This is a genomic window from [Flexibacter] sp. ATCC 35208 (assembly GCF_001975825.1).
Lineage (GTDB): Bacteria > Bacteroidota > Bacteroidia > Chitinophagales > Chitinophagaceae > Chitinophaga.
Window position 1 is genome coordinate 20753 of sequence record NZ_MTKN01000026.1, and the last position, 87120, is coordinate 107872.

At 43.8% G+C, this 87120-nt stretch carries 54 protein-coding genes, 1 tRNA gene and 1 pseudogene; 26 read left to right on the top strand and 30 right to left on the bottom strand.

Annotated features, from left to right (window positions below; translation table 11 throughout):
• Both BW716_RS17395 and BW716_RS17400 read right to left on the bottom strand, forming a co-directional pair.
• Window positions 1-2089 (bottom strand): hypothetical protein (locus BW716_RS17395; protein ID WP_083724258.1); only part of this gene is annotated, 2089 nt, incomplete at its 3' end.
• A gap of 6 nt (window positions 2090-2095) precedes the next feature.
• A complete protein-coding gene (locus BW716_RS17400) occupies window positions 2096-6178 on the bottom strand; it encodes a hypothetical protein (RefSeq protein WP_083724260.1) in 4083 nt (1360 codons plus the stop codon).
• Between the two features lie 208 nt (window positions 6179-6386).
• Here BW716_RS17400 and BW716_RS17405 point away from each other — a divergent pair, with 208 nt between their 5' ends.
• From BW716_RS17405 to BW716_RS17450, 10 genes are all read left to right on the top strand, one after another.
• On the top strand, window positions 6387-6818 hold the full coding sequence (locus BW716_RS17405; RefSeq protein WP_220388784.1) for an NAD(P)H-binding protein: 432 nt from the start codon (window positions 6387-6389) through the stop codon (window positions 6816-6818).
• 169 nt (window positions 6819-6987) lie between these two features.
• Window positions 6988-8682 carry an RICIN domain-containing protein gene (locus BW716_RS17410; protein ID WP_083724262.1) on the top strand — a complete coding sequence of 565 codons (1695 nt, stop codon included), beginning with the start codon at window positions 6988-6990 and terminating at the stop codon, window positions 8680-8682.
• A 94-nt stretch (window positions 8683-8776) separates the two neighbouring features.
• Window positions 8777-10267 carry an RICIN domain-containing protein gene (locus tag BW716_RS17415; protein ID WP_083724264.1) on the top strand — a complete coding sequence of 497 codons (1491 nt, stop codon included), beginning with the start codon at window positions 8777-8779 and terminating at the stop codon, window positions 10265-10267.
• Window positions 10268-10401: 134 nt separating this feature from the next.
• Window positions 10402-11400, top strand: coding sequence for an SDR family NAD(P)-dependent oxidoreductase (locus BW716_RS17420; RefSeq protein WP_083724266.1), 999 nt, complete (start codon window positions 10402-10404; stop codon window positions 11398-11400).
• Between the two features lie 10 nt (window positions 11401-11410).
• The gene (locus tag BW716_RS17425) at window positions 11411-12193 is read left to right on the top strand and encodes an AraC family transcriptional regulator (protein ID WP_083724268.1); all 783 of its coding nucleotides are present in this window, start codon (window positions 11411-11413) and stop codon (window positions 12191-12193) included.
• A 285-nt stretch (window positions 12194-12478) separates the two neighbouring features.
• Window positions 12479-15493 carry a TonB-dependent receptor gene (locus BW716_RS17430; protein WP_083724270.1) on the top strand — a complete coding sequence of 1005 codons (3015 nt, stop codon included), beginning with the start codon at window positions 12479-12481 and terminating at the stop codon, window positions 15491-15493.
• A gap of 5 nt (window positions 15494-15498) precedes the next feature.
• Window positions 15499-17262, top strand: coding sequence for a RagB/SusD family nutrient uptake outer membrane protein (locus BW716_RS17435; protein WP_083724272.1), 1764 nt, complete (start codon window positions 15499-15501; stop codon window positions 17260-17262).
• A 122-nt stretch (window positions 17263-17384) separates the two neighbouring features.
• Window positions 17385-17705, top strand: coding sequence for a helix-turn-helix transcriptional regulator (locus BW716_RS17440; RefSeq protein WP_083724361.1), 321 nt, complete (start codon window positions 17385-17387; stop codon window positions 17703-17705).
• A complete protein-coding gene (locus tag BW716_RS17445) occupies window positions 17702-18658 on the top strand; it encodes an SRPBCC domain-containing protein (protein WP_083724274.1) in 957 nt (318 codons plus the stop codon). Before BW716_RS17440 ends, BW716_RS17445 begins: the two co-directional genes overlap by 4 nt.
• On the top strand, window positions 18655-19032 hold the full coding sequence (locus BW716_RS17450; protein ID WP_083724276.1) for a DoxX family protein: 378 nt from the start codon (window positions 18655-18657) through the stop codon (window positions 19030-19032). The genes BW716_RS17445 and BW716_RS17450 overlap by 4 nt, the downstream gene beginning before the upstream one ends.
• A 106-nt stretch (window positions 19033-19138) precedes the next feature.
• Here the strand turns inward: BW716_RS17450 and BW716_RS17455 are convergent, their stop codons facing one another.
• The gene (locus BW716_RS17455) at window positions 19139-21589 is read right to left on the bottom strand and encodes a hypothetical protein (protein ID WP_083724278.1); all 2451 of its coding nucleotides are present in this window, start codon (window positions 21587-21589) and stop codon (window positions 19139-19141) included.
• Between the two features lie 60 nt (window positions 21590-21649).
• Between BW716_RS17455 and BW716_RS17460 the strand changes: the two genes are divergently transcribed.
• Window positions 21650-22927 (top strand): hypothetical protein, encoded by a 1278-nt coding sequence (locus BW716_RS17460; protein WP_143708890.1) that lies wholly within the window; start codon window positions 21650-21652, stop codon window positions 22925-22927.
• Window positions 22928-23139: 212 nt separating this feature from the next.
• Window positions 23140-24150: an RNA ligase (ATP) gene (locus BW716_RS17465; protein ID WP_083724282.1), complete on the top strand. Its 1011-nt coding sequence runs from the start codon at window positions 23140-23142 to the stop codon at window positions 24148-24150.
• 15 nt (window positions 24151-24165) lie between these two features.
• Here the strand turns inward: BW716_RS17465 and BW716_RS17470 are convergent, their stop codons facing one another.
• A complete protein-coding gene (locus BW716_RS17470) occupies window positions 24166-25098 on the bottom strand; it encodes an exopolyphosphatase (protein ID WP_083724284.1) in 933 nt (310 codons plus the stop codon).
• Between the two features lie 70 nt (window positions 25099-25168).
• Here BW716_RS17470 and BW716_RS17475 point away from each other — a divergent pair, with 70 nt between their 5' ends.
• Window positions 25169-26626: an alpha/beta hydrolase-fold protein gene (locus tag BW716_RS17475; RefSeq protein WP_083724286.1), complete on the top strand. Its 1458-nt coding sequence runs from the start codon at window positions 25169-25171 to the stop codon at window positions 26624-26626.
• Between the two features lie 97 nt (window positions 26627-26723).
• On the opposite strand, the gene BW716_RS17480 is transcribed toward BW716_RS17475, so the two are convergent.
• Entirely contained in the window at window positions 26724-27284 is a 561-nt protein-coding gene (locus BW716_RS17480; RefSeq protein WP_083724288.1) for a zinc-binding dehydrogenase, read from the bottom strand.
• A 116-nt stretch (window positions 27285-27400) separates the two neighbouring features.
• Here BW716_RS17480 and BW716_RS17485 point away from each other — a divergent pair, with 116 nt between their 5' ends.
• The 6 genes from BW716_RS17485 (at window position 27401) to katG (ending at window position 34300) form a co-directional block, all read left to right on the top strand.
• Window positions 27401-27814: a DUF1761 domain-containing protein gene (locus tag BW716_RS17485; protein WP_083724290.1), complete on the top strand. Its 414-nt coding sequence runs from the start codon at window positions 27401-27403 to the stop codon at window positions 27812-27814.
• Window positions 27814-28353, top strand: coding sequence for a YdeI family protein (locus BW716_RS17490; protein WP_083724292.1), 540 nt, complete (start codon window positions 27814-27816; stop codon window positions 28351-28353). Before BW716_RS17485 ends, BW716_RS17490 begins: the two co-directional genes overlap by 1 nt.
• 94 nt (window positions 28354-28447) lie before the next feature.
• The gene (locus BW716_RS17495; protein ID WP_083724294.1) at window positions 28448-29344 is read left to right on the top strand and encodes a lysophospholipid acyltransferase family protein; all 897 of its coding nucleotides are present in this window, start codon (window positions 28448-28450) and stop codon (window positions 29342-29344) included.
• A gap of 37 nt (window positions 29345-29381) precedes the next feature.
• Window positions 29382-30413: a fatty acid desaturase gene (locus BW716_RS17500; RefSeq protein WP_083724296.1), complete on the top strand. Its 1032-nt coding sequence runs from the start codon at window positions 29382-29384 to the stop codon at window positions 30411-30413.
• A 57-nt stretch (window positions 30414-30470) separates the two neighbouring features.
• Window positions 30471-31667 (top strand): vWA domain-containing protein, encoded by a 1197-nt coding sequence (locus BW716_RS17505; protein WP_143708891.1) that lies wholly within the window; start codon window positions 30471-30473, stop codon window positions 31665-31667.
• Between the two features lie 374 nt (window positions 31668-32041).
• Entirely contained in the window at window positions 32042-34300 is a 2259-nt protein-coding gene (gene katG, locus BW716_RS17510) for a catalase/peroxidase HPI (RefSeq protein WP_083724300.1), read from the top strand.
• Window positions 34301-34665: 365 nt separating this feature from the next.
• Here katG and BW716_RS17515 read toward each other — a convergent pair whose 3' ends face one another.
• Window positions 34666-37170 (bottom strand): family 43 glycosylhydrolase, encoded by a 2505-nt coding sequence (locus BW716_RS17515; RefSeq protein ID WP_083724302.1) that lies wholly within the window; start codon window positions 37168-37170, stop codon window positions 34666-34668.
• Between the two features lie 243 nt (window positions 37171-37413).
• On the opposite strand from BW716_RS17515, the gene BW716_RS17520 reads away from it, so the two are divergent.
• On the top strand, window positions 37414-38010 hold the full coding sequence (locus BW716_RS17520; protein WP_083724304.1) for a hypothetical protein: 597 nt from the start codon (window positions 37414-37416) through the stop codon (window positions 38008-38010).
• Between the two features lie 61 nt (window positions 38011-38071).
• On the opposite strand, the gene BW716_RS17525 is transcribed toward BW716_RS17520, so the two are convergent.
• A complete protein-coding gene (locus BW716_RS17525; RefSeq protein WP_235643796.1) occupies window positions 38072-38482 on the bottom strand; it encodes a cupin domain-containing protein in 411 nt (136 codons plus the stop codon).
• A 105-nt stretch (window positions 38483-38587) separates the two neighbouring features.
• Here BW716_RS17525 and BW716_RS17530 point away from each other — a divergent pair, with 105 nt between their 5' ends.
• Both BW716_RS17530 and BW716_RS17535 read left to right on the top strand, forming a co-directional pair.
• Entirely contained in the window at window positions 38588-39055 is a 468-nt protein-coding gene (locus tag BW716_RS17530) for an AraC family ligand binding domain-containing protein (protein ID WP_083724306.1), read from the top strand.
• Window positions 39056-39085: 30 nt separating this feature from the next.
• Window positions 39086-39844 (top strand): annotated as a pseudogene (locus BW716_RS17535) (FAD-dependent oxidoreductase); the annotation flags it as partial.
• A 13-nt stretch (window positions 39845-39857) separates the two neighbouring features.
• Here the strand turns inward: BW716_RS17535 and BW716_RS17540 are convergent.
• Window positions 39858-40331, bottom strand: a complete 474-nt coding sequence (locus BW716_RS17540; protein ID WP_083724310.1) for a TlpA disulfide reductase family protein — start codon at window positions 40329-40331, stop codon at window positions 39858-39860.
• Window positions 40332-40869: 538 nt separating this feature from the next.
• Window positions 40870-41220 carry an EthD domain-containing protein gene (locus tag BW716_RS17545; protein ID WP_083724312.1) on the bottom strand — a complete coding sequence of 117 codons (351 nt, stop codon included), beginning with the start codon at window positions 41218-41220 and terminating at the stop codon, window positions 40870-40872.
• 79 nt (window positions 41221-41299) lie between these two features.
• Between BW716_RS17545 and BW716_RS17550 the strand changes: the two genes are divergently transcribed.
• A complete protein-coding gene (locus tag BW716_RS17550) occupies window positions 41300-41680 on the top strand; it encodes a helix-turn-helix domain-containing protein (RefSeq protein WP_083724314.1) in 381 nt (126 codons plus the stop codon).
• Between the two features lie 267 nt (window positions 41681-41947).
• On the opposite strand, the gene BW716_RS17555 is transcribed toward BW716_RS17550, so the two are convergent.
• Window positions 41948-42655 (bottom strand): Crp/Fnr family transcriptional regulator, encoded by a 708-nt coding sequence (locus BW716_RS17555; RefSeq protein WP_083724316.1) that lies wholly within the window; start codon window positions 42653-42655, stop codon window positions 41948-41950.
• Between the two features lie 115 nt (window positions 42656-42770).
• Here BW716_RS17555 and BW716_RS17560 point away from each other — a divergent pair, with 115 nt between their 5' ends.
• Together BW716_RS17560 and BW716_RS17565 are read left to right on the top strand one after the other, a co-directional pair.
• Window positions 42771-43373: a class I SAM-dependent methyltransferase gene (locus tag BW716_RS17560; protein WP_083724318.1), complete on the top strand. Its 603-nt coding sequence runs from the start codon at window positions 42771-42773 to the stop codon at window positions 43371-43373.
• A gap of 1 nt (window position 43374) precedes the next feature.
• Window positions 43375-44103, top strand: coding sequence for a YoaK family protein (locus BW716_RS17565; protein WP_083724320.1), 729 nt, complete (start codon window positions 43375-43377; stop codon window positions 44101-44103).
• 77 nt (window positions 44104-44180) lie between these two features.
• On the opposite strand, the gene BW716_RS17570 is transcribed toward BW716_RS17565, so the two are convergent.
• From BW716_RS17570 to BW716_RS17590, 5 genes are all read right to left on the bottom strand, one after another.
• On the bottom strand, window positions 44181-46637 hold the full coding sequence (locus tag BW716_RS17570) for a TonB-dependent receptor (protein ID WP_083724322.1): 2457 nt from the start codon (window positions 46635-46637) through the stop codon (window positions 44181-44183).
• Window positions 46638-46754: 117 nt separating this feature from the next.
• Entirely contained in the window at window positions 46755-48017 is a 1263-nt protein-coding gene (locus tag BW716_RS17575) for a M56 family metallopeptidase (RefSeq protein WP_083724324.1), read from the bottom strand.
• A 21-nt stretch (window positions 48018-48038) separates the two neighbouring features.
• Window positions 48039-48416: a BlaI/MecI/CopY family transcriptional regulator gene (locus BW716_RS17580; protein ID WP_083724326.1), complete on the bottom strand. Its 378-nt coding sequence runs from the start codon at window positions 48414-48416 to the stop codon at window positions 48039-48041.
• Window positions 48417-48781: 365 nt separating this feature from the next.
• On the bottom strand, window positions 48782-51154 hold the full coding sequence (locus tag BW716_RS17585; RefSeq protein WP_083724328.1) for a TonB-dependent receptor family protein: 2373 nt from the start codon (window positions 51152-51154) through the stop codon (window positions 48782-48784).
• Between the two features lie 529 nt (window positions 51155-51683).
• Window positions 51684-51756 (bottom strand) — tRNA-Lys (locus BW716_RS17590).
• Window positions 51757-51855: 99 nt separating this feature from the next.
• Between BW716_RS17590 and BW716_RS39015 the strand changes: the two genes are divergently transcribed.
• The gene (locus BW716_RS39015; protein WP_368677481.1) at window positions 51856-51984 is read left to right on the top strand and encodes an alpha/beta fold hydrolase; all 129 of its coding nucleotides are present in this window, start codon (window positions 51856-51858) and stop codon (window positions 51982-51984) included.
• A 110-nt stretch (window positions 51985-52094) separates the two neighbouring features.
• Here BW716_RS39015 and BW716_RS17600 read toward each other — a convergent pair whose 3' ends face one another.
• The 15 genes from BW716_RS17600 to BW716_RS17670 form a co-directional block, all read right to left on the bottom strand.
• On the bottom strand, window positions 52095-53183 hold the full coding sequence (locus BW716_RS17600) for a D-TA family PLP-dependent enzyme (RefSeq protein WP_083724332.1): 1089 nt from the start codon (window positions 53181-53183) through the stop codon (window positions 52095-52097).
• 79 nt (window positions 53184-53262) lie between these two features.
• Window positions 53263-55671: an outer membrane beta-barrel family protein gene (locus tag BW716_RS17605; RefSeq protein ID WP_083724334.1), complete on the bottom strand. Its 2409-nt coding sequence runs from the start codon at window positions 55669-55671 to the stop codon at window positions 53263-53265.
• Between the two features lie 96 nt (window positions 55672-55767).
• A complete protein-coding gene (locus BW716_RS17610; protein ID WP_083724336.1) occupies window positions 55768-58044 on the bottom strand; it encodes a M28 family peptidase in 2277 nt (758 codons plus the stop codon).
• A 3-nt stretch (window positions 58045-58047) separates the two neighbouring features.
• Window positions 58048-59922 carry an aminoglycoside 6-adenylyltransferase gene (locus tag BW716_RS17615; RefSeq protein WP_083724338.1) on the bottom strand — a complete coding sequence of 625 codons (1875 nt, stop codon included), beginning with the start codon at window positions 59920-59922 and terminating at the stop codon, window positions 58048-58050.
• A 13-nt stretch (window positions 59923-59935) separates the two neighbouring features.
• A complete protein-coding gene (locus tag BW716_RS17620; protein ID WP_083724340.1) occupies window positions 59936-64288 on the bottom strand; it encodes a non-ribosomal peptide synthetase in 4353 nt (1450 codons plus the stop codon).
• A 21-nt stretch (window positions 64289-64309) separates the two neighbouring features.
• A complete protein-coding gene (locus tag BW716_RS17625) occupies window positions 64310-65935 on the bottom strand; it encodes a cyclic peptide export ABC transporter (protein WP_083724342.1) in 1626 nt (541 codons plus the stop codon).
• Window positions 65935-66642 (bottom strand): thioesterase II family protein, encoded by a 708-nt coding sequence (locus BW716_RS17630; protein WP_083724344.1) that lies wholly within the window; start codon window positions 66640-66642, stop codon window positions 65935-65937. Before BW716_RS17630 ends, BW716_RS17625 begins: the two co-directional genes overlap by 1 nt.
• Window positions 66639-70664: an AMP-binding protein gene (locus BW716_RS17635; protein ID WP_083724346.1), complete on the bottom strand. Its 4026-nt coding sequence runs from the start codon at window positions 70662-70664 to the stop codon at window positions 66639-66641. Before BW716_RS17635 ends, BW716_RS17630 begins: the two co-directional genes overlap by 4 nt.
• Window positions 70665-70688: 24 nt before the next feature.
• Window positions 70689-75155, bottom strand: a complete 4467-nt coding sequence (locus tag BW716_RS17640) for a type I polyketide synthase (RefSeq protein WP_083724348.1) — start codon at window positions 75153-75155, stop codon at window positions 70689-70691.
• Window positions 75145-77688 carry an amino acid adenylation domain-containing protein gene (locus tag BW716_RS17645; protein WP_083724350.1) on the bottom strand — a complete coding sequence of 848 codons (2544 nt, stop codon included), beginning with the start codon at window positions 77686-77688 and terminating at the stop codon, window positions 75145-75147. Before BW716_RS17645 ends, BW716_RS17640 begins: the two co-directional genes overlap by 11 nt.
• A 12-nt stretch (window positions 77689-77700) precedes the next feature.
• The gene (locus BW716_RS17650; RefSeq protein WP_083724352.1) at window positions 77701-78102 is read right to left on the bottom strand and encodes a RidA family protein; all 402 of its coding nucleotides are present in this window, start codon (window positions 78100-78102) and stop codon (window positions 77701-77703) included.
• Window positions 78099-79061, bottom strand: a complete 963-nt coding sequence (locus BW716_RS17655) for a D-isomer specific 2-hydroxyacid dehydrogenase family protein (protein WP_083724354.1) — start codon at window positions 79059-79061, stop codon at window positions 78099-78101. The genes BW716_RS17650 and BW716_RS17655 overlap by 4 nt, the downstream gene beginning before the upstream one ends.
• 16 nt (window positions 79062-79077) lie before the next feature.
• Complete coding sequence (locus tag BW716_RS17660; RefSeq protein ID WP_083724355.1) at window positions 79078-80355, bottom strand: DegT/DnrJ/EryC1/StrS family aminotransferase; 1278 nt, start codon at window positions 80353-80355, stop codon at window positions 79078-79080.
• A 15-nt stretch (window positions 80356-80370) separates the two neighbouring features.
• Window positions 80371-81336 (bottom strand): guanitoxin biosynthesis L-enduracididine beta-hydroxylase GntD, encoded by a 966-nt coding sequence (gene gntD, locus BW716_RS17665; protein ID WP_083724357.1) that lies wholly within the window; start codon window positions 81334-81336, stop codon window positions 80371-80373.
• 42 nt (window positions 81337-81378) lie between these two features.
• Window positions 81379-87120: non-ribosomal peptide synthetase (locus tag BW716_RS17670; RefSeq protein ID WP_143708892.1), on the bottom strand; the 5742-nt coding region annotated here is incomplete at its 5' end.

An 87120-nucleotide genomic window follows, 5' to 3' on the forward strand; every position in this document is an offset into this window, starting at 1 on the left:
AATAAACCACTTCGATCACTTTACTCATAGCGGATTTTATATCGCCACGAAGCACAGCAGTAATTTTATATTTGAATACATTTCCAAGAAAGATAGCATTGTCTGTAAATTCAGTTTTAGTGCCATCTTGTGTAGTATACAGGGTAAACAAATCATTATTCTTAGCGCGGTAAATGCGGTATTGCTTTACATTTTCAGCATTGTATTGCCAGTGTAAGACAATTGTCTTGTTTTGTTTACTGGCACTCCATGTTGTGATCGCTGGACGAATACCAGTTTCAACCCAGATATCACCGCTGGTTTCGATAGTTTTATTTCCTGAATCATCATAGACTGATATTTGGTAGAAGTAGGTATTGCCTTGTTGTAAGCCAGTATCTTTTAAAGATGTTTTTAGTTGTACAGTATCCCAGATAGCGAGTGGCTGACGAATGCTATCTTTTGTATCGATCCTGTAAAGGGTATATCGCACTGCATCTTCGCTGGTACTGTTATTCCATTCTAATATAATAGCGGTATCGGTATTGAAGACTTTTGTAAATAAAGGAGGCGATGGGGCGATTGTATCTGGTCGTTTTAATTGTATTGGGATGGAATAAGGAGAAGTATTATAATTTTTATCTACAGCAATGACTTTATAGTAGATACTCTTGCTGAGGGTATATAGGGTAATGGTATCAGTGAATGAGGGAGATAAAGATATCATTTCAGATGGAATTGAAGATGGACCAGGAGATGGAACTAGAGATAGATTTGAGGATAACTTAGGAGATGGATTTGTAATCACCTTACTCGTAACTTCCACAAATTCTTCTTTAGCGCTATTCGCACGAAATACCCTGTAACCCAGTAAATCAGGTTCTGTATTCCCATTCCATTGGAGACACACAATACCTAAGGAATCTACAACTCCTTTTACCCCTGTAGGTGTGGCTGGTGGAATAGTGTCTATTAACTGTGCGAAGTAAGGGAAAGAATAAATAGCCTTTCCTTGTTTGGTAATCCCTTTAATTCGGTAATAGTTTGTTGCAGCAGGTTTTAAATCCGTATAAGAATAGGCTATACCTTTCAGGGTAGCAATAGAATTAAACGGTCCTTTACTATTGTTAGCTCTTGTAATAATGATCTTTGATAACTGATCTGGTAGATGACCAGGCAGGAGCCAGCGTATTTGAATTCGCTGATTATTCTGAATGATGATCGTATCGAGTTGAGGTCTGTCATCTACTGTGGGCATGCCCATGCCAACTACAGTTTCTGAGTAAGGGCCGTACTCACCGAATGGCGTGATACCTTTTACCCTATAGGAATATTTATGCTCATTTTCGGGCAGGGTATCTTTGAAATGAGGTGAGACCACTGGGAGGGCTGAAATCTCATGGAAGTTTTTCCCATCGGCGGCACGCTCTACGATGTAGGCAGAATAGGCGTCTTTCCGCCATGCTAAGGCGGCAATTGTATCAGTACAAATGATAGTCAGTTCACGGGGTCGGGCTAGTAAGGTAGGCACAGCCACTACCACAGCAGTGTCAATGAGAATGTTTTTGGGTTGCTGTGCTAATGATATACGGTATATATAGCGGTTGCCTGCTTTGATGTCAGTATCTTCAAAATACAATCCGGCACTTTGAGCTGCCAGTGGAGATAAGTCACAGGATAATAAAGCCATGGACATGCGCCATTCATTTCTATTATGGGCTTCATAAAATGCGCCAAAGCCGCCTTGTTCAGGGATTGGCTGATCTCCGTAAATGACTTCGGCTACAATGGCGACACGCTCATCAATGGTATCCATTTTGGAAAGTGGATAGGGTTTGATGGGTTGTGGTGTCAATAGCGTGAGTTGGAGTGCACCATTTTTGCCGACTTTGCTTTCACCGGGACTGCTTTCCCCCCGTCCGTTTTCACCAATAGCAAAGCGCTCTATATTATACCCATATTTGATCCCCATTTCCCAACCAATAATACTGCATGGTGCCCACCGCAATCTGATCAGACCGGGTTTTACATCTGCCATGGCGGCGATATGGTGGTCCTGCCCTATTGCCCACTGGCTATAGAACAGCAAAAAAAACAAGATACGGTACATGGAATATTATAGTTTGTAATAAATAGATTTGGTGATAAATGAGGTGATATGGTTTGTGCCTGGTAGCCGGTAGGCGATATCTACAGGATAATAAATATTCTGCTGTAAATCAGGATACAAGCTGGTAAGCAATGGAGATGATGGATTTATTCTTGCGGTTTTATTTAGTAGTTCATGGTAGTCAAGATTTGCTTCGCAGGATACATAATAGATCATACGGGCACGTCCGGCAGTGTAAGTATCATTGGCAAGATAGACGGCATCCAATGGCGGTGTCGAATGAGGTATCATCTGGGATGTTCCTTGAGCTACACCCTGAGACGTTCCTTGAGCTACCCCCTGATCTGTCGCATTGTTATAAATCAATGGTATAATCTGATTTTGCAACCAGCTATTATTTGCATTCGCTTCCAGAAAGACAAGCCCATTTAACTCATACTGATCGAAAGTCTCCTCCATATCCCAACGCTGGCCAATTACACTGATATAACCTGTCCCTACATCAAAGAAATCCCGTGAATTTGTAGCCCCACTCATTTTTTCAATGAATGTGTTGTACATACTGGTACGGAACCCATAACCAATCAGTTCCTTACTGGTAGCAGCGGTAGCATTCCCCTTTAAACTATTTTGTGTAATGGTAGTCGTATCTCCATCCGAAGAAGTAATTGAATGATTGCCACTAACCACATTATCTGTGCTGGCTTTACTCTCCCGTACTACACTCAAAGAATACGAAGTTTCTTTGATCATACCCGATGGTATTGCAAAGTCCAATTGGGCCATACCTGAATCATAAGCAAAAGCCGTTTTTATTGACTGCCCACTTTCTGACACCATATTAACTGCCACATCACCTGAAAACAAATACGGCTGCCCGCGCTTTAATTTGATATAACCAGCAGGCGATTCTTTTGGCAGAAAATGATACTGATCTTTTATCGGGTATTCATAAGCTACATTCTCCCATGGAATATAATCAGGTGCTACCCCCGTTGTAAAGCTTGTAGATTTCGTTTCGTTATCATCCAGCGCCATCCAGCCAGCACCATTTTGTCTTTCTATATGCACTTTTGCTGTTGCATTCAGGCTACTCGTCGGCGGTAATATGTCTGTTAGATGTAACAATGCTGTCGTACCGTCTGATGAAATTTCAGTTGTACCTGTAATAGCAGTTTTATCATTCAATAATGTAATCCCATCCAGCTGCACCCGATACGTTTCTACTTCATCATAATTATTCAGCATCGAAAATGGCTTTGTAATAGGAATATTGAATGCCACCTGTGGCGTAGCAAATACACTGACTTCTGTAGATTGGTGATCTGGTTTGATATCATTGATAATAGGAAGATCAAGCTCCTTTCCTCCTGCTATCTCACATTGCGATCCCAGTTCGACCCTCACACTGGCAGTACCATGTACCATCCCTCCCAATACGGAATATTTCACACCCACCATTCCTTTCATCCAACTCGGATTCGGCATTTTTGCCTGTAACAATACCGCTGCTGCCAGTTTTGCGATAGGAAAACCTCTTTTCTTACCAAATACTTTTACCCGCATCCCCACTTCCCCATTCAGGTAAGCATATGCCTGTCCTGAGGCATACCAGCCATTGATACCAATCACCTCATTACTCCCTTTACACCGCGCCTCTCCATAATCACGCAGGCAGATATCCGCACCTGCACCAATCGCAAAGTCTCCATACACACCATAATCAAAACTAAACTTCGTAGAAAAATGCGCGCCAAAAGCTAGTCCGCCGCCGGATTTCAACGGATATTCCATTGTATTGGAATATGCTCCCAATACATCACTGACTTCTTTGGGCAAAGGTGGCATATCTTCCAGCTGTGACCCGGTCATGAAATAAGTTTTTACTGTAGCCAGTCCTGCAACATCCAGGTTAAACATCTGTGAAGGCCGGCCTATATAAAAGTACCAGTCATCCGGACCTATATGCAATGCACTTTCGCCATTCCCTTTGATAAAACAATTGATATAAGTCTTTGCAATGGCATCGAATGTACTGTTTACATTATCATAGCGCATCTTTAAGGTGATACGAAGAGGCGCACTTTCATCGCCATTGGCATCCTTACTATTCAGCGCCTTTACTGGTAAATGCAACACATACCCCGCACCATCAAACTGTGCATAACGGAAACCGCCATCTGTACCAAACTGCACTTCCAGCGAAGCATTGACATTTACGATCATTTCTTTGACAAGTGCCAGCGATACCCCTCCCATAAATCCCAATCCAGCCTCCTTAGAGGGAATATATTGAAAGATCTCATCCACCTCTTTCAATCCACCTTTCTGGTCTACCACATTCCGCGAGGCATAAGGATCAAAATCTCCCGGTCTTTCCATATGATAGGATAAGCCACCTATTAACCCTGTGAGATTAAGCATCGGTGGTATCGGCATATTCGTTCCTACATACGCATCAACATGATAATACCGGTAATCATCTTTTGAACCAAAATAAGCAGTAGCCTTTGCTTCCGGAATAGGTCCTGGCAATCCGAATTTCAGATACCCCCTGAAACCATTGCCATATACTGGATGCTTGTCAAAAAGCGTCAATATCCCCTCCATTTTAAAAGCCATGACCGCTACCATGAGATGAATATCGCTGATACTCACTTTCCCATCTGTCACTACGAAGGAAGTAGATCCGCTAAACCCTTTATCAGAAGCATTCATGAAGTTCAATTTCACCCCTGCACCAATGGCGATCCTGCCTTCATCAATCCCCAATCTGATACTATCAAATGAAACAGGAAAGGCAGCCATCTTACTACTATTACTATTCAAGGAAAATGTACCACTGTGTACATAAGGTTGTTGCGTAGACAATACCAGATCCTCAAATACGACGCCCTGTATATTCAATACCCCTTTATTAATATTGACCTTTCCATGCAGGGTGGCCACCGGTACAAAATCCCTGACCTCAATCCGGGAGTTCTTATTTAATATGATTTCACCTGCAAAACATTCGTATTTCCGATCCTCCGCTATTGACAAAGCAAATGAATAATACGGATCACCCCCCCGCATATTCACCGAAGCTTCATAATCAATGGGCGTTTTACCCAGGAAACCTATTTGCAACTGGCCGCCCAGCGTACCTCCATTCAGTTTATTTTTACTAAAACTGATTCCCAGCTTATCTATCGAAATAGGCCATCCGCTCAAATTAGCATCTCCTGATTTTACTATATCTGTAGCTGTTAAAGCACCACTCACTCCCTGATCATCAATAATAAAATCATTCACCTTTATTGATGGCCGGCCTAATTGGGAAGGCAACCCGATCTCCAGTTCCTGTAAGTAAAATCCTCTCCATAATGCATCCGTTTCTTTGAAACCATCAGGGTTCACCAGGTCACTGAGATCCACCACCGCATTCCGCACTTTGAAAGAGAAATCTTTCAATCCTGCTATATGAAAAGAGGGCAAATCTATCCCGGCGATAATATCATTCAAATCGGCTACATGTACCTGTAAAACCGCTTTTAATTTTTCTTCCAATGGATCCTCCGGCGTCAGCCACCCTTTATCAAATTCAAATACAGCGCTTAAATTAGCCCCATTAAAGCCATTGCAATCCCATTCGATATAATTACGCCCATCACCAGGAAAGACGAGATCTACATGCTCATTGACAGCAACCTGCTGATCCTTCAGTAATACCAGTCTGGTAGCACCAGATACGCCTATCCCTCCGGGTGTAAAAGCTATATCTCTCCCGCCGAAAATCAGCTCATGTTCTGTACCGGGAAAAGGAAATCTGAAATAGGCATTCAGGTAAGCACCTGTAGGCGTGAACCGTGCACTGTCAATCGCAATGACATAGATCCTGCCATTGATTTCGCGGACAAGACCCACCGGCAAGCGACCCATTTCCTGCGTGCCAAGTGCGCTGACATAGCGCCCGCTATCCTGTATTTCTTTGAATATACCTGCTACGTAGTTTGTATCCGACGCCAGGGATATGGCGGGGGAAAACAGACATAGGATCACCAACCACAATTGCTGTAGTACAGGTATAGGGTTACCATTAAATCTCATTATTATCAGGTTTCAAACAACATTCTGAATATATGATTATTTCAGCATAACAAAATATTTAATTATTTCTAAAAAAGTCTTATAATCAAGTTTGCGTAGCCGCTGCTGATATTTAATATGAAGCACAACGTTGAATTGATTAACTAACAAAAGTCAAGTAGATTCCCTCCCCCAGTGCTGACATTTGTGCTATCAAAACAAAACAACAATGGCACAAAAGAATTTAGCACTCGTATCCGGCGCAAACGGTCACTTAGGCAACAACCTCGTAAGACTCCTTATTAAAAAAGGCATCCCTGTCAGGGCAACCGTCAGAAATATCAATAACAAACTCCCTTTCCACGGCCTCGACTGTGAAGTCGTTCAAGCCGACATTACCAACAAAGCCTCTTTTGTTAAAGCCTTACAAGGCGTTGAAACCTTCTACGCCGTAAGCGCCTCCTTTAAACTCTGGGCAAAAGATCCCAAAAAAGAAATCTACGATGTAAATATGAATGGCACCCGCAACACGATCGAAGCCGCTGCAGCCGCAGGTGTAAAGCGAATCATATACGTCAGCTCCATCGCCGCGCTCAATTATAGCATCCTTTCTTGGTATGAAGGCCGAAAGCCTGAGCCGCATCAGGAGAAAACTGAGTAAATCATAACGGCCCATCACAATTTATGATATTTCATAAATGCGTATATCAAATTCACGAAATACCGTAACGTTTATCCCTACCCATTTTCCACAACTTACTCATTGGCAAACCATTGTTAATATGGCATAGTATTCGCCAACCCCGTTGCCAGAAATAACCAATATTCTTATGATGAAAACCTTTCTCACCACTGGGCTACTGCTTGCCCTTTTATCTGGCTGTACAAAAAAAGAATTGAGTGAAAAAGCCCCCACTGTTGCAGCAGCTGACGCTGCCAGCTCTCCTGTCGGAGATGTGGTCGGCAAAGTGACCGTTGGCTACCAGGGATGGTTCAATGCTCCCGGCGATGGCTCTGCCGTAAACAGATGGACCCACCAAAACCTGGATATGTGGCCGGATATGCGTGAATATGAAATCACCTATGCCAGCACTTTTCCCAACCTTGCAAATGGAGATACTGCAAAGATGTTCTCTTCTTATGACCAGGCAACTGTAAACACACACTTCAGATGGATGCAGGAAAACGGTATTGATGCCGCGGCACTCCAGCGTTTCTCCGGCGAACTGGCTGATCCGGCTTTTAAATCCATGCGTGATAACATGGCGCAAAAAGTAAGAACGGCAGCAGAACTCACCGGCCGTAAGTTTTATATCATGTACGATGTTTCGGGCGACGCCAACATGCAGGAACGTTTAAAATCTGACTTTACCAATACCATTCTCGGTACATTAAATTTGCTCTCCTCTCCTGCTTATGCCAAACAAAATGGTAAACCTGTGATCTGCATTTTTGGGATGGGCTACCAGGGTGCACCTGCCCCAGGTCCCGGCGATTCTGCACAATGCCTGGATATGATCAGCTGGTTCAAAGATCAGGGCTGCTATGTAATTGGTAGTGTGCCGATGGACTGGCGTACACCAAATGTGTTTTCACGGAGCAACTTTACCAGCGTATACAATTCATTCAATATGCTGGCGCCATGGGCTGTCGCTGCACAAGTGGGATCTACTTATCAACCCTGGATCCAGGGAGATTTTGATTACTGCGAAGCACATGGCATGGATTATCAACCTATCGCCTATCCAGGATTTTCTTTCCATAATTCGAATGCTGGCAATCCATTAAATGAAGTGCCAAGAAATCATGGTGACTTCATGTGGGCACAGGTTGCCGTGATGAAACAGGTTGGCGTACATAGCCTGTACATTGCCATGTTCGATGAGGTGAATGAAGGTACTGCCATTTTCAAAGTAGCAGAAAATGCCTCTCAGACACCTGTAAATACCAGCTTTGTGAACCTGGATCAGGATGGTGTAGCGGTGTCTGCTGACTTCTATCTTAGATTGGTGAATGATGCAGGTAAAATGATCAAAGGTGAAACTCCTTACCAGGCCACGCATCCTACACAACATATCATTGGTGGCAGTGGTCCGCTGGCTGATGGTACCTATAAGATCATTAACCGTAACAGTAACCTTTCGCTGGATGCAACAGGTCAGGGTACGGCCAATGAAACGGCGATACAGCAGTATACTTATAGCGGTGGTACCAATCAGCAATGGACGATCACAAGTGTAGGTGGTGATCATTATAAAATAATTGGTGTGCAGAGTGGCAGAGCACTGGATATTAAAGGGCAATCTTTATTGGATGGTGCCGGTCTGCAATTGTATGATTACAATGGTGGCGCGAACCAGCAGTTTATTCTTTCTCCTGCTACAGGTGGGTATTTTACCATTCAGGGTGTGCAGAGTGGGAAGTTACTGGAAGTACCGGCGTTCTCTACTACAGCAGGTACAAAAATAGAGCAGTACCAGGCGAATAATGGCGCGAACCAACAGTTGATCATTACTAAATTATAAAGAGTATACCTCTTCTTTTTCTACAACACCCTGTAAGGACGATTACAATTTATAAAGACCAATTTTAAAAGGTCATTTCAAATTAACCTAACTCATGCTACGGAATTATATCCTAATATTGCTCACCCTTCTCCTCGGTGCCTGCACCCCGAAGGGCGCAAATGACAACAATATGCTCAGAGCAGATCAATTAGCTTACGCGGCTCCCGCTACAGGTTATGGTAGTCTGAAAGATTCCAATATCCTTTACTTTGGCAGATGGGATTTCAGTGATAGCACGAAATTCAATGCCTACTGGGGAGGTGCTTATATCAAGGTGAACTTTACAGGAACTACGGTAAAACTACAGACCGCCAATACCAGCAATTTCTATGCGAGTATAGATGGTGGTCCGTGGGTATCCTACAAAAACGTAGGTGGTATCATAGACCTTACTGCGACACCTTTGTCTGCAGGCAACCACAGCCTGAGCATTGCACAGGGTAGAGATTATGACTACCTGTTTAGTTTTCAGGGCATGGTATTGGATGCGGGTGCAACCACCAGCAAGCCATCGGCGTCTGATTACCTGATTGAATACATCGGCGATTCTATTACTGCTGGTTACCTCGATGATCAGGCAAATGTATCGGACTATGCATGGATCTGTTCCGAAGCACTAGGTACCGAACATACACAAATCGCCTATCCCGGTATTGCACTGGTAAGCAGTTCAAGACATGGCGTGGCAATGGATAGCCAGTATTTCAAATTACAGCCGCCAAATTATTCACCACGTGTAGCATGGGATTTTACGAAGTATACCCCAAAGGCGGTTGTATTAAACCTGGGTACGAATGATGGTGATTATGAGGATTCGGACAGTACCTTTCAGGCGGTATATGAATACCTGTTAACCGGTATCAGAACTAAATTTCCGCAGGCAGAGATCTTTGTATTGAGAACATTCCTGGGAATCCGGTCACAGCCTACTGCTGCTGCTGTAGCGGCACGTATTGCAGCGGGTGATAAGAAGGTACATTATGTAAATACAGACGGCTGGATCACCCAATCTACTGCTGATTACCTGGCAGATAACCTGCACCCCAGTGAGTCAGGACATATAAAAATAGCAGGGTTATTGCAGGCCGTACTGGCTCCTTATGTAAAAGGCACTTCCGTTATTCCTGACGGCACCTACGCCATCGTCAATAAAAACAGTGGTCTGGTAATGGATGCTGCCGGTCAGGGTACTGCTGCTGGCACGGCTATACAGCAATGGACGGATAATGCTGGTGCGAATCAACGCTGGCAGGTAATTTCTTTAGGAAATAACCGGTATAAGATCATCGGTGTACAGAGTGGAAAGTCACTGGATATAAAAGGACAATCCCTGTCCAATGGCGCTGCATTGCAATTGTATGATTACAGCGGTGGTGACAACCAGCAATGGATGATCACGAAAAACGCGGATGGCTATTATACCATTACAGGCGTACAAAGCGGTAAGGTATTAGAGATCCCGGCGCTCTCTGTCACACCCGGTACTGCGGTGGAACAATATGAGAACAATGGCGGAAGTAATCAGTTATGGTCGTTTCAATAAGTTTAACAGGCTGCATCTGTAACAGATGCAGCCTTCCATTTCATCAGCTACGGCTGACATGGAAAACAAAGTAAATTTGACACGCTCAACAAAGCCCTCTTTCTGTTCCATCCCTAATTTTGTTAAAAAAAAAGATGGAACAACAACACCCGCTCAACAGTAAATATTACGCCACCACCAGTACCACTGAAGTAATCAAAGGCATCAACTTAACAGGCAAAACCGCCATCGTAACCGGGGGCTATGCAGGCATTGGCCTCGAAACCGTCAAAACACTAGTTAATGCCGGCGCAAAGGTATACGTCCCCGCCAGAGATATAGAAAAAGCCACCCGCAATTTAAAGGGCATAGCAGGCGTCATAATCGAGAAAATGGACTTAATGGACATCACTTCCATCGATGCGTTTGCTGCCCGGTTTCTGTCCCTGGAAACCGCTTTACACCTCCTTATTAATAACGCTGGCATCATGTGGGTACCTTTACGCCGTGACAACCGGGGGAATGAATCCCAGCTAAGTACCAATCACCTGGGGCATTTCCGCCTGACCGCCCGTCTCTGGCCGGCACTCAAAAATGCCGGCGGGGCCAGGGTCATCAGCGTATCCTCTTTCGGTCACCAGATGGCGCCTTTCAATTTTGAAGATCCTAATTTCTTACACAGGGATTATGAAACCTTGCAGGGATATGGCCAGTCTAAAACTGCCAATAACCTCTTTGCTGTAGCTTTAGATGCCCGCGCCAAAGCCTTTGGCGTACGTGCCTACGCTTTGCACCCAGGATCTGTCAATGACACTGATCTAGGTAGGGAAGCACCTATCTCCATGTTCCAGGAAATGGGTACTTTTGGTGAGGATGGTAAGATCAAACCCGAAGTAGCCGCCAGTCTTAAAACCATTCCTCAAGGCGCCGCCACCACCATATGGTGCGCTACCAGCCCTTTATTAAATAATATAGGTGGCGTATATTGCGAAGACTGCGATGTGGCAGAAACAGACAATGGCCAGATTATCCATGACTATGCGGACCCTGCTTCGCTGACTGGTGTTCAACCATATTCTATCGATGCAGACAATGCCGAAAAATTATGGCTACTCACCGAATCCCTCGCAGATATCCGTTTTAATTTAGCATAAATCAAGCGATATGAAATATATCACCCCCGACATTAAGCTCTCCTCCCAAACAGAAAAGCATTTCTCGACCGAAGTCTCCTTCGATCATCACATGCTTGTCTGGCTGATCTCCGGCGATACGAAAGTGACGCAGGCGGATGCGACTTACCTGTTCAAAGCGGGTGATATATTTCTTATTCCAAGAAATTTACTCATCACCGTCTCCAACCACTCGTATCAATCAGTGGTCATGCACCTGACGGTAGACCGACTCAAAAAATATTACGAAAACCAACCTATAACCATATCCCCCGACTACCCCTCCATCCGTCAATTCACCTCCCACCCCCTGTTGCAAAGTTGCCTTTCTTCGTTACTACCCTACTTTGATATGACGGATCCTTTTCCATTAAACATCGCCGATTTAAAACTCACTGAAGCCATCTCCATACTCAGAACCGTCGACCCCTCCATCGATCATACCCTCGCTAATTTCGAAGACCCTTATAAACTGGACCTCATCGATTTCATGGAAAAACATTACATGTTTAACATGCCACTTGAGAAATTCGGACACCTCACAGGCAGAAGCCTCTCTACCTTTCACCGGGATTTTAAAAAGAAATTTAATACCTCCCCTCAGAAATGGCTTACCAGAAAACGACTGGAATTAGCGCACTACCAGCTCAGTGAAAAGAATATGAAACCCGCTGAAGTGTACCTTGAATCAGGGTTTGAAGACCTCTCCCACTTCTCATTTGCCTTCAAAAAGCGGTATGGGTACTCACCAAATAAAGTTGGCCATCTATCCTGAATAATTTAAATTAAAGTAAGCTTAACTTTGAATTAACAACAAATTCCCGAAAGCGCACTATCATTACACCCTGTTTTATAAAGGTAGTCGCCTATATGATCAATTGAATTTTGCGCCCGCGCACCATGCGTTCTGATTGTGGTATTTCAAATCGGTTTTATTTAGCGTGTATCGTCAAGTAGCATACCCACTTTACGCATCATTTCAACCTGATAAAAATTAATCACTGCCCACCGGGCCAGGACTTACTATGTCTTTTAACATCAAGCATAATAGCAGATTGCAATGAACAATCAATTACTTTTAATGCTAGCCGTATGGCTCTCGGCCGCAAGCCCTGCCATGGCAGCTACGGGTACCCACAGTATCTATGAACAGGCCATTCGCCAAACGCCTGTAAAGGGGATCGTAGTCGGAGCTGACGGCACACCACTTCCCGGTGTATCTATCAAATCCGTTACTTCCAACAAAGGAACTACAACCAATGATCGCGGAGAATTCTCTATCGACGCCGCTCCTGGTGACCAACTCGTGTTCACCTTTATCGGCTACACACAACAAATTATTGCCGCTACCAGCACACCCATGAAAATAACCCTCTCCTCCAGCAACAGTCAGCTGGGTGAGGTAGTTGTGGTAGGTTATGGTAGCCAGACCAAAGCTGACGTAACTGGTGCCCTGACCCAGTTGAAAGCTGATAATATTAAACAGGGTGCGCCTATCTCTGTAGACAACATGCTGCAGGGTAAAGTATCCGGTGTGCGTATCGCACAATCCAGCGGTGAACCCGGTGCAGGTGTGGATGTTTTCATCCGCGGTGTGGGTTCTATCCGCAGCGGTAGTACACCGCTCTTCGTTGTTGACGGCGTTCCGCTGAGTAATGATAACGTGAGTGCAGGCGGGCCTGACTTCGGTCTTGGTTCTTCTGAACCCAAGAACCCGCTGAACTTCCTCAACACCAGCGATATCGAAACCATGACGATCCTGAAAGACGCTTCTGCCGCAGCTATCTACGGTGCAAGAGGGTCTAACGGTGTTGTACTGATCACGACCAAACACGGTAGTAAAGGCGCACCTACCCTCACCTACGACATGTATGTAGGTAACTCTAAAGTGATCAAAAAACTGGACGTTCTCAATGCCGCGGAGTACCGCAAAGCACTGGTAGATCCTGCTTACGATCACGGTGGTAACACTGACTGGCAGGATGTAATTTACCGTAATGGTTCCCTTCAGAACCACAACGTATCTTTTGGTAAGACTACCAACACCGGTAGCTACCTCGCTTCCCTGTCACGCATGTCACAGGATGGTATCGTTGAAAAAAGCAGCTTCAAAAGAACCACTGCAAGACTGAATGCAGAAGAATCTTTCCTCGATGACAAACGTCTGACTGTAAAGATGAACCTGACAGCAAGTGATATCAATGAAACCGGTATTCCAAACGGTAACACCGCAGGTTCCGATGGTCAGCTCATCATTCACGCACTGATGGCAAACCCAACCTGCTCCCTGCGCGACTCCACCGGGGCTTACACCAACTTCAACATGAACGCGCATTACAACCCCGCGTACCTGCTGAGCATCTGGGATGATCATACCAATACCTTCCGTGTACTGGGTAACATCGAAGCTGCTTTCAGGATACTGCCCGGTTTGAACTACCGCTTCAACTATGGTGTAGACAAGTCTACTTCTGAGCGTAATACGACTATTTACCCTAACTATACCGATAGACAACCAAGTGGTGCTTACCAGCAGAATAACCTGAAGTCCCTGACTACACTGGTTGAGCACTACCTGACTTACAACAAGTCATTCAACAAACACAACCTGGAATTACTGGGTGGTTTCTCTTACCAGAAATTCTCTTTCTCCGGTACAACTTATGGTCTGCAGGGCATCGCAGCACAGGGTGTAGGTGTGGCACCTGAATACAATCCTGGTTATTCCGGTACCACTACCAGCCCTAGCGGTTATGCGCAGGAGAATGAACTGCAATCAGGGTTTGGTCGTATCAATTACAACTACGACAGCCGTTATATGTTCACCGCCTCTTTACGTGCGGATGGTTCTACCCGTTTTGGTAACAACAACAAATACGGTTACTTCCCGTCCTTCGCATTGGGCTGGACCATTTCGCAGGAAGATTTCATGAAAGACCTGAAAATGGTACAGGATCTGAAACTCCGCGCCAGCTGGGGTCAGACAGGTAACCAGGAAGTAACGAACAAGATCACCCAGGCGAGTTACTCCCTGTCAAGTGCATCTGGTTACTACCTGTACAACGACCAGACTTTGATAAATGGTGTTACTGTAAACCGCACTGCAAACCCTGACCTGAAATGGGAAATGGTAGAACAGCTGAACATCGGTCTGGACTTCACCCTCCTCAAAGGTAAACTGTATGGTTCATTAGAATATTACAACAAGACGACGAAAGATCCTATCCTGAACATCCCTTCAGGGCCACTCAGTCCAACCACAACTGTATGGAAAAACGTAGATGCAAGTATCGTGAACAAAGGTTTTGAATTCACACTGGGTACCCAGCTGGTTCGTACTAAAGACTTCAGCTGGACACTGGATGTAAACGGTTCTACCCTGAGCAACACGATCAAAGACCTGCCTGTATCTGAGCTCTACTCCGGTAGCATCTCCGGTCCTGGTCTGTCTGGTGTAAATGCCAACATCTACAAGAACGGTTATGAGGCAGGTTCATTCTATATGCTGAAACACCTGGGCTATGACAAGGATGGTAAAGACATCTTTGAAGATAAAAATAAAGATGGTGTGATCAACTCTGACGATAGAGAGATCTTCCAGGGTGCGCTGCCTAACTTCAACTTCGGTATCAACAGTAACCTGCGTTACAAAGCATTTGACCTGGGATTCAACTTCATTGGTCAGACCGGTGGTTTGCTGGTAAACAATACCGCACTGGATCTGAACATCAACAGCCTTGCATCTGACCGCAACGTACTGAGAAAATTCTACGAAGCAGGTGCCAGCACGACCAACGCGGTGCAGCTGTCTTCTCTGTACCTGGAAAAATCAGACTTTATCCGTCTGGCGAACCTCCGCCTGGGTTACACGCTGACCATCCCTCACCAGGACTGGCTGAAATCAATCAACCTGTATGTGAGTGCACAAAACCTGTGGACCATCAGTGGTTACTCCGGTTACGATCCGTTAGTAAATACAACCAAAACAGTAGGTGGTAACCAGTCACTGGGTATCGATTACACGACTTACCCTGCTGCTAAGACATTCCTGTTAGGTGCAACTGTTAAATTCTAAGAAACATGAGAAAGAAATCGTTATATACATATATCGGTATTGCGCTTACTGTAGCAATGGTAAGCTGTACTGACCTGAAAGAGAAAGTGATTGATGAGGTGCTGGGGTCTAACAACTCTAATCCTGAGAATGCCATTGCTGCAGCTTATGGCCAGCTGGGTAGCGCTACCTTTGTAGACCATGCAAACGTATTTGGTTTGCAGGAGTATTCCACTGACGAAGCCATGCTGCCTACCCGTGGTAGTGACTGGGGTGATGGTGGTGTATACCGCGCTATCCATGAGTTCACATGGGGTGCTGATAACTCACTCGTAGCAAATGGCTGGAATAACCTGAACAGTGGTATTACCAAATCACTGACTGCTGTGACCAGTGCTTATCAGGCAAACGGTAATGCCAATCAGGCATTGTTCCTTGCGGAAGCAAGAGGATTACTCGCTTTCTACACCTTCCATACCCTGGACCTGTATGGTCAGGCGCCTTACAGAAATCCATATGTGACGAATGCACCATTGGAGATCAGGAGAGCAGATACTGCGATCGATGGCCTGATCAGGGAAGTAGAAGCGATCATTCCTACCCTCGCTAACCTGAAAGAACAAAGTACACACAATGGTCGTTTTACCAAACAGGCTGCTTATGGCTTGCTGGCGGATATGTACATGAACCGTGCTGTATTCAAAAACCGCTATGGTGCCAGCTTTGACTTTACCGAAGCAGCCGTAGATGGTAACGGTACAGATATGGACAAAGTGATCCTGTATACGACGAAGTTGATAGACGACCCTCAGTTCTATCTCGAAACAAACTATTTCAGAAACTTTGATATCGACAACGCCGGCAGACCGGAGCTGATCTTCGTGGTTTCGCAGGACATCAATTCCCTGCGCAGCAGTGATAACGACTTCGCTTATATGCCGATGGAAAGAAACCAGAAGCCTTCTTCGGCAAACAGAGGTACCAATGCGGTATGTACTACGCCTCAGTTCTATGCTACCTGGGATGGTAATCATGATGACCCGCGTTTCTCCCGCAAGTACCAGTATGCTGATGGTACCTGGTTTAAGAACGATGGTACTGATGTGAGCGTACCTGCTACCAGCCTCGTGCCAAACAGTGCTTCTCTGCCATGGTTCCACTTTAACCGTGGTTTCCTGGAGGGTCAGCAATATGGTCCGATCCTGTTGTCCACCGGTAGTCTGAAGATGACCAGCGACGGCAGAATCGCAGTTGAAAAACTGTATTGCGAAAAGAACACGGCTCTGGCAATGGACTTTACACCTGCACTGAATTTCGATAATGCAGCACAGTCTGTATTTACACAGGCACAGATCAACCGTGGTGTACGTATCTTCAAGTTTGAGTTCGATCCTGAGAAAGATAACAGCTCAAGCAATGTAGATATCCCATTATATCGTCTGGGTGGTATGTATTGTATGCGTGCAGAAGCTTATTTCCGTAGCAATCAAACTGCCCTTGCAATGGCTGATATCAATAAGCTGCGTACCACCAGAACTCGTGAAGCATATTATAACAATGCACCGGGTGTAGCAATCACTTCTCTGGATGCAAATATCCTGTACAACGAGATTGCATATGAAATGTACTGGGAGCAGTGGAGAAGAAAAGAAATGATCCGCTTTGGTAAGTTTGAAGCTGCAGATGCAGGTTCTGCAAAACCAGCGTCTGAGACTTACAGAAGAATTTATCCTATTCCACAGTCTGCAATGGATGCAAGCGATGCATTTACACAGAATCAGGGATACTAATATTTACTTTTTTTAAGAAAGCCCTCCATTGCTGGAGGGCTTTTTTTGTAAAATATATTTTGCGAAACCGAATGGTTTCATATATATTTGCAACCATATGGTTTCATAAACAACCTACACCCATGAGAAGAGACATATTCCAGGCCATTGCGGACCCGACCAGAAGAGCTATTATAGGATTATTGGCCATGCAGGCAATGACACCGAACGGCATCGCGGAGCACTTTCAGACCACGCGTCAGGCTGTGTCAAAGCACCTGCGGGTATTGACGGAATGCGAGGTTGTGAAACAGGAGTATCAGGGCAGGGAAATTTTTTATCACCTTGAAATCCAGCGTATGAAAGAAATTGACAAATGGCTCGAACAATTCCGCCAATTGTGGGAGACGCGTTTCGACCAGTTAGATAACGTATTAGCAACCCTCAAAAAAAATAAGCGATGAACAAAGCAATCCTCTTTAACTTTGATGTAGACAAGGCAAACAAAAAGATTAAGGTAGAGCGGTCTTTCAATGCGCCCCTGGACCTCGTATGGGCAGCATGGACAGAGGCTGACATTCTTGACCAGTGGTGGGCCCCAAAGCCTTATAGAGTAGAAACAATGTCTATGGATTTCAGGGAAGGCGGCAGATGGTTTTATGCCATGGTGAGTCCTGAAAATGAAAAGCATTGGTGTATCTTCGACTATGAGACCATTCAACCAGAGAAAATGTATGCAGGCAAGGATGCTTTTTGTGATGAAAACGGGGTGATAAATACTTCCTTCCCCAGTACTAACTGGACTAACAATTTCGCTGAGATAGACGCTGACTCCACTACCGTAACTTGTGAGCTTCAGTTTAAAGCATTGGAAGATCTGGAAACACTGGTGAAGATGGGCTTCAAGGAAGGATTTACAGCGGGACTGGAAAACCTGGATCAGTACATCAGCACACAGTTTTACCTGCGTAAACAAAAGAAACCAGACAATCGGAACCGGGTATCTTATTATGTGAACTTCCCGGGAAATACTGAAGAAGCATTTAACTTTTACAGATCCGTTTTTAAGACTGAATTCGTAAATGGTATACAACGGTTTAGTGAGGCACCTGGCCATGAGCAAATGGATGAAGCACTGAAAAATATGATCATCCATGTAGAATTGCCACTCATAGGCGGACATATTCTGATGGGTACAGATGCACCAAAAGAAATGGGATTCACCGTGACATCCGGCAATAATATGCATATCAATGTAGAGCCAGCTACGAGGGAAGAAGCGACGAGATTATTCAATGAATTGTCTGTAGGTGGGAATGTGACCATGCCCTTGCAGGATATGTTCTGGGGTGCATACTTTGGAAGCTTTACAGATCAATTCGGAATCAACTGGATGATAAATCACCAAAATATATGAAGAAAATAATCTTTAACATTCTGTCTGTATTGTTCGGGCTATTGCTCCTTAATGGCGGTTTTGCCAAATTCTTTCACTACATGCCTGAACAAAAAGATTTGCCGCCGGCCATGATGGCAGACAATGCTGCCTTCATGGAGATCTCCTGGCTGATGCCGCTTGTGGCAGTAGCGGAAATACTCGGAGGTATATTAATTATTATTCCTAAAACAAGGGCGTTTGGTGCTGTGGTTATTTTCCCTGTAATGGTGGGAGTTGCGTTGACACATATTACGGTGGCACCAGGTGGATTGCCGATGGTTGCTGTGATATGGGCGATATTGTTGTGGATTATTTTTGAGAATTGGAAGAAGTATCTGCCAATGATCAGGTAAGTTTAAAAAGGATGTATCATATTTTTGGAGTGCCTCAAAAGTCTAATTTTTGGGGCACTCCGTTTTTTGATTCATGCGCTTTGGCGCCAGATTGGCTCCTATTTTATTATTCTAAAATGATATTACATTCTTCGCTGATCGCTCCATACTTTTCACACCATGTAAGCCAATGATCCAACTCCGGCTCCATTGGCGGCGCATCTTCCTCCCCTCTGAAAAGCACGGCAGTTCCCGCTTTCAATTCTATCTGGTATTTCAAATTATCTATCCACTCCTGCCAGTATTTCACATCGCCCCGCTCATTGTATACATAATCCCATAACTTAGGCTGGTGCACCCGGGCTTCATTTAACAGGGCAACATCACCCGTCTTTATTTCTTCCGCGATCTTTTTCAATGCCGCTTCTTCTTCCTCATCTGCATATGTAAAGTATTTAGGAAATACACCAAACGGATGCATCAGCTCATTCAGTATATCCAGATCTTTCACATGCATGCCCGCTATAATAAACGAACCTACACCAACATCCAGTCTTAACAAGGCACCTTGCTCCTCAGTTAGCATGCCATTCAATCCACACATAAAACTCTTGTCTATCGGATCTTTTACAAACCGCTCGTGCAACTGAATATTCACGCCCCAATAATAATCTAAAATACTATTCAGTTCATCTACCCGCTCAGACAGTGGCACCGACCTTGTAATTTCACCTGCCAGTCCCGCTGCTATCAATCCATCTAACAATGCAGCGCCTACCAGCCAGTAAGGACTGTCAGCTAACCCACGATGCTGGCTATCCTCCTGATACTTAGTAAAGATATATGCATAAGGAAACTGCGCCGCATACAATACCCTGTTGAATACAGACCCCGCCAATCCCTGAAAGATCGTTTCATCAGGTGTATTTCTAAACATCCAGATCAGTTTCCAAAGCTGCTCTTTATCGACGTTTTTGATCAGCTTATTATTCCAATTGACCTTTCGGTTCACATACGTTTCGGCAATGTTGAATATCTTCAGCACTTCTGCCTGCATTTCTACCGGCGCCGATACCCATCTTTCATCTTCATTCTCTATTAATGTACCAATGGTATCCTCATCTGTAATGTACCAGAAAAAATTCTTCTCATCATCCGTATGAATAGCTGTAATTGAACTGGGTACAGTGTCTCCTTCTTCATCTATCTCCCCACCTTTATTCAATGCAATATGCCAGCCATCTTCATTAATCGCTACCCGCGTATGATCCGGCCCAAACAAAGGGACATTCAGCAGGTTGAGAAAATCTCCCTTTGAAATAACATTGCGCTGGATCAAAGGTTTTAACAAAGGAATACCCTCCTTCACCGTGGTATAATATAAGAACCAGTCTTCCTGGTCAAACAATTCATCAATCAACTTCTCTTTAATAATATCCTTATCATCGTCATCATTAAAATCCAATACTTTCACACGGGCGAAATCTGAGAAATGGAAACGGTAATCATCTGCAACCACTATCGGTGCCCATACATATGATTGACTATTAAATTCCCCATGGTTATAAATCCCCATCAGCAATTCTTTTACCGCTACATATCCGGTTACGTAAATAAGCTGACCTCCAACGATGACGTTCTTTGCTTTTAGATTTCCTAATACTATCAGTGAGCAGGCACCATCAGTTTCTTCGTTCAAGATATTGCCATTCACAATCAGATCACCGATAACAATAATGCCAAAATAATCCGGTACATCGAGATCCAGTGATTCCAGTACCGTGGTTCCATTGTAGAGCAAAAATTTCAGCTCATTGCGTTCCGGCATTTTTTCCACCATCGCCAATGGATAGCCTTCGTACTTAGCCGGTAAATGCTGTACCAATGGTTTAATAACATCAAAGCCTACAATTTGTGGAACGGGATTATTATCGGCAGAAATATGCTTCAATGAAGATTTGAACACAGGCACACCTTCCTTTAATAATTGAAGGAAACCTGCATCACCTGCAAAAAGATAATTGTCATCATCCAGCAATTGAGCAGCGATTTCCGGTAAGAGGATCTTTTTCCAGTCGGTATAATCTGCAGCCGGAATCTGCCATCCACGACAATAAGTGGCCGCATGGATGGTACCTTTTATCTTCCCACTATGATCATCAATGATCAATAACTCTCCATTCAGGTCGCCGGATATTTCCACATTGCCATGGTTGTAATAGGCGACCATGACATCGGCGACCGTTACATCTCCATTCACAATGATTTCTACACAGCCTGCTACGAGGCGGGTACAGGTCAGGGAACCGTTTACCAACAGAAAGCAACTGTAGGTATCCAGTTCAAAATCCATAATAGGGGCATTGACGGTGAGGTTCCCGTTTACAATAATGCCAGCAACATTCTGTTCATAATACAGGTCATATAGGTCTAAAAATTCGTTTAGTACAGTATCCCCTTCGTATATCCTGATTTGTAGGGTATCCGGGTTTTCTTCGAACAGATCATAGTCAGTCGTAAGGGAGTCTAACAAATCGTTTTCCAGGGCTGCTCTTAGTGGCAAGGTTTTGAAGCTCAAAATAATGGTTTTTATAGACTGTGAAGATAATGACTTTAATAAATGATTTACATTTATGCCATGAGATGTTTTTTGCTCCTTTTTATATTACAGGCTACAGCCTGTAGTCATACAGAAAGCTTCCCTACCGGGAAAGTCATTGATACCGTGGTCTCTAAGGCCAATCCATCGCAGACCTATGCCCTGTATATCCCGCCGGATCACAAAGGAGCTGTTATGTATTGCTTTGATGCCCATGGTGCGGGAGTATTGCCTTTGAATAATTATAAAGCACTGGCAGACAAGTATGGGTATATCCTGGTGGGGAGTAATAATTCTAAAAACGGGAACGACTGGAGCACGACGGAAAACATCTGGCAGGCACTGGAAAAGGATACAAGAGCACGGTTAGAGATTGATACCAACCATGTATACACCCTTGGATTTTCAGGTGGAGCAAAAGTTGCGGGATATGTAGCATTGAATCATCCGGGTATTAAATCGGTGATTGTCAATGGTGCAGGATTACCGGATGGTACGCCGCCAGGAGATTTTCCTTTTACCTATACCACAGTAGCGGGCGAAGGAGACCTGAACCTGACAGACCTGCTGGGGTATCATATGGCTTTGAACAAAACCAACACGAAGCATCACCTGATCACTTACAATGGCAAACATGAATGGGCACCGGCTACGTCCATGGATGTAGCATTTGCAGGTATCAAAGCGGATGAAGGCGCTGCGCCACCAGATTTTATGGCGAAGACCCGCACAAGGATGGAAATGGCTGTACAGTCGAATCAGTTCCTGAAAGCGGAAACAGAGTGCAGGTTATTGCTCAGTTATATGCCAAATGATAATTTCTTTAAAAATCAATTAGATATCATCCTGAGTAATCCTGCATATAAAACACAGTCGCAAGAGCAGATGGCGGTATTGATAAAAGAGCAAAATACCAAGGAGTCTTATAATGCGAACCTCGGTACCCAGGATACCGCTTACTGGCCCAAAACCATTAGCAGCCTGAATGCGGGGGCACAACTCCCCTCTTTTGAAGGCGCGATGAACCAACGGCTATTGGCTTATCTGTCTCTGATGTTCTATTCTGTAAGCAACCATTATATGGCGAGTCATACCGATGGGGTGGCGAGACATTTTGTAGACCTTTATGAACTGGCGGATCCTACCAACAGCGAAGCGTATTATTTCTCTGCGATATTGTATGCTCGTGCAGGAGATGCGGATCATGCAGCGACAGCATTGAAAAATGCAGTGAAGAATGGTTTTAAAGATAAAGGACGGTTTGAACAACAACCAGAATTTGCCACAATGAAAAATTTATCTGGAATAGTGAAATGAAATTAAAAAATTCCTATACCTTTGCTCCCGCAAAACTTTAAAATGAAACAAGTACAACAAATAGCACCAATGATCAGCGGAGACGAATATCTCCGTTATCCGCTGTGTGGGGCTTATTGTACTGATAAATAAAGGATTACCTTATTCCGTATAATACAAGCCCCGCAAGCAATTGCGGGGCTTTTTCTTTTTAATCCCAACCTACATTTAACATGAGAAAACTAGCAAGTATCCAAAGGATCAAAAAACTGGAACCTATCGAAGGTGCTGATGCCATAGAGAAAGCCTATGTGCTTGGCTGGCAGTTAGTCGTAAAGAAAGATGAATTTAACCCCGGTGATCTCTGCATCTATTGCGAGATCGATAGTTTGATGCACCCTAAACCCGAATTTGAATTCTTACGAGCCAGAGGCATGCGCATCAAGACTGCAAGACTGAGAGGCCAGATCTCCCAGGGCATTGCTTTCCCTCTCTCCTACCTGCCTGCAGGTTTTGAAGTGGAGGAAGGCGCTGATTGCACCGATGCACTGGGCATTACCAAATACGACCCTCCTATGCCTGCGTGTCTGAATGGCGTGGCGAAAGGCCCCTTCCCCGGTTTTATACCCAAAACGGATGAGACCCGGGTACAGGTATTGCAGGATATACTCGACAAATACGTTGGCGAGACCTGCTACATCACTGAAAAGCTGGATGGTAGCTCTACCACTTACTTCATCAACAATGGTGAATTCGGCGTATGTAGCCGTAACCTGGAATTACTGGAAGATAGTGAGAACAGTCTATGGAAAGTAGCCAGAGAGCAGGATATTGAAAACAAACTTCGATCACTGAATGGCAACTATGCCTTCCAGGGAGAAATGATTGGCGAAGGTATACAGGGTAATAAACTGAAGTTACGCGGGCAGCACATCCGGTTCTTCAATGTATTTGACATAGACAATGCTGCATACCTGGATTTTGATAGATTCACTTCGCTGATGTCTTCACTGGAACTGAGCACTGTACCAGTATTGAGTACGGATTACGTATTAGAAAATGACATTGAGGAGCTGGTAAAGAAAGCCACTATCAGGAGTAGCATCTGTACAGAGGCATGGGCGGAGGGCATCGTTATCCGTCCTGTAAAAGAACGGATAGAGTTGTACAACAATCATTTTGTACATAGCAGGGTGACCTTCAAAGCTATCAATCCTGAATTCCTTTTAAAATATGGTGAATAGTTTTTTTAGGGGGTATCAAAGTATGATACTCCCTTCTTTTGGTTCCCTGATGTAATCATCCAGGAGACCGGCTAAAACGCCCATCTTAAGGTCATAAGTAGAAAGGCTTAATTGCTGTAAGTTCAACTGCTCCAATACATAATCCGTAATGATAGCAGCAATGACGATCATATCTACACGCAGGGAAATTAAGCCTTTCATATTTGCACGTTCACTGTGTGTAGCATGAATTAACCTTTTAGAAATTGCTTTGTATCTATCTATATCCAAACCCGCTGAAGCCACCTCCCCTATTTCATTTCCATCATTCAATAACGCAGCAAATGATTCAAAAGCACCCGCAGAACCTACTAGCAAAGAAGGCTTGTATTGTGCACACGCCTCTTTTAAATCAGGTAATGTATTGTGTAAATGATCTATAATAGACTGATGCTCCGTATCACTCAACGGATCTGAATGAAAATAAGCCTGCATCAACCTGGCTGCGCCTATGTTATAGCTTTTCTTCCAGAGCGCCTTTTCCGGATTACAGATAATAAACTCCGTACTTCCCCCACCAATATCCATCACAAGGGTCGTTTGTTTTATCAGGCCAGTTGCCATCACCCCGCTGAATATATATCCTGCTTCTGCTTCGCCGGTAATCACTTCTATATGAATCCCAATCTCTGCTGCTTTAGCTACAAATTCCTGCCCGTTTTCTGCACTACGTACGGCAGATGTAGCCACTGCTTTGATCGTATCTACTTTATAATTGTCAATGGTAGCTTTGAATTGCCTGAGCGTACGAATGCCCCTTTCCATTGCCTCCGGTATGATCATATTTTGATTGATCCTTCCCTCCCCTAACAATACCGGTGCAGTCGTTTTATATAAAATCTGATCTACACCTTCTGCTATCAGCAAATGAAATGTATTTGTACCCAGGTCTATTACTGCATATCTCATATCCTACCCTTTAAATATTGCAAAAGATATAAAAATTCTCTTTAATTTAGGTTGTAGACACATATTCTATATGAAATCAACTTCCGTTTTTGTTTGCTCACTGCTCTTTTGTATTCATTCTTTCGCCCAGCAGTTCAGCGTCAGTTTTCCCGACAGCCTGCTTTCCACACCATTCACCGGCAGCATTCTCGTTTATCTTTCCAAAACTTCGAAGGAACCCCGCCAGGCCTCCTCACTTCTGGATAACGCCCCCTGTGTAAGGATAAATGTAGAAAATATCAATCCCGGAGAATCGGTCCTGATCCAGGCAAGTGCACTCACCTTTCCTGTTCCATTGCCTGACCTCGAACGGGGAGAATACTATGTGCAGGTAGTATGGGATCGCAACCTGGGCGGACAATTCATTGGGCAGTCCCCCGGTAATTTATATAGCACTTCGCGAAAAATACGGTTGCGCTATCAAAGTCAGGAGACCTTCAGCATCCAGGCGGATCACATCATCCCTGCATATACCTTTACGGAGACTGATTACATCAAAGAACTAAAGGTACCTTCTAAATTGCTGAGTGATTTCCATCAAACACCTTATTCTTTGAATGCAGCGATCCGGTTACCAAAGGAATATTATACTTCGCCTAAGCGAAAGTTTCCCGTCAAGTTTGTGATATTTGGATTTACTGGTAACTATCATTATTTCTCCGGGTATCCGAATCCGATGGAACCCATAGATACCATACCGTGTATAGGCGTATACCTGGATGGAAATTGTCCATTAGGGCATAGTGTATATGCGAACAGTGATAACAATGGACCATGGGCGGATGCATTGATTAAAGAATTCATTCCTCAGCTGGAAAAAACGTATCGTTGTAATGGAGCGCGCTTCCTGCATGGCCATAGTAGCGGTGGTTGGAGTGTATTATGGTTACAGACACAGTATCCCGATCAGTTTACAGCCTGCTGGTCCAGCTCTCCTGATCCGGTAGATTTTCATAGTTTTCAGAAGATAGATTTATATGCGCATGAGAACATGTATTATGACAAGGATAGTACGTTACGTCCTTTAGGTACTATTGCAGGACAGGTACCATGGATCTATATGCGGAATGCATACCAGATGGAAACGGTGATCTATAGAGGAGAACAGATGCATTCATTTGATGCGGTATTTGGGCCCAAAGGACCGGATGGAAGTCCGCTGCGATTGGTAGAGCCATATAAAGGGGAGATAGATTCAGCCGTGTTCAATCATTGGAAGAAATATGATATATCTGCTTATCTGGTGAAAAACTGGGAGCAGGTAAAAAATAAATTGGATGGTAAGATAAGAATTACGGTAGGGAACCAGGATAATTTTCTACTGAACTACCCGATTAGAATGATGGAAAAGAAAATGAAGGAACTGAAGGCGGGTATTGATTTTGTATATTATCCGGGAGATCATTTCACCGTGCAGACGCCACAATGGGTCAAGGAGGGGAATTTATTTTTTGAGGGGAAATACCAGGAATGGTTGAAGAAGAAATAATACAAAGTTGAAAAAGAAATAACCCGGGGTTGAAGAAGAAATAATTCGAAGAAAAGAAGCTACTTTTTAAAACTTTTAAAAGGTAGCCTCCTCTTTTTTACAAACTACTCATATCAATCACAAACCTGTACAACACATCCCCTTTCTCCAACCGTTCAAAAGCGGTCTGTATATCCTGTATCTTAATCACCTCTACATCAGAGACAATTTTATGCTCCGCACAGAAGTTCAGCATCTCCTGCGTTTGTGCCAGTCCGCCAGCACCTGATCCAGCTACAACTTTATTGCCGGCAGCCAGACTGAAGGAAGGAATAGACCAGGGTTTTGCAGGCATCCCCACATTGATATAAACCCCATTTGTTTTTAATGCAGCGATGTAAGGATTGATATCATGATCAGCAGCGACCGTGTCGATGATAAAATGAAATGAGCGCTGTACTGATTTGAATTGTTCTTCATCGGTAGTGACTACAAAATGATGTGCACCTAGTTTTAAAGCGGCTTCTTTTTTACGGACAGAAGAACTAAGTACAGTTACTTCTGCACCAAAAGCTACGGCAAATTTCACTGCCATATGTCCCAGGCCACCTAAGCCAACTATAGCTACCTTATGCCCCTTACCTACCTGCCAGTTGCGCAGCGGAGAATAAGTGGTAATACCCGCACATAATAAAGGGACAACCTCTTAGAAACTTTCTAAAAATAATTTTACCCCCTCCTGACATAGGGCTGTCATACCCGGTTTATAGCTTTGTTGTATAAATGTTAAAATCAATGATCAGTCAATTCGCACAATTAAACTGGATAAGCGTTGCCATCGCTTTTGTAGCCTACTCAATCCATGGCGCTCTATGGTTCACCGTATGGTTCCCAAAGCCTTACCGGCGCTCACTGGGCAAGGAAAATGAAACCCTGCCCAACAAGCCTATCTTCATCGTCGGACCCGCCATTTGCTCACTGGTCATTACCATTACCACTGCCTTGTTGCTGTACGCGCTACAGATTTCCTCCATAAAAGCAGGCATCGAATTTGGCTTGCTGATCGGCATAGGTTTTCTGGTAGCGAATACCGTGAACATCGCCATCAATCCCAATATTCCCAGACCCATTCTGTACGGCATCATTAGCGGCAGCTATCATTTAGTGGGTATTTTGATTGTAAATGCGATCTTAATTGCGATGAAATAATGGAAACATTTTGCCCGGCCAACAGGCAGGAATGGCGCCAATGGCTACAGGAGAACCATAGTAGTGCGCCATTCATCTGGCTCGTATATTACAAAAAGCAGGCAAACCGGTCTACCCTCACCTGGAGCGAAGCCGTAGACGAAGCCCTCTGTTTTGGATGGATCGACAGTACGGCAAGAACTATCGATGAAGAAAAATTCATGCAGTTCTTCACAAAAAGAAAGCCCACCAGTGTCTGGTCCAAAATCAACAAAGAAAAAGTAAAACGACTCATAGCCACCGGACTCATGATGCCTGCCGGCCATCAATGTATCCACCTGGCCAGGCAAAATGGGTCATGGTCTATACTCGACGAAGTAGAAGAGCTAAAGATACCCAAAGACCTGGAGAAAGCTTTTAAATCCAGAAGGGGTTCAAAGGCTCATTTCACGGGTTTAAGCAGGTCAGTGCAAAAAAATTATCTGCAAAAACTGGTACTGGCAAAACGACCGGAAACCCGGTTAAAAAGGATTCAGGAAATAGTCAACTTAGGTGGGTGAACAAAATCGTTCGCTCACCTTTTTATATTTATTCTCAGAAATTATTAAATACTATTAAATTGCCATACATTTACTCCATAAACTTTAGAAGAAATTGTCCTTTACCTATTACCTTTTACAATTTGCTACTTACGGTCTGGCGCTATTACCGTTTAGAGTATTGTACCTGCTTTCAGACGTCGTGTACGTTCTGTTATATCATGTTCTTTCTTACAGGAAAAAAGTTGTCATGAATAATCTTCGTGCGTCGTTCCCTGATAAGTCGGAAAAAGAGCTGACAGCAATCTGCAAGGAATTTTATCATTATCTCTGCGACATGTTCCTCGAAACGTTCAAGACGCTTGTCATCAGCAAAGAGACCATGTTAAAACGCTGTGTTTTTACACCGGACACCATCGCCCTCTTTAACAAGCTGGCCGAAGAGGAGAAAAGTGTAATACTGGTAATGGGGCACAAAGGTAACTGGGAATGGGCAGGCAATTCATTCAGCATTCTGCTCAAACAGCAATTGTATGTGATTTATCATCCGCTGTCCAACAAAAATCTGGATGCCCTGATGTATAAAATGCGTACCCGTTTTGGCACAAAGCTGATCGCCATGCAGGATACATTCCGCGAAATGGTAAAGAACAGGAAGGAAATAAACGCCACCGCATTCATCGCCGATCAGTCACCACAACCCGCTACGGCTCACTGGATGGCCTTCTTAAACCAGGATACCCCCGTATTTAAGGGAACAGAAAAGATCGCGCAGAAAATGAACTACCCGGTAGTGTATGTAACAGTGAACAAAGTGAAAAGGGGCTACTACTCCGTAGAAGCTTCCATGCTGGTAGAAGCACCAACGAACGAGCCAGAAGGCGCTATCACAGAGATCCATACCCATAAACTGGAACAGGATATCATTGCCCAGCCAGCCACCTGGCTCTGGTCTCACAGAAGATGGAAACACAAACGCCAACCACAACCTATAGCGGTACCGACCATATAATTTCTAATTATACCACAACGTTAAAATTATTCATTCTATGCGCGAAGGGAAAGACCTTATCCTGGCAACAAAACCATATGCCAATGAAATCAGGTCCAGGAGCTGGTTCCACCTCACTACAACTTTGGGGTTGCTGATACTGGCATTGACGGGCACGCTGGTATTGCCATATTTTATTTTAAGGCTGGCGGCCAGCATTTTTGCGGGTTTACTGATTGTGCGGACATTCGTCATTTACCACGATCATCAGCACCATACAATATTACATAATTCAAAACCGGCAGAAGCCATCATGGTTCTTTTCGGGATCTATGTACTGGCACCTACCAGCATCTGGAAAAGATCTCACGATTATCATCATAAACATAATTCAAAACTGTTCAGTGCCAGCATTGGCTCTTATCCCATTGCTACCAGACAAAAGTTTGAGCAAATGAGTCGTGGAGAAAGAAGGGGATACCTCTTCACCAGGCATCCGCTCACGATCCTGTGTGGCTACATCTTTATGTTCATGATTGGTATGTGCCTGCAGTCATTTGCAAGTAGTCCCAAAAAGCACCTGGATAGTCTGTTAGCGCTGGTATTGCATTTCTGCGGTAGCGCGGCGGTGATCTATTTCCTGGGTTGGGAGGCATGGGCGCTGTTCATCCTGATACCTTTTTCCATCGCCTGCTGTATGGGAGCATACCTGTTTTATGCCCAGCATAATTTTCCGGGTGTTACATTCAATGATAGTGAGGACTGGTGTTATCATGAGGCCGCGTTATTATCTTCCAGCTTTATGGTGATGTCACCGTTTATGAACTGGGTAACTGCGAATATCGGGTACCATCATATTCACCATCTGAATGCACGTATTCCATTTTACCGTTTGCCACAGGCCATGGCGGAGATTCCGGAGTTGCAACAGGCAAAGACCACCAGTCTGCGGATCAGGGAGGTGATTGCATGTTTAAAGCTCAAAGTATGGGATCCGGAACTGAAGCGGATGATCACCCTGCGGGAAGCTGCGGCGCTGAAAACACCGGCTTATAAAGTGAATACTCCCCAACCTTTAGGTTTTTCTTAACATTTATATTTATGGAAAATGGATTTTCCGGGAATCATGAAAGAAAATCCATTTTCCATGAGTCCAAAGTACATTATCCCCATTGGCACCTTTTTCTGTGCGTTATTCCTGATGGGCGCTGTGCGTAAGCACCCTGTTATGGAATCCTCTCCTTCCCCCGTTATAATTGATTCTCCCCACGCTCAATCTAAAATTCAGGTAGTATTTGCATTGGATGCAACAGGTAGTATGACCGGTTTGATCGGCGCTGCCAAAGAAAAAATATGGTCTATTGCGGGAAGTCTCGCACAGGCGGAGCCTGCGCCTGTCATTGAGATAGGTTTAATATTTTACAGGGACAGGGGAGACCAGTTTATTACGAGAAGAGTGGCTTTGTCGGGTGATATGGATGATGTGTATGAGCAGTTGATGCAGATGAGTGCAGATGGTGGAGGAGATAGTCCGGAGAGTGTGAACCAGGCCTTGAATGAGGCGGTAACGAAGTTTAAATGGGATACGGCGCAAAGCACCTACAAGACGGTGTTTTTGGTGGGAGATTGCCCCCCGCATATGGATTACAGGGATGATGTGAAGTACCCGGTAAGTTGTAAGCTGGCTACGCAGAAAGATATTGTATTAAACACGATCCTGATGGGGGATAATTATAAAGCGATGCAGGTGTGGAAAGATATAGCACAGTGTAATCAGGGAAGCTTTACGCAGGTAAATATGGATGCGAATGATATACAGGTGAATACCCCTTATGATAATCAGATTGCACGGTTATCAGATCAGTTGGATGATAGCAGGCTGTATTATGGTAGTGAAGATGAGAAAGTGGCCTATTCTGCAAAAGTATCAAAGAGCAAATATATCAGTACGAATGTGGCGGCAAATGTGAAAGCGCAGCGGGCGGAGTATAATGCTACAAAAGCGGGGAAGAGTGGGTATTATGGAAAGAAGGAATTGCTGGAGAACTATAAAGATAAATCCGTGAGTGTTGAATCTATAAAAACGGAAGAATTACCGGAGGAAATGAAGAAGATGACAGTAGTGCAGCGGGAGGAATATTTAAAGAAAAAAGTGGCGGTAAGGGATAGTTTGAACAAGGAGTTAGATAAGTATGTGAAGATGCGGCAGGCGTATATAGAAAAGGACCTGAAGAGCAGGAAGGCGGAAGATGTAGATAGTTCATTTACGAATAAGATATATAAGAGTATACAGCAACAGACGGAGAAGAAGAAAATATATCTGAAGAAGGATGCAAAGTATTAGAGTAGTGTATCATTTTGAATTTAGTCAAGCCGGCAGCAGGCAACTGCACGGGAGATTCGGGTGATTTTTTTAAAGAAAACTGCAACTGACACACTATCAATATTAGTAAGATTTATATTTTAATTTTAGGTTTTGAAGCGCCCTGAAGTTTATACTTCGGGGCTATTTTTTTGATAAGCTCTTTATATGAATTTTATATTAAATCCGAACAAACCCCTCCCCTCATTAGTTATTTATAAATGGCATTATATAGATTTAAACTATTAAAATATAGAATATATTAATCTTGTTTATATCCTTAAAGTCCTACTTTTACCATCCTGCTTGTAAAAACAACACCGTAAGCTTTCATTTAATACCATAAAATAAAAACAATGGGAAAAGAATCAAACGACATCAGTAAATGCCCATTCCACAATGGCAGTATGAAAAACCCAGTCGCTGGTGGTGGCACCAGGAATCGTGACTGGTGGCCTGACCAACTTAAACTCAACATCCTTCGTCAACAATCACCTTTATCCAACCCTCTCGGCGACGAATTCAACTATGCCGAAGCCTTCAAAAGCCTGGATCTCGAAGCCGTTAAGCAAGACCTCCATGCACTCATGACCGACTCTCAGGACTGGTGGCCTGCTGACTTCGGCCATTACGGTCCCCTCTTTATCCGCATGGCATGGCACAGCGCAGGTACCTACCGCGTTACCGATGGTCGTGGCGGCGCCGGTTCCGGCCAACAACGTTTCGCGCCACTCAACAGCTGGCCTGACAACGTTAGCCTGGACAAAGCCCGCAGACTACTCTGGCCTATCAAACAAAAATATGGCAACAAGATCTCCTGGGCTGATCTCATGATCTTAACCGGCAATATTGCCCTCGAATCTATGGGCTTCAAAACCTTTGGCTTCGCAGGTGGACGTGTCGATAAATGGGAACCGGACGAAGATGTATATTGGGGTTCTGAAACCACCTGGCTGGGTGGCGATGTGCGTTACGCACACGGCTCTGAAGGTGTAGTTGAAAACCGCGGCGTACTGGTATCAGATGATAATGCAGATGGCGATATTCACTCCCGTTACCTCGACAAACCACTCGCTGCTGTACAGATGGGTTTGATCTATGTAAACCCTGAAGGTCCTGATGGTAATCCTGACCCCATTGCAGCTGCCAAAGATATCCGTGATACCTTTGGTCGTATGGCTATGAATGATGAAGAAACTGTTGCCCTCATCGCAGGCGGTCACAGCTTCGGTAAAACCCACGGCGCAGCTACTGCTGATCATGTAGGCAAAGAACCGGAAGCCGCAGGCATAGAAGCACAGGGTCTGGGATGGAGTAATAGCTATGGCTCCGGCAAAGGCGCCGATACTATTACCAGTGGCCTGGAAGTAATATGGACAAAAACACCTACCCAGTGGAGCAACAACTTCTTTGAGAACCTCTTCGGTTTTGAATGGGAACTCACCAAGAGCCCTGCCGGCGCTCACCAATGGGTAGCAAAAGATGCTGATAATATTATACCGGATGCATATGACAGTGGCAAAAAACACCGTCCTACTATGCTGACTACGGACCTCGCTTTACGGTTCGATCCGGCATATGAAAAGATATCAAGGAACTTCTTTGAAAACCCGGATGCATTTGCAGACGCGTTTGCAAGAGCATGGTTCAAACTCACACACCGTGATATGGGGCCAAAGGTATTATACCTTGGCGCCGACGCTCCACAGGAAGAACTGCTCTGGCAGGATCCGATTCCAGCTATTGATCATGAACTGGTGAATGATGGCGATATAGCTGCACTGAAAGAGAAAATACTGGCTTCCGGCCTGAGCATCTCTGAACTGGCGTCTACCGCATGGGCTTCTGCTTCTACCTTCCGTGGCTCTGATAAACGCGGTGGTGCAAATGGTGCACGTATCCGCCTGGCGCCACAGAAATACTGGAAAGTGAATAACCCCGCACAGTTACAAAAGGTGTTGGATAAACTAACAGCAATACAGAACGAGTTTGCTAAAAAAGTATCCATCGCTGACCTGATTGTACTGGCAGGTGGTGTAGCAATTGAAAAAGCCGCGAAAGATGCAGGACAGGATATTACTGTTCCATTTACACCCGGCCGTATGGATGCTACACAGGAACAAACGGATGTGGAATCTGTAGGTTTCCTGGAACCACAGGCTGATGGTTTCCGTAACTATCGTAAATTCAAATCATCTGTATCTACTGAGTCATTGTTGATTGATAAAGCTCACCTGCTTACACTCACAGCGCCTGAACTGACAGCATTGATCGGTGGTCTGCGTGTATTGAATATAAACTACGACGGATCAGCTGATGGCGTGTTGACAACTACGCCGGGCAAACTGACAAATGACTTCTTTGTGAATTTGCTGGATATGAATACCGCCTGGAAAGCAGTGACTACTGAGCAGGAATTGTTTGAAGGAACAGATCGCGCCACTGGCAATGTTAAATGGACGGCAACACGTGCGGACCTGGTATTTGGATCTAATGCAGAATTGAGAGCGATTGCGGAAGTGTATGGTAGTTCAGATGGAAAGGAACGATTCATTCACGACTTTGTGAAAGCGTGGACGAAGGTGATGAACCTCGATAGGTTTGATGTGAAATAGGTTTGATGTGAAATAGGTTTAATCTAAATAGGTTTAATCTAAATAGGTTTAATCTAAATAGGTTTGATGTAAATAAGTTTGATGTAAATAAGTTTGATCCAAATAAGTTTGATCCAAATAAGTTTGATCTAAATACATTAGATTTAAAATAGGTTCGATTTAAAATAAAATTAAAAGCCTCCGGGGGAATAAAATCCCGGAGGCTTTTTTTATGAAAATTGATCTCATCTCTGTTGGTGCATTCCTATACCTATCACCTGACGGAGTATAGTCAGACATTGTATGATGTAGTAATGGCACTGGGCAAGAGGGGGAAACTACATGCCCAGACCATCAGAACAAAATAATAATTTAACAAATAACATTTACTCCTCCATCCTACAATTCAACAACCCCGTTCCAGTATCAGTAGAAATCAGGAAATTATCAAACGTCATATTCGCCGCATGTACCCGCATCCCTGCCTTGCCACTGATGAACGGGTTCGTATCCGTATATTCTATCACCGGCGTCAACATATCATTCAGGTAGATCTTTATCACATCCCCACTTATCACTGCCCTCAGCTTATAAGACTGCCCCGCCGTCAAAGCCTGACTCTTGTAAGCCAACGTCGTCCAGTTATAGTTTTCCTTCCCAAACACGATCCCCCCGGCCTCTATACCTGCATAATACCCCTGCTGGTAATCAGAACTGATATCCGTAGAATTCCCAAACTGCTCTGCCGCCGGATTACGGGAACGGAATATCAAACCACCATTACCACCTGAAGGACAGGTGACATCCGCCTCCACCGTATAATCCGTCCAACCTACATTGCCCATCGTCCTTTTCCCATAGCCATTAATACCCGCCTTCCCGGCAGATACTGCCCATGGACCATTGTCATAGTTCCATGATGCATTAAAACTACCCGCATCAAAATTGTCAGCGCCACTGGGGGTAATGGTACTACCTGATTCAAATTTTAAAAACGCAAAATCAAACTCCCCTTCTACCGTTTCCAAACGAATCGTATGATTACCGGCAGTTAGATTCAGGTTCCGGAGCACAGCCGTACGCCAGGTTGTCCAGGCACCCGTAGCCGGAATGGCAATGATCCCGGATACATCCGCACCATCACAATACACCCGTAGTTTGCAGGCGGTGTAAGTCGTTGCATATCGCAACCCCAAATGATATGGCCCCGTTTCCTGCACATTCACATTGTACTGATACCATTCACCTGTCTGGTTCCAGCCAATATTCTCACCACCTTCCTCACTATCACGAATATCTACATTGTCTGTCCGGTATTTACCTCCTGTATTACCACCAGACAAATCATGATAACCAACTCCTTCCCCACCCTCATTGTAATGCACGGCAGGAATAGTACCCGGTACAGGTTTATAAAAACTAAATACGCCACTGCCATTTACCTTGTTGCTAAAAGCTGTGTACCCAAAATCAGCGTGATCGCTATAGGTCGTTACCCCTATCTTACCACCAGCCGTGATATTGGCTGTACGGGTAGATTTCAGCATGCCATCTACATATATCCGGAAGGTAGTCCCCTCTTTTTCTACCCTGATCACATGCCATTTCTGGTAGTCATAACCGGGAGGCAGGGCAATGGCATTGACACCAATTGAAGTACCGTTTACCTTGATATCGGTTTCTAATGTGTTATCATAACTACTTAACAACGCCGTACCATACGTATTTTCATCAATGTAAGAAAACACAGCGCCAAAGCGGGCAGCATTCGTACCCCTCTCCATTTCTTTCATATTGAATTCGGCTGTGTAATTTGCGGCACTGGTAGCTGTGGTAATTTGTTTGTACCAGGTAGTGGTCGTTTTTGTATCCTGCCACATCAGTTCCTGGTTGTAAATACCCCAGGTCCCGCCATTCACATTCGTCCAGGTACTACCAATAGCTGTCCGGTCAAAACGATCGTAGAAAACAGGCAAAGCAGGAGAAGGTTGTGTCCAGTTAGTCGGACCATATACCTGTATCCGGTCACCATTAAAACCCATCGGGTCAATGTTCAGTTTTCGGTTAGGCCCTACGATACTACTTTGACCAAGCAGGTTATGATAAGTGATGAACCAGGTATCGAGGTCAGGACCAATAAAAGAACTACTATGCCCCAGGCCAAAGAAAGTCCCTTCCGTATTGAGCAGAATAGGATTGTTGGCACCAGCGGTGTAACTACCCAATGGCGCCGTGGAGGTAGCATAGTTCACCCGGTAACCTTTACTGAATACGTGATTACCTGTATAGGTCAGGTAATATACCCCATTACGTTTAAAGAGCGTGGAGCCTTCTGTCCAGCCATTGAGGTTAGCACCACTCAAAGTAGTGGCAGATCCGATCACTAAGGGACTACTCATTGCTGATCCCTGTATACCACTGCCACTGGCATTCGTGAAGTACATAGACGCATTGTCATCGATGAAAACGGAGCCATCGATAGAATGCCCCAGGTTGCCCGTCTGCAAAGAGAAAGGCCCTGTTGGACTATCGGCGGACAATACATAATGTCCGTTACCTGCCGGTGAGGTGTACATGTAAAAAGTGCCGTTCCAGTAAATGACTTCGGGGGCATAAGCGCCTTTGGAAGTCGTTACGGATGCAGGCACAGCCAGACCTTCGTAGGTCCAGGTCACCAGGTCCCAGCTGCTCCAGCACTTTACACCATTCTGATCATCGCGGGTACTACAGTACAGGTAAAACTTACCTCTGAATTTAAAAATGTAAGGATCTCCGATACCATATTCTCCCCATTCGTCAGAAAGGGTGCGTGGATTAGTAATCTGGCAAAATGTTTGAAGGGAACAGCACAGAAAAAAAATCAATAACGGGATTTTGAGGGAATTCATCATAAAATATAGGATTTGTACTATAAGATATGGAATTTCAACAATTCTACGTCTTATTACTTAAACATATACTCATGAGAAAAACCTTGCTTATCAGTATTTTCTTTGAAGGCAGTAATGAAAAAGGACAACTGGATTTTATCAGAACGGATGAGGGCTATCAGCTGATCGGCGTGGGGTTTGCGAGATAATTATTTTGATTATTTTTCAGTTACCTTTACCCCTGCAAATTATTGAAATAGAAGAATGAAAACAGAATTTTCGGAAGTCTTGCAGGAGAACCTGCTATTCTGGAACATGTGGAATATCGCGTATGCATATGACCTGCTGGCCAAAAACCACGAAGGGTACGAAGCCCATTTTGAGCAGCTCCGTGAAATGTGGGATTTCTGCTGGAAGGCAATAGCAGCAAAGCACATCAACCCCGATGAGTTTGAGCAGGTCTTCGGAAAGACCTACCCGGCTGAGTTTGATGATGAGGGCGCATTTCTCAATCCAGGAGATATTCTTCATCAAACTTATGATGATCTAAGAGATACCATATTGAGTGAGTTTTGTATCACGCTGCTGGTTGGCGCATTTAGTACTATCTATGATGGCATCACTTCAGGCAGAAGATATGGTACACGAGCAGGGGAATTGCCGATTGAAGTACTCTATGGAATAGCAGCCTCCAATGGATTAGAAAATGAATTCCGATCTCTCCCAATTGTACAGGATGAATTAGCAGCACAGGCAAAACTACTGCAGGATCTAAGTCTGCCGAATCAGTATACCATACAGGACAGACATCTATACAGGAATCTGGAACTCATGCAATCTATGCAGTTTATCGAACAATAAGAACTTCAAACCTTCCCCGCTCTCCACAGCTTATAAAGGTTCCACCTCATCCGGCAAAGTTTTATTTCTTAACCGCCAGCGGTTGTCCATCCCCGCCCAGGTACACAACAAACAGCACTACATCAGTCATCCCTTTGTTTGTTCCTTTGTGGTAGGTATCGTAAGATTCTACAAAGCTGGTACCTTCCTTAAATTCAGCAGGCTGATGCCCTTCTATTTCGACAGTCAAAGTACCTTGCAGCACATAAGAGAATACAGGGATCAGGTGCTTATGCCAACCAGTGGTTTCACCCGGCGGAAAGGTAATTTTGGCCATTGTCACCTTTGCATCTTTAAATTGTGGGTACACGATCTTCTGGCCGATAGAGTTGACGGTGGTGTCTACTAACTTTTCAATTTTCAGTTTTCCGGCGTACTGTTGTGCATGTACGGTAGTACTAATGAAAATTAATAATGTCAGAATGGTTCTCATTGTTTTTTGAAATTTGATGCAATGTAATAAATTTACAAAGGAGGTAGGAGAATAATGAGTACTACCTCTCAACGATTCAAATTATAGCGCTAAAATAAAAAGTTCATGCCGAAGCATAATAAACCAATTCCTGTCATTGGCTTACCTCCCGATATAGGCATCATGCTTTTTAAGACCACGGCCTCATCCCTACGCGGTCTCGAAGATGTACAACAATCTCACCGGGACAGCTGGCATTTATTAACGCTGCAACTGAAGGGGGCCACTACCATGGAAGTGGATTTTCAAAAGGTCGTTATAAAGCCATCCTCCGTATTCTACATGCATCCAAACCAGGTGCATCGTGTTATCTCCTTTAAAGACGCTGTTTTTTATAGCCTGATCATCGACAATAAAAGCCTAAAACCTGAATACTTAAAATTACTGGAAGATCTCACACCGGTGCAACCACTTCCGTTAAACAAAGAGACCTTTACGATCCTTTCTGAAATAGCCGCTGTCTGCATCAAATTGTATGAAAGAAAAGATGTAAAATTATACGCATCATTATTAAAAGACAGTTGCCATACGTAAGATGCCCTACACCCCAATACAGTTGTATGGGATAGCCAGTTTGTGTCCATGACGCAGGACGGTGAAGGTTGGATACTGACTTTCAATAATGGTACAACAGCCAAAGCAGATATTGTAATTGGCTCAGATGGCGCCCGCTCAAAGATCCGTCCTTATGTTTCAGATACCCAAACCCTGTATTGTGGTGTTACCTTTATACAAGGAGAAATTGACAATCCAGCGGCAACCTGTCCGGAAATATATGAACTGGTGGCCAATGGAAACCTGGTTGTATTGGGTGATGAAAAATCTATTACCGTACAACCGCGTGGAGATGGGGGATTGACCTTCTACGCTGCTGCAAAGTATCCGGAAGACTGGACAATAGATGCTTCCGACAAGGACGAAATATATTCCTTCCTGCTCGAATTCTATGAAGGATGGAATGAGCTCTTTTTTACCTTATTTAAAGCTTGTGATAAATTTACCGTCCGGCAGTTAAACTATTTTCCACTGGATCAAACCTGGGAACCGCATTCCAATATCACTATCATTGGTGATGCAGCACACCTGATGCCACCATCTGGAGAGGGCGTGAATACAGCTATGCTGGATGCGTTGGATTTAAGCGAGCATCTTACAAACGGAAATTACAACGACATACAAACTGCTATTGAGGCATTTGAAAATAAAATGCGTGCACGTAGTACAGTGCTGGCGCAAGAGGCATTGGAAAGCAATGAGGTGATGTATGGTGAAAATGCATTAGCAGCATTGGTAGGCATGCTAAATAAAAGGGAGTCTCTTTAAAAAGTGAACCTTCTTATTTACCTGCAATCAGGTCAGCTAATATCTTCCTTATTTCCGGTGCAGAATAATCGAAACCACCGTCAGTGCGCCAGACAATCTCTCCATTTTTATTAAGGATGTCAGTAGCGGGAATTGTATGGTAGTAATACTCCCGTGGTACAGCAGTGGGCGCCGAATAAACAGGTAATGTGTAATTCTTCTTTTCCATGTAGGCATTTGACTTTGGGAAATCGCCGTCAATATCTACTGTTAGAAATACCACGTCTTTAAAGGATTCTTTTAATGCCTGGATGGTAGGCATTTCCTTTACACAGGGCTGGCACCAGGTAGCCCAGAAGTTGATAAATACCACCTTTCCTTTCAGAGAACTGATCGTAATGGATTTGCCATTGGCGTCTACGAGCGCCAATTCAGGTGCACTGCTTTGCGCATAGGTTGTAAAAGCAAAGCAAGTGATTATAATAAAGGTTTGAATAATTTTCTGCATAGAGTCACGAAGTTATGTATTATTTGATTTAGTTAGATTTTGTGACATGAATCGGCCATTTCCCATTGAAAGCATTGAAAATCAGTTCCTGTATCGTTTTCCGCAGGATTTTGCCAATCAACTGAGTATACCTGTGAACCGCTTAGTCACCCCTTCCAAAAGATCTCCGGTACCTCTACCACCGCTTACCGTTGAAATCGCCATTCGGCCGGTTCTTTTGCGCGGGTGGTAGCCTTTGCTATTAACCAGCCGGAAGATGTGGAATATCAACGAGGTATTGTTTTGTCCCACCAAACAACCAAACAATTGTGAATCAATCACTTAAGTTTCAGGGTATGTCTAAGCCAGGTATATGAATGTTCGCTTCGCCTCTACCATAGCTCATTCCCGAGGATAACCCGCCTATAAGCCGCCTATAACCCGCCCATAAGCCGTACATATCCCGCATCTATATAGAGGCGGGATATGTACGGCTTATGGACGGGATACTTACGGGTCAGGTATATGTTTGTGTCCTTTTAAACTTCCATCCTTATCGTCAGGACCCAATATTATCGACCACTACTTTCTCATCCGTCACCAGCATCATTATCTCAACCGATTTGAAAAACTTCGGCTCGTCTGGTTGAATGTTCTGTTTGTAATACTCATTGGCAAAAAATGTATTAAAGTCTTCCAGCGAAGAAAAATATATATCTGTAATTCCATCGTACTCCGGCGCTGGAAAACCTGCTATCCCGACAGGATGAGAAACAACGTATTTTTTGACGTATTTACCCGCCTCAGGATGAGACATAAACAAAGGCGCATGGTGGTTTCTATGATAACTAACGAACTCTTCGTTCGTCATCCCCTCTACCTTCCTGATTAAAAATGTAAATTTCAACATAGAGATTATTTTGACTGCAAAGCTATTTTCAGGGAGAAATAATTACAATAGCGGACAATTTTATGCGGATATTTGAAATATGTATCAAAAGAAAACGACCACTCAGACATATTGTGGATTACATTTATTTAAAGAGCTGCTGAATGGTAAATGGAAGCTGATGCTGATCTCTTATGTCTATAAAGGATATAAACGGCCGGTCCAGTTACAGAAGGTGATACCTAATGGCGATCGCCGGGTATTGGATAAGCAACTCAACGAATTGGTGTTACATGGTTTTATGAAAAAACACGTATTTGATACAAAAGTGCCTAAGGTAGAATATGAATTGACTGAATTGGGTGAGAGTTTAATACCTGTGATATTTACGATTGAAGGTTGGGGAGAAGATCACAGAACAGACCTGGAAAATGTTTTAAAAGCGGATCCAAAATTCAGGGATACCCTGGACCATGCTTAATTATCTAAGGAAAAATTAAATACGACTTTACTCTTATTGGCTAAAGAATACCTCAATGCTGATAATGAATACAAAAAAATGTGAGAGGAGGAACAAATCTTTTTTAAGGCTGGTCGCTTCTTTTCGGGTGAGTAAACCTAGGTTGGAACCATTATTCTTCACCTTCTTGGGGGATTGCGTTTACGACATTTCTAATCCCATTACGACACTTTTTGATGCTTTTTTGTCGTAATAGCCTTATTTACGCCAGAAAATATAATAAATAGCTTACTGATAATTCGTCATCTGCACCAACGCCTTCACATTATAAATAATAATCGTCCTTCCCAGCGACCCTACTATCCCCTCTTTTTTCAACTCTTTTAACAACCGCACCACATTCTCCTCCGTAGTCGCCGTCATACTCGCCAGATCCTTCCTGGAAATGTTAATCGCCACCCCGCTCGTATCATTTTCCGACAACTTGTACTTCTCTCTCAACACAATCAGCGAAATCGCCAACCGCTCCCGCACAGAATGCTTTGCCACAATCGACAAGCTATTTGCCAACACACTATATTCATGACTGAGCGCACTCAGTAAATGCTTAGACAAATTAGGCGCCCATTCTATCGCCGACAGGAAAGCATCCCTGGGTATAAAAGCAATCCTGCTATCTTCCAGCGCAGCAGCAGAGTCCGGGTAATTATTCCCGGATAATAAAGGATGATACCCGATCAACTCCCCCTCATTAGCCACATATACAATATGCTCATTCTCATTTCTATCCTGCTTATATTTCTTCACCTTCCCCTGCTGGATATAATAAATTCCAAAAGCAGGGTTATTTTCCCTGAAAATAATCTGCCCCTTTTTGTAAGTTTGCTCCACCATATCTGCAAACAACCTTTCCATCTCTTCCGCAGAAAGGCTCTCCATAATTGACCTGGACCGGAAAATCCACTTATCTATCGGGAATATGCCTTTTAAACTCATAATATTAAAAGTTGATTTTTATCAACTCATCAATTGACAACTTGCAAAGTTCTACCCACCTTAAGTTGATAATTTTGTTAGATTAATAAAGGTACAACTTATTATAGGACAGCGAATGACAAGTAATACGACAAAAGAAGACTTCTTTTCGACCAATAAGAATTTTGATCAGTTATATCCTCTCCCCATAAGCCGATTATCCAATTTGCACTGGACACCTATAGAAATTGCCCGAAAAGCGGCTGATTTTCTATCAGCTACCCCCGGCGCGAATATTCTGGATATCGGTGCAGGTGTAGGGAAATTCTGCCTGAATGCAGGGTATTATGCGGGTGATTGTAATTTCTTTGGTGTGGAACAGCGAAGTAATCTTGTGGCAATAGCGAACCAGGTACAACGTCAACTCGGCATCAGGAACGCCTCTTTCATACATGGAAATTTCACTCAGCTGGACTTCTCAGCTTTTGATCATTTCTATTTTTATAATCCTTTTTATGAAAACCTGGTGGATGAGAGTTTGCATATAGATGATAGTATTGCCCACTCAGAAAGTCTATATGAGTATTATGCAGGTTATCTGTATACATTGCTTGACACCCGACCACCAGGCACGCGGCTGGCTACTTACCAGAGTTCGCATACGCGCATTCCTGCATCCTATCAACTGGTTTCAAGTGACATTGACACGCTATTTAGTTGCTGGATAAAAAATACATGAGATGTTCAGACATCTGGGACAGAAAAGGAGCTTCAGGCATAATATCAGGCTGGCTATCTTACTCTGCTTAACGGCAGGTTTTGTCAACGCTTCAGGTTTTTTAGGATTCTTTATATTGACGACCAACATTACAGGACATGCGGCATTGCTGGCTGTAAAACTGACGGAAGGGGATCTGCGGGCTGTACGAATGGTTACGCTATGGCTCATTTTATTCCTGGCAGGGGCATTTTGTTCCAGCCTCTATATATCAAAGGCAGGTAGAGATAAACCCCATTCGTATACGGTGCCGATGATGTTGGAGATAATTATACTTTGCGGGGTGGGGTACTTTGGACATACCTACGACAAGAGTGTGGTGAAGACAGAATATTTTGCAGGGAGTCTGCTGTTTGCCATGGGTATGCAGAATGCATTGGTATCGGTAGTATCAGGTTCGGTGGTAAGGACTACGCACCTGACCGGGATGTTTACTGACCTGGGTATAGATCTGGCAGCGGCGCTTTTGAAACATCCTGCAGCGTTGCAGAAAAGGATTGTGCTGAGGTGTACAATTATTATATCTTTTTTACTGGGAGGTGTGATTGGTGGATTTGCGTATGTGAAATTCCGGTATCATAGTTTTTATATCGCGGCAATTGTTTTGATAATCGCGATGTTTTATGATTTTTTCAGAGTGAATGTCAGGTTGTTTGTTTCGAGGGTACGCAAAAGCAGAAAAGCCGCTTAGTCTTTCGATTTAAGCGGCTTTTTTATTGTGATCCCAGCGGGACTTGCACCCAGGCACCATACATTAAAAAAGAAAGACTAATTGTTTGTTTTTACTCTTTGTTGTTCTGATTCAGCACTACTATTATGGTTTCGTTTGGATCCACTAATTTCCTTGCCAAATCTATAATTGAAAGTCAGGCCAATGACACGGCTGTCAGAAAGATTGCGATCAGTCGCCGTGGCCTGTTGGAGATTCGTAATTTTCCCTTTAATGATCATGGAGTAGAAAATATCCTGCACACTCAGTTTAAGTGACCCCTTGTCCTTCAGGATGTTTTTCATTACACCGGCATCCACCCGGTTCACCGGGTCCCTGATAAACTGGCCTACCCTGGTGGAAGACCGGTACATCGCATACACTTCTGCCGCCCATCCCTTATTGAACCGAAACTGGTTCATTAACCCAATACCCCACGAAAACCTGTTCTCATCTATATATTCGGAATTAATAGGTCCTTTATATCCAAAATTCAGGAATTCAAGATGCGCATTACACATGTACCATTTGGTAGGATTCAGGGAAGAGTTGAGCAGCAAACCATATACCGTATTCTCCCCAATATTTGCATTACGGGCAATAAACACGTTACCTGACTGTTCTATGGTCTGTGTAATCATATCCTTTGACTTATCATACACAAGCATCGCATTTATATACTGCCGGAAATGATAGGAGAATTCATAATGATTGAGGTATTGAGGCTTTAGATAAGGATTACCGGCTGAATAAGAATACTGGTCCATAAAATAGAGAAAAGGATTCAGATCCTGATAGGCCGGTCTGTTAATCCTGCGGCCATAACTTAATCCCAGCGTGTGGTTACCCGCGCTATCCAGCTTGTATGACAGGTAAGCAGTTGGGAACAGGCTGGTATAATCCCTTCTGAACGAAGAATCACTCTTTTCAACATTTCCAAGCTGATGCCCATTGGCAATAGTATTCTCCAGCCGAAGTCCGGCCTGAAAAGACCACCTTTTAAATTCTTTATTAAAGTTGAGATATCCTGCATTAATATTTTCATCGTACAAAAAACGGTTGGTATAATCATAATCTGGTGTAGTCACATTATTGACCCGGTTATAATATTCAGCTGCGTTATCAGTTTTCACATAACTGGACTTTACACCAGCATCAAACCGCCCTCCTGTTCCCACAGGACCCGAATAGTCTACCTTCCCGGAGTATACAGTAATATCAACCGGGAGCACGCCGATACGATCATAATTTCTTGCCAGCGTCTGGTCAGCTGCATACACATAATTATTGGTCACCAGATTACCATCAGAATTATACCGGATATAGTCCAGGTCCACAGTGATCTCTTTTCCGGTGCTGTCAATCCTGTGCTGCAGGTTGAGGTTTACCCCACCATTCTTCCATTTATATTTTCCATTCAATGTACCCTGTGCAATAGAATCTAATGTATGATTGCCATCGTACACCCTGCTCGTTGTGTTTACTTCTTCTGATTTAGGCCGGTACAATCCTGTAAATATAACTCCCATAGTAGTTTTGGGAGAAAGGAAATAGTCCATACCCAATTTAAGATTGACCGCATCAGCAACGTTTTTATTACGCACTGCCATCTGTATCTCTGAACTGGGGGTGCCATCCGAATTCACATAGTAGCGGGCAACATCTGTATTTACAAAATTCCTGTCACCAGCATATCCAATGTTTGCAAACAGATTCACCTTATTATTGCGATAATTCAAATCCAGCGCATCATTGCTTCGCCAATAGTTTGCCTGGCTATAATTAGCTGAAATACTTCCAAAAAAACCTTTTATCCTGTTCTTTTTAGTTCTGATATTGATCACACCCGTACCAGCAGCATCGTATTTGGCTGGCGGATTTGTCATGAGTTCAATTTTATCCAGAGATGCACTGGGCATCGCTTTCAGGTAATTCGCCAGGTCCTGGCTGGATAAATAAGTAGGTCTGCCATCCAGTAATACCAGTATACCTGATTTACCGTTCAATGAAATACTCCCATCACTACTTACACTCACGCCGGGCGATTTTGATAACACATCCAGCGCAGTAGTACCGGCATTAGTTATCAACGCATCTACATTGAGAACCAGCCGGTCTATCTGCTGCTCCATATATGGTTTTCTGGCGGTCACAGATACGCCTTTTAATACTTTCGCATCACTTTGCAGCAGCTGAATGGTCTGCAAAGAAATACTGCTGTGCAGGGAATCAATAGAGATAGGATCACTTGTAAATTTGTTGTAACCTACGGCTGTTATAATTAAAAGATATTGTCCGGCTTTCAGATTTTTCAACTCAAACTGACCATCCGCATCACTAATACCAGTTTTCTGTAAGGCTGAATCTTTTGCACCTATCACCATCAGCGACGCCCCGGGTATGGGACTGTTTTTATCATCATGGACAATGCCACTGATCTTGTTGTCAATGGGATCCTGTGCCAGAACTTTGTTACAAAACAAGCTTATCGTTATGAGCAGATACAGTGCTTTCATGTATATCCATTTATAGTTTGACAGACACAAAACAATCCCTCATTTGAGCTAAGCTCAAAAGTCAGTTTGCGGAGTCTGTTTTTAAAATGATGGTTTGTTGGAAGGTAGCCTGGGTTACTATTTTGCGTTCTCTCCTGACGTATGATGTGGTTCCTGCATACGTCGCTGCAAATCAGCCGCTCTCATTTTCTGGTCCTGCAGAATTCTGTTCCGATCCTCTTCCGATATCGGTTGGCTCAACAGTTTTTCATCTCTGTCTGCTAAATCATTATCGCGAATTTTGAGGGCTTCATCTCTTAACAACAGCTCATGGTTCCGTTTTTCAGGATTTAATTGATCATCATCCATGGTTTGGGAAAGATTTGTATTTGTTGTCGATTGCGCGTGAATTTTCCGGATTGGGGCAAAACCCATTAATACCAGTATAAAAAGGGATAATACCAGCACAATTCTATCCATTGGCCGCATGCCCGTATTCTCTTTATGTACTATTCGTTTGACCCTGTTTAGTAAATGATTCTTTTCACCGGTGAATGCCACTACAGGACTCCCTTTGGTAATGTCAAGGTTGTATTCCTGAAAAGCCACCAATGCCTGCACATATTTCTTTTTGCTTTTTATGCCCGCTACTGCCAGGTCATCACAACAGTGTTCTCTTTCCTCTTTTATCAGCGATGATAACCATAACACAGCCGGATTAAAAAAGAACAGGATCTCTACGAAACTTTGCAACAGGTTTACCAGGTAATCTTTCCGCCTGATATGGGCCAGTTCGTGCAATAAAATAGCAGCTGCCTGATCGGCGGGTAAATTAGCCAGCAGCCCCACCGGCATAATAATTACCGGCTTTAAAGCACCTATTACCATGGGCACTTTCACCAATGCTGACTCCAATAGTAATATCGCTTTATGAATATGTAATTTCCTTGCCAGCCCTGCTACCTGCTCCTGCCACTCTTTTGCCGGAGATAGGGTATTATAATTTCTGATACGCTGAATACGCACTAAACCACCCAATATATTTACACATTTGGCACTAAAAATGATAAACCATATGCCTACAATTACAGGTGCGTGCAGATTGCAATACGTCACAAACTGCCTGATAAAAGTTTGCTCTGATATAGGCGCCTGTAAAGTAGCTACAATCGTATTATTTAATTGTTCACCGAAGGTAAAAAGGGTCACCAACAGGAATAAAAACAAGATACCCACCATTAAATTATAGCGCAGCCTGGCATCCGCCTTTCCTGTAATAGCCAGCAATACACCAGCGATGATGGCAAAAATCCCCCCCTGCCACAAAGAATGGATGAACGTCCAGCAAAGCGCTTGTATTACATCATCTGCAAATAAACGTTGTATAAAGAGGTAGTGCATACAATAATAGTTATGAGGTAATTATTCTTCTTCCTCCAGCTTGTCAATCAGATTCCGGATTTCTTCCAGTTCCTTTCTGGATGTTTTTTTGTTGGCCAGCAATTGCATCATTAATTTGCTGGCAGAGCCATTGAAAACATTCTCCACAAACCTGCCTAACAGATCCTTTTTGGTGGTATCTTCTGCTATCGCAGCTGAGTAAATATGCTTCATATTGGTCTCGTCTCTGTCTACCATCTTTTTCTCTGCCATAATCTGCATCAGCTTTAAGGTAGCAGAATATTGCACAGTTCTCTTTTCCTCATTCAGCTTATCGTTTACAAAGCGAACAGTGGATGGACCGTACTTCCACAAAACCTGCAATATTTCCATTTCAGCATTCGTAGGATGAATATTCATAGTTTTTATTTTCTCCAACTAAAGGTAGGAAAAGTTTCGTACGAACAATACTCTAGATATTGTTTTTTTGAAAAAAAACAATATCCAGCTCATTTTTAATAACTTACTTTATTTCAGTCCAAATTTAGGGGATGATTATATATCTAATACCTCCATTTCTTTTTTGCCTGATTTGCGCTACGTAATCTTCTGCAGCCATGGCCCTGTTCGGCAGAAATTCTTCCTGGAACCGTTTGGCCCCTGCCAGGTAGTTACAATGCATGTGATACTGCATTCCTGATACTCTTCCCGAAAAAATCATACGAATGCGCGTGTCCTCCTGCATAATGCAGTAAAAATATCTGTGGTTGCTTCATGCCCATTTGCTATTTTGTTCTGTCTTTTTCTTCCTCGTTACCAAATGCTCTTTTGTTAACCCTGATTTTGTCATTACCAAAGTTATAAGACAGGGAAATCCTGAAGAACCGGCTGCTGACATTCTCATTATACACTTGTTTTACACCATTTACTATGGATGTATAATCCCTGAGAAATGCTGAGTTAAAGATATCATTCATCAACAGCGTCAGATTCAGTTTTTTATCCATGAATGACTGTCCGATAGATAAATCCAGTTTTGAACGGTAGCCGATCTCATAAAGTCCCTTCTTAAAGGGCGAACTATAGGAATAATCCAGTTGCAGTTTCGTATTATCTCCTATTGAAAAGGTATTGTTGGTGGCAGTGTATATCTGCCATCCGTTTTGAGGTGTCGCGTCGATCCTGCCATCAAACCGGCTATTGGACCCCAGGGCAAACACGGTATTCCTGCTTTGCCACCACGACGTGATATCTTCTGTATAGATCTCTCCTATCCCGTAAAAATGTTCTTTGTAATAATTTTCCCGGGTGATGATCTGGGCATGGGTCGCTTCGTCGCTTTTAAACACCACACCAAAACCGTTCGTGATGATATTCAGGAAAATATTCGTCCTGAACTTGTCTTTCAAACTGTAGGTAAAATCCAGTTTATCTGTGAAAGATGGCTGCAGGAATGGATTACCCTCTGAATAGCTGGTATTGGTAATATAGATCCTGAAAGGGTTCAGGCTGTAGAAATCAGGACGGGTGATCCTTCTGCCATAATTAAAAATGAAATTATTGTCTTTATTGGCTTTATAACCAAGATAAAATGTCGGGAACAACTTGGTATAGTTGTTTTTATTGGTCTGGTCTAAATTATGAGAATAACCTTCTGTACGGGTATTTTCCACCCTTAGTCCCAGTCTGAGACTCCATTTTTCCCCGAAGTTTTTCGACCCGCTCACGTAATATGCCTGGTTCCGCTCCTTGTAATCGTAAAGGTTGGATTGATTTGGATCCAGTACCGGCTGTCCGGATGCCATATCATAATATTCCACGCCACTGTTAGTGTTAATCACACTGTATTTTGCACCATAAGAGAAATTAGCAAAGTGAGTAGGATGTTCCATATCCAATTTTACGCTGATATTGTCCAGCACCTGGTTGGAGGTATTCCGGGCATCCACATTCAGGCTCTTGTATACGAACGCCGAAGTATAGTTTTCACCGCGGAAATAATTGTTTACATCATCATCATACCGAAAATAATCAACATCAAAAGACAGTTTCCTACCCAGCGTATCCAGACTTGCAATAAAGTGCCCGTTTGCGCTGTGAGACACTTTCCTTTCTTTGATATCGCCATGGGTCAGGATGAAGGAATCCACGTCATTGTTAGTATAGAGGGTGACCAGGTTTTTGTACGAGCGGTCCGGCTGACCCACGCTCCCCTGATATTGTATACCAGCGCTTACTTTATCAGAGAAATCATAGTCTACGGTAGCTCTCCCGGATATTTCATCCATTTTGCCTTTTTCATCGCCTTCCAGCTTTTGTACTCCTTTATCGAAATACATATCAAGGCTGGATTTATGTTGCCGGCTCCCCGATACGCCGCTGGCGCTAGCCGTAAGCCTAAGTTTATTTTTACTGTAAAAGAAATTGTCCCTGACTGTGAGGTACCCATATTTATTCCTGTCGTAACTTACAGTAGTAGCATTTTGCCAGGCATTGATCTTTGCTTTTTTCAACACGATATTGATCAACCCTTCCCCTGCCGCATCATATTTTGCAGGAGGGTTTGTGATAACTTCAATACTTTTGATATCACTCGCTGAAATGGAGTTCAGGTAAACAGTCAGTGCGCTGCCGGTCAGTTCCAGCATTCGTCCGTCTATCATCACTCTCGCAGTACCTTTCCCCAAAATATTGATCGCATTATTTTGCAATACAACCCCCGGAGTGACATTGATGGTATTCAGTGCATTGCCGCCTTTCACAGCCAGATTATCTTCCACATTAAATACAAAGCGATCCGCCTGGTACTCCACCAGTGGCTTCTTCGATTTCACTACTACTTCGGTAAGTTCTTTCACATTTTTCTCCAGCAGAATAGTGCCTAACGCGATATTGCCTTGAAAGTCCATTACTTTTACCCAATCCTTATAGCCCACATAACGAATATTTAGCTGGTACCGCCCATCAGGAATATTCATGGAAAACTTTCCGGTCTCGTCTGTCGTTACGCCGGTGATCAGCTTATTTAAGGTATCAGTTAAAATAACATTGGCAAAAGGAACTACGCCTTCGTTATTGCTGACAGTACCAATGAGGGTTGACTGGGAATGTACAAAACAGGGGAAAATAATGGCTAACAGGAGGATAGTACGATTCATTCTTATCTATTTCCGTTTAAAATAATGGAATATTATCAAAAAAACTACTCAACTTTCTTAACAGTTATATTCTTGTTAGCTCGTGAATTATATCATTCAGTGCGGAAATATGGATACCTCATCTAATATGATTTTTGCGCATTTAAAGAGGATTATAATAATTGTTAATTTCAAAATGGATTGTAGTTACGTTTCATAATTCCTGTTAAATACATGCAAAGAAACAGGTCTTTCATTTTTGGTTTCAACCTACTCCCAGGGTTTCAATTTTCAACCTGCCTCCTCCGTTTTTCATTTGATCCTTTTTGGGTACTCAATTACTCTAAGATTTCAATTTGATTTATTTTCCCATTCAGGCTAACTAAATATGCTTAAAACAAGATCTCCCTGGTTTTCGACTTGATCGATTGTTTCAATGTAACCATGTATTTTACCATTCAGATTAGAATGGATTGGAGCAACATCGTTTGGTATAAACAGAAAAGCCGCTTAAATCAAAAGATTTTAAGCGGCTTTAACTTTCTTGCTGTGATCCCGTTGGGACTCGAACCCAAGACCCATACATTAAAAGTGTATTGCTCTACCAACTGAGCTACGGAATCTGATCCCATTTTCTCTCAAACGGAGCGCGAAGATAGGGAAATATTTATTTATGCCAAATATTTTTTATTCTTTTATTAACTTTTTAAGTTAGGGAATGAATAACTGGAAAGCCGCAACCTTTTTTGATCGGGCATTCGATGGGTGGCATGACGGCAGCGGTGGTGGCCAGCCGTAAACCGGATTTAATAAAAAGGGTGGTGCTGGCAGATCCTCCTTTATCAGTTTAAAAGTACAGCAGGATGTGAGGGATAGTGATGTAGCCGATCAGCATAGAAAAGTGTAACAGCTCCCATTGGAAGCCGGCACCAGGCTGGCGAAAAGCATTGAATACAATACGTTAAATACTGATTGAGCGATTTCGCGCCACTATATCCCATTTGCCAATGACCTGCTGATCTTCCACAACATATGCCTGCTGATATAATGCTACTGTAGGGCAGATATGTTCTGGCACCCCATACCAAACATCCCCAACCTGGTGCCCTGCCGTATTTTGTATTCTTACTACCAGATGTTCTTCACTCTGAGATATAGCTTCTGCTTCTGGCATATTCAAAAAATGTACCCGTGGAAATGGATTTTCAGCTGCAATCGCCTTATGTCCAAGATCCAGGCAAATCAGCTGATCATTTATTACAGAGATAATGCGGGTGATTACCAAGGCTGCATAATCGAATGGTTCATCGGGTAAGATATGCCTGTACTTCCAATCCCAGAAAATAAAGGTACCCGGGCTACATTCTACCCCTTTCCGCGTAGCATGTACAGGAAAAGATGGAGACCCTCCTGCTACTATTTTCACAGGCTCCTCTAAATTTGCTAACAGGCAGGTTGTTTTCTCAAATGCAGCATCCACAAACTCCCTCCGTTTAGCAAGGTCTGTTTCCCTGATATGACCATCATATACATGTATACCCTGCACCCTTATCCCAGGTAATGACAAAAGTACTTTGAATAATTCATATGCCTGCTCAGGCTGTATACCGGTTCTATTCATCCCTACATTCAAATCAATCAGCACATCTAATGTTCGCCGTCCTCTCATCGCCAAGGCAGATAGCTGTTCTGCAGTCAGTATGTTATCGACAATACAGGAAAAGAGTGTTGCAGGATATGCATCACACAGCGCCAGCAAACGTTCCTGTTTAGGTCCCACCGGCTGGTGTGCCAACAATACATCCGGCGCGCCAACCATAGCCAGCATCTCTGCCTCTGCAATGGTCGCACACTTGAATTTCCTGATACCAGCATCCAGTAACATTCGGCTAACCTCCTTCATTTTATTCGTCTTGACATGTGGACGCAATTTTGATAGGTCATCGACCATACCAGTCAGCGCTTTTATATTGGCTGCCACCCTCTCCCTGTATATCACTAAACCGGGTGAATCCACACTTCCAATATTGTCAATTGCATACCAGCACATAGTTTACCATTATATTTTTAAATAAAGGGCCCGTTGTATAGATTTGAAATACAACGGGCCTGTTTTCATCAACATTATTTTAATTCGCCCTGTTCAGGATATCTTCATTCTCCAGTTTTTTGCCTGCGGCTTCTTTCACGGTTCGTTTACCGAAATTATATACTAACCCCAACGCTACTCTGCGGCTATCGTAGTAGCTGTAGAAGCGCGACTGCAGATTACTCGTTTTCAGATTAAATCCGTTAATGTCTTCTTTGAAGATATCAGCAACAGATACAACATATTGTAACTTTTTATTAAACAGATTTCCCTTCAAAGCTATTCTTGAGAAATTGCGGCGGCGGGAGGTGGCCAGACCATAAGCTCTTGGAGAGCGATAGTTAAACGTCATGTCCAGCTTCAGATCTCCCGGTAATGACCAGGTATTGTTAATACCAAACACCCAGGCAAAACCGTCTATTTCAATATTTTCAATACCCAGCAGGCCATTTGCAGTGTAGAAGTTACCGCGCACAAAAGCAGTCCCCTGCCACCACGACGCAATGTCATAATTATAGCTCACGTTTCCGGAATAGTTGGCTGAATTGAGATTGATGGTTTGCCAGATGGTAGTACCTTCACTTTGTCTGGGCAATTGCGCAAATGCGTTTTTATTATGCGTATATTCCAACTCCAGGAAAAGCTTATTGCGAATATTGCTATTCAGATTGACCAGGTCTGTATATAATGGTTTTAACGCAGGGTTTCCTGCCAATATAGTATAATCATCAAGATAATACTGATAAGGCGTCAGCTCCATAAAAGAAGCACGATTGATTGTCCTTCGGTAAGAGCCTGTTAGCTGGTAATCCCTGCTAAAAGTTTGCTGAATAATCAGCGAGGGGAACAAATCTGTAAAGTTCCTGTCATATACCCCTTTTACGTTCATCTCTGTCTTCTCTCCTCTTACACCCGCACTGATAGAAGTTTTGGCAATTGCTTTCTGTACGTTTACATAACCAGCGGCAATATGCTCATTATATTTATTGTGGAAAGTAAAATCAGGCGCAATCACCCACTCATCATTTTGATGCAATTCCTGGGAAGGATCGGAGGTTAATTCTGAGAAACTATACTTCAAGCCGAGATTTAATTTCCAATTTTTCATAAAAGGAAGCTGCCAGTCGAGCTGCCCGACCAGGATAGATGAGTGACTGGGATTAGTATTGCGCACGACCGGCCGCCGCGTCAGAATATCACCTTCGGGGCTCAGCACATTCTGGAACCTCATTTCGTTTACAACTAACTTATCGACAGGCGTATATATGACTACAGCATCCATTCTTTTCCCCATACTATCCAGTTTCCACCTGTAGTTTAAGCTGTAATTAACAATATTGGTCTTACCATGCACGTCCTGTAAGCTGCGAAGTACGGAATCTGTCGTACCATTTATACTCCTGGAAAAGGCGACCTTGTTATCCCACAAGGTACCGGGGCGTACTTTTTTCAGGTTAAAGTCAACCAGCATACTTAAAGTATGCCGGGGGTGTACCTGGTATTCTACAACAACCTGGCCTGATATCGTACGATTTTTAAAAAGTTCTACAGGTGTCTCGTTCAGCACCACGGATTTACTATCCAGCTGTAACACCCGGTATCCATTATTCTGTACCTGTTTATCGCCAATGGCATAGTTTAGGTTACCATTTACAACCAGCCTCTGTTTACGGTATGTCAGGTTGACCCCGCCATTGCCGTTTGCATAGATCCCCTGCGAGATATTGCCGTTCAATGTACCGGTCAGTCCCTGTAATTGTCCTTTCCTGGTTATTATATTAATCACCGCTTCTGCAGAAGCATCATACTGTGAAGACGGACTGGTAATAAATTCTATTTTCTCAATGTCCTGACCTGACATGGTCTCCAGTATAGAGCTAACCGTTTCCTTAGGTTTAGGTATATTATCCACCATTACGAGAATATTATACTTCCCGTTAATTGAAATATCTTCACCTTCTACATCCATAAAAGGCAGTGCACGAAAAATGTCCATCAAGTTTGCTGTCTGGAAGGTACTGGCAGCCACGTTAAAAATAAAACGATCGGCCCGCCGCTCTACTGCCTTCTGTCTTGAAGCCACGACTAACTCATTCAATGTGGTACTCTTTTTAGACAACATTATTCTACCGGCATCATATTCGGGATGAGCTGCATTTACTTCGAAAGGACCACTGTAACGTGGCACAAACCCCACGTAACTCACCAATAAAAGATACTGTCCATAAGGAAGATCCTTCACTACAAATTTCCCTTTCTCATCTGTAAACGCCCTACCGACATTAAGGCTATCTGGCTGCTTTACCAGGCTGACAGAGGCAAAAGGCACACCAGTACCAGCATCTTCAGTGATCTCGCCCTTCACTAATCCTTGTGCATGGGTATAAGACAACAAAAAAAGAAAGCATAACAAAAAGCAGATGGGCTTTGCAAAAAAAACAGGGTTCATTCTCTTCTCTGGTTATTAAGTTTTGGTCAAATTTTGTTTGGATTGTAACCGGCTAAACTTTGGGCTTAAAAGTAAAGTACAGTATTTACTACGACATTACAAGACTATGGTTTGCTTAATTTGAGTAGTATTACTCATATAACCAGGCGCATAGATCATATTAGACGGCAATTTTTTACGCAGCAATGTTTCCGGTAGCCCTATCTTACGGTCTATTAGTGTCAACCTGGCTTCCTGTCCTGCATCGCAACTAAAAGTGACCAGCACGCCCTCTGCAGGGGGTGCGTAAAATGAGATCATTTCATTGCCCATTTTACGGACAATAGCCCTTTCGGCCAACAAGTCCAACATAGCATGAGCCGGCAGGAAAAGATCAAAGGAATTCGTTGCTACCCCCGGTGTAACCAACACACGAATATACCTTTTGTCTTGTTTTATTTCATCATGTAAAACGGAGAGCTGGCAGGTAGCCATCTGCAACATTGGAGCCGCCGATTTCCATACATAAAAACCGGACCTGGGATAAAACTCTGTAAAAGATGCTTTCTTTCCTGCAGATAGATAGGTACCATTCCAGGCATCTTTGTGCTTTTGTGTTGCAACCCATAAGGCTTTACCACCATCCTTGTCTATTGCATACATCAATTGTGTCTGTAAGGGATAACGCTTATTGTATAACGAGGTGAATTGCCCGGCCAGTAATCCTGCAATGACCAGCATAATGGCCGCTATAAACAAAAGCCTCCTGCTGTGAGCACCAATCCGGCCAATCCACGGCACCAGCAGTGGGATAAAAAAACTGGCAAACAACGCCGAAGGGTAAGTCATACCAAGCCCAAATATTACAAACAGTATATACACAAAAGGAACCCACAAAGCTACAGGCAAAATAAGCATCAATACGCAGGAAATAGTGTAAGAAAGCGCGCCCGACTGATAGTCTATTCCCGCAACAAACAGCACTATATACACCACAAATGTGCCCAACAAAGGAATGTAGAGTATATATGCGGCAGAAGGCAACACCACTTTCACCGCAATCATCAACAATATCCACACAACCAATGCACCAGCCAGCAGGCTCTCTTCCTTCCCCCTGTTGAATGCTTTGCCAAAAAACAAAACAAATGCCAGCAGTACAAGCCCGATAACCGTGATAAGATAATAATTTGAATTATAGAAAATACTGCCATAATAATTTGCATAATAAGGATAAACAGCAAATACGAGCCATTGTAGTCCCCACACCAGCAACATTACTAATAATACAGCTCCTGTTAACCTGCCAATTCCTGACAACAGAGGTCGCAAAAAGAGCCTTCGCTTCCGGATACCGACACTGATAAATACGATGAACAGCACCAGCGTAATCCCCAAAAATATATTATCACAAATACCTGAATAAATAATAAGCCTGCCTGGCAACAGATTAAAAAAGACCACATGATCCTTCTGCCGGATAGATAGATCAAGGTTCCCAAAGTGACGAGCCATACCGAACATCAGGTCTCCTTCATGCTGTAAACTTCTCAGGTCAAAGTTTTCAGGAACATCCGCCATACTATGATAATAAGAATAACCGCTAAAGAAAGCAGTATTCAGCCCAGGTGCGCCATTAGACTTTAACACTGTAAAATCGGAATTATTGGGCATCTGGCGATACACTTCATAAGCCATCGAATTGGCCATGGGCAGGCGTACTGCTTTCGCAAATTCGTGCATCAGCCAGCCATTAGCCCCCGAATTCTCATAAGTAAAATTAATGCCAGTGTTACCACGTGCGTCAAAATTCAATATCAGCCCCAAATCGCCAACATCTCCATTGTGGTGCATAAACATTTCTGCCCCCAGCTGCCCGGGCTCTTCCAGGTCAGAAAACAGGAAAAGTATATCATTCTTCAACGGCGGTCCCTCTTGAAGCAAACGTATCGTTTCCAGCATGGCAGCTACCGCCGATCCGTTATCTGCAGCGCCAGGTGTATTAGGCTGAGAATCATAATGACCCGCGATCAGAACAGTTTTACCGGCGCCTGTTCCTTTTAGTCTGACGAGAAGATTCTTCGCACTGCCAGCTATCAGCTTGTCTTTGTAGTATTGTAAGCCTGTACCGATTTGTTCAACAGGGTCCAGCCCCAGGTCCTCACAATAGGACATCAGGTAGTCAAATACTTTGTCATTAGCCGGTGTGCCTGCACTATGTGGTACCTCCGCTATCTTTCCGAGATGCTTAAAAGCCCGCTGTGCAGAAAAAACACTTTCATTGCCCGTTTCGGGCACAACCGCCGGCGGGTCAATGCCCCTGAGGAAAAACCAGCTGCCTAAAAGGAAAAAAAAGAGCACTGAAAGAGCAAGTTTATTTTTGGACAATTGCATTCCTTAATAATTATTATGTTTCAAATTTTTCGACACGAACCGGTATACTGTTTCTTCCAGTTCTTCATTGATTTCAAAACCCTTTTCTGCCGCTACCTGGTGCGATAGCGCCCTGTAAATATCCAGCGATTTCAGTACTGCTTTCTGCATCTGTTCTATATCGCTATGCAGAAATGTTTGCATCAATTCATTAACCAGCGATGCATCACACCATTGCTGCATTTTTCTACCGTTATAAAAAACATCTTTTTGGGGATTGTGTAATTGAGCAAACCATTCCACCATTTCCACGAGGAGTTTCTTGGCAAGATTATCCAGTACCATCACTGCATACACAAAATCCCCCCTTTTGAGCTTGATCTCCATGTTATAGTTCGTTTGCCAGAACTGATGGTAATTTTTATAGAACAAATCTCTATTCAACCTGTAATGATCCGGTACGTTGCTATGCTCCTGCATTATACGTTCTATCACATCCGTCACCCCAATCTTGTCATATAAGATTTCATAGCCTCTTTTTACCATATCATAGAAAGCTTCAGTGGTATATTTAGCTAATCTTTTTTTTCGGGCAGGCATCGAGAATAAGACCCGGTAATCTTTCAGCGAAAGATAACGTTTAACAGTTCTGAAGCGGGCTTCATTTAAGAGTACTATATCAATGCAAAGACCATTCTCCAGCAACACCAGTACAATATGCTCCTCCATATTTCTACGTACAAATACTGATTGTACATTATGAAAACAGCGCTTCCAGATTTCTGTATTCAGGTACTCTCTGAGGTCTGTGGTAAAAACATATAAATCCAGGTCTGAAAATCTATCCGGGTTTTGGCTCCCCGTCGACCCGAAAGAGATAATTGCTTTGAGGTCATTTTTTACTGCTGCTAAGTTTCTTATCTGGGTTATCGCAGTCCTGATCTTATCTTCTGCAGGCTCTTCACTTAATCCCTGTATTACAAAACGGAATACTTTTCCCTCCAGTGCTTCGTTCAATGGAAAGTTGAACTTTTGCGCAATTTGATGAGCCACTTCTCTGTAAACAGTCATTGTGTTCAACAATGCCGTTTTCATTTCCTCTTTCCCTGGATGCAGAAAAACGCCGTATAATTTTTCTACTATTCCCGGATTACACCATTGGCGGATCTTTGCTCCATGGTAAAATACATCCGTCTTAGGTTTCTTTTCGCTGGTCAGCACCTGCCATTCCAGCATCCTTACCAGGTTCTTTTTAATCACATTGTCCAATACAATAACCGCATAAAAAAAATCATCTCTCATCAACTTGGCATAGATCTTATAACAGGTATGCCAGAACTGGCTATAGTTTTGCAGAAAAATCACTTCATTAAAAGTAGTGGTACGATCCTGTTTGCCATCATACTCCCGAAAAATAATATCCACATCCCGGCGGATATTGATCCTGTCAAACAAAATATCATAGCCACGTTTGAGATAATAATGAAAAGTATAGGTGCTTTCATCAATCTGCCTGATCAACCAATCCGGTATTAATTTGTCTACACCATATTTTCTAAGCCTGAAATACCAGATTCCCTTCCTGAAGCTCTGGCTATCTACGATAATGATATCGAGTGATAACCCGTTTTTCAACTTTATCCTGTTAAAGAGTACATTATCTATAACATCTTTGATGACCACCCTCGACAAAACAGGTTCGAAGCCTGCCAGCCATGCATTATTTCCTTCATTCAGATACCTACGTGTATCTGTTGTAAAAAGAAACAAGTCCAGATCAGAGTATTCATCCTGTTTTCCACCGCTAGAGGAGCCGAAAGAAATAATGGCCTTTACGTCGCTGTGACGATGTGCAAAGGCATTAAAAGCTGCAACTGCCGATGCAATTTTCTCCTGCATATTTCTATTTTTGTTAAAAATTAAAATCAATATTTATCGTATCGCTGCTACTTTCTTTTATGAGCATCATCTTATATTCATCAGGTAATTGGGCAGGGTTAACTGTTACTTCGGCTGCGAGCTTGCAATAGCGTGCTATTAGTAGTTGAACAGCGTCGCTGCTAAATATATCTGCGTCATAAACTACTTCACACGCGATCTCATCCTGTTGTTCCCGGAAATTAAATACCAGCGGGAAACGGCTTACCCTCACATCCAGCGGGAATGGCTCAAGCGATAATTCATTCATCTCTTTGATCGCGTTAGCTAAAGATTCAAATGGTTGATATACGATCATGATATCGAAGTATGCATTTGCCCTTTCAGGCAGATTATACGCATACATAGCCGCCTGGCGGATTGTTTGACCTGTTTCTTTTAGTAACACCAGGAAATCTTTATCAGGGTCAATACGACTTCTCAACATACATGTATTTGCATACATCCCTAACTGGCTCTCTGAACCCGGCACATCCCTACCTGCGGTAACAGTCCCGATACAACTATCCCTGCTTCCATCGTATTTATAAAGCAGCAGTTGAAATAAAGCGGTGATGACTGTAAATGTAGTAGTCCCCTGCTCTCTCGCCAATTGTCGCAAATGGGAGGTTTCCAGCGCCGGGAATGCAAACTGGTATTGCCTTCCTTTGAATGACATCACCCTACTGTTACGTTCGTTCATCAGAACAGGCCGTGGGATGTATTCACTGAGCTGTTCATCCCAGTAAGCTATCGCCGCTTTATCTTCAGCGGCTACTTTACCCAACCAAGCGCTGTAGTCCTTAAACTGATAAGACATGGAAGGAACAGAACGTCCGTTATAGATAGCTATTAATTCCTGTAGTAATACTTCTACCGACCATCCATCCATTATCAGGTGATGCGTTACGAATACCAATATATTCTCCGGTCTAACCAGCGCTACCCGGAATAAGAGATCCCGTTCCAGGTCAAAAGGCCGGTGAACGAATTCATCTGTCAGCAGCACTGCATTTCCCTCTAATTGTACTATCTGAAGGTCTCCAAAAGCCTTGATGTGTTGATAAGGGATTCCGTCATGTTCAATAAAATTGGTGCGCATGATTTCGTGCCTCGCTGCTATTGATAATAAGGCTTTACGTAAGGCTACAAGGTCCAACGGACCTTGTACAAGAAACGCAGCCGACATATTGTACGCAGCAGCTGCCCTTCTCTGTTGCGATAATAACCAAATATGATATTGGGCACGTGTAACGGGGTAATACCGGGCTGCTTCTGCGATAGGAATCACTGTCACTTTAGTGGCAAGTTGTTCCATCTGAACGGATTGCAGACGGATAGTGGGGTGTTCGAATACATCTGTTATCGTGAAGCCGGCACCCCACTCTTTATTTATCAGGCTAACCAGTTTTACGGCACTTAAAGAATGCCCTCCCAGCGAAAAAAAATGATCATCTATCCCTATCTGTTCCACTCCCAGCACCTGTCGCCAATACACTAATAATTTTATTGCATTTACCGGATATAATTCAACCACCGGATTACCCACCGAAGCAGACCGGATTTCCCTTTCAGACAAAGCCTTCCGGTCAATTTTACGATTAGGCGTTAAAGGGTACGCATCAAGGTATATCAATACCTGCGGTACCATATAAGTAGGTAAAGCCGCTTTCAGTAACGACAGTATTTCTTTTTCAGGAATAGGTTCACCTACCGGAATCATATAAGCAACCAGAAATGCTTCCTGCATAGCTGGCCTACTTGATACGACCACTGCCTCCCTTATTCCCTCTATACCTGCAAGTTTACTTTCTATATCTCCCAGCTCAATCCTATATCCTCTTATTTTCACCTGGTTATCTGTACGACCCAGGAAAATGAGCTCTCCGTTGAACGCTCTCCTGCCAGTATCACCTGTTCTATAAATTCTTTCTCCATTCCGCAATAAGAATGCCTGATCTGTCAGAACATTATTCTTATAATATCCGATGGCTAATCCTGCTCCTCCTATATAAATGTCTCCTTCTGCGCCTAACGGCATGCGGTTCATCCATTTATCGAGTATGTATATACTTGTGTTATCAATAGGATGACCTATACAACTACATTCTGCGGGCCGGCGTATCCTTTTCACAGATGACCAGATAGTCGTCTCTGTCGGCCCATACATATTCCATAATTCATCTGTATGATTCAGCAGCTTTTCTGCCAGCGCTTCGCCAAGTACATCCCCTCCGCAAAGGCATTTGAGACCGGAGGCTCCTTCCCAGCCGGCATTAAATAGCAGCTGATAAAAAGACGGGGTCGCCTGTATAATATTGGGCTTAACAGTAGCCATTGTATGCAGCAGTTTATCGGGATCTGCCAATATTTCTGCGGTAGCGACATATACACTGGCGCCGGAGATCAAAGGAAGCAGGAGTTCCAGGATTGCAATATCAAATGAGTAAGTTGTCACTGCAAATAAGGTATCTGTATAGCTGATACCAGGCGAATGCTGCATGCTAAACAGGAAGTTGGAAAGCGCCGCGTGAGAAATTTCCACCCCTTTGGGATTGCCCGTTGAGCCGGAAGTATAAATGATATAGGCGGCATCTGTCAGTACACTATTATCTTCAATACCGGCTATCCCGCCTGTCAATAATGTTGCTACATCCAACACCTCCAGCTCAAAGCTTGTCGTCCGGTCAGTAATGAGTAATTGTGCACCACTGTGTCGTACTATGTACTCCAGTCTTTCGGTGGGAAACGCAGGATCCAGTGGTATAAAGGCCCTCCCGCTTCTCAAAATGCCCAACAACACGAGGGGTAAGGTTGCAGAGCGATCCATTAAAACAGCAACTGGCGCCCGGTCCTGCCTGCAGTTAAGATGCCCTGCCACCAGTTGAGAAAGCCTGTTCAGTTCCCCGTAGCTGTAAGCCAGATGCTCATCTCTCAGTGCAATATCTTCCGGTGCATACTTCACCCTCTGCCTGAAAAGCGCCACTACTGTATCGGTCGGATGTGCCCGAAAATTTTGCTCTGCCGTTATTATCTGCATGTGTTCCTCAGCAGGGAGCCAGTTCAGGTTGTATAACGGTTTATCAGCAAAAAGAATCACTTCATTCAATAACTGATCAAAACGTTTTACCAATCCACCTATCGATGTCTCATCCAGGTGATCCAGGCTATAATCGAAATCCAGCTTTACATCATCCTTCTCATCAAATTCCCTTACGTAAAGCGAGAGTGCAAGCCGCTCCTGCCGGTGCGTTAAAGGGATTACCCGTGTAGAAGTACCGGCAAAATCAGCCGCATAATCCTGCTTCTCATATGACACGTTGACATTGAATAAACCAGCCGTATTACCGTGTATATTCAGCTCCCTGATTAGTTTACCCAGGGGAAACCGCTGATAACGATAGTCCTTTCTCAGCTGTTGCTTTATTAAACTTACGAGTTCCCTGAAAGAAGACTCCGGTTTAAAATCTATTCTAAGCAAAGTGACACCGGTAAAAAGCCCTACCGTTTGCTTATATACGAACTTCCCACGGTTTAGCACCGGTAACCCGATTGCAAAATCATAGTTATTGTAGAAGCGTCCCAGGTAGGTATATAATACCCCCAGTATCACATGAAATGTAGACACTCCACATTGTTGCGCCAGTTGCGCCAGCCTGTTATATAAAGCGCGTGGTACGACAAGTTCTTTTCGTCCGCTTTCCGGTTTCTTACCGGGCAGGCGTTTTCCTGGAATAAGCGCTTTGGGCAAAGTGTTAAATCTACCAGTCCAATATTCCTTTTCTGCAAGAAAAGAATCAGATGCTGAATAAACCGCATCATCCGCTATAAAGCTACTGTAAGTGTAAACCGTGGAAGATGGTAAGCTTCCATGGTTCAACAGGCTATTATAATAGCCAACCAGGCGTTGAAATAACAAAGACGTTCCCCAGCCATCAGTAATTATGTGGTGGTAAACAGAAAACAGGTAATGGAAATCATCAGATATTTTAATCAGGCAGAACCTGTACGGCGGCATATTGTCATGCAGGAGAAAGGGCCGGGCAAATTCCTGCTGCATGTATAATTCAGCCGTTTCATCAGCGTCAACAGCAGCAGAGTAATCTTTCCATTCCAACTTATGCACAATATGCGCCAGCACTTCCTGCCAGGGTTCATTGTCTTTTAAAATAATAATTGTTCTGAAGGCATCATGCTCTTCGATCATACGCTGATAAGCCAGTTCAAGTGCGGCCCTGTTCAGCGGTCCGCTGATAGCTATTTTTGCACCTATATTGTAAATGGCAGTATCCGGATATATAAGTTGATCATAATAAATATCCTGTTGGGGAAAGGTTAACGGAGACATCGCTTCTTTTAACTTTTAAACTTATGATAATGCGGGAACTACAGGGGCGGAAATATCGGTTACCAAACGTCCATAATCGAATCGTATTACCCTGTCTGCATACTTAAAATAAGCATCGTCGTGCGTAACCGCAACAATCGTCTTCCCCTGTCGCTGCAGCTCCGGTAATAATTGCTCGTAGAAGAATTTCCTGAAATGAGGATCCTGGTCGGCCGCCCACTCATCCAGTATCAGCAGCGGCCTTTTTTCCATTAGTGCAAAAATCATGGCCAATCGTTTGCTTTGTCCTTTGGAAAATTTCCTTCTTACGGCGGCATCGTCTTCACTGGTGATAACCTGATCCAACTCCATCTTCTTTAACAAATGTTTGTATTCATTATTATTCTCCAGCACATAATCTTCGTAGTTAGCTGAAAAAAGATGAGGTTCTGAAAAAATAGCTGCAATATGCTCCCTGTAATACTGTGAGTCGGCAGTTATTGGTGTGTCATTCAGCAGGATTTGGCCCTCTGAAGGCGTGTAAATACCTGTCAGCAATTGGATGAACGTACTCTTACCACTGCCATTGCCTCCAACAATAAAGATAGTTTCCCCCTCCCTTATGCTGAGGTCAACCGGTCCCAGTGCAAAACCATCCTGTGCGGATGCCGAGGGATATTTATACGCGACGTGTTGAAACCTTAATTCTTTTATCCGGCCAGGTGCTTTATCGATACCGGTTGTGCCTTCCGGTAAGGATATATCCTTCAGCTCACTCAAAAATTCACGAATGCGTTTATTGGCTACGTAGATCTTGGTGAGAAATCCCTGCATGGCGATCAGACTATTAATAGGTCCTCTTATAAACAGGAGTATCACAACGAAAGTACTCACCTGTTCCTTGTTCAGCAGCTGCAATCCCGGCAATACAAAAACAACAACACCTATCACAAAATAAAGTCCATACTGGCTTAAAAGATTTACCACAGTAAAGCGCCTGGAAACATAGGTCTCCGTGGTCCTTACTTTTTCTCTGTTGGGATGCAGGAATTTACTTACCAGGTTATTGCGCCGGGCAGTACTTAGCTTAAGCTCCTTAAATCCTTTGAGCGTATCATCGACCATTCCAAAGTAAAGATCATTCAGCTCTCTGAGCAGGGAAAGGGCGCGGGTATTTTTTTTATTAACAAGGAAGTAGAATGCGGTAATAGCCATAATAATCAGCATCACTGCAATTGCAGAAGCGAGGGATACCACCAGGAAGTAGATCAGGCATAAAGCGAGCATCATTAAAGCAGCAACACTACCGGAGATCAATGCCGGAAGAAATACGAACGTCCGCAGATCTTCTATAATACCGTATATACGCTGAAATCCTATCTTTTCGAGCTGGCTCAATCCCGCTTTTTGAAAGGTGGTCATTATTCTTAGCTCATTCTCAAATATCAGTTTATTTGAATAATCAACTATCTTATTCTGGGAAATGATATTTAGCAGAAAAGCAAGTCCCACCATCAGGAAGAACACTATATTCAGATGATCTGTAACAATTACCTGTTTCCCCGTTATTACGCTGTTGACAATTACCAGTATGCCCATTGTAAGCAGGGTATTAGGTATAGAAAAAAGCACCAGGAAAAGTATATTCCTACCGGATATCTTAAACATCACATCATTTTATAAAGGTGAGAAACTTGGTTCATGCCATAACTGATAGTATTGGCGATAACTGCTGAATGATTGAAAATAAAAAAATGGTTTCCTTCCAGCACACGAAAACTAAAATTGCTACGGGTATAAATTGCCCAGTTAGCAATATCTGTAACGTACTTTTCCTTATCTCCCATAAAGGCATAAATAGGCGTATCGATCTTGTACATAACAGGGTCCTCTTTTTCCAGCATTTCGAAATCAGCTCTCAGGATAGGTTCAATAAAAGCTGCCAGCTCCTCATCCTCAAGCATGCCGGCATTGATACCTCCCATCTCCTGTAGCTCCTTAAAAAATGCTTCCCTGGGTAAATGCGCCAATCGCTCCCGTTTGGTGATATTAGGCCCCGGATTACCCGAAGGGATAAAACAGGCCGGCCGGTCACCTATCATTTCCAGCTCCCGGCAAACCCTGAATCCCAGGTCGGCCCCCATACTATGACCATATATATAGTATGGGGCCCCGTTTCGTCTGGCGCTTATCTGTCTTAACAGGTCAGCCACAGCTTCTTTACGGGTAAACAACAGGGCTTCTTCAATACGCTTACCACGGCCAGGCAGCTCCAATAACTCTACCGTAAAAAACGGTCTCAATGCCCCTGCCAGCGCGGAGAAGGAATACATGTTCCCTCCCGCAAAGTGAATCATGAATAACTGAGGTTTCATAGCGATCTGTTGATATTGCCAAAAATGACTTTACTTAAATAATCAATCGAACCCCGCATCATAGTCATATGGTTACCGGGAATACGGCTTACAGTAATCTTACCGAGACAGTAGTTCTCCAACCCGTTAAATGGCTTATCAAAGTTTCGCTCAAATGAGTATACATCTTCCGGCTTAACAAGGCAGATATCAGCATTGACTGTTTGAAGCTGATAGTTTTTAATCAGCTGGTTGGCTGCAAACATTTGCTCTGTGATATCCTTTTCCATGTCAGGGTTGATCCCTCCCTTCTCCAGCAGTTGGTTCATAATATCCACCAGCTTTTCTCTGGTTTTATCATCGTCATAGTCCGACGTATTAAACCCGGGATCTATCAGCACCAATGATTTTACTTCAATACCCAGCTGCTCAATCTGGGTAGCTACCACATAAGTAACTGTTGCGCCGAACGACCAGCCTGCCAGGTGAACAGTTCGCCCTTCGGCCATCTTCATAATCCTGTTGGTATAGAAAGAAGCCATATTTTCCATCGTGGTAGCCAGATCGGCATAGCGCTCAAGGTCAAATGCGTCAAACACCACCACTGTAAGATATTCCGGGATATAGGGCTTCATCGCTTTATAAATAAGCGAGCTTACATCCAATGGAGGAATCAGGAACAGGATATCCTTATTGTCTTCCTGGTAATTCAACCGGTAATAACCACCATCTTCCTCTTCATCTTCCGATGCTCTGACAGTATCAATATAATCTGATATCTTGCGGATGGTGTTATGTTCATAAATATTAGATCCTGATAGCTTAACACCCAGCTTCTTCCTGATCTCATAGGTAGCCCTTAATGCAAGTATAGAATCCATGCCCAGCTCCAGGAGATCAGCCTGTACATCAACCCAGGTATCAGGCATCAGCGTACTCATGATCTTATGTACTACTTTTTCGGTTACTGAAACCGGCTCATGATAATTCCACCTGGTAGCGGCTTCATTTTCCAGCAATGATTTTAAGGCCACATAATCAATCTTACCACTTCCGGTAACAGGGATCTTATCAATTTTCCTGATTTCGTGAGGTTGCATATATGCCGGTAACCGCTCCTGCATATACCATTTCAGGTTCAAATCGTTAAAGGTCTGGTTATCGGGAACATTATCTGCTACGCAAAAAGCTACAATCCGCTGGTTAAAACGGGTTTGAAAAGGAATAACCACTGCCCTTGAAACTTCCGGATGATTTTGCAGATTGTATTCAATTTCCCCCGGCTCTACCCGAAATCCGCGGATCTTGATCATACGGGTTTTACGTCCCTGATAACACAACTCTCCCAGTTCGTTTACAAATCCCAGGTCCCCTGTTTTCAATACCCGGCCCCGGCCTTCACCAAAAGGATTATCAATAAATACCTCATTGCCCTCCTGACTATTGCTATATCCCCTTGCCATGCTCTCGCTCCTGATCAGGATTTCTCCGGTCATCCCCCTTGGCCGTACCCTCATCTCCTCATCTACTACAAATATTCGGGTGTTCCTGACAGGTTTTCCCAATGGAAGAAAATGAGATTCTTCCCTAACCGGTTCTCCCGGCAACAGTTGATAGTATACCACTGAGGCCGCCTCTGTAGCACCATACCTGTTCAGTAAAACCACTCCAGGTAATTGGCTCCTCAGTCGCTCTACCAATTCTGTTTTAACGGGTTCTCCGCTTAATTCCAGATATGTCAGTCCTTCCAGGCAGGATATCTTTTCATTATCCAGTACTGCCTGGATAAAGGTAGGCGTAAGGAACATCCGGCTAATCTTATTTTCCTGAATAAATCCGGCAAAAACCGCGATATCGTGATGAGCATACTCGGGGAACACCGCCACTAATCCTCCCTGTATAAGTGGCTCAAATATTTCACGAATGGAAGGAGCAAATGAGAGCAGCGTTTTAAAACAGAAGACATCATTAGCAGTTGCCGGGAATTGCTGCTCCAGCCACTGCAGCCTGTTCAGATGACTTGCATGATCTGTCAGCACCATTTTGGGCTTCCCGGTAGAACCTGAAGTATAATTTACGGCGCAATAGTCTGACGATTTTATCAGTGGCAATTCCTTTACAGCGGCAACTTCGGGTATCTTTTCGGGTAGTGTAATTGCATACACATCTTCCAGTTCTGCCAGCAATGCTTCACCCGCTTCTGTAATAACAGCGGCTATCTTCAGCTCTTCCCTGATCCAGACCAACCGCTCCAGGGGAAAATCAAACTCCAGACTTGTAACATAACAACCTGCTTTCAAAATGCCGATCACACTGGCTATCAGTTTTACAGAATGTTTTAATCTTACACCTACCGGTCCCTGAATGCCATTTTCAATCAGTTGATTGGCAATGAAGTTGCTCATCTCATCCAGCTGCCGGTAAGTATATTCATTACGTGTTACATCTCTGACCGCAACCGAACTGGGATACTGCTTTACAGCACCGGCAAACCTGCTAACCAGCGATTCCTGTACAGGAATATACTCCTCACTGCCACTTTCCAGCAGGGCCGGATGAGCGCACAGATATTGTTCCGCTTCGGCTATGTTATTGATCTCACCAATATGGTTAAAGATTTCTACCACCGTATCTGCGAAGTCTTTTATAAGATAGGCTGTAAATTGGTCATTCCGGTAGCTAATAGTCGCATACAGTTTTGCATCCTGTTCGTAGAACATAATTGTTACCGGGAAGTGGGAAGTAATACTTTTTTCAAGTTCTACCTGCCTGATCAGCGGCGCATTTTCAAGATTAATCAGCCCGTTTCCCTTGTTAAAATTCTGGAAAGTAAAAAGTACACTGAACAGGTTACCCTTTCTGGCAGCTCCAACAATATCGTTCAATGTAAGATGGGCATGTTCCCTTGATTCCATTACCTGCAACTGCAATGCCTTCATCAGGTCTGTAACCGTCTGACCATAATCGAAATTTACTGCAACGGGAATTGTGGAAATACAGGGTCCAAGAATGTTTTCAGCATCTGATAGCTCCGGAGGTCTGAGTGTAAGCATATTCCCCCATACAATTTTAGATGAACCATGATACCGTGATAACGTCATTCCTACCAGCAGGTTAAAAGCTGCTGAGAGGGAAATCCCCTGGGATCTGACAAAGTCAATACTATCCTTATTCAACACGTAATCCAGCTTCAGTTCACTGTACGGGAAGGGAGAATGCATGATCTCTCCTACTGTTTGCGACTCCAATAATACAGGTTCATAACCATCCAGCAATTGCTTCCAGTAAGCGTTGGCTATTGCAGTCTTTTTCCCCGAAATCCATTTCACGTAGCTTGAAAACTGTAATCGCTCAGGAAATGTGTTCTGTGGTTGCTTACCGGCTTTTAACGCTGTTGAAATTTCCAGCAGCTGCTGAAACAACAGTGGAATTGAATTTCCATCTGTAATTATATGGTGGATGGTAATAGCAACTGTATATTTATTTCCACCCTGTCTGATCCATGTAAATTTAACAAGGGGCTCATTACTGATATCAAATCCTCTTTGCCTGATGGTATCCAGTAAAGTAAACAACTCCGTATCATCTGCCACATCAAATGACTCGCAGCGACAGGTATCTGCTGGCAACACCTGTGTAGTGAAAGTACCAAGATCATAATTGAAGTCGTAACAGGTACGTAGTATTTCATGACGGGATGTAAGTATATGGCACGCCATTGAAAAGAGCTTATAAGGTAGTTCCTGCTCCAGTTGATATACTACCTGTAGTACATAACGCCTGCTATCCGGGTTTCCCTTTACATAACTTACCAGGCCCTTCTGAAAGGGTGTAATCTGCTCTGTTCCTGCAGAAAGCATTACTGCTTCTTCTTCCCCACCGGCTCTTTTCAAAAATGTCACAATTTCTGCTTTGTTGTTTTTTATTTCATCGAGGAAAATGGCAGACAATTCGCCGTCAAAACTTACCTGCAGGTCACTTCCGTCCAGAGAAATATCAATATTATTATCTTTCAGACGCCTGATCAGATTTAGAATCTCCATGATTTAATAATGCTTGTGTTGAGGTTATATGATTGTTGTTGAGGTTCGCTCTTTTTTCTCAAAAAGCAGCTTATATTCATCTACCAGCTGGCCCATCTGCCTCACGGTTTGATTATCGAAGAATTGCTTCAGGGTTAACTCAACGTCCAGTTCTTTTTTAATCCGCTTGATCAGCACCAGTCCTTTCAGCGAATCGCCACCCAGTTCGAAGAACACATCATCCAGCCCTACCTTATTAAGACCTAATAAACGTTGTACTATGCCTGCCAGTGAATACTCCGTTGCGGTTTCCGGTGCCTTATAGAGCGCTGAAAGATCGGGACGTTCCCGCTCTGCATAAGTAATCTGTACCGGCGTTTCCTTTTCTTCTGCGTTTCTTGCCGCCATTTTCTGATGTGCAAATGCCGCAAAATCCGTCGTTGAAACAATTTGTACCGGTAGCTTTAACAGTAGTGCCGATTCTAATACCTGAACCGCTTCTGCAGGAGTAATACCATCTTTGAACACATGTGTTTTTTGTTCATGGTTCATGTGGGCTACTGCCTTCACTGCCATGCCCGTTTCCTTGAGGGTAGGCCATTCAATGCTAATGACCGGGTAAGATGCATTACCATATTCCGCCACTGCATCCTGGTAAATATTGGCGGCGATGTAGGCTACCTGCCCGAAGAGAGGTACAGATGCTGCATTAGAAGAGCAATGTACCATGAAGTCAAGCTCCCTGTCGCTAAATATCTCTTTCAAGACTGCCGTACCCGATACTTTAGGAGCAAAAATTGTGGCATCTTCCTGTTTTGTCCGCTTGATTATAATTCCGGCGAAATCTCCTACACCCGCTGTATGGATTACTCCCCGCACAGGCCCGGTTATTTCTTCTGCAATGTGTAACTGCTCACGCAACAATGCTTCACTGGTAACATCAGCCTGGATAAAGAACGTCTTTACACCTTCCTGCTCCAATTCACTTACGAATGCCTGATCTATTGCACTTCTGCTAACCAGGATAAGGTTAGCAGCATACTTGCGGGCCAGGTGAAGTGCAAAAGTTTTACCCATCCCTCCATTTGCACCGGTTAATAAATAAGTAGCCTTCTTCCTGAATGAGTTACCTGTTTCCGGCAATTCAAAGCTAAGTTGCTGGAAATCCTTTACATACCTGTTACGCCCCCTGATAGCTACTTCTTCGTCCCGTGTTACGTAGTGCAATTCCTCCCATAGTGATTGTATCGTTTTCGCTGTTTGTCCGACACAATCTATCGCCCGGCAGGAAATGTTGCTGAACTCCAATGGTATAGCTTTCACAGCTCCTAATGAAAGGGCACGTGCAGGTATAAGTAATTCTTCTCCTGTAATACTGTACCAGCCGGCGCCTATTACTTCCATTTGAACAGGTGCTGCAGTATATACAGCAGTAAAGCCACGTACTATATGTAACAGGCTTTCATAGCCCATCACCATCGCAGCCACCATGTCTGCAGCGGTGTGATTCCAACAATGAAATATAGCAGCCGGCGTACATCCCGCCGTATTTATTTCTTCAAACAGGCGTTCATAATCCTGTTGCCTGCCGGGGTTAATCGTATATACATTCTCTGCAACTTTTTCGTAATCAATACCAGCCGTTACAAAAATGCCATTGATCTGTTCCTTCGCTGTTAGTTCCCTCAGCTGTTCGTCCAGGCGGCCATTTCCTACGAAAACAACAACCGTTTTATTCCTGTAAGACCTGGCATTACCTGCTACCATAGGCAGCTGCTTCCACTGCGGACTGTAAAACCAATCATTCACTTTATGGGATTTCCGGCCGCCCCCCATCATATGGGTATCAGGCAATGCTTCAAAAGGATTTACATCTGTAGGATACCGGATGATCTCAAAAGCATATGTCGGCAAAGATATTCTCCTGCGTTTCTCATCACCATACCAGGATTTCCAGGAGACAGTTACGCCTTGTGCCCACAACTGCCCGAGGCGCTGAATAAAATAACGTTCATCGTTTTCCTCTTCCTTAAATGACCTGAGCAGGTTAAAACAAACCGGTTTTACTTTATCAGCAGGACGTTGCTTCAACATGCTTGTCAAAGTATGACCCGGGCCCGCCTCAACAAATACAGCATCCTTATTTAAAGCCAGCAATGCATCTACTCCGGCCGCAAACCGCACCGGCTTGCGCATATGCTGTACCCAATATTCAGCCGACGTTGCTTCTTCTGCTGTAATGAGGCGCCCGGTAAGATTCGAAATGAATGGTAGTGAGGGTTCGTTCATTGTCACTGTGCGCAGTATTTCCCTGAAATCTTCAAGCAGGGGATCCAACATAGATGAATGGAACGCACGTGATGTAAAAAGCTTTACAAAAGGCATGTTGTCTTCGTTCAGTCTATCCATCAGCATTGCTATCGCAGCCGTGTTTCCTGCTACTACCACCTGCTCTTCTCCATTAACGGCAGCCAGGGAGATATGCTCATCGAGATAGGGTTCAATTTCCTTTTCAGTAATTGGAAGACTCAACATCGCGCCTTCTTCCATACGGGCCGCCAGTGCTCCGCGTGCAGTTACCAAACGTAATGCATCTTCAAAACTGAAAACACCACTCAGACATGCTGCTACATATTCGCCCAAACTATGACCAATCATACAGGAAGGCGTTATTCCACAGAACTGTAACAAACGTGCCAGCGCATACTCCTGCAAAAATAGCAGGGGCTGTGTATAACGGGTTTCATATATTTTTTTTTCATTACCAGCAATAGGGAACAATACATCCCTCAATTCCTCACCTGTGAGCAGGCGAAGCACAGCCAATCCTTTTTCTATTTCATTCCTGAAAAACGCATTTCCTTCATACAGATCTTTGCCCATACCAGGATATTGAGATCCCTGGCCGGGAAACATGAACACCACTACCTGTTTTTCCCGGCTTCGTATTACCTGCTCTTTCAATGTACCCGTTTCCAGGGCCTGCAAAAGATTTTCTCTATCCTTATATACCACCGAGCGGCGGTATTCAAAAGCCCTGCGACCCAACTGGAATGTATAGGCCATATCAGCCATATCAACGTCAGGTTCAGCAAGTAAAAATGCTTTCAGTTTGTCAAAATACCTGGCAAGGGAATGCTCCGTTCTGGCAGACAATGTCAACAACAGAAACCCACGCCCGTGTGCATCTCCTTCTTTCACAACGGGAGCTTCCTCCAATATAATATGTGCATTGGTACCTCCTACACCAAAAGAATTCACACCTGCCCTGAGCGGCATATTATCCCGGGCTTTCCATGCCTGCAGCGTCGTATTAACATAAAAGGGTCCACCAGCAAAATCAATCTCCGGATTAGGAGTTGTATAATTGATACTCGGAGGAAGCTGCCGGTTTTTCAGACTAAGTGCTGTTTTAATTACACCTATCAGGCCGGACGCTGCATCCAGGTGCCCTATATTCGTTTTGACGGATCCAATAGGACAGCTGAAACTTTTACTCCTGTTGAAGGAAATATTCAATGATTCCACCTCAATAGGATCCCCCAACCGCGTGCCGGTACCATGCGCTTCAATATAACTGATAGAATCAGGACTCACCCGCGCAAACTGCTGAGCAGTTTTTATACAAGAGACCTGGCCATCTACGCTAGGTGCACTAAAACCAACCTTCTGGTTACCATCATTACTGATCGCACTGCCTTTGATCACTGCATAAATATGATCCCTGTCTTCCAAGGCATCCTTCAGCCGTTTTAAAACAACTACACCAGCCCCATCACCACCTACCGTACCACTGGCATCTTTATCAAAAGCCCGGCAATGCCCGTCTTTTGAAAAGACACCACCTTCTTTATACAGGTAGCCTTTAGCCTGCGTAGTAGAAAGTCTCACACCGCCCGCCAGGGCAAGCCTTGTTTCTCCCAGCAGTAAACTTCTGCTGGCAAGATGTATGGCCACGGCTGCACTGGAGCAGGATGACTGTACAGCTACCGAAGGTCCGGTCAGATTCAACTTGTATGATACCTGGTTGGTCATGGTATCCTTATTATTCAGGGAGATCAGTGTAAAATCAGGGATTACTTCGCTTCTGTTTACCAGGCTCGAATAGATCCGCCACTGAAAGTCATCGAATGCACCCGCATATAAACCAATTCCACCTTTCACGTCTTCAGGATCATAGCCCGCATCTTCGAGCGCCTCCCATGTACACTCATGCAATACCCTGTTCTGAGGGTTCATAAACCGGCCTTCATCTGGCGTATAGTCAAAGAAATTGGAATCGAATGAGTCCTTATCTTTAATATCAGAAGCATATCCTACAAAATTGGGATCGTCTATCAATGCTTCATCCACGCCTGCTGCCAGCAAATCTTCACGCGAAAAAAAACGTAAGGTTTCTTTCCCCGCCGCTATATTCTGCCAGAACTGCCGCCAGTCCGCCGCACCAGATACCCTCGAAGAAATGCCGATGATGGCAATTTCTAGTCCTGTAAATTGATTATTACTCATCATTTCCCTGTTTTAATATTCTTAATGTTTCATCCAGTACCCCAATGTTTCCGACAGGATTACTTTCCTGCAGCATTAAGTCCGTTTCATCTCCCGAAGCGATATACGCAGACAATGCTGCTATGTTAGCGAGCTTGAACGCCATCACTACAGGCAATTTTTTACCAAACGACTTATTCACCAGCCCGATCATTTTTACTATTTTCAGAGAGTTACCTCCCAGGTCAAAAAAATTATCCTTCACCCCTATTTTCGATATTCCCAGCACCTCCTGCCATATCTCTACCAGCCTCGCCTCTGTTTCGTTGCCAGGCGCCTCATATTCCACCCCGCTTTCCAATGCTCTTCCTATAGAAAGAGATAATGCTTTACTGTCTATTTTTCCTCCCTGTGTAATAGGCAGCTGCTCTACCTGGATAAACTGGTCGGGTAACATATACACTGGTAATAATTGCCCGAGAAAATTCCTTAGTGCTCCTACCTGTAAGTTTTCTTCACCTGAAATAAATGCAATCAGTCTTTTCTCTGCTCTTTCTGAATAAAGCAACACTTTGGCCGCATTTATACCGGTATGCGTCTGTAGCACCTGTTCTATTTCTCCCAGCTGTATCCGGTATCCCCTGATCTTGACCTGGTCATCTTTCCGTCCTACAAACTGAATACTCCCATCCGGCAATCTTCTCCCCATGTCGCCAGTACGGTAAAGGCGGGCATTCTCCTTAAAAGGATGAGCAATAAATTTCTCTGCCGTAAGCATGGGCTGGTTCACATAGCCTGCAGATAAACCGGCTCCGCCCGTGCATATCTCTCCAACTACATATTCGGGGCACAACTGCTGCTGCTGGTCCAGTATCCATACATCGTAATTGGGTACGTAATCATTGAAACGCATGGGCTCATGCAGCGTACATATACTCCCGACTGTATCAATAGCCGTCTCTGTCTGACCATAGATATTGTACAGTTGATATCCCCTGGCAACAATGGCATCCTTCAGGTTTTCACCCAGTATGTCTCCACCACAAAGTATGTGAGTAAGGAAAGGTAACCGGGGGACATCCAGGAAATATTCAGCAAGCATATCAGGTATCAGCTGTATAAAACTGATACGATGTTTTTGCAGGAAGTCTATAAACTGTTGTTTTTCTCTTCTTTCTTCTTCCTGTGGTATATAAAGTGTTAACCCATTGATGAGTACAGAAAAAATTTCCTGGAAAGCAATATCTATTACGATATTGGTCAGCTGTATTATACGGGTATCAGCATTTATATCATAACGCTCATTATACCAGTAAAGGAGGTTCGTAACAGCCGCATGCTGAACAACGATTCCCTTAGGACGCCCGGTAGTACCTGAAGAATAGAGAATATATACCGGCGAGTTAGGTAAAGGAGCTTTCAATATCACTTCATGGGTACTTTCTTTGATGGTATAAGCATTGATCCATTCACAGACCGAATGAATAGGTGGTAATGCACTCACAGCTGTCAGCACCACACTGCAGCCGGTATCTTCCAGTATATTTTCAATACGTTCTGCCGGGTATTCCTTATCTAATGGAACATAAGCGAATCCTGCCCGGAGCACTCCCAGTACAACGGCTACCAGTAAGGGCGAACGTTCTATCATGATCCCTATCGTACCGGTGGTATTTTCCCGGGTCGCGAGATAAGCAGCAATATTGCGCGACCACATGTCCAGATCAGCATAACTGATGCGCTCTTCACCATACACCAATGCAGTAGTTTGCGGTCTTTCTTTTACCTGCTGCAGGAACAGGTCTGTTACAGTAAGATGAACCGGGTATGCGCGGAGTTTTAATTCAAACTGTTTTTGCCAATGCTGTACATGGTCATCTGTCTGCAAACGACAGGCAGCAATCGGCATATTTTTATTCAACTGCAGCTCCTGCATTAACAGTAGCAAACTTTCCCCCATATTGCGCAGCATAGATACTGCATAAAAAGGCTGCCGGGAGGTGATGCTGATAAAAGAGGGATTATATTCAAACAGCACCTGCTGATCATCCAGCCAGTTACCAGCTGCATTGATCTTTCCATAACAGCCGCCAACACTCTTCAAAGGTGCGGGATCTGCAGCGTAAAGTTCTTTGAACAGTGCCGAATCATAATCCCCATGTATATAAGCCTGGCTAAGTGATTCATGGACATGAAGTAACAGATCACGTACTATCATATCTTCACTTAGCTGAAGGCGGCAATATAAAATGCCCGTTGCTGTATGCTCCTTACCAGGCACCAGGATAGGAGGAACAGCAATCAGGAACTCTTCCTGCCCTGCATATTTCCATAGCAGGATACTTAACCCGGCAAGAAATATTTTCAATATATTCAGGTCGCTATTGCCTCCAACAGCGCTGATCCTCTCAGCAACTGCCTGCGGAACCGGTACAGTAATCACTACAGGAAGTGAATTGCCCTCCTGCGAGGAAAGGGGCAACATCAGTGCATCCACCCCGGCAGTTTGACTTAGCCAGAATTTCTCAGACGGGCCGGTTGTATAATTCATTTGCATTTTTTCAGTCAGTTAACAATTTGTTTGATCATTTCCTATAAACATGATCGCGTCTATTTCAATTTTTGCACCTTTCGAAATTTCCTTTACAGCCAGTCTTATCCTTGCGGGATAAGGGATAGTAAAGAACTCAGGCAACACCTCGTCGAGGTACGGTGAATAAGAGATATCGGTATAATAAACGTTCAGCTTAACGATATGGTCCAAGGTACCGCCTGCGGCCTTACAAACAGCTTCCAGGTTGCGGAAACATTTGCGGTACATATTATGCGGACACTCCGTCTCTATTGTCATATCTTCCACGTTAAAAGGCAACTGTCCACTCAGGAAAACCCAGTTATCCACTTTGATAGCTTGTGAATATTTACCACCAGGCAGTGGTGCGTCCAGCGTTGTAATGGCTAATTTACTCATACAGTTTCTACTTTATTGATAAGCACTTCCTTCATTTTATTTACCATATTGCAGGCAACATCTCTCAATGCATCCCGGCTGCCAGCTGCAATATGCGGGGTGTAATATACCTTGGGATGATGTACCAGGAAATGGCTATAAGTGGTATCTTCCGGCAATCTGTTATACTCCGGGTCAGGATACAGGCTATCAAGTGCAGCAAATGAAACTCTGCCGTCACTAAAAGCTTCGAGCAATGCCTCATCATCTATCAACAGGCCTCTCGATGAATTGATCAGTATACATCCTTTCTTCACCTGGGCAAATAATTGCCTGTTAAACATTTTGCGTGTTTCAGGCGTGAGTGGCATATGCAGTGTAAGCACATCTGCATGCTGTAAAAGAGTTGTCAGATGATTAGTGCGGGAGAAATTTTCAGGTGTGGCAATCTTTAGCGCGTCTACATAAGGATCATAACCAATAATATTTTTACATAATGGCGCTGCTTTTTCTACTACGCCCTGCCCTATGTTACCTAATCCAATCACACCCAGCGTAAGTTCCTTAATGTTACGTCCCTGCCATATCTGCCTGCGGAAATCATTTCTACGTGAGCCCAGATGAGCTTCATGCAGCTGATGACTCAGCAAAATCATCATACATAGAACATACTCAGCCGCACTGCATACATTGCCCTCCGGAGAAGTAATTACCTGTATATTCTTTGCTGCTGCAGCTTCCAGGTCGATATTTTCACTACCGGAACCGGCCCGGCCAATGACTCTCAACCGGCTTGCCTTTTCAATAATATCCGCCGTGATCCAGTTATTGCTTTTAATAACAACCCCGTCAAACTGTGCGATTTCCTCCAGAATACGTTTTTTATCATAGGTACGGCCATCGGTGATGGCGGCAAACTCGCCGATAGCGGCCACACCTTCATCAGCAATAGTGTCCAGCAAAAGAATCTTGGGTTTCATACATTATTTCATTTTTTTATAACATGGAAGCATTGTCAAAAGAGTAATGGACATCCTGAAAAGCGTTATTTAACTCATTCACCATACCAACTGCAATCTCTTTTTTGTCGTCAAGTACGGCCAGTTTTATTATACCTGCTATCTCTTCCATCTCAGTGCCTCTCATTCCCAGGCGGGTCAGTTCCTGTACACCTATACGGACCACATCCCGCTCATATACATGTTTTGCATTCGTACTGATATGGCATTCCAAAAGCTTCCTGCTGATTTCATAATGCGACAGATGGCCCGGCAGATTAAAAAGGATCTGGTGCGTATCTGTAAAAGACTTGCCGTTAGTTAATACCTGGAACCCGTTTTTTTCCAACGCCCCGGACAGCAACTTTGCATTCGCTACAATCATGTCTGCATAATTCTTTGCATGCAGGTCCATTTCCAATGCAGTAATGTAGAATGCCAGGGAATGATGCGTATGCTGGCTGGATACAAGGCAGCTGCCAATAGTCTGCATGGCCTTTCCTGCAATTGTGTTGTCGGCAAAATGTAATAGTCCCTTTTGTGGTCCCGGGAAAGTTTTGTGCGTATTAGCCTGTATCACATCGCAACCATCCTGTAAAGGATGCAAAAATTGCTGCCCATAAATCAGTCCCAACGTATGTGACGCATCATAAATGACAATCACATCAGGACCCAGTATATCGCGGATCTCTTTCAGCGGCATGGCGTATAATGGGGCACTATCATCCAGGAATACAGCCTTGACATTATATTCCTTACTTAACTGGTGAAGATGAGAAAGCGATAAAGCCAGTGTTTTACGGTCGTAATCTATCAGCACACTTTTACGTCCCAACTGATTAATCAACGTCGCAGTTGCAAAATGGCCTCCTCCCTCCGGGCATATAGACAGCACTATATCTCCCGGAGAAGTCAGGCTCGAAATGGAACAAATCATAGCATGTAGTCCTGATAAGGGCCTTGAATCCGAAACAACACCTCCCAAGTGCTTATTCAAACAACGGTGCGCCATATCTTCCAGGCGATACAGGTTGGGAAGTCCCCTGAACAGCAGGTTGGGCTTAGCTACAATATCATCAAAATTATAATCGGCAGGTATACCAAGATGATACCGGAAAGACAACGCGCTGGACAAAACCTCCCGGGCTGTTTTTGATAACCGGTTTTCATTAGCTGTCAGGTGTAGCACATGGGTGTTAAGCAATTCCTCCTTTTCCACAAGCTGGGTTACGAGCCGGCCTATCTCCTTGTCAGTTTCAATATATTGTTCTATCATAATTCGCTTTTTTGACTAATGGGTGGTAATAACATGCGATTGTCCGGAAGCCCTTACTGCGCGGGATTTGCGTAAGTCCAGTGTAATGTTGACTCTTTTCAGCCAACGATCCGTACCATCAAAACGTGGCAGAAACCCTTTACGGCCGTGTACCACTCGATAGTTATCGATAAATATTACATCTCCCTGCTCCAGTACCACTTCTTTCAGCGAGCGCTGGAATTCTTTTATAATACAGGACAAAGCAGCAGCAGCCACCACATCACCCTCTATCGTCTGCATAAAAGAAGGATCAATTCTGACATAAGGAGCTGAAAAATCTCCAAACAATACAGGTTCGGCAATGTCGTTCATAGAGGCATCATTGTTGAAATTCTTGTCAGTAAGAAATTTAAAGCGCGGTTCGAACAAAACCTTCCTGGTAGATTCATCCAATTGAAGGTCTTTAATAGAGCCTATGACAGTAGGCACGCCGTCTGGATTACGCAGGCACATCAGTTGAAGATAATCTGCCCTGAAAGGATGAAAAGCCTCTTCTACATGCCAGTCAAGATCAGCCACACTTCCAGTACTGAGTTGTTCTGCTTCATGATCTTTTACTGGCAGGATATTATTAATCAGGGCTCCTTCCCGTTGGCTACTCCAGCCCATTTGATCACCCAGGAAGGACGAGAGCAGAATTGACATATAGCCTTCCCGGCCAGCAGATAGTTCATCAATCTCCTTACCTACCTGCGCTGGCGTAGGGCCTATCTGATCATCGTCTATCCGAAACCCTTTTAACAGAAAGAGGCCATCTCCCTCTTCCAGGCATCTGAACTCGTTCAGTTTTCTCAGTAAACGCTCGGGCAGGCGGTGTGCATACACCCTGGCTTCAGCCAGGAAAGTGCTATCACAGGGAGACGAAAAACAAGCCTCCAGTGAAGAAAGCAGATCGTCAATCTGCATGTTTTCCTGCAGATTTAATTGCAAAATGTTCATAAATAATGTGTGGGTTAAAACAGGTATCACAACAAGGCCATCTTAAAGCTCCAGGTCGTTGATTAATGCATTCTTTTTTGGGGGATAACCGTATAACAACTGGCTAAGCGGTTGATCAGGGTTATTTAATAAAGCTTTCAGTAATAGTTCAAGATCATCAATCATCCGTTTTATAGTATCACTGTAAAAAATATCACTATTATATTCGATGATTACCTGCAATCCCGCACTGGTATCAAGGAAATCAAATGCCAGGTCAAACTGGCTGTTAAGATGTACCTTTCCTTCATAAGGGGTAACAGACAAACCTTCAGCACCCGTTAAAGTTCCTGTGTTACCGATCCGGGTATTCTGCAACACTACCATCACGTCGAATAACAGGTTGCGGCTCAGATCTCTTTTAATCGACAGATCATCAGCCAGGGTATCAAATGGATATACCTGGTGTTCGTATGCGGCCAGGGTAACTCCCTTTACCCGGTGTAACAAATCCCGGAAACTCCCGCTGTGCTTAAAACGGGTTCTTAATGCCAGGGTATTTACATAGAAACCAATCTGGTTCTCCAAATCCACGTGGTCTCTGCCGGCAACAGCGGTTCCTAAAATGATATCCTCCTGTCCCGTATAGTTATACAATAACGCATTCACCAAGCCAAGCAATGACATAAATAACGTAGCTTCCTGTTCCCTCGCCAGTGCCTTCAATCCATTTGCCAGCTCCCTGTTTATGAACGCCTTTATCTGACCACCGTTGTAAGTCTTAATAGCAGGACGGATCATATCTACCGGCAACTCCAATACTGGTAGCCTACCTTCAAATTGCTTGAGCCAAAAGTTTTTATGCTGTTCTGAGAAAACGCCAGATAGCTGTTTCTGCTGCCATGCCGCATAATCTTTGTATTGTATTCTCAGTGGCTTCAATACAGGCACTTCTCCTTTTACGCCGGCATTATACAAATACAAAAGCTCATTAATAAGAATTCCCATTGACCAGCCATCACTAATAATATGATGCATAACATAAGTAAACACCCATTTGCTATCCGATATTTTATACAACTTTACTCTTAACAATGGGCCGGCAGCGAGATCAAAGGAAGCTGCCATATCTTTATTGATCAGGCTTCTCAGCACATTTTCGGTCCCGGTCATCTGACATAGGTCTTCATAACTAAAGGCACTTGGTAATATCGGTAAAATGTATTGCTTCAACTCACCGTTTTTATCTTCCCTGAAAACGGTTCTCAGGCTTTCATGACGCGCCACCAATTGTTCAAAAGCAGTGGTCATAACCACCTTATCTAACGTACCTTCCAGTACATAGGCGCCAGGAATATGATAAGCAGCATTGCCATCTCCTAATTGCGCTAATAACCACATACGCCATTGTGCCGCAGACAATTGATAACCTTCTTGCTCATTCAATACTTCAATTTGCTCAAAGCGGCCTGCATCCCTGCTCTCCAGCACATCCGCCAGCCTGCGGATATTAGCATGTGCAAATACCTCGCGAATGCTAACTTTCAACTCCGTTTCCCTTGAAAGTCGGCTTACAAATGCCCCTACGGATAAAGAGTTAGCCCCCAGCTCAAAGAAATCATCATCTACCCCTATCTTCTCAATCATAAGCAATGACTGCCAGATAGCAGCCAGCTTTTTCTCCAATATAGTCACCGGAGGATGATAGCCCGTTTCCCGGGTATCTTCTTCCTGTAAAGGCGCAGGCAATGCCTTCCGATCTATTTTACCATTGCTGTTCAATGGTAAGGCAGACAGAAATACATAGTAGTCCGGAATCATGTAATCAGGAAAAATCTGCTTCAGGTATTCCCGGATCTCTTTTTTCCCCGTTTGGGATTTAACTACCAGATAAGCACACAGCTGGTTATTCCCTTTATTCCTGATCACATCGACAATAGCCTCTGTAACACTGCTGTGCTTTTGTAACATACTTTCTATTTCTCCCAGCTCTACCCGGAATCCCCTGATCTTGACCTGGTTATCCTTACGGCCAATAAATTCCATATTTCCGTCAGGCAGCAGCCTACCCAGGTCGCCGGTTTTGTACATTCTGCCTCCCAACTCGCTGTTAAAAGGATCTCTCTTAAAAGCGGCAGCTGTTTTCTCTGCATCATTCGCATAGCCTTCCGCTACACCTACTCCACCAATATACAGTTCGCCTACCACGCCTTTTGGCACAGGCTGCAGCTGCTCATCCAGTATATAGAAGAAATTGTTGCTGATAGGTACGCCATATGGAATACTGCTCCATAAGGAACCAACTGTTTGAACAGGATAATAATTTGACCATACTGTACCTTCTGTAGCGCCACCAAGACTAATAACAGATGCCTGGGGGAAATAAGTATTGATACGCCCCGGTAACTGTACAGGAATCCAGTCTCCGCTCAAAAAAACCAACCTCAGGTCATGCTGCAAATAGGGGTTACCTGCCGCATCCAGTTCACTCACCAGGTAATTCATCGTCGTAGGTACAGAATCCCAGAAAGTAATCCGTTCTGCCTGCAGCAATTGGCTTAACGTCCTTACATCCTGTACTTCTTCCTGTTGCGCTATTACCAGCGCACCACCCGTAGACAGCATGCCGAAAATATCGTAAACCGAAAGATCAAAACACATAGAAGTAATAAAAAGCAAACGATCGGTCTCCCCAACCTGGAATGTATCATTTACCCAGGTAGTGAGATTAACAGCTGCATGATGTGCTATCATTACTCCCTTTGGACGCCCGGTAGAACCGGATGTATAGATAGTATAGGCCAGCTGCCGGCTGTTGATCGCCAATCCCGGATTGGTGACAGGCTGCCTGTCTATTACCTCGCCCTGCAAAACTACAAAGCCCATATCGGACAAGATTTGCTGCAATGGACTATCCTCATCTGTAACGATATATTTAAGTCCCGAATTACGGGCAATATATTCCTGCCTGTCTGCCGGGTAATGGGGGTCTATAGGAACATAAGCACCTCCGGCTTTCAGAATACCGTACATACCTATCATCATATTGAAACTACGGTTTACCAGCAGCCCTATATTGTCCCCGGGCTTCACCCCCTTGCCAATCAGAAACCAGGAAAGCTGGTTTGCCCTCTCATTCAGTGAGCTATAGGTCATGTGATGAGCATGTTGCACCAGGGCGATATTTGATGGTGTTTTTATAACCTGTGCTTCAAAAATGCCATGTAAGGTGGCCTTTTCAGGGTAAGGAACAATAGTATCATTAAAGTCTGTAACCACTTCCTTCAGCTCGACTGCCGTTAATAGCTTTGCTGATGATAACGGAACCGTTACATCTTTTGCAAACAGGGAAAGTATCCTTACGTAAAGGTTCAGTGCATACTGCGCTTCCGAATCACTCAAATAAGCCGGTGCATATTTAATTTTTATGAGGAAACGATCTAATGTTTTATCCACTTCCACATCCATGAGCGTATTCGTCATTTCATTGGCATCTTTCAGCATGGATACCTGCAGGGTGGAGGTCATCCTTTTTATCGACGAGCTTTTATCCAGCTTCTCATAAGCGTGAAAGTCGGTATAGTTAAACAATGTATCAAAAATAGGGTTACCTATCGATGCCTTGCCATCAGCTATCCGCGCAATTTCGCTTAGATGCAGCTCATGCGCCTTCGAGGTAATAGTATATTGCTGCACGTGCCTTAACAGGGAGAGAATATCCTTCATCTTGCTCATATCTACCCTTACAGGTAAAGTATTGAGAAAACATCCCAGTATATATTCACTATCCTCGATTTCAGGCCGGTCATGTGTAACCATACCTGTTACTACATCAGCCTCTGTGCTTAATATATGTAACATGCAAACATGCGCAGCCAGGCACACTGATTTGAAAGACAACTGGTGTCCACTTACCAGGCGATTGATATCTGCCAGCACGTCTTTATCAATCTGCCGGTACACTTTCTTCATTCCTTTTTCCTGGCTCACTTTTACTCCTTTATAATTAAAAGGCAGCTTATTGCGGGAATAACCATCCAGCAGATTCTTCCAGTAAAGTTCAGTAGCAGGTTGTTCCCTACGGCCTAATAAAAGCGCACAATAGTCTTTATAGCTATATTTTAATGGCACCAATTGCACCGACTTATCAGTCGACAACAATTGAGATAACTCCGTTGCAAAAACAGATACACTCCAGCCGTCCAATGCTGCATGATGCACACTCAACACGACAAAATAATTGTCTTCACTGAGATGGAATACGCGGAACTTCCACAACAGATCGTCATCAAATTCCAGTCTTTCAGAAGCGTCATTTTGCAGAAATGCATTTAACTGCCTGTTTTTATCCTCATCACTCAATCCTGCCAGATCCTGGCATACTAACGGGACATCAATACCCTGCAATACTACTTTTACCGGCCGGCTAAACCGCTTCATATAATACTTAGTTCTCAGGATAGGATGCCTGTTCACCAGTTGCGCCAGGGCAGCGTGAAAAACCACCTGATCAGCGATCTGTATGTAAAAGGTAAACTGATCGTAGTAAACCGGTTCTTCAGGTCTTAAAAGGGAAGAATAGATCATACCCTGTTCTATCGGCGCAATTGGGTAAATATCTCCATAGTTCTCTGGCAGTGCCGCATGCCCTTTACTCTCAGCTATTATCATATCTCTGAACACAGCGATCTGCTTTTCCCCCTCAGCCAGCTCGTGATAAATTGTATCCGCTAACAGGTTTCCGGTAATTCGTTCAGACAGTTGTGCAATACTTTGATGCATATACAAATCAGCTGTCGTTATATTCGCTGCAAGTTGCTGGCGGATCTTTACCACCATTCTTACGCCTTTAATAGAATCCCCACCCAGTGAGAAGAAACTGTCATAAATACCTATATGTGCATGCTGCTTTCCAAGTATTTCCTGCCAGATCAATACCAGTTTTTCTTCAAGTTCATTACGGGGTGCTACATAATAGTCAGAGGAACCAGTACCAGCAATATCCAGCTCCAGCAATTCTTTCCGGTTCACCTTCCCGTTGGCCGTCAATGGCAGTTCATCCAGCAGTATCAAATGTGCGGGTACCATATAAGCAGACAAATAGCGACTCAGATGTAAACGTATCTGCTGTATATTCAGCACGGATTTTCCCCCGGCAATGAATGCAATTAGTTCACTGTCTCCGTCATTACTTTTTCTCACCATTACCACTGCTGCATCTACGCCCTCATAATGTTGTATCGTATTTTCAATTTCTCCCAGTTCTATACGGTAACCTCTGATTTTTACCTGGTCATCGGCTCTTCCCAGGTACTCTATATTCCCGTCTGGTAACCAGCGACCAATATCTCCCGTACGATACATCCGCACTCCGTTCAAATAGGGATGACTGATAAAACGGCTGGCTGTCAGCTCCGGACGATTCAGATAACCACGCGCCAGACCAGCGCCTGCTATATACAGCTCGCCTGCAATACCCTCCGGCACAAGGCATAAATGATTGTCCAAAACGTACATCGAGGTATTCCAGATCGGTCGTCCTATCGGTATACGATCATCTCCTGCATGAGTGCTGTACGCCGTAACATCTATCGATGCCTCCGTAGGACCATACAGATTATATAACGGTACCTCCGGAAGTAAAGAATACCAGTGAGAAACGGTCTCCGCTGATAAGGCCTCGCCACTTGTTATCACTTTACGTAAACTACCCAAACGACACAACTGCTCTACATCACTCCCCACAGAGGCTATAAACGCATTCAGCATACTCGGCACAAAATGCAAATTACTAACCTGCTCTGC

Bases quoted from the DNA above. Each gene is read 5' to 3' on its own strand.
- BW716_RS17430 (WP_083724270.1), top strand. From the start codon at position 12,479: ATGAACAATCAATTACTTTTAATGCTAGCCGTATGGCTCTCGGCCGCA.
- BW716_RS17400 (WP_083724260.1), bottom strand. From the start codon at position 6,178: ATGAGATTTAATGGTAACCCTATACCTGTACTACAGCAATTGTGGTTG.
- BW716_RS17550 (WP_083724314.1), top strand. From the start codon at position 41,300: ATGTATCAAAAGAAAACGACCACTCAGACATATTGTGGATTACATTTA.
- BW716_RS17640 (WP_083724348.1), bottom strand. From the start codon at position 75,155: ATGATGAGTAATAATCAATTTACAGGACTAGAAATTGCCATCATCGGC.
- BW716_RS17545 (WP_083724312.1), bottom strand. From the start codon at position 41,220: ATGTTGAAATTTACATTTTTAATCAGGAAGGTAGAGGGGATGACGAAC.
- BW716_RS17635 (WP_083724346.1), bottom strand. From the start codon at position 70,664: ATGGAGATTCTAAATCTGATCAGGCGTCTGAAAGATAATAATATTGAT.
- BW716_RS17660 (WP_083724355.1), bottom strand. From the start codon at position 80,355: ATGATAGAACAATATATTGAAACTGACAAGGAGATAGGCCGGCTCGTA.
- BW716_RS17540 (WP_083724310.1), bottom strand. From the start codon at position 40,331: ATGCAGAAAATTATTCAAACCTTTATTATAATCACTTGCTTTGCTTTT.
- BW716_RS17610 (WP_083724336.1), bottom strand. From the start codon at position 58,044: ATGCAATTGTCCAAAAATAAACTTGCTCTTTCAGTGCTCTTTTTTTTC.
- BW716_RS17625 (WP_083724342.1), bottom strand. From the start codon at position 65,935: ATGTTTAAGATATCCGGTAGGAATATACTTTTCCTGGTGCTTTTTTCT.
- BW716_RS17485 (WP_083724290.1), top strand. From the start codon at position 27,401: ATGATCAGTCAATTCGCACAATTAAACTGGATAAGCGTTGCCATCGCT.
- BW716_RS17615 (WP_083724338.1), bottom strand. From the start codon at position 59,922: ATGCAGGAGAAAATTGCATCGGCAGTTGCAGCTTTTAATGCCTTTGCA.
- BW716_RS17475 (WP_083724286.1), top strand. From the start codon at position 25,169: ATGAAATCAACTTCCGTTTTTGTTTGCTCACTGCTCTTTTGTATTCAT.
- BW716_RS17645 (WP_083724350.1), bottom strand. From the start codon at position 77,688: ATGCAAATGAATTATACAACCGGCCCGTCTGAGAAATTCTGGCTAAGT.
- BW716_RS17600 (WP_083724332.1), bottom strand. From the start codon at position 53,183: ATGTGCTGGTATGCAATTGACAATATTGGAAGTGTGGATTCACCCGGT.
- BW716_RS17620 (WP_083724340.1), bottom strand. From the start codon at position 64,288: ATGTCTCCGTTAACCTTTCCCCAACAGGATATTTATTATGATCAACTT.
- BW716_RS17460 (WP_143708890.1), top strand. From the start codon at position 21,650: ATGAGATGTTTTTTGCTCCTTTTTATATTACAGGCTACAGCCTGTAGT.
- BW716_RS17415 (WP_083724264.1), top strand. From the start codon at position 8,777: ATGCTACGGAATTATATCCTAATATTGCTCACCCTTCTCCTCGGTGCC.
- BW716_RS17440 (WP_083724361.1), top strand. From the start codon at position 17,385: ATGAGAAGAGACATATTCCAGGCCATTGCGGACCCGACCAGAAGAGCT.
- BW716_RS17515 (WP_083724302.1), bottom strand. From the start codon at position 37,170: ATGATGAATTCCCTCAAAATCCCGTTATTGATTTTTTTTCTGTGCTGT.
- BW716_RS17435 (WP_083724272.1), top strand. From the start codon at position 15,499: ATGAGAAAGAAATCGTTATATACATATATCGGTATTGCGCTTACTGTA.
- BW716_RS17445 (WP_083724274.1), top strand. From the start codon at position 17,702: ATGAACAAAGCAATCCTCTTTAACTTTGATGTAGACAAGGCAAACAAA.
- BW716_RS17585 (WP_083724328.1), bottom strand. From the start codon at position 51,154: ATGAATCGTACTATCCTCCTGTTAGCCATTATTTTCCCCTGTTTTGTA.
- gntD (WP_083724357.1), bottom strand. From the start codon at position 81,336: ATGAACATTTTGCAATTAAATCTGCAGGAAAACATGCAGATTGACGAT.
- BW716_RS17630 (WP_083724344.1), bottom strand. From the start codon at position 66,642: ATGAAACCTCAGTTATTCATGATTCACTTTGCGGGAGGGAACATGTAT.
- BW716_RS17655 (WP_083724354.1), bottom strand. From the start codon at position 79,061: ATGAAACCCAAGATTCTTTTGCTGGACACTATTGCTGATGAAGGTGTG.
- BW716_RS17520 (WP_083724304.1), top strand. From the start codon at position 37,414: ATGAAAACAGAATTTTCGGAAGTCTTGCAGGAGAACCTGCTATTCTGG.
- katG (WP_083724300.1), top strand. From the start codon at position 32,042: ATGGGAAAAGAATCAAACGACATCAGTAAATGCCCATTCCACAATGGC.
- BW716_RS17470 (WP_083724284.1), bottom strand. From the start codon at position 25,098: ATGAGATATGCAGTAATAGACCTGGGTACAAATACATTTCATTTGCTG.
- BW716_RS17565 (WP_083724320.1), top strand. From the start codon at position 43,375: ATGTTCAGACATCTGGGACAGAAAAGGAGCTTCAGGCATAATATCAGG.
- BW716_RS17490 (WP_083724292.1), top strand. From the start codon at position 27,814: ATGGAAACATTTTGCCCGGCCAACAGGCAGGAATGGCGCCAATGGCTA.
- BW716_RS17525 (WP_235643796.1), bottom strand. From the start codon at position 38,482: ATGAGAACCATTCTGACATTATTAATTTTCATTAGTACTACCGTACAT.
- BW716_RS17450 (WP_083724276.1), top strand. From the start codon at position 18,655: ATGAAGAAAATAATCTTTAACATTCTGTCTGTATTGTTCGGGCTATTG.
- BW716_RS17575 (WP_083724324.1), bottom strand. From the start codon at position 48,017: ATGCACTACCTCTTTATACAACGTTTATTTGCAGATGATGTAATACAA.
- BW716_RS17500 (WP_083724296.1), top strand. From the start codon at position 29,382: ATGCGCGAAGGGAAAGACCTTATCCTGGCAACAAAACCATATGCCAAT.
- BW716_RS17425 (WP_083724268.1), top strand. From the start codon at position 11,411: ATGAAATATATCACCCCCGACATTAAGCTCTCCTCCCAAACAGAAAAG.
- BW716_RS17570 (WP_083724322.1), bottom strand. From the start codon at position 46,637: ATGAAAGCACTGTATCTGCTCATAACGATAAGCTTGTTTTGTAACAAA.
- BW716_RS17405 (WP_220388784.1), top strand. From the start codon at position 6,387: ATGGCACAAAAGAATTTAGCACTCGTATCCGGCGCAAACGGTCACTTA.
- BW716_RS17605 (WP_083724334.1), bottom strand. From the start codon at position 55,671: ATGAACCCTGTTTTTTTTGCAAAGCCCATCTGCTTTTTGTTATGCTTT.
- BW716_RS17465 (WP_083724282.1), top strand. From the start codon at position 23,140: ATGAGAAAACTAGCAAGTATCCAAAGGATCAAAAAACTGGAACCTATC.
- BW716_RS17505 (WP_143708891.1), top strand. From the start codon at position 30,471: ATGAGTCCAAAGTACATTATCCCCATTGGCACCTTTTTCTGTGCGTTA.
- BW716_RS17650 (WP_083724352.1), bottom strand. From the start codon at position 78,102: ATGAGTAAATTAGCCATTACAACGCTGGACGCACCACTGCCTGGTGGT.
- BW716_RS17530 (WP_083724306.1), top strand. From the start codon at position 38,588: ATGCCGAAGCATAATAAACCAATTCCTGTCATTGGCTTACCTCCCGAT.
- BW716_RS17560 (WP_083724318.1), top strand. From the start codon at position 42,771: ATGACAAGTAATACGACAAAAGAAGACTTCTTTTCGACCAATAAGAAT.
- BW716_RS17580 (WP_083724326.1), bottom strand. From the start codon at position 48,416: ATGAATATTCATCCTACGAATGCTGAAATGGAAATATTGCAGGTTTTG.
- BW716_RS17420 (WP_083724266.1), top strand. From the start codon at position 10,402: ATGGAACAACAACACCCGCTCAACAGTAAATATTACGCCACCACCAGT.
- BW716_RS17555 (WP_083724316.1), bottom strand. From the start codon at position 42,655: ATGAGTTTAAAAGGCATATTCCCGATAGATAAGTGGATTTTCCGGTCC.
- BW716_RS17410 (WP_083724262.1), top strand. From the start codon at position 6,988: ATGATGAAAACCTTTCTCACCACTGGGCTACTGCTTGCCCTTTTATCT.